Below are 115,343 nucleotides of genomic sequence, written 5' to 3' on the forward strand. Positions count from 1 at the left end.
CGAGAGTAGGGAACTGCCAGGCATCAAATAAAAGCGAAGGGCCCGGTCGGAAGACCGGGCCTTTTGTTTTATCTGTTGTTTGTGAAAACCCTTATCTCGTCTACAGAGCACTTTCCCCGAATAAATCTGAATCCTTTCTCTGCTAATTAAAAATGTGATGTATCTCACATAATAAAATATAACAATTATATAACATTTCATTCACTAAAAAAGACACTATACATCATTGATCAATTCACCAGATCCTTGGCAGGGGTAAAATTCTAATGGCTGATAGCAGTGTAACTGAGAATGGAACGCTGACGGACGGTGATACCCGTCGTCGTATATGGGCAATCGTAGGGGCATCATCCGGGAATCTGGTCGAATGGTTTGATTTCTACATCTACTCTTTTTGTTCCCTCTATTTTGCCCATATCTTTTTCCCTTCAGGAAATACCACCACACAACTCTTACAAACCGCTGGAGTTTTCGCGGCAGGTTTTCTGATGCGACCCATTGGCGGATGGCTTTTTGGCCGAATAGCCGATAAGCATGGACGTAAAAAGTCCATGCTATTGTCAGTATGCATGATGTGTATGGGATCGTTGGTGATCGCCTGTCTGCCGGGATATGAAACCATTGGTACATGGGCGCCTGCGCTGCTGTTGCTTGCCAGATTATTTCAGGGGTTGTCTGTTGGTGGCGAATATGGAACCAGCGCAACCTACATGAGTGAAGTTGCCGTTGAAGGCAGAAAAGGATTTTATGCTTCATTCCAGTACGTTACCTTAATTGGTGGGCAACTTCTGGCATTGCTGGTAGTGGTGATACTACAGCAAACGTTAGAGGAGTCAGCGCTCAGAGCATGGGGCTGGCGGATCCCTTTTGCGTTGGGGGCCGTGCTGGCCATTGTCGCGCTATGGCTACGTCGCCAGTTGGATGAAACGTCGAAACAGGATGTGCGTGCACTGAAAGAAGCGGGCTCCTTGAAAGGGTTATGGCGTAACCGCAAAGCCTTCGTCATGGTACTAGGATTCACTGCAGCAGGTTCATTGTGTTTCTATACATTTACGACCTACATGCAAAAATATCTGGTGAACACGGCAGGCATGCATGCCAACGTGGCCAGCGGCATTATGACGGCGGCACTGTGTGTGTTTATGCTGGTGCAACCGCTTTTCGGTGCTTTGTCAGATAAAATTGGCCGTCGTACATCGATGCTGTGTTTCGGCGCGTTAGCCACGCTTTTCACCGTACCTATTCTGACGGCGCTGCAGAATGTGACTTCCCCGTTTATGGCGTTTGGCCTGGTTATGTGTGCCTTGCTGATCGTGAGTTTCTATACGTCAATCAGTGGCATTCTGAAGGCCGAAATGTTCCCGGCGCAGGTTCGTGCATTGGGTGTTGGGTTGTCTTATGCGGTGGCGAATGCCTTGTTTGGTGGTTCAGCTGAATATGTTGCGCTGTCGCTGAAGTCTGTTGGTATGGAAACGACATTCTTCTGGTACGTTACAGCGATGGCAGTAGTCGCATTTTTGGTATCACTGATGCTGCATGGCAAAGGGAAAGGTCTGCGCCTCTAGTGATGGGCCATTTGCCAGACGGCATAGCCAGTGGAGGCACCGGCGACATCCCAGGCAAAATCTTTCCAACTCCAGCCGCTTCCTGCCGGGCGGCTGTCCCACAGCTCTTTCGACGCGCCAAGGCTAATTGAGAACATGAAACCGATAGTGGCACTGCGATCGTGACTGTTCCCCTGGTGCTGAGAATACTCGTTCCCGGCTGCGGCCAGCATGGCTGAGGCAATGAAGTGTTGCGCTTTGTCTTGTCCACTCCAGCTGTCGTTTGCCATATGGCTACAACCTGAAAGTACCAGGATGCTGGTAAGAATAAACAGGCGCACCGTTGCCTCCACAGGAAAAACCCCGTCAATGACGGGGTTCAGGTTACAGAATACGGCTGATTAATCTGTCGATTCGGATACGGCGGAGTCGACGGATAAGCTTACGGACTTTGACCGGATAGTCGGCAATACTCTGCAGGTCGCGATAGTGTTTAACGACGGTAGTATGTGTGCGGATAAGCTCCAGCTCTTTCTCGCGCTGGAAAGTCAGCTCCTGCTTAGGATCGTGGATCAGGATAGCGTTTTCCAGATCCAGACGCCAGGCGCGAGGGTTAAGGTTGTTACCGGTGAGCAGCATCCATTTATCATCGACCCACATGCCCTTCAGATGATAGGTATTGTCATCATCTTTCCATAATCGAACGACCAACTGATCGGTATTCACGTAATACTGCAGTCGGCTCAGAAAGCGGCGTAGGTTAATTTCATACAGATAGGGCAGCGCACCGATAATCTTAAATGGCTCATCTTCTGGGATGAAAAAGTCGTTGGCGGTCTTATCGCCCACAATAATTTCAACCTTTTTCCCTTCGCGCAGGAGCTGGATAATATTGCGCACCAGGATTGCAGGCAGGTTGAAATAAGGGGTACAGATAGTAAGTTTCTGTTCCGCGCAGGGCATCAGATGAAAAATAGTCTTATTGAGCAGACTGGATTTTCCAAGCCCAACCAGAGGCGTCACTGAAAGCTGTTCGTTATCCGCATTACCCTGGAAATGGAATGATGCATCACGCAATTCCTGACGGTACAGGCGGATGTCGTTTTTAATTTCCGGGCTTTTAGGGCGGTTGGTATCATCAAGACGATTCACGCCGCGACCGTTCATCAGGTTCTGCGTTACCCAGTCGAACATGATATCAGCCATTTGTGCGTTGCGAATCAGCTGGTAGCGATCGTAGCGATACTTATCATGTTGGTGCAGGTAAACATCGTTCAGGCTGGCACCGCTATACAGGACGCTATCATCAATGATAAAGCCTTTGAAATGCAGGACGCCAAGCGCTTCGCGGGTGTTAATCGGAACGCCGTAGACGGGAATATCGATCCCAGGGTTTTCTTGCGCCATTCGGCAATACCAGTCAGCGTTGGTATTGGACGCTGCTGCGCCAATGCGTCCGCGCTGGGCACGATGCCAGTCGACAAGCACCCGGATATCAAGCTCAGGACGCTGCCGCTTAGCCTCATAAAGCGCGTCGAGGATGCCTTTGCCACCGTCGTCCTGTTCAAGATACAGGGCAATGATGCAAATGCGTCGCGTCGCACTGGCTATTTTCTCCAGCAGAGTCTCCCTGAAATTAGCGGGAGCATAAAAGAAATCTACATCATCAACTGATTGAGAAATCTTAGGTAGTTGGGCAAGGTGTTGTTGATGTTTATTACGCTTAAATTTTGACAACATCACAGTGCATTTCTTCTCTGTTCATTGAAGGGTCCTCTGTGCTATGCAGACGACATAAGCGAGCAATGATAACACCAGTGCCCGTTAAAGTGGTCAACATTTCCAGTACCTTACTCACGATTCCTCATATTGGGCCAGATTAAGCGTTAGCCCAACAATTCCCTCTTCGAGCTGGACGTCAACAGTGAACCCGAGTTTGCGGGCCAGGGCGACCATCCCCCGATTGTTTGGCATCGTAATACCATTCAGACGTCTCAGTCCGTGATCTCGGGTATAGGCAATCAATTTTTCCATCAATCGCCGCCCAAGTCCGAGCCCTTTGAGATCCGAACGCACGAGTACAGCAAATTCGGCATCGACATTATCCGGATCGGAAATGGCTCGGGTCACGCCGAGGATCTCTTCGGTGTTATTACAGCAACGTACTGCCACAAAGGCCATTTCCCGATCGTAGTCGATCTGCGTCATATTGGCTAAATCTTCGTGGGTAAATTCATTGATCTCACTGAAATAACGGTAATACAGATCTTCTTTTGTCACTTGTGAAATGAACTGCTGTAGATGAGGTTCATCCTCCGGCAGAATAGGGCGGAACAGGCAGCGTTCACCGTTCTTCATCTCGACCCACTCTTCAAGCTGATGCGGATAGGGGCGTACAGCCAGTCTGCTTTCGTTATCGCCCGTGAACGGGGCAATATCCAGCGTGACGTCCAGGGCGGTAAATTCACCGGCGGAGGCCAGCAGCGGGTGGATATCCAGACGCTGTATTTCCGGACAATCGACGATCAGGTTGGAGACCTGGACCAGAAGCTGGCTTAGACCAGCGATATCCAGAGGGCGCAGTGCACTGCGGGCGCGGATCTTTTTGTTTTTGATCCCCTGGATCACCAGGTAGCGCGCGAGGTTCATGTTTAGCGGTGGTAATGCCACCACGGCTTGCTCTTCCGGCCGCCACTCTACGCCACCTTCTCCCAACATAATGAGTGGTCCAAATACCGGATCGTGTTCGACGACCACGCGTAGCTCCTGGGCCCCTGCGCGATTCGCCATACTTTGCACTAACAAACCGTGGATACGCGCCTGTGGCCAGGTCATTTTCACTCGATCAAAAATGGCATTGGCGGCCTGCTGCACTTCTGTTGCTGTGCGCAGGTAAAGCATGACCCCCTGAACTTCTGATTTATGCGGGATATCAGGAGAACGCAGCTTGAGCGCCACCGGATAACCGATTTGCTCAGCGATATGCACGGCTTCTGCGCTGTCGCTGGCAATCCAGGTGGGCAGCGTATGCAAGCCATAGGCGTGCAAAATAGGCTGGACTTCATGTGTATCCAGCGACGTCGCCCCGTCGGCGATCGCCTGCTGTAATAGATTATGCGCCTCGGCGGTGTTGGCCGTCAGGCTGTCGGGGAGCATCGGCGTTTCGCGCAGTTGCTTCTGGTTACGCCGATACTCAACCATATGCATAAATGCAGTGATGGTGCCTTCCGGCGTTCGATAGGTAGGTAATCCGGCTTCGCTAAACAGTTTACGAGCTTCCTGGGATGAAAACTCCCCGCACCAGTTAGTCAGTAAGGAAACAAACTTGCCTCGCGGATGCTGTTTCACCGCCTCGATTAGCGCCTGCGCACTTTCGGTGCCTGGGGCGGCTGCGCTGGGTGAGTGGATGACCATCAGGGCATCAAAATCCTGGCTGGCGAGTAAAATATTCAGTGTTTTGACGTAGTGCTCACAGCTGGCGTCGTCACGCAGATCCAGCGGGTTGGCGATATCAACGTGGGCAGGTAACGCTTCGCGTAACTTCTGGCTGGTCTCTTCGCTTAGCGTGGCCAACTTACCGTTTCGCGACCACAGCTCATCTAAAGCCAGCGCGGCAGGGGCGGCGCCGTTGCTGATGATCATCAGCCTGTCGCCACGCAGGGGGCGCATGTGGCTCAAGGTTTCCACCGCCGAGAAAAGCTCGTGCGTGTCCTGCACGCGCAGCAGGCCGGCGCGCTGGATAGCGGCGTCCCAGGCGGGGTCCATCCCGGCGCTGGTATGCAGTAAGCGCTGAGCCGCCGGGCTGCGACCGCTTTTAATCACCAAAATGGGTTTATTGCGTGATGCGCTACGGGCGGCGGAGACAAAACGGCGGGCGTCGCTCAGATGTTCGAGATAGAGCAAAATTGCGCTGGTTTTGCTGTCGCGGGCCAGGTAATCCAGCAGTTCATCAACGTCGATATCCAGGCTGTCACCCAGCGCGATGAAATAAGAAAACCCCATTTCCCGCTGTTGCGCCCAGTCGAGAATAGTGTTGGACACGGCAGCAGACTGAGAGATAAACGCCAGCTTGCCGCGTTTAATCGGCACGGGTGAAAAGCTGGCGTTAAGCCCCTGCCAGGGGGCGAGGAGCCCCAGGCTGTTGGGACCGAGCAGACGTATTTTATAGCGTGAAGCGCAGGCCAGCAGTTCCGCGTGCTGCGCCGAGGGAGCTGAGAGAATAATGCATGTTTTGCAGCCTTTCTCACCCAGCGCTTCCAGTAACGTAAGATTACGGCTGGCATTGGTACATAGCACAGCGAGATCGGGTGAAAAAGGCAGGCTGGCAATATTGGGCCAGGCCAGCACGCCCAATACCGCTTTCCAGGCGGGCGTCACCGGTAAAACCGGCCCGTTGAAACCTCCGGCCAGTAAGTTACGCATCATCAGGTAACCCGCACGATTGGGCTTCATTGACGCCCCAATCACCGCAATGGATTTCGGTCTCAGTAGTGCTTCCAGACCACGTTGACTCATATCGGCTTCCTTAATGACACCAGTGACCGAATGATTTTAAACGCTTTCTGTTAAGTCTGCTGTGATGCTTCCCTGATGTTGAGTTTTTCCTGCCAGGTAGCGTGTTTTAAAACGCGTGAAGTGCTCGCCTAATCCTTCGGCTGCCTGCGTATCTCCTGCCAGATCCAGTAAGGCAATTGCCACTTCGGCGGTGCAATATTGCCCCTCGGCATGGACTTCGCGCAGATGGTAAGCAGAAAGACGTGATAAATCGACGGAGATCACCGGCAGATTATCAAGGTACGGGCTTTTGCGGAACATTTTGCGTGCTTCCGGCCAGGTGCCATCAAGCATAATGAACAGCGGAGGTTTGCCCTTCGGTGGCGTGAAAATCACCTCACGATCCTCGTCGGCATAAGACGCCGGGAACACCACCATCGGCTGATAATCCGGATTTCTCACCAGCTCAAGCAATGCTGACGGCGGCTCGGTGCGTGACCACTGAAACGCAGCGGTATCAGGCAGGATATCGGCGATTAAACGCCCAGTATTGCTGGGCTTCATCGGTTCGGTATCAAACATCACCAGGCAAAAACGGCTGTTCGCCTGAGCTGGCGTCAGCGTTTCACACAGGCACAGTTTCAGCGGCAGCAGGCAGCGCTGACAGCGACGGATGCGGTTACCTCGGGCAAGGAAAGGGCGCGTGGCGCGAGCAAGGCGCTCGGCACGTAACTGGAGAACGGCGTTATTGGTCATTGGGAAGCACGTTGAAAAATGCTATTGTCGCAGAGGACAAAACGGGGCACAAGATGTGCCCCGCAGAGATTATAATGATTCGTTAAGCCAGCTATCAAACGGGGCTTTAGGCACTGCGCCATTGAGCATATCGACGACTTCACCTTTCTTGAATATCATAATGGTCGGAATGCTGCGGATGCCGAAACGTGCGCTGAGTTCGCGTTCAGCTTCGGTATTCACTTTTACAAAACGCACTTTACCGCTACGCTCTTCGGCGACATCTTCAAAAATGGGGGCGAAGTTACGGCATGGGCCACACCATGGAGCCCAGAAATCGACCACCACCGGAAGATCGTCTTTTAACAGCTTATCCAGCGTAGCTCCGGTCGCATTGATCACCTCACCGTCAAACAGGTCGTGACCACAGCGTCCGCATTTTGCCGTATCCTGAACACGATCCTCAGGGATGCGGTTGATAGCCTGGCAGCTGGTACAAACGGTATTCATAACTAACCTCTGGATGAGTAGGGTGGACTTCGCGGCAATCACGCCGATATGTTTCTGTTATGTTACATATTATCGGAGAGACTGTTTTAAACAGCAATGCGTTTTATTCAATGAGTACAATAGTCATAAGCTTTTAAATGAAATAATGGCTAACGACGTGCACATCGGGTAATCTGCGCGCTTCGCGCAGAGCAGGTGGAGAAAAATATGAGCGACGAACTGAAGAACAAAAACGGCAAGGTCAAAGTGATGTACGTCCGCAGTGACGATGACTCGGACAAACGCACCCAAAATCCACGTACCGGTAAAGGCGGCGGTCGCCCAGGTACTTCCCGAGCCGAAGGCGGTCGTCGCCCTGCCCGTGATGACAGAAAGGGCCCGAACAGCGAACGTGGCCGTGAACGTGGTCGTGACCGCGATGTTGAACGCGACCGTAAACGTGAAGACTCACCGTGGCGCACCGTGTCCCGCGCGCCGAGCGATGACGTAGCGGAAAAGGCCGATCACGGTGGTATCAGCGGCAAGAGCTTTATTGATCCTGAAGTATTGCGTCGTCAGCGTGCGGAAGAGACCCGCGTTTACGGTGAAAATGCCTGTCAGGCGCTGTTCCAGAGCCGTCCGGACGCCATTGTCCGCGCCTGGTTTGTCCAGAGCGTGACGCCGCGATTTAAAGAAGCATTGCGCTGGATGGCGGCAAACCGCAAAGCCTACCACGTGGTTGACGAAGCCGAGCTGGCGAAAGCTTCCGGTACTGAACACCACGGCGGCGTATGTTTCCTGATTAAAAAACGTAACGGTACAACCGTTAAGCAGTGGGTTGGTCAGGCGGGCGCGCAGGATTGTGTACTGGCGCTGGAAGATATCGCCAACCCGCACAACCTGGGCGGCATGATGCGCAGCTGCGCTCACTTCGGTGTGAAAGGCGTGGTGGTACAGGATGCAGCGCTGCTGGAGTCCGGTGCGGCTATTCGTACCGCGGAAGGTGGTGCCGAGCATGTTCAACCGATTACTGGCGACAGTATTGTGGATGTGCTGGATGATTTCCGTAAGGCTGGTTACACGGTTGTGATGACCTCCAGCGACAAAGGTAAGCCGTTGTTCAACACCACGCTGCCAGAAAAAATGGTGCTGGTGTTAGGTCGCGAACGCGATGCGCTGCCGGAAGCCGCATGTTCAGCGGACGATTTGTGCGTCGCTATCGACGGTACGGGCAATGTAGAAACGCTCAACGTCTCTGTCGCGACGGGCGTACTGCTCGCCGAGTGGTGGCGTCAGAACAAAGCGTGATAGTAAAAATGCCAGCGAATCGCTGGCATTTTTTTACTCGCTCTCAGCTGGCAATACCGGCATCCAGTCAATTGGTTTTTCACCTCTTTTTTCCAGCCACTCATTTGCCAGCACAAAGTGATTGCAGCCAAAGAACCCACGATGTGCCGACAGTGGAGAAGGATGTGGTGCTTTCAGTATATGGTGACGCTGTGCGTCAATAATGGCCCCTTTCTTCTGCGCGTGCGCGCCCCAGAGCAAAAACACCACTCCTTCACGATGTTCATTGATCAGGCTAATAACTTTATCTGTAAACGTTTCCCATCCCAGACTGGCATGCGAATGTGCCTGTCCTGCACGAACGGTAAGCACGGTGTTGAGTAACAGTACGCCCTGGTGTGCCCAGCTTTCGAGATATCCATGTGTTGGGCGTGTGAAGCCAGGAATCGTGGCCTCCAGCTCTTTGTACATATTCAGCAGTGAGGGCGGGGTGGCAATGCCCGGGCGCACCGAAAAAGCGAGGCCATGTGCCTGGCCTGGACCGTGGTATGGGTCCTGTCCCAGGATGACAACCTTGACGTCGCCAAGTTCGGTAAAGCGGAATGCGTTAAACACATCTTTTTGCGGCGGGTAAATCGTCATACCTGACTGGCGTTCACCGGCAACGGTATGCAGAGTGTTAACAAAGTAGGGTTGCTGCTTCTCATCAGTCAGCACGTCGTGCCAGGTTAATTCGGTAGCCATCTCGCTCTCCTGCGAATTTTCAATCCCCCTAGCTTAACTGCTTCTCTCTGAGGCGCAAAATTCTCTACGTTTCTCAAGGGACTACCTCTTAAAGATAGTTGAAAATTTATGTAAAAAGTTTATCAGTTTGCATGGCGTAAGTTGATGTAAAACAATAAAATCTACTCATCACCACTTTTGCTGTGTGGTTTTTGTTGATTTAAATCAAAGAATCAAGGGTGTGTGAGGGGTATATATACACTCAAGCAACAATGGTTTTACCAATTGGCCGTGTGACGGCCAACCGAAATCAAATAATTTTGCCGGGGAGGCATCAACATGATTACAGGTATCCAGATTACTAAAGCTGCAAACGACGACCTGCTGAACTCTTTCTGGCTGCTGGACAGCGAAAAAGGCGAAGCACGCTGCATCGTTGCGAAAGCAGGTTTCTCTGCTGATGAAGTCGTTGCCGTCAGCAAACTGGGCGAAATCGAATACCGTGAAGTGCCGGTAGACGTGCAGCCGGAAGTCCGCGTGGAAGGTGGTCAGCACCTGAACGTTAACGTTCTGCGTCGTGAAACGCTGGAAGATGCGGTGAAGCATCCGGAAAAATATCCGCAGCTGACCATCCGTGTCTCCGGTTATGCAGTGCGTTTCAACTCACTGACTCCAGAACAGCAGCGCGACGTTATTGCTCGTACCTTTACTGAAAGCCTGTAAGGCTTACCGGGGTTATACCCCGGTAATCAGATAATCAATAAGCGGAAGATGTCAGCACATCTTCCGCTTTTTCACATCCGTTAGTAGAAAATCCTCACAGCACAGTACACCAGCAGTAATGCCAGAATGACATTCAACGGTCGTCCATAGCGGTGGAATACTTGCTGGAAAAGATGTCCCGCCAGCGCCCAACATGCGTTGCCAAACGTTCCGATCAGCGCGAGTAACACGCTAACGCCTATCACCCAGCCCAGCTCTCTGGTGTGCGGCAGCACAAACGTGGACAACGCGGTAATGCCGTACAAAATGATTTTGACGTTCACGAACTGCAAGCCAAAGCTTGTCCAAAAGCTAATCGGTTCTGACTGCAAACCATCATTCGCTGCCGGGCTGGTGGCGATCTTCAGCGCCAGCCATAAGATATAGGCCGCCCCCGCCCAACTGAGCCAGTGGATGATGACTGGATCCAGGGTTGCAAGCGAAAATGAAATTCCGGCGCATAGCAGCATAACGATTAAAAAGCCCAGACTCATCCCCGCCAGGACACGCGTGCTCTGACGAAAACCGTGTGATGTCGCCGCACTGAGCGCGAGGATATTGTTTGGCCCAGGCGTTAGGGCGGTTATCAATGTATAGGTCCAGAATGCACTTAAAAGAGTGGGGGTCACTTGTTATCTCCTGTGTTTTAGCAGACAGTACCTGACATAAAACATTTAAAAAAATGAATGTTTTTAAATTCTTAATTCGAAGATTTCGATAGGTTGGTGGAGATGGATTTACGTCGGTTTATTACGCTGAAAACGGTGGTAGAAGAAGGGTCATTCCTTCGGGCATCACAAAGACTATGCTGTACGCAATCTACCGTTACCTTTCATATTCAACAGCTTGAACAAGAACTCTCTGTGCAATTATTCGAAAAAATTGGCCGTCGGATGCGCCTCACCAGTGAGGGAAAGCGGTTAATGCCGCATGTACATGAACTGATCCGGGTGATGGCATCGCTCCGACAGTCGGCAAGACAGGATGCAGAGGTGAGTGGGGACCTGCGTGTGGTGACGGGGGAAACATTGCTGGCATATAAAATGCCGCAGGTTTTACAACGATTTAAACAACGAGCACCTAAAGTTCGATTGTCATTACTGTCGCTCAATTGCTACGTCATTCGTGATGCTTTGCTTAATGATGAGGCTGACTTGGGGATTTTTTATCGTGTCGGTAATGATGATGCGCTTGAAATGCAGTCACTGGGTGAGCAACCTTTGGTGCTGGTGGGGGCGCCTGACCTTCATGACGTTGATTTTACTAAAAAGAACCAGCACATTGCCTGTAGTTTTATCATTAATGAACCGCAATGTATTTTCAGGCAACGCTTTGAAAGTCTTTTGCGTCAGCGTCAGATTACGCTAGAAAATACTATCGAGTTATGGAGTATTGAAAGCATCAAACAGTGCGTTGCTGCGAATCTTGGGGTCAGTTTTTTGCCCCGCTTTGCCGTTGAGCGGGAATTACGCTCAGGTGAACTGATAGAGCTACCTTTCAGCACTGAACCCGAGTTGATTACGGCCTTGTGTGCACATCATGCCGGAAAAACGATCAGTCCGGCGATGCAGATTTTCCTGGAATGTGTCGAAGAGAGTTTTACGGCGAAGGATAAAAAAATGCCGGGTTAATTCACCCGGCATACAGTTTTTACTCTTTGTCGGACTGCTGCGCAGCAACTCCGCTCGGCTTACGACGTTTACCGATATTTTTAGCATCGCGGTGACGTTTCTTCACGCGCGGCTTCTCTTTATCTTTCTCTTTTTTCTCGGCGCGCTTCGCCAGCACTTTCTTGGATGGCTTACCGTTAGATTTCTCACTTGGTGCGCGCGTTGTTGGACGCAGTTCGTCAATGACGCGCGGTTTCAGCGGTTCGTCAATATAACGACTCGCTTTGCCGAGAAGCAGGTGGTCATGCGCTTCAACCAGCGAAATTGCGGTACCTTTACGGCCCGCGCGACCGGTACGGCCAATGCGGTGCAGGTAGGCATCGCCGCTGCGCGGCATGTCGAAGTTAAATACGTGGCTAACGTCAGGAATGTCGATCCCGCGCGCGGCAACGTCGGTGGCAACCAGCACATTCACGCGACCATCGGTCAGGCGTTTGATCGCTTCGTTACGCTTGTTTTGCACCATCTCGCCTTCGAGATAGCAGTTGTTGATCCCCGCCTGGCGCAGCCAACCAGCCAGTTCGTGCACACGCTCGCGTTTACGCACAAAAACAATAGAGCGGGTCGCTTCAGGTTGTTTTAACAGGTGGATCAGCAACGCCGTTTTATGCTCGATATCATCGGCACGGTAGTAAAACTGGTGGATCTTCTTGCGTTCGCGGGTGGACGGATCTGCAGAAACCTCAACAGGATCTTCCAGCAGGCGCTCGGCAAAATCTTTAACCGCATTACCTTCCAGCGTGGCAGAGAACAGCATGGTCTGCTTGCGCCAGCGAGTTTCACCGGCAATATGCTCGATATCCTGCGCGAAGCCCATGTCCAGCATACGGTCGGCTTCATCAAGGATAAGCGTTTCGACCGCATGGCAGTCGAAGTTCTCTTCTTTAATATATTGCAGCAGGCGTCCGGTGGTGGCGACCACGATGTCCTGGTTTTCGCTGAAGACTTCCATGTGGTTCATGTAGGCCACGCCGCCGGTAATGGTGGCGACATCCAGATGCGTATTCTTCGCCAGTTCACGGGCGTGATCGGCAACCTGCATCGCCAGTTCGCGGGTCGGCGTCAGAATTAACACTCGCGGCGGGCCAGATTTTTTGCGCGGGAAGTCGAGCAGGTGCTGCAACACTGGCAGCAAATATGCCGCCGTTTTACCGGTGCCTGTCGGCGCAGAACCGAGTACATCACGGCCATCGAGCGCAGGTGGAATGGCGGCAGCCTGAATAGCGGTCGGGCGAGTGAAACCTTTTTCCTGGAGGGCATCCAGCAGGCTTTCATCGAGTTCAAGTTCGGAAAAAGTCGTTACAGTCATGTTCTACCTCTGTGTGGGGCGCTGATTATAGACGTTACGGCTGCAATCTTCATCTGTTTGTATGGATATACCTTCTCAGGTATTGTTTTTATCCTATGTTATCGTTTTTTTTCCAGGAAGGTTGTTTTTCATGTCCCAGTCTACATCCGTACTTCGACGTAATGGGTTTACATTTAAGCAGTTTTTTGTGGCACACGATCGTTGTGCAATGAAGGTCGGGACTGACGGTATCTTATTGGGGGCCTGGGCTCCTGTTGCAGGCGTAAAACGGATCCTTGATATTGGCACCGGGAGCGGTCTGTTAGCGCTGATGCTGGCTCAGCGTACAGAGGACAGCGTTCTGATTGATGCCGTGGAACTTGATGTTGACGCAGCCCAACAGGCGCAGGAAAACATCGCCCAATCTCCGTGGGGGCAGCGTATCCGGGTCCATACCGACGATGCTCAACGGTGGATACCTCGCCAGACTGTGCGGTTTGATCTGATCATCAGTAACCCGCCTTATTATGAGCCTGGCGTGGAGTGCGGGACACCACAGCGCGAGCAGGCACGATATACGACAACGCTCGATCACGCGGCACTGTTAACGCTGGCAGCGGACAGTATTACAGAAGAAGGTTTTTTCTGCCTGGTGTTGCCGGAGCAGGTAGGCAACGCCTTTACCCAGCAGGCATTAAGCATGGGATGGCATCTGCGTCTGCGTACGGATGTGGCGGAAACCGAGGCCCGGTTGCCGCATCGGGTACTCCTGGCTTTCTCCCCGCAGGCCGGGGAGTGCTTTAGCGACAGGCTGGTGATCCGTGGGCCAGACCAGCGTTATTCCGAAGGTTACACCGCGCTGACCCAGGCATTTTATCTGTTTATGTGATGGCTTAGCGGAGAAAGAATAGAAGGGCCGGATTCAGGCAACTGCTCTGGGTAATCCAGCGTGTAGTGCAGGCCCCGGCTCTCTTTGCGCATCATTGCGCAGCGTACAATCAGCTCTGCTACCTGCACCAGATTGCGCAGCTCCAGTAAGTTATTCGACACGCGGAAATGGGCGTAATATTCGTCGATTTCCTGTTGCAACATAGTGATGCGCCGCAGGGCGCGCTCCAGACGTTTGGTGGTGCGCACAATGCCGACGTAATCCCACATAAACAGCCGAAGTTCGTGCCAGTTATGTTGGATGACGACCAGCTCATCCGGGTTTTCCACCCTGCTTTCATCCCAGCCCGGTAGCGTGCTGACGCTGCGGGCGTAAGGCATTCGCCTGTCGATATCTTCGGCCGCAGACCAGCCGTACACCAGGCATTCCAGCAGTGAGTTAGACGCCATACGATTCGCACCATGCAGACCGGTGTAGCTCACTTCGCCGATGGCATACAGACCGTCGACGTCGGTACGGCCAAAATCGTCGACCATCACGCCGCCGCAGGTATAGTGTGCAGCAGGCACGATCGGCACTGGCTCTTTTGTCAGGTCGATCCCAAGGCCCAGCAGCTTTTCATAAATCATCGGGAAATGTTGGCGGACAAATTCTTTCGGTTTATGGCTGATGTCGAGGAACATGCAGTCAGCACCCAGACGCTTCATTTCATGATCGATAGCACGTGCGACAATATCGCGCGGAGCCAGTTCGCCGCGCTCATCAAAGTCGGGCATAAAGCGCGAACCGTCCGGGCGCTTCAGGTGCGCACCTTCGCCACGCAGCGCTTCGGTCAGCAGAAAATTGCGTGCCTGCGGGTGATACAACGCGGTTGGGTGAAACTGATTAAACTCGAGATTGGCGACGCGACATCCAGCACGCCAGGCCATCGCAATCCCATCACCTGAGGAAATATCCGGATTGGTGGTGTACTGATACACCTTCGATGCGCCACCGGTGGCTAGCACAACCGATTTGGCATGACAGGTTTCAACGGCTTCTTTATTACGGTTCCAGATCCATGCGCCCACCACCCGGCGCGTGCCTGGCAGGCCGATTTTATCGGAGATAATCAGATCAACGGCGTTGCTACGTTCCAGAACCTGAATATTGGGATGATTTTGTGCCTGGCTGACCAGCGTGGTTTCAACTTCTTTACCAGTAGCATCTGCCGCATGCAGGATGCGTCGGTGGCTATGACCGCCTTCGCGGGTCAGGTGATAACTCTCTTCACCATTGGGCTGAACTTGCGTATCAAACAAGACACCTTGATCAATGAGCCACTGGACGCACGTTCGGGCATTGCTGGCGACGAACTCAACCGCATGGCGATCGCACAATCCCGCACCTGCAATCAGGGTATCTTCTACGTGGGAGTCGATACTGTCGGTTTCATCAAAAACGGCGGCAATACCGCCCTGAGCGTAGAATGTAGAACCTTCACTGACAGGCCCCTTGCTCAGAACAATAACCCGATGTTTCTCAGCCAGGCGCAGAGCCAGTGAGAGTCCGGCAGCTCCGCTGCCAATAATCAGCACGTCACAGGATAATTCAGGCGTCGTATTCATGATTTTTGTTTAATTTACTAAACAGTGTTTGGTCACCATAGCACCACATTGCGCGATACTGCACGTTTTATTTTTAATTGGGTTGCAATGACTAAACACGAAAGAAAAGTATAGCGAGGGGAAAAATACGAAAAATATTTTGTGCAGCAGGCCGTTAGCGTCAGATTAGGAGATGAAATAAAGCGCCCGTTGGGTTACTCTGCAAGCGGTTTAATGGGCATTTCTGTACAGATAGTGCGTTGATCGGGTTATGTAGACTTATAATGAGAGATAAGACCTGTCTACAACATGACAAACAAAAACAAATGCGTAACGGAACTTTACGAAACTTGAGCGCTCTAAGTCATTGCTTGCTCGTATTGCAGCTGATGGAGTGGCGTTTCGAAAGCGCGTGGAAATTTGGTTTGGGGAGACTTTACCTCGGATGAGCGAGCAGTTAACGGACCAGGTCCTGGTAGAACGGGTCCAAAAGGGAGATCAAAAAGCCTTTAATTTACTGGTAGTTCGCTATCAGCATAAAGTGGCGAGTTTGGTTTCCCGCTATGTACCGTCGGGCGATGTTCCCGATGTTGTACAAGAAGCATTTATTAAGGCCTATCGTGCGCTGGACTCGTTCCGGGGAGATAGTGCTTTTTACACCTGGCTGTATCGTATCGCAGTCAATACAGCGAAGAATTACCTGGTCGCTCAGGGGCGTCGCCCACCTTCCAGTGATATTGATGCGATTGACGCAGAAAATTACGAAAGTGGCGGAGCACTGAAAGAAATTTCGAACCCTGAGAACTTAATGTTGTCAGAAGAACTGAGACAGATAGTTTTCCGAACTATTGAGTCCCTCCCGGAAGATTTACGCATGGCAATAACCTTGCGGGAGCTGGATGGCCTGAGCTATGAAGAGATAGCCGCTATCATGGATTGTCCGGTGGGTACGGTGCGTTCTCGTATCTTCCGAGCGAGGGAAGCTATTGATAATAAAGTTCAACCGCTTATCAGGCGTTGACGATAGCGGGATACTGGAAAAGGTATTAGGCATGCAGAAAGAAAAACTTTCCGCTTTAATGGATGGCGAAACGCTGGATACTGAGTTACTCAAAGAGCTGACTCACGACCCGGAAATGCAAAAAACCTGGGAGAGTTATCACCTGATCCGCGATTCCATGCGAGGTGATACCGCCAACGTTCTCCATTTCGATATTTCCGACCGCGTAATGGCTGCCATCGCAGATGAGCCAGTACGTCAGACGGCGCCATTGATTCCTGAGGCCCAGCCAGCACCGCATCAGTGGCAGAAAATGCCATTCTGGAAGAAAATGCGTCCGTGGGCCGCTCAGCTTACTCAAATGGGTGTGGCTGCGTGCGTATCGCTTGCAGTTATTGTTGGCGTCCAGCACTATAATGGGCAATCTGAAACGTCCCAGCAGCCCGAAACGCCGGTATTTAATACATTACCGATGATGGGTAAAGCCAGTCCGGTGAGCTTGGGTGTACCTTCTGACGCGACGGCCAGCGGCGGTCAGCAACAGCAGGTGCAGGAGCAGCGTCGTCGTATCAATGCTATGTTGCAGGATTACGAACTGCAGCGCCGACTGCACTCCGAACAGCTTCAGTTTGAGCAGGCACAAACACAGCAAGCCGCTGTACAGGTGCCAGGAATTCAAACTTTAGGAACGCAATCGCAGTAATGAAGCAACTTTGGTTTGCCATGTCACTTGTGGCTGGTAGCCTGTTCTTCTCTGTCAACGCCTCGGCCACTCCTGCGTCCGGGGCGTTATTGCAGCAGATGAATCTGGCCAGCCAGTCGCTCACCTATGAGCTGTCATTCGTCAGCATCAATAAACAGGGTGTTGAATCCCTACGTTATCGCCATGCTCGCCTGGATAACCGCCCGCTTGCGCAACTGCTGCAATTGGATGGACCACGCCGGGAAGTCGTACAACGTGGGAATGAAATCAGCTATTTTGAGCCGGGGCTCGAACCGTTCACGCTGAACGGTGACTATATCGTTGATTCTCTTCCATCCCTGATATACACCGACTTCAAACGTCTTGCGCCCTATTATGATTTTATCTCGGTAGGTCGAACTCGCATTGCCGACAGGCTTTGTGAAGTGATCCGCGTCGTGGCGCGTGACGGTACCCGTTACAGCTACATCGTCTGGATGGATACAGAAACCAAGCTGCCGATGCGCGTCGATCTTCTCGACCGGGATGGCGAAACGCTGGAACAGTTCCGCGTGATCTCCTTTACCGTGAATAGCGGTGTCGGAGACAGCATGCAGACGCTGGCAAAAGCCAACCTGCCGCCGTTGCTGTCCGTTCCTGCAGGCGAAAAAACCAACTTCAACTGGAGCCCATCGTGGTTGCCACAAGGATTCAGTGAAGTCTCCAGCAGCCGCCGTCCACTGCCGACGATGGACAATATGCCAATTGAATCGCGTCTTTATTCTGACGGCCTGTTCAGCTTTTCCGTGAATGTGAATCGTGCGCAGCAAAACAGTGCCGATCAGCTCCTGCGGACCGGACGCCGGACGGTCAGTACCAGCGTGCGAGATAATGCCGAAATCACCATCGTCGGTGAGCTTCCGCCGCAAACGGCGAAGCGCATCGCGGACAATATTAAGTTCAGGGCTGCACAATGATCAAAGAGTGGGCAACGGTTGTTTCCTGGCAGAATGGCCTGGCGACGGTCAGCTGTGACGTCAAAGCGTCGTGCAGCAGCTGCGCCTCAAGGGCTGAATGCGGAAGCCGTGTGCTGAATAAACTGGGACCGCAAACAACGCACACCATCGTGGTGCCCAGCGTTGAACCGTTGGCTCCCGGCCAGAAAGTTGAGTTAGGCATTGCCGAAGGAAGTTTGTTGGGCTCCGCAATGCTGGTCTATATGTCTCCGTTGGCGGGGCTGTTTGTTTTTGCAGCCTTGTTCCAGGTGTTGTTTGGCAGCGATATCGCCGCGTTAAGCGGTGCGATGCTGGGTGGCGTGGGTGGATTCCTGATTGCCCGTGGTTATTCGCGCAAGCTGGCTGAGCGTGAAGCCTGGCAACCGGTGATCCTCAATGTTGCACTCCCGCCTGACCTTATTCGTGTCGAAACCCACCAGTGATATCTTTGCCTGATGGCACCGCGCTATCAGGCCTACAGAACAGTTACTACGTAGGTCGGATAAAGCGCTTGCGCCGCCATTCTGCAAAAGTTTCACTAACTTTGCTAAGTTGTTTCCAGTTCCCGCTATCCTTGCTCTATGAACATTTCCTCGCCTCAGCGTTGTAGTGTAGAATGCGGCGTTTCACTTAAACAGACGTTAAGCTCAGAACAGCGACTTCTCAGAGCCTGCTCAGGCAGGCGTAAGGCACAATAATTACACTATATGAAGAACATACGTAACTTTTCAATCATAGCTCACATCGACCACGGTAAATCGACGCTGTCTGACCGTATTATCCAGATCTGCGGTGGCCTGTCTGACCGTGAAATGGAAGCGCAGGTTCTCGACTCGATGGATCTTGAGCGTGAGCGCGGTATTACTATCAAAGCGCAGAGCGTGACGCTCGATTTCAAAGCATCTGATGGTGAAACCTACCAGCTTAACTTTATCGACACCCCGGGCCACGTGGACTTCTCGTATGAAGTTTCCCGCTCCCTTGCTGCCTGTGAAGGTGCTCTGCTGGTGGTTGATGCCGGACAGGGTGTTGAAGCGCAAACGCTGGCTAACTGCTATACCGCCCTGGAAATGGATCTTGAGGTGGTGCCGGTACTGAACAAAATTGACCTGCCAGCCGCCGATCCTGAGCGCGTGGCGGAAGAGATCGAAGATATCGTCGGTATTGATGCGACAGATGCGGTTCGCTGCTCGGCGAAAACCGGCGTCGGCGTGACCGACGTTCTGGAACGTCTGGTACGCGATATTCCGCCGCCGGAAGGCGATCCGGAAGGCCCACTGCAGGCGCTGATCATCGACTCATGGTTCGATAACTATCTTGGCGTGGTCTCATTGGTGCGTATTAAAAACGGCACCATGCGTAAAGGCGATAAAATCAAAGTGATGAGCACCGGGCAGGTCTATAACGCTGACCGTCTGGGGATCTTCACGCCGAAACAGGTTGACCGTACCGAGCTGAAGTGCGGCGAAGTGGGTTGGCTGGTTTGTGCGATTAAAGACATCCTTGGCGCACCGGTTGGCGATACGCTAACCCAGGCACGTAATCCGGCAGATAAAGCGCTGCCAGGCTTTAAAAAGGTTAAACCACAGGTTTACGCTGGTCTGTTCCCGGTCAGTTCTGACGATTACGAAAACTTCCGTGACGCGTTAGGCAAACTGAGCCTGAACGATGCCTCTCTGTTCTACGAACCAGAAAGCTCTACCGCGCTGGGCTTCGGCTTCCGCTGTGGCTTCCTCGGTCTGCTGCACATGGAGATCATTCAGGAACGTCTGGAACGTGAATACGATCTGGATCTGATCACCACCGCGCCGACCGTAGTGTACGAAGTGGAAACCACGGGCAAAGAAACTATCTATGTCGACAGCCCGTCCAAACTGCCGCCGCTGAACAACATCTATGAGCTGCGTGAGCCGATCGCCGAGTGTCATATGCTGCTGCCGCAGGCTTACCTGGGCAACGTTATCACGCTGTGCATCGAGAAGCGTGGCGTACAGACCAACATGGTTTATCACGGTAACCAGGTTGCGCTGACCTATGAAATCCCAATGGCGGAAGTGGTGCTTGACTTCTTCGACCGCCTGAAGTCGACGTCTCGTGGTTATGCATCACTGGACTACAACTTCAAACGCTTCCAGACCTCTGACATGGTTCGTGTTGATGTTCTGATCAACAACGAACGTGTTGATGCGCTGGCGCTGATCACCCACCGTGATAACTCGCAGAGCCGTGGCCGCGAGTTGGTGGAAAAGATGAAAGAGCTGATCCCGCGCCAGCAGTTTGATATCGCGATTCAGGCGGCTATTGGTACGCACATCATTGCGCGTTCAACGGTTAAACAGCTGCGTAAAAACGTTCTGGCTAAGTGCTATGGCGGTGATATCAGCCGTAAGAAAAAGCTGCTGCAGAAACAGAAAGAAGGTAAAAAACGCATGAAGCAGATCGGTAATGTCGAACTGCCTCAGGAAGCGTTCCTCGCCATTCTGCATGTCGGTAAAGACAGCAAATAATCCTAAGGAGTTGGCATGGCGAATATGTTTGCCCTGATTCTGGTGATTGCCACACTGGTGACGGGCATTTTATGGTGCGTAGATAAGTTTATCTTTGCGCCAAAACGCCGGGAGCGTCAGGCTGCGGCACAAGCCGCAGCGGGTGATTCACTGGATAACGCAACGCTGAAAAAAGTGGCCCCTAAGCCGGGCTGGCTGGAAACCGGGGCATCCGTTTTCCCGGTATTGGCGATCGTGTTGGTGGTACGTTCATTTATTTATGAACCGTTTCAGATCCCATCGGGTTCGATGATGCCGACGCTGTTAATTGGTGACTTTATTCTGGTGGAGAAATTTGCCTACGGAATTAAAGATCCGATTTATCAGAAAACGTTGATCGAGACAGGGCATCCGAAACGCGGTGATATCGTGGTGTTTAAATACCCGGAAGATCCGCGCCTGGACTACATCAAACGCGCTGTCGGTTTACCGGGAGACAAAGTGACGTACGATCCTGTAGCGAAAGAGGTCACGATCCAGCCAGGGTGCAGCTCTGGTCAGGCGTGTGAAAACGCGTTGCCGGTCACGTACTCAGACGTTCAGCCGAGCGATTTCGTGCAGACCTTTGCTCGTCGCAACGGCGGCGAAGCGACCAGTGGCTTCTTCGACGTCCCACTGAGCGAAACGAAAGAAAACGGTATTCGCCTGACTGAACGTAAAGAAACGCTGGGTGAAGTAACGCACCGTATTCTGACCGTGCCAATCGCGCAGGATCAGGTGGGGATGTATTACCGCCAGCCGGGCCAGCAACTGGCGACCTGGATTGTTCCACCGGGACACTACTTCATGATGGGTGATAACCGTGACAACAGCGCGGACAGCCGTTACTGGGGATTTGTACCGGAAGCGAATCTGGTGGGTAAAGCAACGGCTATCTGGATGAGTTTCGACAAGCAAGAAGGTGAATGGCCGACCGGTGTTCGTTTAAGCCGAATTGGTGGCATTCATTAATCGCTGATAATCGTTCACGTTGTCGTCATAATGACGGCAGCGTGAATTATTTCTCGGATAAATTCCCGCAGACTAACGACATCCCTTGTCGTTGTGTATAGAATATTCCCCCGTAGTTTTAGGTTGGCGCCGTCAGGTTGCCACGGCACACGAAACAGCGTTGATTCGTATACAAGAACATCCAGGCGATGCCGAAACGGCTAACCGAATGGCGTATATCAGGTCTGTTTCGTGTGCTGGATTGTTGACGCATTCATTTATTGGTATCGCATGAACCCCATCGTAATTAATCGGCTTCAACGGAAGCTGGGCTACACTTTTAATCATCAGGAGCTGTTGCAGCAGGCATTAACTCACCGCAGTGCCAGCAGCAAACACAACGAGCGTTTAGAATTTTTAGGCGACTCCATTTTGAGCTTTGTTATCGCTAATGCGTTGTATCATCGTTTCCCGCGTGTGGACGAGGGTGATATGAGCCGCATGCGCGCCACGCTGGTGCGTGGCAATACACTGGCCGAATTAGCGCGTGAGTTTGATCTCGGCGAATGTTTACGTTTGGGACCGGGTGAGCTGAAAAGCGGCGGCTTCCGTCGTGAATCCATTCTGGCAGATACGGTCGAAGCACTGATCGGCGGCGTCTTCCTCGACAGTGATATTCAGACTGTTGAGCAACTGATCCTTAACTGGTATCAAACCCGTCTGGATGAAATTAGTCCGGGCGACAAACAAAAAGATCCGAAAACGCGTTTGCAGGAATATTTGCAGGGTCGCCACCTGCCGCTGCCGTCTTATCTGGTAGTACAGGTCCGTGGCGAAGCGCACGATCAAGAATTTACTATCCACTGCCAGGTTAGCGGCCTGAGTGAACCGGTGGTTGGCACAGGTTCGAGCCGTCGTAAGGCTGAGCAGGCTGCCGCCGAACAGGCGTTAAAAAAACTGGAGCTGGAATGAGCATTGACAAAACCTATTGCGGATTTATTGCCATCGTCGGTCGTCCGAACGTTGGTAAATCCACCCTGTTGAATAATCTGCTTGGGCAGAAGATTTCCATCACCTCCCGTAAGGCGCAGACGACTCGTCACCGCATTGTCGGTATTCATACCGAAGGTGCGTATCAGGCTATTTATGTTGATACCCCGGGCCTGCACATGGAAGAAAAGCGCGCCATCAACCGCCTGATGAACAAAGCGGCCAGCAGTTCTATTGGTGACGTTGAGCTTGTCATCTTTGTCGTGGAAGGCACGCGCTGGACGCCGGACGACGAAATGGTGCTGAACAAACTGCGTGACGGTAAAGCCCCGGTTATCCTGGCGATCAACAAAGTTGATAACGTACAGGAAAAAGCCGATCTGCTGCCACACCTGCAGTTCCTGGCAAGCCAGATGAACTTCCTCGATATCGTACCGATTTCTGCCGAAACGGGTATGAATGTTGATACCGTCGCGGGCATTGTGCGTAAACATCTGCCGGAAGCCATTCATCACTTCCCGGAAGATTACATCACCGACCGCTCGCAGCGTTTTATGGCCTCCGAAATCATCCGTGAAAAGCTGATGCGTTTCCTCGGTGCTGAACTGCCGTATTCCGTGACCGTTGAAATTGAACGTTTTATCCCTAACGAACGTGGCGGCTACGACATCAACGGTTTGATCCTCGTGGAACGCGAAGGGCAGAAGAAGATGGTGATTGGCAACAAAGGGGCCAAAATTAAAACCATCGGTATCGAAGCGCGTAAAGACATGCAGGAAATGTTCGAAGCGCCCGTGCACCTCGAGCTGTGGGTGAAAGTGAAATCCGGCTGGGCCGATGACGAACGCGCGCTGCGTAGCCTCGGTTACGGCGACGACGTTTAAACCCCTTCTCTGAAAAGACGGCGGGCATGATGGAAGGATGGCAGCGCGCATTTGTCCTGCATAGCCGCCCCTGGAGCGAAACCAGTTTAGTACTGGACGTCTTCACGGAAGAGTCGGGTCGCGTGCGCCTTGTCGCTAAAGGTGCACGTTCCAAACGTTCTAATCTTAAAGGCGCTCTCCAACCTTTTACCCCGTTGTTACTTCGCTTTGGCGGACGTGGTGAGGTCAAAACCCTACGTAGTGCTGAAGCTGTCTCTCTGGCGCTCCCGCTTAGCGGAATCACGCTGTACAGCGGTCTGTATATCAACGAGCTCATTTCTCGCGTGCTTGAGTACGAGACCCGCTTTTCTGAACTCTTTTTCGACTACCTGAACTGTATTCAGGCGCTGGCTGGCGCGACAGGTTCGCCAGAGCCTGCGCTGCGTCGCTTTGAACTGGCGTTGCTCGGTCATCTGGGCTACGGCGTGGATTTTACCCACTGTGCGGGCAGCGGCGAGCCGGTGGATGACACTATGACCTATCGCTATCGGGAAGAGAAAGGGTTTATCGCCAGCGTCGTTATTGATAACAACACCTTTACCGGACGCCATCTCAAAGCGCTTGAGTCGCGTGAATTTCCGGATGCTGATACGTTACGCGCCGCGAAACGCTTTACCCGCATGGCGTTAAAGCCGTATCTTGGTGGTAAGCCGTTAAAAAGCCGGGAACTGTTCCGGCAATTTATGCCAAAACGCGCAGTAAAAACAAATAATGAATAACGAGGATTGTCATGGCTGAATTACTGTTAGGCGTCAACATTGACCACATTGCCACGTTACGTAATGCACGCGGCACCGCATACCCGGACCCGGTTCAGGCGGCGTTTATCGTTGAGCAAGCGGGAGCGGATGGTATTACCGTTCATCTGCGTGAAGACCGCCGTCATATTACCGACAGAGATGTGCGTATTCTGCGTCAAACGCTGGATACGCGCATGAATCTGGAAATGGCGGTGACGGAAGAGATGCTGGCCATCGCCGTTGAGACAAAGCCACATTTTTGCTGCCTGGTGCCAGAAAAGCGTCAGGAAGTCACCACCGAAGGCGGTCTGGACGTAGCGGGCCAGCGTGACAAAATGCGTGACGCCTGCAAACGCCTGGCGGACGCAGGCATTCTGGTTTCACTGTTTATCGATGCCGATGAAGAACAAATTAAAGCCGCTGCTGACGTTGGCGCGCCGTACATTGAAATTCACACCGGCTGCTATGCCGATGCGAAAACCGATGCGGAACAGGCCAGCGAATTAGCGCGTATTGCGAAAGCAGCGACTTTTGCGGCAGGTCTGGGCTTGAAGGTGAATGCCGGTCACGGCCTGACGTATCACAACGTCAAAGCCATTGCGCGGATCCCGGAAATGCATGAGCTGAACATTGGTCATGCGATCATCGGACGCGCGGTGATGAGCGGTCTGAAAGAGGCGGTAGTAGAAATGAAACGCCTGATGCTGGAAGCGCGTGGCTAATGGCGATTCTGGGATTAGGCACGGATATTGTGGAGATTGCCCGCATTGAAGCGGTGATCTCCCGTTCCGGCGATCGGCTGGCCAGACGTGTCCTCAGCGATAACGAATGGGCCATCTGGGAAACGCATCAGCAACCGGTGCGTTTTCTGGCGAAGCGCTTTGCGGTAAAAGAGGCGGCGGCAAAAGCTTTTGGTACCGGTATTCGCAACGGCCTGGCGTTTAATCAGTTTGAAGTGTTTAACGATGAACTCGGTAAGCCGCGTCTGCGGTTATGGGGAGAGGCGCTAAAACTGGCGGAAAAACTCGGTGTTATGCATATGCACGTGACGCTGGCCGATGAACGTCACTACGCCTGCGCCACGGTCATTATCGAGAGTTAAAGCTTGTCCGAGTGATGCATTAGCACAAACTTATCCCACAGCTGTTCTTCTGTTTCGACATGTGCCGGATCTTTCAAAATGGTATTGGGGATCGGGCACACCTTCTGGCAGGTCGGCGTGTCGTAATGACCTACGCATTCCGTACATTTGTCGCTGTTAATCTCGTAAATGCTGTCACCCATCGAAATCGCCTCATTCGGGCATTCGGGTTCGCACATATCACAATTGATACACTTTTTAGTGATTAACAGGGCCATCAGGAAACTCTCAAAACATCACAAATCGGGCGGGCATTATACGCGCATTCTTTGCTCAGACCAGTTTTTTTACCAGTGCTTCGCTGTGGCGAATGCGTTCCGGGGCATGCTCGAGATCCTGCTGCACCAGCGCCATAAACAGTAAATCTGTCAGCATCATTTGCGCGTGGGTGGAGGAAATCGCGGCGCTGCGCGTGGCCTGTTCCTCGGCAATGGTGTACAGACAACGGGTGGCGCGCTGCTGTAAGGCATTAGGCGTAAACCCGGTAATAGCAAGGATTTTGGCCCCGGTACGCAACGTTTCATCCGCAGCCAGATTCAGTTCGCGGCGTTCTCCGGTATACGAAATGGCGACCAGCAGATCGTTGGGTGAAAGCGCCTGTACCGTCGCCAGCAGGGCGTGCATATCGCGTTCAACCACTGCGTTAAAACCTATCTTCAATAGCTTCCAGGCAAAATTTTGCGCCACCAGCCCCGAGGCACCGATCCCGGTCAGGATAATGCGTCGGGCAGAGCGCAGCATCGTGACGCTTTCCATCAGTTTTTCTTCGCTATTGACGTCCAGCGTGGCATGCATCGCCGCCACGTTCTCCTGAATCAACTTCTCACCCACCAGGCGCATCGGGTCGTCGCCGCGAATCTGATTGTGCACCGGAACAGAATGCGGATTGGGATTGCTTGCCAGCGCTTCACTGATGGCCAGTTTGAGTGCCGGAAAACCTTTAAACCCCATTTTTTGCGCGAACTTCACGACGCTGGACTGGCTAACGCCCGCTTCAAAGGCCAGTTGTTGTGAGCTGAGATGACGCGCATTATCCGGCTGCGTAAGAAGATAATCCGCAAGCTTTTTATCGCTTTGTGCGAGGTCCGGGTAACGCTGACGAATGCGAATCAAACAGTTCATGCTGTCTCCTGGCGAAAACGTGATGGCGATTACAAAACAAAATTTCACTCGCCTGGATGAATATAATATTCCATTATGACGGATTATTATGAATTAAAAATTCCTAAGGAACAAAAAATGAATCTCGGTGCGTTAGTGTCAGAAACCCGCAATCCACAGACGATGGATCTCGATGCGCTATCCACGCTTGAGCTGGTACATCGCTTTAATCAACAGGATACGCTGGTAGCGGAAGCAGTAAAAGCGACACTGTCTGAAGTTGCGCATGCGGTTGATGCGGCAGCGAAAGCGTTGAAAGCAGGTGGGCGGATTATTTACATGGGCGCAGGAACCAGCGGGCGCCTCGGCGTGCTGGATGCCTCTGAATGCCCGCCAACCTTCGGCGTGCCACACGGGCTGGTGGTTGGGCTGATTGCCGGTGGGCCGGGGGCGTTGTTGAAGGCGGTTGAAGGTGCAGAAGATAACCCGCAGCTCGGGGAAGATGACCTGCGGGCGCTGAATCTGACCGCGCAGGATCTGGTTGTTGGCCTGGCGGCATCTGGCTGTACACCGTATGTGATTGGTGGGCTGAAATATGCGCGTTCGGTGGGCTGTACGACGGTAGCGATTTCCTGTAACCCGGACTCACCGATTGCCCGCGAAGCGGATATCGCCATCTCTGTGGTGGTTGGCCCGGAGGCGCTAACCGGTTCAACCCGCCTGAAGTCGGGTACCGCGCAGAAACTGGTGCTGAATATGATCTCCACCGGAGCAATGGTGAAATTTGGCAAGGTGTATCAGAACCTGATGGTGGATATGAAAGCGACCAACGCCAAGCTGGTCGATCGCGCGTGTCGTATGGTGGTGGAAGCCACCGGGATTGCGCGTGAAGAGGCAGAAACGTTATTAGAGCAAACTGACTTTGATGTTAAACCCGCCATTCTGATGGCGTTGACCGGGCTGGATGCGACGGCAGCCAGAGCAAAACTCTCCGCTCACCAGGGTTTTTTACGCGCGGCATTAGAACACTAAGAGGTGCACATGGACAAAACGGCGGCGCTTGCCAGCGATATCCTGCTGGGAGTAGGCGGAGAAAAAAATATTCTGCGCCTGGAAAACTGTATGACCCGCGTCAGGGTAGAAGTACAGAATGACGACCAACTGGATATTTCCCGGTTGAAGCAGTTGCCTGGCGTCAGCGGCTATGTGAAGCAGGGGGCGCAGCACCAGATTATCGTTGGTCCCGGTAAGGCCGCCAAAGTAGTGGATGCCATGCGTTCTTTGATTGCCGATGACGGCGAACGTCCGGATGCAAACGACATTGAGCGCACGAAGTCAGAGGTTAAAGCGAAGTACAAAGCACCCATGAGCGATGCGCTGCGTAAACTGGCGAACGTCTTTATTCCGCTGATCCCGGCGTTTATCGCCTCCGGTTTGATTACCGGCATTATTAACATTCTGAAGCGCCCGGATATTGTGGGCGATTTTGCCACCCATTATCCCAATATGCTGGGGCTGATGGGCATCTTCGGCAGCGCCGTTTTTGCCATCATGAATATTCTGGTGGGAGTGAATACCGCCAAAGTGTTTGGCGGTTCTCTTGCGATGGGGGGGGTGATGGCGGGGATTCTCTCCAGTCCGCAGTTGGCGCAAATTACGCTGTTTGGCGAAGCGCTACAGCCGGGGCGTGGCGGGGTCATTGCTGTGCTGCTGGTAGTGGCGCTGATGTGCTGGATCGAACGTAAATTCCGCGAGATGTTGCCGGAATCGCTTGAGCTGATCCTCAACCCGTTACTGACCACCCTCATTACCGGGACGATAGCGATTGTGGCGCTGCAACCGCTGGGCGGCTGGATTTCAGAATCCATTGCTCACGGAGCCTCCTGGGCTATCGATCGCGGCGGTTTCCTGGTCGGTGCGGTGCTGGCGGGAACCTTTTTGCCGCTGGTGTTAACTGGACTGCACCAGGGGCTGGTACCGATTCACGTTGAGCTGGTGCAGGCGCATGGCTATAACGCGCTGTTTCCCATCCTGGCGATGGCGGGGGTCGGACAGATTGGCGCCGCGATTGCCGTGCTGATGAAAACCCGTAACGCTCGGCTGAAGAAAGTGATCAAAGGCGCGCTGCCGGTAGGATTACTGGGCATCGGCGAACCGTTGATTTTTGGCGTGACGTTGCCGCTGGGTAAACCGTTTATCGGCGCTTGCCTTGGTGGTGCTGTTGGGGGGGCGCTAATCAGCTACTGGAAGGTGGCGACGGTTATCACTTTTGGTATCTCGGGATTACCGCTGGCGCTGACGATTGTTGCCGGAAAAGTGATGTTCTATCTGTTAGGCTATCTCGTAGCGGTTATTGCCGGGTTCTTATTTACCTGGCTATTGGGGTTCAACGATCCAGAGGACTAAGGTTTGACCAATCACCAGCGTCGCGTTGTTTTTTTTGATTTGGACGGTACGTTACACCAGCAGGATATGTTCGGTAGTTTTCTGCGCTATCTGCTGCGCCGCCAACCGTTGAATGCGCTGCTTGTACTGCCGCTGTTACCGATTATCGCGGTGGCGATGTTGATCAAAGGGCGCGCCGCCCGCTGGCCAATGAGCCTGCTCCTGTGGGGATGCACTTTTGGTCGGTGTGAAGCGCGCCTGAAAGCCCATCAGACCGATTTTGTACGTTGGTTTCGCCATAACGTGACGGCGTTTCCGCTCGTGCAGCAGCGCCTGACAACCTATCTGTTAAGCTCCGATGCTGACATTTGGTTGATCACCGGCTCCCCGCAGTCGCTGGTCGAGCAGGTTTACTTCGACACGCCGTGGCTCCCACGGGTGAATCTTATCGCCAGTCAAATGGCGCGCGGTTATGGCGGTTGGGTGCTGCCTCTGCGCTGTCTGGGCCATGAGAAAGTCACCCAGTTGGAACGCCACATTGGCGCGCCGCTGACTCTTTACAGCGGTTATAGCGACAGTAAGCAGGACAATCCATTGCTCTCGTTCTGTCAGCATCGCTGGCGCGTCACGCCGCGTGGAGAACTGCAACAACTCGAATAGAGTAAACGATAGCGTCTGTGTATAATGCGCCCGCTTTGATTACTGGAGTTCTGCCATTGTCTGATGTTGAATTTAGCCACGAATACTGGATGCGTCATGCTTTAACGTTGGCTAAGCGCGCCTGGGATGAGCGTGAAGTCCCGGTTGGTGCGGTATTGGTGCATAACAACCGCGTCATTGGTGAGGGCTGGAACCGGTCGATTGGTCACCATGACCCAACGGCCCATGCTGAAATCATGGCGCTGCGTCAGGGCGGACTGGTACGGCAAAACTACCGTTTACTGGATGCCACGCTGTACGTCACCCTGGAGCCTTGCGTGATGTGCGCTGGTGCGATGGTACACAGCCGCATTGGTCGGGTGGTGTTTGGCGCGCGCGATGCGAAAACGGGTGCGGCGGGTTCGTTATTGGATGTGTTGCATCATCCGGGAATGAATCACCGGGTCGAGGTTACGGAAGGCATATTGCGTGATGAATGCGCCACGATGCTCAGTGATTTCTTCCGCATGCGTCGTCAGGAAATTAAAGCGTTGAAGAAATCCGCAACGGATTGAACGCGCCACTATTTCTCCTCCTTCTTCTGCGTGGAAAACAGCAGAGAAGGGGAGTGCAACAAATAGTTCGATGAGGTTTGAGAGAGAAACGCAGAGAGCGGGAATTTCTCTTTACCTAACAGTTCTGCGGGCGTCACCGCCGGATAATCCTGCGCCAACTGTTGCGATTCTACCGCCTGCTTTTCTTTCTCCTGCAGGTATCCCACCAGGCTTATCTGATACTTACGGATATTCTCTACATAGGCATAGGCTTCGTGACCCCGCGCATAGCCATAGGTCAGCTTTTTGTACCAGGGTTTTTGGCTGAGCAGCGGCAGGCGCTGTTTGACGTCGGCCCAACTGTCCGGGTTGCCTTTGGTTTTCACCGTTAGCGCGCGGGCATCCAGCATATGCGCATATCCCATGTTATAGGCGGCAAGCGCAAACCAGATCCGTTCTCCCTCGGGGACGGTATCCGGGACTTTACTCATCATATCCTGCAGATAGCGAGCGCCGCCGCTGATGCTCTGCTCGGCGTCGGTTCGGTCAGTCAGCCCGAGGCTCTGGGCGGTATTTTTGGTCAGCATCATCAGACCGCGTACGCCGGTCGGGGATGTTGCTTGCGCATCCCAGTGTGATTCCTGATAAGAGATTGCCGCCAGCAGTCGCCAGTCTATCTCCTGCGCATATTTCTCAAACAGCGGCTTGAGGTCCGGCAATACGCTGTCGACCGCACGTAAGAAAGTGCGGGTATCGACGTAGTCAAAATCATTGCCATGCCCGAGATATTTTTCTTCCAGCCGCGCAAGTGTTCCGTCTTCATTGATGGTGTTAAAGAAATCCAGCAGTGCGGCAGAAAGCGTATTGTCGTCATCCAGACGACTAAACCAGGTGACGGGCTGTTCGTCGGAGACATCCAGCGCCACGGCCAGCTCCGGATGTACGCGTTGGTACAGGCTGATGGCGACCGAATCGGCAATGGTGTAGTCCAGATTGCCATTGATGACGTCATCGAGCAGTTCCGTGGTGCCCTTTTTGTCATCGACTTTCCAGCTCAGTTCAGGAAATTTTGTCTCTTTCAGGTGTTGCAGATCATTTACCACCACGTGTCCGGGGGCGATGGTCAGCTGTTTATCGTTCACGCTGGCCAGGGTTCGCGGACGATATTGCCCGACCCGATACACCAGCTGTTGTGAAACAGAGTAGTAGGTTGGGCCAGGCTGGTAATTTTTAACGCGTTCGCTGTTATACACCAGACCTGCGGCTAACAGGTCAGCGTTACCGTTATCCAGGTCGTCAAAAAGCTGACTAATGTTCTGGCGTACGGTGACTTTTAACGTCACGCCTAAATAGCTGGCGAACTGTTGGGCCAGCTCATAATCCAGCCCGAACCGTTTCCCGGTAAGGGTGGAATACGTCAAGGGGGAGTCAATGGTACTGACGCGCAGCTCTCCCCGCGATTGAATGGCGGCGATACGATTGTCGGCTTTACCGAACCAGGGAATAGATGGCCACAGGGCCGCTGCCAGCAGCAACGTCAATATGCCGATAAACAGATAATTAATCTTTAATTTTTTCAATTAGTTAATTCTCTGAACCGTGCGTTTTTTCAGCCTGCTATGGTCGGGGTTAAGAAGTGAATTCATCATTAATGAGCGGCATTTTGCTTAAACTTACGTCAGTTGGCAACTCATTCAGAATGACAGTCGCATTAGATGATAACAGGAGGACGTGATTTTATTTCGACGCAAACGGTTTCGTCTGCGCGGTAGATTCTTTATAATGACGCCCGTTTCCCCCCTTGCGCACACTTATAAGCGCCTCAGGCGCTTCGAAGACGAGAGACTTATGATGGAAATTCTGCGTGGTTCGCCTGCACTGTCTGCATTCCGTATTAACAAACTGCTGGCGCGTTTTCAGGCTGCCAATCTTCAGGTCCACACTATTTACGCCGAGTATGTCCATTTTGCTGACCTGAATGCCCCGTTAAACGAGGATGAGCATGCGCAACTTGCACGCCTGTTGAAATACGGTCCGAGTCTCAGCAGCCATGTCCCTGAGGGCAAACTGCTGCTGGTTACACCTCGCCCGGGCACCATCTCCCCCTGGTCTTCTAAAGCGACTGACATTGCCCACAACTGCGGCTTGCAGCAGATTAACCGTCTGGAACGTGGCGTCGCCTGGTATGTTGAAGCCTCCACGCTGAGCGCTGAACAGTGGCAGGAAGTGGCTGCCATGCTGCACGACCGCATGATGGAAACGGTTTTCTCTGCGCTGGATGATGCACAAGCGCTGTTTGTTCGCCACCAGCCGGCACCGGTTTCCAGCGTTGATCTGCTGGGCGCAGGCCGCCAGGCGCTGATCGACGCTAACCTGCGTTTGGGTCTTGCGCTGGCAGACGATGAAATCGACTATTTACAGGATGCGTTTATCAAACTGGGGCGCAACCCGAACGACATCGAACTGTACATGTTTGCGCAGGCTAACTCTGAGCACTGCCGCCATAAGATTTTTAACGCCGACTGGGTTATCGACGGTAAACCGCAGCCGAAGTCGCTGTTCAAGATGATTAAAAATACCTTCGAAACCACGCCGGATCACGTTCTGTCTGCGTATAAAGACAACGCGGCGGTAATGGAAGGCTCTGAAGTGGGCCGCTACTTTGCCGACCACAAAACCGGTCGCTACGATTTCCATCAGGAGCCTGCGCATATCCTGATGAAGGTTGAAACCCATAACCACCCGACCGCTATCTCTCCGTGGCCGGGCGCGGCAACCGGTTCCGGCGGTGAAATCCGCGATGAGGGCGCAACCGGGCGCGGCGCGAAGCCGAAAGCCGGGCTGGTGGGTTTCTCTGTGTCTAACCTGCGTATTCCGGGTTTTGAACAGCCGTGGGAAGAAGATTTCGGCAAGCCGGATCGTATCGTTACCGCACTGGATATCATGACCGAAGGCCCGCTGGGCGGCGCGGCGTTTAACAACGAATTTGGTCGCCCGGCGTTGACCGGCTACTTCCGTACCTATGAAGAGAAAGTGAACAGCCACAACGGCGAAGAGCTGCGCGGCTATCACAAACCTGTCATGCTGGCCGGTGGGATCGGCAACATCCGCGCCGATCACGTGCAGAAAGGCGAGATCGTCGTCGGTGCGAAGCTGATTGTCCTCGGTGGTCCGGCGATGAATATCGGGCTTGGCGGCGGGGCGGCTTCTTCAATGACGTCCGGCCAGTCCGACGCCGATCTGGATTTCGCTTCCGTACAGCGCGACAACCCGGAAATGGAACGTCGCTGCCAGGAAGTTATCGACCGCTGCTGGCAGATGGGTGACGCGAACCCGATTCTGTTTATCCACGACGTGGGTGCGGGCGGTTTATCTAATGCGATGCCGGAGCTGGTTAGTGACGGCGGGCGCGGCGGTAAGTTTGAGCTGCGCGATATCTTAAGCGATGAGCCTGGCATGAGCCCGCTGGAGATCTGGTGTAACGAATCCCAGGAGCGCTACGTTCTGGCGGTTGCCGCTGACCAGTTGCCGTTGTTTGACGAACTGTGTAAGCGCGAGCGCGCGCCGTATGCGGTGATCGGTGAGGCCACCGAAGAGCAGCATCTTTCGATGAATGACCGTCATTTCGATAATCAGCCGATTGATTTACCGCTCGACGTGCTGCTGGGCAAAACGCCAAAAATGACCCGCGATGTGCAAACGCTGAAGGCGAAAGGCGAGCAGCTTGCGCGTGAGCAGATTACGCTGGCCGATGCGGTCAACCGCGTGCTGCACCTGCCTGCCGTCGCAGAAAAAACATTCCTCGTGACGATTGGCGACCGTACCGTGACCGGTATGGTGGCGCGTGACCAGATGGTGGGGCCGTGGCAGATCCCGGTAGCCAACTGCGCGGTCACTACCGCAAGCCTTGATAGCTATTACGGCGAAGCGATGTCGATCGGCGAACGTGCGCCGGTCGCGCTGCTGGATTTCTCTGCTTCTGCTCGTCTGGCGGTAGGTGAGGCGCTGACCAACATTGCGGCAACGCAGATTGGCGATATCAAACGCATCAAGCTGTCGGCAAACTGGATGGCGGCGGCGGGTCACCCTGGCGAAGACGCCGGACTGTACGAAGCGGTCAAAGCGGTAGGGGAAGAACTGTGCCCGGCGCTTGGCCTGACCATTCCGGTGGGTAAAGACTCCATGTCGATGAAAACCCGCTGGCAGGAAGGTAACGAACAGCGCGAAATGACTTCGCCGCTGTCGCTGGTGATCACCGCGTTTGCCCGCGTGGAAGATGTTCGTCACACCATTACCCCGCAGCTCTCAACCGAAGACAACGCCCTGTTGCTGATTGATCTGGGACGTGGTCACAACGCGCTGGGTGCGACTGCACTGGCGCAGGTTTACCGTCAACTGGGCGACAAACCGGCGGATGTACGCAACGTTGCGCAGTTGAAAGGCTTCTACGATGCTATGCAGGCGCTGGTTGCCGCGCGTAAGCTGCTGGCCTACCACGACCGTTCTGACGGCGGTCTGCTGGTGACGCTGGCAGAAATGGCCTTTACCGGCCACTGCGGTATTCAGGCAGATATCAGCACGCTCGGTGATGACTGCCTGGCGGCGCTGTTTAACGAAGAATTGGGCGCAGTGATTCAGGTTCGCGCGGCGGATCGTGAAGCCGTGGAGGCGATTCTGGCACAGCATGGCCTTGGTGACTGCGTTCACTATGTCGGCCAGGCTGAAGTCAGCGATCGCTTTGTGATTGCTGCCAACGGACAGACCGTGTTTAGCGAAAGCCGTTCGACGTTGCGTATGTGGTGGGCAGAAACCACCTGGCAGATGCAGCGCCTGCGCGACAACCCGGAATGTGCCGATCAGGAACACGACGCTAAAGCCAACGATGCCGATCCGGGACTTAACGTAAAACTGTCTTTTGATATCAACGAAGACGTTGCTGCCCCGTACATCGCGACCGGTGCGCGTCCAAAAGTGGCCGTGCTGCGTGAGCAGGGCGTTAACTCCCACGTTGAGATGGCGGCGGCTTTCCACCGTGCGGGCTTTGACGCCATCGACGTTCACATGAGCGATCTGCTGGGTGGACGCATCGGTCTGGGGAATTTCCAGGCGCTGGTGGCCTGTGGCGGCTTCTCTTACGGCGACGTACTGGGTGCCGGAGAAGGTTGGGCGAAATCCATTCTGTTCAACAATCGCGTGCGCGATGAGTTTGAAACCTTCTTCCATCGCCCGCAGACGCTGGCGCTCGGGGTGTGTAACGGTTGTCAGATGATGTCTAACCTGCGTGAACTGATCCCGGGCAGCGACCTGTGGCCACGCTTTGTGCGTAATCACTCAGACCGTTTTGAAGCGCGCTTTAGCCTGGTGGAAGTCGCCAGCAGTCCATCTTTGCTGCTGCAAGGTATGGAAGGCTCACGTATGCCAATCGCCGTTTCTCACGGCGAGGGCCATGTAGAAGTGCGTGACGGCGCGCATCTGGCTCAGCTTGAAAGCAAAGGTCTGGTGGCGCTGCGTTTCGTCGACAACTTCGGTAAGGTCACCGAAACCTATCCGGCTAACCCGAACGGTTCGCCGAACGGGATCACCGCGGTGACCAGCGAGAATGGACGCGTGACGATTATGATGCCGCACCCGGAACGTGTGTTCCGTACCGTGAGCAACTCCTGGCACCCGGAAAACTGGGGCGAGGACAGCCCGTGGATGCGAATCTTCCGTAACGCGCGTAAACAACTTGGTTAACGTAACTGCGTGATGTATCAAGCCCCTCCATGTGAGGTAATGCTTGTCAGTTAAGCATTATGGAGAACTTTTGATTCCGCTACAGGGTTCCGTTCACCTTAGCGGTATCATTTCTCTGAAGCACTGATACTCGTGAACGTGCAAGGGAGGTTCACCGCCACCTCCCTTGCATCCCAGGCTCCCGGCGGGAAAATCGTCGCTGCGCGATGTATTCGTCTTATTCCGTCTGTCTGTCGGGTCGGGGCCGAGCCTGCATCCCTGCAGGCCGTCCCCTCTGCCCGCATCCCTGCAGGCAGACCCGGTCAGCCGTCAATGCCTCATCGATTTTCAGCCGGACCACAGTCATCGCTTCCGAACTCTGATTTCCAGGTAAATCTGTTTTGCTGTTCAGATATATTCAAATAAAAGCGCAGGTGGTCAGGTGTGGGCTGGTCCGGCTGAAAATTGCCGACGTGTTTCCGTAAGGCCGGGAGAACCCGCAGGGATGCGGGTTCAGGGCGCGTTTTACAGGGACGTTTCCTCGCGCCCGGCCCGGTAGCCTGGAGGAATAAGCGGAGGGGACCACTAAGTGGCAATTTTCCCGCCGGGAGCCGGGATTGTTAAGGGTACGGCGATAGTACCCTTAACACGTTCACAGGGAGTATCGTTTCAGATAAGTGAAAAACATAAGGTGAACGTAGCAATACGCCGGAGGTAACAGATTCATTGTCTCTGGCTGTTTCATTAAAAGTTATCGATATGACCATTCATCTTCGTTAACTGAATGACGTTACTCCACGTGGGGAGGGGGAAACGCAGGCGAAATTTAAGTGTCGGGAAATCACGACATTGGCAGGATCGTGATGTCGTCAAAAAGAGACATTTAATTAAATGATTTATAATGGTTTTGTTTTTAAGTGCTACAGGTGTTGCTGATTGGCGACATAAGGCGCAAAAATCAACCAAAATCATTTGTAGCTCAAATTAGTATATTTCTCATATTTATCATTGTGTTAATAAAGTGTTTTGAATATTGGCACGGTTGCTGCATAATATTACGCAGTGGCTCATTCACCTTCTTATGTCAGCCCCTTCGGGACGCGCTACATAAACTTCGAATGACGCACAACAAGGTGCCTGCCGTCCAACTTCTGATATTAGCACTGCTATATCAATCTCCGGGCGAAACGTCGAGTTAGGCACCGCCTTATTCCATAACAAAGCCGGGTAAATCCCGGCTTTGTTGTATCTGGCGTTCCCCTCAGTTAGCATCAACTTATTCCCATCCATTGAGAGTAACGCCTTGAAGCGCTGGTCTGTTTTCCCCCGGTCTTTACGTCAGTTGGTTACGCTGGCATTTTTGCTGATTCTGCTGCCTCTATTAGTTCTGGCCTGGCAGGCATGGCAAAGTCTGAATGCCCTGAGCGCCCAGGCGGCGCTGACCAACCGTACCACGCTGGTTGACGCCCGGCGAAGCGAGGCGATGACCAACGCGGCGCTGGAGATGGAGCGCAGCTATCGGCAGTACTGCGTGCTGGATGACCCGACGCTGGCCAGGGTTTATCAGGGGCAGCGTAAGCGCTACAGCGACATGCTGGATGCCCATGCGGGCGTGTTGCCTGACGTTAAACTCTATCAGGCGCTGCGTCAGGATCTGAACGATCTCGCTCAATTGCAATGTAAAAACAGCGGCCCTGACAGCGTGGCGGCTGCACGTCTTGAGGCCTTTGCCAGTGCCAATACGGAAATGGTGCAGGCCACACGTACCGTGATCTTCTCGCGCGGTCAGCAGCTACAGCAAGAAATTGCGGAACGTGGCCAGTTCTTTGGCTGGCAGGCGCTGGTGCTGTTTCTCGTCAGTCTGGCGATGGTACTGCTGTTCACGCGGATGATTATCGGCCCGGTAAAAGCCATTGAACGAATGATCAACCGTCTGGGGGAAGGGCGTTCGTTGGGCAATACCGTTTCGTTTACCGGCCCGCGAGAGCTGCGTTCGGTGGGGCAGCGGATTATCTGGCTGAGTGAGCGCCTCTCGTGGCTTGAAAATCAGCGACATCAATTTTTACGCCATCTTTCACACGAACTCAAAACGCCGCTGGCGAGTATGCGCGAGGGAACCGAACTGCTGGCTGACCAGGTTGTCGGACCGCTGACGCCGGAACAAAAAGAGGTTGTCGGGATTCTGGATGACAGCAGCCGTAATCTGCAAAAACTGATTGAACAACTGCTGGATTACAACCGCAAGCTGGCCGATGACGCGATTGAGCTGGAAAGGGTTGAAATCGCCCCGCTCGTGGATAGCGTGGTTTCTGCACATAGTCTGCCCGCGCGCGCCAAAATGATACATACTGATGTGACGCTGGCGGAGAGCGCCTGCCTGGCAGAGCCGGTGCTGTTAACGAGCGTGCTGGACAATCTTTATTCCAATGCGGTGCACTATGGTGCTGAATCCGGTACCATTTGTATCCGCAGCAGTTTGCATGGCGCGACGGTGTACATTGACGTAATGAATACCGGCACACCGATTCCGCCAGCAGAAAAGACCATGATCTTCGAGCCTTTTTTCCAGGGAAGTCATCAGCGAAAAGGGGCGGTAAAAGGAAGCGGGTTAGGACTCAGTATCGCCAGGGATTGCATTCGCCGTATGCGGGGAGAACTGTATCTCGTTGACGATCATGCGCAAGGCGTTTGTTTCCGCATAGAGCTGCCGCTATCTGCAACGAAAAACCATTAAAATGAATCTAAGTCTGGTGAGTATGCCACACGTTGTTTTCCGAATGCTTAAACGACATTTTTTCCGCCGTGTATTATTACTGAGCTTGCCGTGCCTGGCGTTGGCTGGGTGTGTACCGAACGCGGTGGATCACATTATCGGCGATCCTTCGCAGGAGAAAATTCCGCCCCACCAACTGGCGGATTACCTTTCAACCGACTGCGCGGATATCTGGTCACTGCAGGGGCAGTCTACGGACACCAATCCTCTGTACTGGTTGCGCGCCATGGACTGCGCTGACCGCCTGATGCCAGTCCAGGCGCGTAGTGAAGCCAGTAGCTTGCTGACTGACACCTGGCAGGGGGCATTTAAGCGCGGGATCCTGCTTGCCAGCGCCAATATCACGCCGCCGGAAAGACGAGACGCAGTGACGCGACTCGATGCGCTAAGCCCGCAAATTCCGGCACAGGTTCGACCGCTTTATCAGGTCTGGTTTAGCGGGCAAACGCTGCAGTTACAGCTTGCTGAAGAACGTATGCGCTACAGCAAACTTCAGCAGGCGTCAGACAGCGATCTTGATACGCTGCGCCAGCAGCAACAGCATTTGCAGACACAGCTCGATCTCACCACCCGCAAACTGGAAAATCTGACGGATATCGAACGCCAGCTTTCCACGCGTAAGTCTGCTGGTAGCTACAATCCTGATGCACAGCACGGGAATGATAAACTCACCACGCCTGATAACGAGAATGGCTCTGCGCCGTCTGCTAATGAGGTAACGCCATGATAAGCCGTAAGTCCGCGCATTTACTGCTGGTTGATGACGATCCGGGATTGTTGAAATTACTCGGCATGCGTTTAACCAGCGAAGGCTACAGCGTTGTGACGGCGGAAAGCGGGCAGGAAGGGCTACGGGTGCTTAACCGTGAAAAGGTGGATCTGGTCATCAGCGATCTGCGCATGGATGAAATGGACGGCATGCAGTTGTTTAGCGAAATCCAGAAGGTGCAGCCGGGTATGCCGGTGATTATCCTCACCGCGCATGGTTCCATTCCTGACGCCGTGGCCGCGACCCAGCAGGGTGTTTTCAGCTTTCTCACTAAGCCGGTCGATAAAGACGCGTTATACAACGCCATTGACGGGGCGCTGGAACAATCTGCTCCGGCTACCGATGACGGCTGGCGTGAATCGATAGTCACCCGCAGCCCGTTGATGCTGCGCCTGTTAGAGCAGGCACGGATGGTGGCGCAATCGGACGTCAGCGTGCTGATTAACGGCCAAAGCGGCACCGGGAAAGAAATTTTCGCTCAGGCCATCCACAATGCCAGTCCGCGTAGCGGCAAACCCTTTATTGCCATTAACTGCGGCGCGTTGCCGGAACAGCTGCTTGAATCTGAGCTGTTTGGTCATGCGCGTGGTGCGTTTACCGGTGCGGTGAGCAATCGTGAAGGGCTGTTTCAGGCCGCCGAAGGCGGGACGCTGTTTCTTGATGAGATAGGCGACATGCCTGCGCCGCTGCAGGTTAAATTGCTGCGCGTATTGCAGGAACGTAAAGTCCGCCCTCTTGGCAGCAACCGTGATATCGACATTGATGTGCGGATTGTTTCTGCGACGCACCGTGACTTACCGAAAGCGATGGCGCGGGGGGAATTTCGCGAGGATCTCTACTATCGCCTCAATGTGGTGAGTCTGAAGATCCCGCCGCTGGCTGAACGTGCGGAAGACATTCCCCTGTTGGCTAACCATCTGTTGCGTCAGTCAGCGGAACGGCACAAACCGTTTGTGCGCGCATTCTCGACCGATGCCATGAAGCGTTTAATGACCGCCAGTTGGCCGGGCAACGTGCGTCAACTGGTCAACGTGATTGAACAATGCGTGGCGCTCACCTCATCGCCCGTGATCAGCGATGCGCTGGTGGATCAGGCGCTGGAAGGGGAAAATACCGCCCTGCCAACTTTTGTCGAAGCGCGTAATCAGTTTGAACTTAACTACCTGCGTAAGCTGCTGCAAATTACCAAAGGCAACGTGACCCATGCGGCGCGAATGGCGGGACGTAACCGGACGGAGTTCTACAAGTTGCTCTCTCGTCACGAGCTGGATGCAAACGATTTCAAAGAATAGTTTTCCGGATTATGTTAGGTTTATCCGATCAAAAGACAGGCGACCTTTTCAAGGAATAGCATGAAAAAGATTGATGCGATTATTAAACCCTTCAAGCTCGACGACGTCCGCGAAGCGCTGGCAGAAGTGGGTATTACCGGTATGACCGTAACGGAAGTGAAAGGCTTTGGCCGTCAGAAAGGTCATACTGAGCTGTACCGTGGCGCGGAGTACATGGTGGATTTTCTGCCGAAGGTAAAAATTGAAATTGTCGTCACCGACGATATCGTGGATACCTGTGTCGATACTATTATTCGCACGGCCCAGACGGGTAAAATTGGCGACGGCAAGATTTTTGTCTTTGACGTTGCGCGCGTGGTGCGTATTCGTACCGGTGAAGAAGACGACGCGGCAATCTAAGCCGCGCCGTGTTTGCCGGATGGCGGTGTAAACACCTCATCCGGCCTACAATATCCCGTAGGCCTGATAAGCGCAGCGCCATCCGGCATAACGTCATTACAGGACTTTATGCGGGCCGAAACATTCGTAATGAATGTTCTCGTTCTTCACGCCCAGATCAACTAACTGCTTCGCGGCAAACTGCATAAAGCCAACCGGACCACACAGATAAAACTGCATCGCCGGATCGCTGATTGCGCCTTCCAGTTTGTTCAGATCCATCAGTCCAACGCTGTCAAACACACCTTTCGCGCGATCGGCTTCGTTTGGCTCACGATACCAGGTATGCGCGCTAAAGCGCGGCAGCGTTTTGCCCAATTCATTCACTTCATCGGCAAAGGCATGCACATCGCCGTTTTCTGCCGCGTGGAACCAGTTCACCTGCGCCGTGTGTCCGGCTTTCGCCAGCGTATCCAGCATCGCCAGCATTGGCGTCTGACCCACGCCTGCGGAAATCAGTGACACTGGAGTGTCCGTTGCGACATCCATAAAGAAATCGCCCGCCGGTGCGGCCAGGTGAACGATGTCACCGACATTCGCGTGGTTGTGCAGCCAGGTTGAAACCTGACCGCCGTCTTCACGCTTAACGGCAATACGGTAGCCTTTGCCGTTCGGTTTGCGGGTCAGAGAGTACTGACGAATTTCCTGATGCGGAAAACCTTCCGGTTTCAGCCAGACGCCCAGGTATTGTCCTGGATGGTATTCAGCCACCGCGCCGCCATCGACGGGTTCGAACTCAAAGCTGGTGATCGCGAGACTTTGCGGTGTTTTTGCCACGATGCGGAAAGGACGAGTCCCTTCCCAGCCGCCATTTTTTTGGGCGTTCTCGCTGTAAATCTGCGCTTCACGGTTGATGAAGACGTTTGCCAGCACGCCATACGCTTTGCCCCATGCGTCCAGAACTTCCTGGCCCGGGCTGAACATCTCGTCCAGCGTTGCCAGCAGGTGACCGCCCACGATGTTGTACTGTTCGGGCTGAATCTGGAAGCTGGTATGCTTCTGGGCAATTTTCTCGACCGCAGGCAATAGCGCCGCCAGGTTTTCGATATTACTGGCGTAAGCGGCGATGGCGTTAAACAACGCTTCACGCTGATCGCCATTACGCTGGTTACTCATGTTGAAAATTTCTTTGAGTTCAGGGTTATGCGTAAACATGCGATCGTAGAAATGGGCGGTCAGCTTCGGACCTGTTTCGACCAGCAGGGGAATAGTGGCTTTCACTGTAGCGATGGTTTGTGCGTCAAGCATACGGTCTTCCTTTATCTGAGACTTTAATGATGTATATCAAATGCATCTTATAAAAAATACCCCTGCATTGTAAATGGTTCTTTGTAACTTTGCGTTGTAAAGGTTACAACGTGACAAATCTGCATCACAAACCTGAAAAGAAATCCGTTGAATTTCGCCATCTCTTTATTCTCCAAAGCCTTGTGTGCTGTGAAGGTAATCGTTTGCGTAAAATCCTTTGTCAAGACCTGTTATCGAGGAATGATTCGGTTATACTGTTGGCCGTTGTCCTACGGACCGCCTTTATAAGGCCAAAAATTTTATCGTTAGCTGAGTCAGGAGATGCGGATGTTAAAGCGTGAAATGAACATTGCCGATTATGATGCCGAACTGTGGCAGGCTATGGAGCAGGAAAAAGTACGTCAGGAAGAGCACATCGAACTGATCGCCTCCGAAAACTACACCAGCCCGCGCGTAATGCAGGCGCAGGGTTCTCAGCTGACCAACAAATACGCTGAAGGCTATCCGGGCAAGCGCTACTACGGCGGTTGCGAATACGTGGATATCGTTGAGCAACTGGCGATTGACCGCGCAAAAGAGCTGTTTGGCGCAGACTACGCTAACGTCCAGCCGCACTCTGGTTCTCAGGCTAACTTTGCGGTCTACACCGCGCTGCTGCAGCCGGGCGATACCGTTCTGGGTATGAACCTGGCGCAAGGCGGTCACCTGACTCACGGTTCCCCGGTAAACTTCTCCGGCAAACTGTACAACATCGTCCCTTACGGCATCGATGAATCCGGTAAAATTGACTACGAAGACATGGCTAAGCAGGCCAAAGAGCACAAACCGAAGATGATTATCGGTGGCTTTTCTGCTTACTCCGGCGTGGTTGACTGGGCAAAAATGCGTGAAATCGCCGACAGCATCGGCGCATACCTGTTCGTAGATATGGCGCACGTTGCCGGTCTTATCGCCGCTGGCGTATACCCGAACCCGGTTCCGCATGCTCACGTTGTCACCACCACTACCCATAAAACCCTGGCGGGTCCGCGCGGCGGCCTGATCCTGGCGAAAGACGGTAGCGAAGAGCTGTACAAAAAACTGAACTCTGCCGTATTCCCAAGCGCGCAGGGCGGCCCGCTGATGCACGTGATCGCGGCGAAAGCCGTGGCGCTGAAAGAAGCGATGGAGCCAGAGTTCAAAGTTTACCAGCAGCAAGTTGCGAAAAACGCTAAAGCGATGGTCGAAGTGTTCCTGAACCGCGGCTACAAAGTGGTTTCTGGCGGGACTGAAAATCACCTGTTCCTGCTGGATCTGGTCGACAAAAACCTGACCGGTAAAGAAGCCGACGCCGCGCTGGGCCGTGCGAACATTACTGTTAACAAAAACAGCGTACCGAACGATCCGAAGAGCCCGTTTGTGACGTCTGGTGTGCGTATCGGTTCTCCGGCTGTGACCCGTCGCGGCTTCAAAGAAGCAGAAGTGAAAGAGCTGGCTGGCTGGATGTGTGACATTCTGGACAACATCAATGATGAAGCCACTATTGAACGCATTAAAGCAAAAGTGCTGGATATCTGCGCACGCTTCCCGGTTTACGCGTAAGTCATACTGATTGCCGGATGGCGGTGTAAACACCTTTTCCGGCCTACAGGTAACTCACGTGTAGGCCGGATAAACGAAGTGCCATCCGGCAGTTATATGGACTTAAGCAAGATTGTTTCATCGACCAAAGCCGCCACTGGCGGCTTTTTCTTTGCCTGAATCCATTTTCTCAATAAACGTATTTCTCGGCCCTGATTCAACGTTACTGCGCCAACAATCACGCCATCCCGCAGGTTGAACCATATTGCTTTCTGCGCATCTGAATCGCCGCGTATGAGCCAGCTATCTCCCTGCATATCGCCGACAAACTGAAGATTATCGTGGTATTGATCGGTCCAGAACCAGCCTGGAGTCTTCTCCGGCAACGGCAGATTGAGCATCGCCGCAACGGCAGTTTGCGCCTGATTATTGGCGTTTTCCCAGCTTTCACAACGCTGCAGCGTTCCGTCTGGCAAACGCTGTACCGCCACATCACCGGCGGCAAAAATGTTCGGAGCAACGGTTGTGCATGAAGCATCAATGATAATGCCGTTTGCTACATCAAGACCTGCTTCACGGGCAAGTCCGTCGTTGGCGACAATCCCGATACCGTAAATCACGCTGTCTGCCTGAAACTGCTCACCACTTTGCAACGTAAGAGTTAGGCGCTCTCCCTCTGACACCTGCTCAATCGCATTGTTGAGAATAAGATGTACGCCTGCCTGCTGATGACGGGCGGTCAGGTAACGTTGTATCGGCGGTGGGGCGTTGCGGCCCATCACCGTGGCGGCCAGTTCAATGACGGTGACCTTGCAACCACGCTGCGTGGCGCTGGCTGCCAGCTCAAGTCCAATGGTTCCAGCCCCGACAATCACAATCGACTGCCCGGGGCTGAGCGCCTGGCGCAGACGCGCCGCATCCCCGGCATGGCGCAGCGTGAAGCAGCGTTCTCCGAGCGTATCCAGTAGCGGAAACGGGCGCGCCGCTGCCCCCGTGGCAATCAGTAACCGATCCCACGGGTAGCTCTGCCCGTCAGCCAGTACCAGCACCTGCGTTTGTCGCCCGAGCGTGCGTACGGCTACGCCCAGATGCAGCTGAACGTGATTGTCCCGCCACCAGTCCGCGCTCAGCACCGGCTGCAGTTGCGGCGTGTCGTCCAGCAGCATGGCTTTGGAAAGCGGGGGGCGTTCGTAGGGCAGATGCGGCTCATCGGAAAACAGATGTATTTCGCCGTCAAATCCCTGCTGGCGTAGTGCGGCCGCAGCCATTGCAGCGGCCTGGCCGCCGCCAACAATAGCGATAGTTTTTATGTGCATAACCCCTCCTCAGAGATCCAGTCCGGCGGCAACGTGACGAATACCGCGAATGCCCAGACCGGCATCGGCATTGATCATCACGCCGCTCAACGTACGGTTGTTGCGCCGTGACGCCAGCATCACATACGGGCCGGTAAAATCGGCGGGTTCCGGGAAAAACTGCAGCGGTAAGATGGCGGCGATTTTTTCCGGTGTCAGCGACTGCATAATCGACGTATCGCTCTGGCCCAGCGCCTGTGGGCCGCGCAGATCGGTCGCCATACCGCATGGCCCTACGCCGTTGACGCGGACCTTCGGCGCTAACTCATAGGCTAACTGGCGAATCAGTCCGGTTGCCGCATGCTTGCTGGCGGTATACAGCGGACCGCCGCCGCCGGGGTACCATGCCGCATTGGAAAGGGTAAAAATGATGCTGCCTTCGCTGGCGATAAGCGCGGGGGCGCAGGCTTTGGCTCCCAGCAGATAACCCAGCACGTTGACGTTGAATAGCTCGTTAAAACCGGTCTCCAGCGCCTCAGCAGAGGTGTTCACCAGCGACGCGTTATGATCCCAAATTCCCGCATTGCCGATAAAGCAATCGAGCGTACCGTACTGTGCGAGGATCTTATCCACCGCACGCTGGTAGTCGGCGTAGCAGGTGACGTTTCCTTCCACCGCCAGCACGTGTTCGCCAAAACGCTGGCGCAGGCTGGCGACTTTGGCGCTCGACAGTTCGAGCGTTGCGACCTTCGCGCCTTCTTCAATAAAACGTTCGACCAGCGCCAGCCCAAGGCCGGAGCCACCGCCGGTAATAAAGACCACGTTATCGCGTAAATCGCTCATCAGGCCTCCTCTGGCATATCAATAAACACCTCTCCACCTTCTACGTATACCGGGTAGGTCGTCAGTGGATCGGTAGCGGGCAGGCACAGCGCCTTGCCGGTTTTCAGGCAGAAGCTGGCGGCATGCAGTGGACACTCCACGGTGGCATCGTCTTCCAGATAACCTTCTGACATCGAGGCGTTACCGTGGCTACAGCGATCGTTAATGGCGTAGAACTCACCGCCAACGTTAAACAGCGCGATGACCGGCGAGGTGTCGAGCCGCAGCGCTTCCCCCTCCGGTAAATCCCCTACGGGGCAGGCAAATACACGATTCATCAGAATAGTACACTCAGGTTATGGGAGGCGATCACCGCCTGATCCAGCACGATCTCTCGCTCCAGTAAACGCCACTCATCGCCCGGCAGACGGCGCACTTTGTCCACGCGCATACCAACGTAAAAGGTTTCATCCCGCTCTTTTTGTGCGCGATATAGCAGGTAGTTGAGGCGCACGCTGAACACGTCGGCAACGTCGGTTTCACTGACCTGGCAGTTGCTAATCAGATGACGGGTGCGTGACGGCGGCTCCTCCGCCCAGGCCATGCCGGTTTCCAGCCGTGCAATCCGGCGCTCGAGCTGATCTTTGTTGTCGTTGAAAATCCAGGTGGTCGGCGGCTGCACCCCTTTGCGGCGATCTCGGGTCTGAGCATTCACCGTGGTACGCATGGTGTAGCGGATCTCGTCGTCAAGCTGCGCCAGCCAGTCGCGAAATTTCCAGTCATCCAGCAGGCTGGCTTCGTGGTAAAGAAACTGGGTAATACGATGATGCAGTTCCAGAGAAACTAACGCGCTCATTTCATCACCTCCTGCTGGTAAGCGGTGGTTTTTTCCTGCACTTCTTGCCAGCTTTCGCTGCTGAGTAAATCGGCCCAGCGCTGGTACATGCCTCGCGCGGCGGTTTCGGAGAAGATGTAGTTAGTGATCCCCGGAATGCCGTCTTCACGGCGTTTTTCCTGACCTAATCCCATTTCCAGACACAGCTGGCTGTTACGCGCCCGGTGGCCCTTCAGTAGTTTTTGAATTTCACACCAGTTTTCTGAATCATCCTGCTCGAGGAATCCGGCCGGGCCAAAGGCGCGGGTGGCGCTGTTTTCAAACGCCGCTTTCACTTCATCAGAGGCCGCTTTGTCGGTAATACAGAACGCCCACACTTCGACCTGATCCGGCCCGCGCGGATGCCAGACGCGCAGCGTGGCGGTGCCGTTCAGCCAGGAAAGCGTAGGGAAAATATTGTTGTGACCGGCCAGGCGCAGGGCGCGAACTTTACCCAGACGCTGCTCAGCTTCGGCGTAGGTCTCGCGGTAGTAGCTCGAAACCTCACCGTCGACCCAGACGTTGGCATCGGGGTTTTCGGTAAAGAAAAATCCGCTGCCGTGACCGTCCTGACCAAATTGCAGCGCATCTTTGGCCGTTTCCCACACCGGACGCGCGGTTTGTCCGTCACCCAGACGCTTATCGCTACCGTCGTCTTTGGCCCCCAGCACCTGCACGGCAGAGGCGTGGCTGAACAGTGCGTGGTACTGGTCGCTGGCAAACTGCTCTGCGGGGAATTTCCAGTTGCAGTCGATCACCCATTTCTGTACGCCACCGACAATTTCAGTGCCGCCTTCGCGACGATCCAGCACGCCGTCCAGATACCAGGCGATATCGCCGAGATAATCACGTAGCGCAGGCGCGGTAGTGTCCCAGTTACCGAAAATCAGCCCTTTGTAGCTCTCGACGCCGGGAACTTCGTTCAACCCCCAGTGGGACTTGCACAGCCCTTGCGGGTAGGCGCGTGGCTCCAGTGGCACGTCGATCAGCTCACCGTTAATGCCGTAAGACCAGCCGTGATACGGGCAGGTGAAGGCACGGGTGTTACCACAATCGGCGTAGCTGACGCGCATGGCGCGGTGACGACACTGGTTGAGAAAGGCTTTGATGCTGCCATCTTTCTGACGTACCACGACGACCGCATCCTCGCCCATGTAAGTGTTAAAAAAATCACCGGGCTTGGGGATTTGGCTTTCGTGGGCGAGAAACAGCCAGCAGCGTCCGAAGATGCGTTCCAGCTCCAGTTGGTAAATGTCAGGGTCGGTATAAATTCGTGGGGTTACGCGACCGTTTTGCGTGTCGATCAGTGAGTAGATGTCTAAATTTGAGGGTGTGGTCATATTTTTTAATCCTGAAAGCTAAGATGTATTGACCTTCTTTTTTTGTGCCATAAGGATGTTGCTGGTTGGTTATCAATCTGTGAAATAGTAAATATCTACCAGCTGAGACGTTTTTTCGATAACAAGGAGCAGGTCATGGAACTGAGGCACTTACGCTATTTCGTCGCGGTGGCGCAGGCGCTGAATTTCACCCGTGCGGCAGAGAAGTTGCATACCTCTCAGCCGTCGTTAAGCAGCCAGATCCGCGATCTGGAAGCCTGTGTCGGGGTGACGCTGCTGGTACGCGATAAACGGAAAGTTGCCCTGACGGCGGCGGGGGAATGCTTTCTGCAGGATGCGCTGGCAATCCTCGAACAGGCGGAAAACGCCAAAATTCGTGCCCGTAAGGCAGTGCAGGAAGACAACCATTTCTCGATTGGATTTGTCCCTTCCGCAGAGGTGAATCTGCTGCCGAAGGTGCTGCCGCTGTTCCGATTAAAACAACCGGACACACATATTGAACTGGTGAGCCTGATAACCACCGAGCAGGAAGAGAAGATCCTGCGCGGGGAGCTGGATGTGGGCTTAATGCGCCATCCGGTTTACAGTCCGGAACTTGACTATCTGGAGCTGATTCATGAACCGCTGGTCGTGGTACTGCCGGTTAACCATCCGTTAGCCAGCGAGAAGACGATATCGGCACAGCAACTGCACGGCGTGAATTTTGTCAGTACCGATCCGGCCTATTCCGGCGCGCTAGCGAAGATTGTCAAAACGTGGTTTCAGCAGCAGGAAAGCCAGCCCAATATCGTGCAGGTCGCTACCAATATTCTGGTAACCATGAACCTGGTCGGCATGGGGCTGGGTGTGACTTTGATACCCGGTTATATGAATAATTTTAATACCGGTCAGGTGGTTTTTCGCCCAATTGCGGGCGATGCCCCGACCATCGCGTTGCTGATGGCCTGGAAAAGGGGCGAGTTGAAGCCCGCCCTGCGGGATTTTATTGAGTTGGTGCAGCGGGGCCTGCTAGCGCCGGTTGAGGCCGAAGGCTGAAAACTGGCGATGTCCGGCCCAGATACCGTTGGTTAACCCTTGGTAGATTATTCGCAGAAAGCGCGTTTCAACGTCGAACTCATCCTCATGTGTCTGTTGCGCCGTAACCTGATGGGTTTTATTTACCACGACGTTCCAACTTTCACCATCAAGTGAGCTCTGGATGACATAGGCGTAAACCGCGTTTTCGTTGAAGACAATTTTGGTGGACGTAACGGGCTGAACAATGCCGAGATCAACCTGCCAGTAATGACCCACTTCGGCGTCGGCCGCTATCCATGATGTTGATGGATTGCCGTCATTGCCGCGTAAAGGCCCATAGTTCAGTGACTTCATGCTATCGGTATGTGCAGGTTGCCCTAAGGCCAGGTCCGTTTTGGCCTCCTGGTCAGGAACCACAGTAGTGAACAGCGCGCGTATTTCCGCAATATCCAGTTGGGTGCATGGCATGAAGTCATCTGAGGCCAAATAACGGTAAAGCGCGCTTTTTAGCTGCTCGCTAACGCCAGTGTGTGAGTGGGTCTCAATATTTAGCGTACATACCATCAGCCGACCCTGGCCCACCTGGCATTCGAAAAGGTTCGTGCTTTTGTGATTATGGAAAAAGTTAGGCGTCAGCAACGTTAAGGGCTTGCAGCGTTCAAGTGAATCTATATTCATTGCAAAACTATTTTCCAGCAATGATTTCCACTCCAGAGTCGCATAGTTTTCGCAAGGGAAATAGCGGCTAAACAGCGGGTGTTGATTATTAATGACCATCCCACAGGGATCTTTACTGGCAAAATGTACCGGGCTCCAGAAGACCGGAAACCAGGTACTGGTTGCGAGTTGCGCCACCTGATTTGGGGTGGGTAGCAACAGGATATTTTCCCCATTCTGCAAACGTGTTTCTATGGTTGGAGACCATTCATTGCAGAGGCTTATTGATGTTGGAAGTGAGGTTGATTCATTCTTTCCATAGACCCAAATATCCCATTGATTTTGATACGGGGTATCACGGATTTCGGCTTTGATCTGCATCGCCTGCCTTCCTGTTACTTGACTGAAAGGGGCGGAATGAATTGTCAGCGGCTGCTTCAGCAGCCCGAGAGGTACTTCATCAATAAATATATTCTGGGCAAACAGCACCTGCTGATTTTCGCCAATAATCTGTATTTGCAGCGTCACCTGATGAAGCGGATGTGCACCATAATGAGCAATTTGCACCTCTGCGACAAAATCATCATCACAGGTATAGAACAAAGTGGGTATCATCACCAGTGGTACGGTTTCACAGCAAAAATGGCGAAATGCTTCTGCGGGAACGATATTTTTACTGGCATAAAATGCATCAAGAATACCGACGGTTGCGGTGCTCTGCCCCGGAAAATCATGCAGGCTCAGTAGTTGTATACCGCCCATATTCCGGGTGCGCAGAGCGGCTTCTATTTCCATTTTATACAGCAATAAGGCTAGCTTGCCGGATGAGTGAATAAAGTCATTAAGATACGGCAGCAGATTTTTTTGCTCGAGATCATCGCGAATGCGCTGCAAATTCACTGGCGTTAAGCATCCGGTATAACGGGGAATTTCGGCTACGTTAGGGTAAATAACGTATTGTCCAACCTCATGAGAGATAACTGGGATCCGCTGTGTCTGGATGCCGGTCAAAAAATTCAGCGTGGTGGTTTCTGCCAGTTGATCGAGAAAGTATTGCCCGCGAACGCCTATTCCCTTCGACGATTGGGTGATGAAGAGATCGTCCTCTTCTGTAACCGTACGATCCCAGTTGCTGGTTAACGTATAGAGGATCTGCGGTTGAATGTTTTTTAGCCGCTGCACAATATCACGCAGAAGCTGAAAGTCACCGTTTAATTCGTTGCCATTACTGAAAATACAAAACGAAGGGTGAATGGACCATGTTCTGATAATTCGCTCGGCCTCTTCGGGGAGCCAACGGTAATGTTCTGGATATTTGCCGACCGGAAAATCCATCCAGTTATCCATCCATACCGGGCCTTCCACCTGAAGATATAGTCCTTCGCGGTCGGCGCAAATAAAGGCCGCCTCAGGTGGACACCAGGAGTGAAAGCGGACGTGGTTAAGTCCATGACGTTTTAGCTGTTGGAACACATGTGTCCATTCTGTTTCCGTTGTTGGCGGATAGCCGGTCAATGGGTATATGCAGCAGTCTATATTGCCGCGTAAGAAACGTGGTGTGCCGTTAATTTTCAACACGCTGTCGTGAGTGCTGAGTTGGCGGAATCCGGTGGTTTTTTCTATTACGGCGGTGATGGATGATGAGTCCGCGAGGTTCCGGATTTCGACCGCTAATAGATACTGATGTGGTGTAAATTCGTCCCACAATACAACGTGGTCGGCGAGTAAAAAATCGAGGGTAATCGTCTGTTGATCGGGGTTAGTCTGTTGAGATTGAACTTCTTGCTGAACGACACGACCGTCCTGTTCGCGAAGGGTTAAGGTGAGTATGATATTCCGCCAGTCGGCAATGACCGACTCCTTATCGATACATACTTTCGTCTGTCGACTCAGGCTATCCATGGTCACCAGCAGGTGATTCAGACGATGGCGATCTTGAATTTGTAGCTCAACTTTACCAACAATGCCGTTCCAGATAGTTTGCGTTTGATCGGTACGGGCACTGGGCCAATTGCCGAGGTTCTGGATATCGCGATTGTCGATTCGCAACGTAACCTGCTGTGTTTTCCCTTCGCTGATATAGCGAGTGATATCAAATTGATGTGGGGTCGAGAGGCTATCCTGGCGACCTAAGGTAAAGCCATCGACCCATAGCTGTGTTTCACCCATAATGCGTTCGAGAAATAAAATCACCCGACGATTGACGCCGATGTCTGTCAGGCAAATATCCGTTTGATACCAGACCGCCCCCTGGTACGTATAGTCAGTTCTCAGGCATTGTACGGCTTCTTTGGTTAGGCCTGGCGCTAATACATTACACTCGCCCACTCTGTTTTCAGCACAGGTGCCGGGAATACGAAAGCGGGTAGAATCTAAGCTAGTTTCGAACCATTTTTCATCGGTTCCTGTGTCCTGAGGGTCTATTTTAACCCGCCACTCGCCCTGTAGATTCACTGTCTTTCCATCATGTAGCTGCATATGTTCTCCTTTGCGGATTGAACTTATCAGGAAAGAAAGGCGGCTTTTTCCCCTGGATATATACCGCCTTTCTGCAGGTTATTTAGCGAGTTTCTTTCAGTATTTTGTCGCATTTTTCATTGTATGCCTGACCGTTGCCGGTCATTGCCGCCTGAATGCACTCCTGGTATGCCATTGGTGAAAGGGGGTCATTGCTGTCATGTATCTGCGGCGCAGGTGATGAGCTGGCGCAGCCTGCGAGGAAGAGGGCCGCGAGTACAGGTAGATACTTTTTCATGATTTATCCCCGTTTTTATTTTTCATTGCGATAAAGGGTGAATAACAGCGCTTGCGAAGGAACGTCTTGCCAGCTTTTACCTCCATCGGAGGAGCGACGAAGTTTGCCACCTGAGTTGTGTGCCTTGTCGCTGCTCAGAGTGCCGTAGCTGTTTGTGCCAACGGCGTCGCTGGGGGATGAATCCTGTGAACTGAATATCATTGCGTACTGTTTGTGGGTATCAAGACCGGTTAAGCGTGGCCACAGCGAATAAATGGCGGGCTGTGCAGGCAGATTAAAAGGTGGGAGTGCGGCGCTGAACAGTATTTTCTCCGGTGTGCCGTGTGCATTAAGCTGCACAATCTGCACCCGGAAGTTATCGCCCGGTACCGCATTGACGTAATTCTCGAATAGCCAGAAATCGATCTTCGGCAGATCGCTGTGATTGAGGGTGAAGGTTTGCAGTAACTGATTCGGCCCCTGAAGATCGAAGCGTTTTTCCCCACTTTGCGGTCCATCGCTGACGATACGCATTGCCGGAACGTTACTCGCAGCGTGGTAGGCGTTGATCTGCGGTGGCTGAACGTTCCCTTTACTGTCGAGATAGCTGAGGCGAATCTGGCGGGTGTTCACTGTCGGAAAAGCAAAGCTGCGGCGATCGCCAAGCAGATAACCACGGGTCAGTGGGTGCCACTGCACGCCATCATCCCATGACAGCGTGTAGTTGCGCATGGCGAACGGCGTGGGTTCCTGAATCGTAATCTGGTTCAGGCGGGTAGGGTGCGGGAAGGTCAACGTAAAGCTGTTATCCGCTTCACGTAGCTTCAGTCCAGCGGCCAGATCGCGCGGTGGCTGCACCGAGCTTTGCGGAGTAGGAGTAAAGTGCAAAATAGCCGTTTCACCCGCCGCGAGACGATAGTGAATTGCGTCGGTTTTTTGCTGCCAGCTCATGCCGTCGTATAGACTGCTGACCTGCCACAGTGCCCGGCCTGTTAGCCCCAGCTCTAACGCCGACAGCTGCCACGTTTTTTCCGTATCGCCCCAATTGGTGAAGGCGACATATACGCTGCTATCGCTTGCTCGCTGCACCAGCACTTCTGGACTATGTTCACCCTGATGATAAACGTTATTCAACGTTAGCGGACGGGCAGCGATGCCGCTGGACGCCAGCGCCAGCAGCGATTTGTTTTCCAGCCACGCGCTACGGTCTTCATCGACAAATGGGAGGTTATCACCTGCCAGCCAATGTCCGCCGTCCATTGCCACAGCGGTCGCCAGTCTCAACGCAGCACGCTGCCCGGAGCGGGCGTCGCCCTGTAGCAGTTGTTCCGGCACAAACATATCTGCGTCGTTGTAACGATACAATGTGCCGTTACTCCACCACGACAGCGCGCTGTTAAACGCCTGGCGTTCGATGCCACTGTAATTGGCGACCCCCAGCGAGGTATCGCAGGCGGTACGTCGGCCCTGGGTAAAAGCGGCGGGCAACAGGGGGGAAATGGATGCATCAAGGAAGATTGGCCGACTGGCTTTTAATGCCTCGTCGCGCATAATCTGCATTCCAAGGCGGTAGTTCTGGATGCCGTTCACTGCCGGGTCGTGGTGCTGGCCTTCATACAGCCCCATATCAAGAAAATCGAGTTTGATGTAATCAAAGCCCCAGTCGATATAGTTTTTGATATTGCGCCGTACGATGTACTGTGCTGCCGGGTGTGACATATCCAGCGCATAGCTGCCGAGGTAGGTCTTAATTAGCTTACCGTCTTTCCCTTTCAGACAGGCGTCCCGGTGGGTAAATCCGGTGTTATCCACCGGTAGATCCAGCCAGTTTTCATAAATTGCAAATGGCGTCAGATAGCCGCCCGCCTTAAGGCCTTTTTGATGCACGTGGCTGGTGAAAGCGCTCATTCCCTGCGGATACCCATCGGGTTGAAAGCCTCCATCCATATTGACGTACTCATAGCCAAGCGGTTTGAGATGTTGGGCGATATAGTCGGTCATGGCGTACATATCACGTGCCTTGCCGTAGCTGTCGTGGGAATAGAAAGCGTTAAAACCCACCGGCACGTTACCCTGCCAGGACATACCCGGCTCACCCTGATTGTAGACTGTACCGTACGTCTCCAGGCCGTCACGATAGTCAGTGAAGTACCCGAGAAAAAATAGATCGGATGCCACATGCGTACCGTGCTGCTCTCCGCCCCAGTTGTACAGCGCAAAGCGGCTTAACGGTGCATTGGCACTTTTTGCCTCGCCTAACTGCTGACTGCTTTTCCATCGTTGTACTGTCGCCGCTCCTGCCACCAGACCGTGGCGATTGACGTTATCAAACAGCGCTGTTACCCAGTGGCTGATGCCGTTGAACTTCACCATCGGTTCCTGCGGGTCGGCAAAACGATCGGTACCGTTCTGGCTCAGACCAAATTGATTGACCGGCGCTACGCCAAAATCAAAATTGTTGGTATAGGGCGTGGTGTAAATGCGCTTATCGTGGCCCTTGCCAATATCCGCGAAGGTAGCTGATATCGGCGTGAGCCGGGTGATCGTTAGCGGCGTCGACGCGGAGACAGCCATATCACTCAGCAGCCAGGGACTGTTATCAAAAAACCAGAAATCGGTGGTTAACGCGCGCCCATTGGCAAAACGAGCGGTTAACACCAACTTATTGCCCTGACCCCAGCGCTTGTCGTAAACGGTTTGCCACTGGGGCGTACGCTGTGTTGCCGACTGGCTGTTTAGCGTCAGTGCTGGGTTTTGCAACTGCGCTTCACTGTGAAAGCGGGTAATAAGCGGAGTATTGCGCCACAGTAGTGAGCCTTCGCCCGCGTTGAGGTTATAGCGCAGCGTGTAATCACCGTGCTGAACGATGACCTCATTACCTCGCTGGCTGAACTGCGCCGCGTGGGCGCAGGGGAGCAGAACGATAAGCAGTAGCCCTACCCATTTCAGTTGTTTGTTCATCGAATTCTCGCTTTGCGCAGGATTAGAAAATAGTGAACGGTGCGATCACATTGAATTTGATATCAATTTCATCCTGAAACATGTTGTTGTAGCCGCCACTGTAGTTTGGGTTGCTACCGTGGTTGTCGTAGTCGATGTAGTGAAGATTAAATAGCGTTCCCTTCAGGCGACCGGTTTGCACGGTGTGAGCGATGTTGAGCGTCCATGCGGATTCGTCGATACGCTGGTTCTGGTCTGCCAGTTCGCCATTAACGGTACAGCTGGTACACGGCTTGGCATTCCAACCATAGGCGTAGCCGACGCCGACAGCCCAGCCAGCGAGATCGTAGTTTTTCAAATCGTACGTGACCGCGGCGAAAGCAGAGGTTTCACCGTTGGCATCAAAGTCGGACGCAGCGTCCCACCAGATATCCAGACGACCGTTGGAGCTGGCGTAGGCTGGGGTAATACGTTGCAGGAAGAAGCCCTGATTACCTTCTGCTTTGACGGTTTGCGCTTCCAGGCGGAAGTCGAGAGTATCGACGGTATAACCAAGCGTTATCCCCTGTAGCCATGCCAGACCAGAGTATTCGTCATTGATGGAGCCGTAGGCGCCAGGCGTACCGTCACCAACCTTATCTTTAGCACCGTAAAACTGATAGCTGGTGCGCAACATGTTACCGGCGACTGGGAAGCTGTAAGACACTTTCCCCATATACTGATCCATAAAACCTTCGGCCTGTGCCCATGAAGCTTCCAGCAGAAGGTTGTTTTTAAAGTCGTATTTCATTCCTAGCGCCTGAACATAATCGATTTTGGTTTTATTATCAGCTGCGCGGAATTCATACATTTCGGTATACCATGGAGCTTTATACTTATCCGACCATAAATAGGAGCTGGAGAGCGTGCCATATTTACCGAAATCCCAGGAACCGCCCAATTCGCTACCCTGATAGGCTCCGGGAACAAAACCCCAGTGTACCGCTAATAGAGTTTGGCCGGATGGCTGGATATAACCGGAACGCATCCAGTAATCGTCATATTTTAATTTCATTGCAGCTTTATAGAGATTAAATCCGCCTTTATCGCCGGACCAGTCTTCGCCCCAGCGCTGGTTTGCCGAGCTAAGACTGATTTCGTTCGGGTGGGCTGCGTTGCCTGTTGCCAGGTTGGCAGCGGCAAATCCTGCGACATCGAAGCCAATAAAATCAGCGGCATAACCGGAAGTGAAGTCGAGATTAGCGTTAAATGTACCGTGATGGAGATCTTCCACGTAATCGCCATAAGTGGCGCTGCCCGGTGTCATATCGCGCTTATCGCGATAGCGCTGGGAATAATAGATTCCACCGGTTAAATGTGAGTCATCCCAGAACCCTTCGGCGTGTGCCGGGGAAATATAAAAAGGTGAAATAAGAATGATACTAATAAGGCTAAACAGAGGGATATTATTGTTTTTGGACATGAGAAAATCCTTCTTCATGACGAAGAATAAAATGGCTGTTTTATTAGGTGGGGGCGTTGCCCCCACATTTTAGATGACTATATGCGCGTCAGATGCCAGATGCGGCTGGTGTAGTCACGGCTAAGCGGCGGGTTAATCCACATTCCGCGATAGAGAAGTTCGTCGCCGCCTACAGAGTTTTCGCTATCATCGATGCGATAATTTGCATCTGGGTCAAGGCCCGCCAAACGTAACAAGCGTAGCGGTGCGGAGGCCTGACTGACCAGCGAGAAAGCCATCACCAACGCTTCGCTTCGATCGGGTGCAACGAACATCCATGCAGCGAAGTCAGCGTTGTCCCACGGGCTAACCAGTCGCCAGAAGGTGCCGAACTGCAATAGTTGGCGATGTTGCTTGTAGAAGGTAATTTGCTGTTTCACAGCGTCGTCGCGTTCGCTATCGCAGCGCATTAAGTCCAGCATCAGACCGTAGTTGCCGCTCATTGCTACGGCGCCGCGCATGCCCATGGTTGTGCTACGCCCCATCTGGTGATTTGGCACCTCGGAGACGTGGGCGCACTGCATAATTGGCGCGTAGAGCAGGCTGGTAGAGTACTGAATATGCACACGTGAAGCGGCATCGGTGTTGTCGCTAACCCATGCCTGTGGCATGTAGTAGAGCATTCCTGGGTCAAATCGTCCGCCACCGCCCGCGCAGCATTCAAACAGAATATGCGGGAAGCGGGTAGTTAGCGCCTCAAGCAGGGCGTACACCCCGAGAATATAGCGGTGGGCCGTCTCTTGCTGGCATGCAGGATGCGCGGTGCTGGAGCCTACTTCGGTCATATTACGGTTCATGTCCCACTTGATGTAATCAACGGGGTTTTCCGCGAGAAATACACTCATCTGGTTGAGAATATTGTCGCGAACTTCCTGGCGTCCGAGATCCAGAATATATTGGTTACGCCCTTCAGATAAGGGCTGATCGCCAGCATGAAGCACCCAGTCTGGATGTTGGCTGAACAGCTCGCTGCGCCGGGAAATCATCTCCGGCTCAAACCACAGCCCGAACTTCATTTCCATAGCATGAACGTTATCAATCAGCGGTCGCAGCCCTTGCGGGAATTTCTGTGTGTTGACAAACCAATCACCCAGCGATGAGGTATCGTCGTTGCGCTCGCCAAACCAACCGTCGTCCAGCATCAGTAATTCCACGCCCAACGCTTTGGCGTTAGTGGCAAATTTCAACAGCTTTTGCTCATTGAAATCGAAGTAGGTCGACTCCCAATTGTTGGCGAGAATGGGGCGCGGTTGGTGACGGTACGGTCCACGAGCCAAGTTGTCGCGATACAGATTATGGAATGCCTGAGACAGGCCATTTAAACCTTTATCGCTCCAGGTCAGTATCGCTTCTGGCGTCTGGAACTGTTCACCGGACGCCAGTTGCCAGCCAAATCCGTGCGGGTTAATACCCAGTAGCAGACGAGTCTGGCGGTAGGCATCTACCTCTGTGCGGGCAGTAAAGTTTCCACTGTAGGCCAGATGTATTCCACAAGCTTCGCCCTGCATTTCTGTGGTTTCCGGGCGCGCCAGACCGATAAACGGCTGCTGATGTGTACTGCTCGCACCACGCTTGCTATCGAGAACGTTGATGCCTGGGTTAAGCGTCTGGCGGTGCCATTGTCGCTCGCGGGCCCAGGCTCCGGGGAACTGGATTTGCTGCCAGCGGGCGTCTGGTAAATCAATGCTGCAGCTTAGCGCCCGAAGTATTCGCAGCGGTTGCGTCGAGCGATTGGTTAGGGTCGCGGAGCGGGTGATGACCGGATGCTGGCGGAAAATAGAGTAGCTCAGCTCAACGTCAAGGCCCGTGGCTGGGTCGGTGAGGGTAATAAACAACGTTTCAGCGTCGTTATTGTTTTCTACCCAAGTGGCTGGCAAGCCGGTTAACCCAGGCTTACCCATAACAATACGGTGCGAAACATAGTGCAAATTGCTGACCTGATGCCCCCCGGCATAGCGCACCTCAAAGGCTGGCTCACGATAATCACCTGCACCATGTCCCGGATACTCCTGCGGGGCAGTATCCAGCGAAAAGGTTCGGTCAGGCCATCCGGCAGGCGTTGGCGAAAATGAGGAACGATCCAGCGCTGGATAGTCGTAGCCTTGACTCCATGTGCTAAGCCGCTTCCCCCAATAGCAGTGAGTTAGATAACGACCATGGGCAATTGCTATTACATAGCTAATGCTGTCATTTTGCAGGTGAAAGGTCTGCGTATTTTCATTCCAGCTAATCATGATCTTACTTCCTGCTTGGTGTTATTGCGGCTGTGGATATCATCAAGGATTTCGAAGAAACGTTTTTCCGTAATTTCATATTTTGCTAGCGGGAATAGACTTAAAATGGTGAGAATTCCAGGGATTAGAGTAAAGAATAATCCAATCCATAATGCTGCTTGTGGGGTTTGGATCGCATGCGGCACATATCCTGCCCATGATAAACAAAATCCTCCAATGGCGCCGCCAATAGCACCGGAAAGCTTGGTTTTGAAAATGTTAAGAGAAAAAACCATTCCTTCTGAACGGTTACCGCTGACCCATTCACCATATTCGACACAGTCTGCTACCATCGAATAAAGCGCAATTTGACCTACGCCTCCGAAGAAAGGAGCCAATGTGCCAATGATAAATATAACCGAAATATTACTTTGGAAGAAAAACAGGAACATGCAAGAGAGAGACATTAAGAAACTGCTATAAATAGCAGTGTTCTTTTTACCTATTTTAGCTGAGATAAACGGTGAAGCTATAGCTCCGGCAACCTGCGCGATTTGCGATACTGTCAAAAATGCAGCGAGTGCGACTTCAGCATTTAAATTATAAATAAAGAAATAAAGCTGGAAAGTTCCGCGAATGATGCCGATAAGTTCCAGCATAAACATGCCGATTAATAGATAACGTAATGGGCGGTTTTGTTTCAGTAGCGTCCAGAAGCCTTTAAAGTTTTGTCTCTCTTTACGCGGAACAGCATGCTTTTCTTTAACGCCAAAAAAAGTTATTAACATACAAATCAAGAAAATGGCGCTAAAAATAAGTGACACTCCCCACCAGCTACCAACAAATTTTACCAACCATAGCGTTGAGGCACTGACGGTCAGAAAACCAAAGGTAGCAATGGTTCTTGGAATAGTTATCACCTTAGTTCGTTCGGTCGGATCCTGTGTTATTGCAGCAGAGAGTGACCAGTAAGGAATATCAATAACTGCAAAGCAAATGCTCCAGAGAATATATGTGGCATAAGCGTAAACTAATTTTCCGGCTTCCGATAAATCTGGGCTAAGAAAACAAGCTACGGTGGTTAGTGAAACCAGAATACTACCAATAAGAATCCATGGACGAAATTTACCCATTTTTGTATGGGTATTATCTACCAGAATACCAAGAGCAATATCGGTTGCACCATCGACCAGTCGGGCGACGAGGAAAAGTAAGCCGACGGCTGCAGCTTTGATACCGAAGCTGTCAGTGTAATAAAGCATTAAATATATGGCGATAAACGCATACATCACGTTCGCACCATAGCTTCCCATGCCATAGGATATCGCGGTAGTCCACGATACTTTATCTCGTGGATAATGTTTTTTTTCTACAGCCGCTTCTGTACCTGAACTGGTTAACTCCATTTGAGTTCCCCTGAATTGAATAAATGATCGGATTTAACGACAATGAACATCAACTTTCGGGTGGTAGCGTAGAGCAACAAGTGCAGGCGGACTTTGCGCCGAGATTTATATTTCAGTAAACAAAGATTACTAATCGTATTTTACATTACGGCTGATACCATAATCAGGCCTGCGCCAGCGCAGCTTCAACAAACAGATAGCCGATACCGGTGATTTGCTGCTGGCGAGTGAGGTTGCCAAAGCCGATTTGTGTTTGTCGGGTGCGTACGGCGTCGCCGTGATCGAAGGGGGTAAAACCGATTTGTCGGTAAATAGTTTGTAGCCACTTATCGCCAAATTCGCAGCTGCGGCCATAAAACCAAATTTGGTTAATGTTAAGAATATTCAGAAGGTTATATAACGTTAATCCGATGGCGTTAGCCGCTTGCTCTACCCACTGCACGACCTGTGCATCGCCGCTGTGCCAGGCTGCAATAAGCTGATTGCTGGACACGCTTTCAGGGTCTAAACCGGGTGGTGTGGGTCGTGATTTCAACCAGACCCTGGCCTGTTTTTTTAGTGCAGACAGCGAGGCAACGGTTTCCAGACATCCGTAGCGACCACAGTCGCAGGCGATACCGTCGCGATCAAAAATGGTATGACCAATTTGCCCGCTGCCGTTGAGCATGCCACGGTAGATCTGCCCGTTGATGACGAAGGATGAACCTATTCCATAGTCAACGTTAACGATGCAGAAATCCTCGCGGTTGCTGCTATTTTGCCACTTTTCCGCCAGTACCAGCATGATGCAATCGTTATCCACCCGCACTGACACGCGCAGTCGTTCTTCCAGCAGGTATTTAATTTCCACCGGTTTTTTCCACGGTGCCTGCGGCATGGTTTGCGATACCCCGGTATCCGGATCGACCTGGCCATGTACGCCTAGCGCGAGGTTGATCCGCCTGCCAGGATTACTTTTTTGCTGTTGCCGCCAAAGCCCCTCAATAGCGGAAAGCAGTGCTTCTGGCGTCGGGGCATTGACCTGGCTGTGGAGAAAATCACCAATCGGCGTCATCTGCGCATCAATCAATTGGCTTTCAATGCTGGTGGGAGTGACATTCATACACAGAATCAGCGGTCCGTCTTTGGGGATTTGATAATGCCCGCTGTTCATCCCTCTGGAACTGAGATTCTCGCTGGAGTGGCTGAGCCTGCCCTCGCCGACCAGTTCGTCGAGGATTTTGCTCACCGCCGGGATGGATAAACCGGTATGCGTCGCAAGCTGGGATTTACTCAAACGATTGTAGCGCCAGACAAGCGCCATGATGGCCCGGCGGTTATGGCGTCTTACTGTTTGGTTATTCAGTCCAGCTATCTGCATATTACTAAACCTTGTTAATAGTAATGCGTGAGCATCGCGTAATTTACCGGAAAATAAGTTCTCTACACTGCCATCCTATCGTATTTCACTGTGTTTTGTTTACTGGAGAATGGTTATGTACGGAGTGGTTAAGGTCTGGCAGGAGACCCTTACGTTGCCGACGTGGACAACGGGCAACGAAGACTCAAACCCGATGTTTCTCGAAAAACGTGTTTATCAAGGTTCGTCTGGTGCGGTGTATCCCTATGGCGTTGTGGATACGCTGACCGGCGAGCGGGAGATGCGTGAGTATCAGGGCATCTGGATGGAGAATGATTTTATTCGCATTCTTCTTCTGCCGGAGCTTGGGGGACGAATTCACCGAGCGTATGACAAGGTGAAACAGAGAGATTTCGTCTACTACAACGAGGTGGTGAAACCTGCGTTAGTAGGACTGCTGGGGCCGTGGATCTCCGGTGGCATTGAGTTCAACTGGCCGCAGCACCACCGCCCAACAACGTTTATGCCCGTGGACTTTACCCTGCAAGCGGGCGAACACGGTGAACAAACGGTATGGATGGGAGAAGTGGAGCCGATGCGCGGCCTGCAGCTGATGGCGGGTTTCACGCTTTACCCAGACCGGGCGCTGGTGGAAATTACGGGCAAAGTCTTCAATGGTAATGCCACTCCGCGCCACTTCCTGTGGTGGTCGAACCCTGCGGTAAAGGGAGGGGACGATCATCAAAGCATCTTCCCGCCAGATGTGACGGCGGTGTTTGATCACGGTAAGCGCGATGTCTCGGCATTCCCGATAGCCACCGGCACCTATTACAAAGTGGATTACTCAGCAGGCGTGGATATCTCTCGTTATAAAAACGTACCTGTGCCAACTTCTTACATGGCTGAAAAGTCAGGTTACGATTTTGTCGGCGCCTGGCACCGTGGCGAGCGCGGCGGGTTATTGCACGTTGCCGATCACCATGTTTCTCCGGGTAAAAAACAGTGGACATGGGGATACGGCGAATTTGGTCAGGCCTGGGACCGGCAGTTAACCGATACAAATGGTCCTTATATTGAACTGATGACCGGCGTTTATACTGATAACCAGCCGGATTTCACCTGGCTTGCGCCGTATGAAGAGAAAGTCTTCGTCCAGAATTTCCTGCCCTACAGCGAGTTATCTTCGGTGCAAAATGCCAGCACCCGGCTGGTGATGCATCTTGAACGAAACGCGCCGCAATTGGTTGTGGGGTTATATGCCGTTGCACCGCTTCATGACGTGCGGGTCGAGATTCGTGATGCCCGGCAAACGCTGTGGAGCACTTTTGTTACGCTGGAGCCTGGGCAGAGCTGGCAGGAGACGCTGAGTGAATGCTGGCCTCAGCGGCTGACGATGGCAGTCTTCGATAGTGATAACCGCCAACTGTTGCAATATGAAGAGCATATTGCCGAAGAGACACCGTTACCCAGTGCCGCAAGTGCGCCAAAATTACCCCACGAGCTGGAAAACGGTGAAGAACTCTATTTTATCGGCCAGCATATTGAACAGTACAACCAGGCCAGTCGTTATGCTGAAGATTACTATCGACGGGGAATAGAGCTGGATCCAGAGGATTATCGCAATAATGTTGCATTGGGCAATCTGGCGTTGAACCGCGCCGACTGGACGCTGGCCAAGAGCTGCGCTGAAGCCGCGCTTTCAAGAGCTCACCGGCTGAATAAAAACCCGCGTGATGGCGAAGCCAGCCTGCTTCTTGGCGCCGCGCTGGAACGCCAGGGGGAAGAGAACAAAGCGTGGGATTGCTACTACAAAGCGAGCTGGAGTGGAAACTGCCGCGATGCGGCGTTTTACTCACTAGCGCGCCTGGCGATGAAGCGCGGCGATGATGCAGATGCGCTGGCTAAAGTTGAAATCAGTCTGCAATTTAACGGTGGCAATAATCTGGCGATGGGGCTAAAAGCGCTGGCGCTGGCGACGGTCCATGGAGAGCAGGCGGCACAAGAATATATTGAACAGGCGTTGCAAACGCAGCCATTAGGCTACGCGCTGCACTATGCTCGCTGGGTAATCGGGCGTGCGACTTCTGCCGGTGAGGCATTAATTAACGTGACGGGTCGACGCGGGGTGAATGCCAGTACGTTAGCGGGTTGGTTGGTCTCACTCGGTAAACTGCAGGATGCTCGTGAGCTACTGATGCTGCTGGATAGTCAGGAAACGCTGCCGATGCTTTGGCTGGCCTCGCTCAACAGCGATTCGCAGTCGTACCTGCAAAACGCGCAGCGCTGCTTCGCCAATCGGGTACGGTTCCCTAATACCCTTGATGAAGTTGTGATGTTGCAATCACTGCAACAGGACGCTTTCGCCTGCTATCTGCTTGGTTGTTTCTGGTACAGCAAGCGCCGTTACGATGACGCTATTGCTTGTTGGCAGAAGACGCTGATGCAGCAGCCTGATTTTGCTCCGGCGCATCGGTTGCTGGGGATCTATGCGTGGAATAAACAGCATGATGCCCGGCAGGCCTGCCAATATTTACAACAAGCAGTGGCGCTGGAGCCAGATAATGCGCGTTTCCTGTTCGAACTGGATTACCTGCAAAAACAGCAGGGGCGAAGTGTTGAAACGCGTCTGGCGCTGCTGACGCCGCGTCGTTGTGTAGCGCTAAAACGCGATGATCTAACCGCTGAGTTGCTTAGCCTGTGGAACGGCGTGGGGGCGTATGATCTGGCGGCTGAAGTGCTACGTGACCGCGAATTCCACCCCTGGGAAGGGGGAGAAGGAAAGGTTACCGGACAGTATCTGCTCAACCAGCTCCATCGTGCGTTGGATGCTATTCATCAAACAGAGATGGCGCTGGCGGTTGAATTACTCCAGCAGGGACTGTGCTACCCGCTTAATCTGGGCGAGGGGCGGCTGCCGGGTCAGAATGATAACGATATCTGGTATCTGTTGGCTTATTGTTATCAGCAACTGGGCGAGGACGAACTTGCGGGTCAGGCGCTGACACGTGCGATGCAGGGCGACTCTGGTCTGAGCGCGGGGCGTTACTACAACGATCAGCCTGTTGATTATCTGTTTTGGCAGGGAATGGCAATGCGCACGAGCGGTAAACATCAGCAGGCTGACATTCACTTCCGGGGATTCCTCGATTGGGTTGAAGGCAATCGGGACAACGTCCCAGAGACGGACTTCTTTGCTGTGTCGTTGCCGGATCTGGTCGCGCTGGACGCTAGCCCCGTGTTGCGGCATCAGCAACATTGCTTGTTTATTGAGGCGTTGGGCTACCTCGGATTGGGTCAGCGTAATGCTTGTCAGAATGCCCTGGCGCTGCTGCTGGCGCTGAATCCGTCCCATGATAAAGCGCTGCTGATAACTCATGCGTTGGCAAGTGGTCTCTTTGACTAACCTGGTTGCCGGGCGGAAAGCCGTCCGGCACTCACGAGATGTACCAATGACATTAATACGATTACAGAATGCGGCGCTGGAAGCTGATATTGATGCGCAAGGCGCAAAGGTGGTGCGGCTTATTTTTCACCCTCTCCAGTCACCGGTGTTGCATGAAAATCCGGCAGGCGGCCTGTTCCCTATGCTGCCGCTGGCTAATCGGGTGGCGGGAAACCGCTTCCTGCTGCGCGGTGAAGAGGTGGTTTTGCCACAACATGATGCAGACGATACGTTCTTCCTGCACGGCGACGGCTGGCTGAAGCGCTGGGAGGTGGTTACCGCGACACAAAGCGGCTGCTTGCTGCGCTTACGCAGTTGGCATCCGTGCGGTTATGACTATACGGCACAGCTGTGCTATCAGCTGGAAGCGTCCAGCCTGCATGCCTCGCTGACCCTCACCCACAGCGGCGAGCAACCGATGCTGTACGGCTGCGGATTCCACCCGTTTTTTGCCTTCGATGCACGCAGTACGGCGCAGTTTTCTGCCAGCGGCTATTGGCCGGAAGGGGAGCAACACTTGCCGTTACCCTGGCAGAGCGATATACCGCCAGCGGCTGATTTCACCCGTGCGCAGTATGGTGAAGACGCCTGGCTCAACGTGGGGTATTCAGCGTGGAGCGGGCAGGCGGTCATTCAACGTGATGTGATGAGGGTCACGATTTTAGCGCAAACTCCGTGGCTTATGCTGTTCAGAATGTCGGGTGAGGAGTTCCTTTGTCTCGAACCACAGACACATCCGGTGAATGCCCACCACATGCAGGGGCAGCCGGGATTGCAGGTTTTAGCTCAGGGGGAAAGCTGCCATTTTGCGCTGCAAATTCGCGTAGATTAGGGCAACTATCATGTTATCTGCCTGTTAATACTCTCTTGCGCCAGCCGGGGTTTATCGCCAGACTATCGCCTCCAAACGGGAGGGATTCATGGCTTTGCATTCCACGCGCTGGCTGGCGCTCGGTTATTTCACCTACTTTTTTAGCTACGGTATTTTTCTGCCTTTCTGGAGCGTTTGGCTCGAAGGGTTGGGGCTGACGCCGGAAACCATCGGTCTGCTGTTGGGTGCGGGGTTGATTGCGCGTTTTCTCGGTAGTTTGCTGATTGCGCCACGCGTAAGCGATCCCTCTCGTCTGATCTCAGCTTTACGTATTCTGGCCCTGTTAACGCTGGTGTTTGCCCTGGCCTTCTGGGCAGGAACCAGCGTGGCGTGGCTGATGGTGGTGATGGTCGGCTTTAACCTGTTCTTCTCGCCGCTGGTGCCGCTGACGGATGCGCTGGCCAACACCTGGCAAAAACAAATCACCATGGATTATGGCCGGGTGCGGTTATGGGGATCGGTGGCCTTTGTGATCGGATCGGCGCTGACCGGTAAGCTGGTGACGTTGTACGACTACCGGGTGATCCTGGTGCTGCTGTCACTGGCGGTGGCATCGATGCTGCTGGGTATGATGATCCGCCCGAGCGTACAGCCTGCGGGAGAGAGTCGCCAGCAGGAGAGCGCCGGATGGCCGGCCTGGCGTCAATTGATTACACAGAGCTGGCGTTTCCTTGCCTGCGTGAGTTTGCTGCAGGGGGCACACGCCGCCTATTACGGTTTTAGCGCTATTTACTGGCAGTCTGCCGGGTATTCTGCGTCTGCGGTGGGCTATTTATGGTCGCTGGGTGTGGTCGCGGAAGTGATTATCTTCGCGCTCAGCCATAAGCTGTTCCGCCGTTTTAGCGCCCGCGATCTGCTGCTGCTCTCCGCCGTTTGTGGCGTGGTACGCTGGGGACTGATGGGCTGGAGCACCGAACTGCCGTGGCTGATTGTGGTGCAGATCCTGCATTGCGGTACGTTTACCGTGTGTCACCTGGCTGCCATGCGCTACATTGCTGCGCGCCAGAGCAGCGAAGTGATTCGTTTGCAGGCGGTCTATTCCGCCATTGCGATGGGCGGCAGTATCGCCATCATGACCGTGTTCGCAGGCTACCTGTACCAGAATCTGGGCAGCGGCGTATTCTGGGTGATGGCGCTGGTTGCGCTGCCCGCCATCGCCTTGCGGCCTAAAGTGACGGCGCAGACATCGGCGTTATGATTCGAGGATTTTGCGGATCTGCTGTTGCTGATGCGGCGTAAGCGACAGATCCGCATGAATCAACGGTGGTGAAAACAGCGGCAGCGGCGTGGTGTATGGCGTAATGACGAGCGCCACGCCACGCGGCGAACCCTGTTTTTGAAAGTCCTGCATCGGCATATGTTTCACATTCAGCGGCAGCAGGGTCAGTTCACGTAACTGTTGCTCAATATGCGCCTCCAGCCGTTCATTATTGCCCGTCAGCAGGATGATTTGCTTCTCGTGCAGATCTTTTTCCTGCATCAACCACGCGCCAAAAATGACGGCCACCAGCCCCGTTTCTTCTTCCGAAAAATGCACATCGTACTCCGCCTCGAACCCCTTGAGGGCTTCGCGCGTGGTACGCACCAGCCGTGGATAGAGTCGGCTGAACTCTTCCGGCAGGGTGTTATCAATGCCAATCGCAAACATACTTCGATTCAACGCCTGGGCAAGATGTATGTACAGTTGGTCATTCAACCCTTGCTCGTCGCTGAAGCGGACGTTGCCACTCTCACGAAAACGCAGCACCAGCCGGGCAATGGCCAAATGCAGGCGGCGGTCTTGCTGATGGTTATCGCGAATCGGGTCCGGAATACGGATCATCGAGAACAGCAGCGCCATAAACAGCGACTCGCCCGGCGGCGCACTCTGCATCACGCGACGCTGCCAGTGACGACCAATTTCCTCGGCAAGCGTGTACTCGGCGCAGGACTGTGCCCAGCGCTGCTGCAGTGGATTGAACTCCGGGTTGATCCCGGCATGATGTTGCAGCAGGCAATATTGTAAAAACAGGCGCAGAAACTGGATATCACGGCATTCAAACGGCTTTTGCAGTCGGCGCGAACAGAGGTTAATGAGCGCATGTAGATTGGTGTCGTCATACAGCGTACGGGCGATACCGCGTTGTTTCAGCTCCATTTTTAACGCCGGCGTAAACTGCTCGGTGATAAAACCCGGGCAAAGCCGCAGACCGCGTCGTAGCCAGTGCAGAAGACACAACCGTTGATTGAGGGCTGTGCCTTCGATCTGGTAGCCGCCATTCTGCGTGGCGATGATGGTCAGCCGATGATAGCGCTGGATTTCTATCCCCGCGCCGATGATATCCTCGCGGACAACATCGTCATCGACGCCGTTGAGGGTGCAGAATGTCTGGGTGGTTGCTATTTGCCCCGGCTGGAAAAGCGTCAACAGCACATGGCAGCGGCGCTGGGGAGCAGAAAGTACAGATGGCGGGGCAAGCGTTGACATCATCTGTAGGGTCTCCCGAAAGTATGTTTGATAAGAATAGCTAAAGTTTGCCCATAGATTTGAGGAATGGAATCCTTTCCACCAGGAATGCTGGAGAGCGTCACAGAATTTTTAACGTGCGGAACAGATAGTGGGAGTGGAACGCAGCGCATTAATCCGCTTTTTCACTGTTTTATCTTTTGATTAAACATAAAAAAACACTACCAGTGGCTGTACTGCTTGTTAGTTAAGCATGATGGAGAACATGTGATTTCAGCTCAGGGTTTCGTTCACCTCAGCAGTGTCACTTCAGAGAAGTGAAAAACATAAGGTGAACGGAGCAATATACCGGAGGCAACAGATTCATTACCTCCGTAACAGCTGTCTGGCGTTATTGCTCGCGACTCAGCGTTAACCCCACATCACCGCCTGGATGTACGGCCAGCAGCGTTTCCTTTGAATAACCGCTCTCGCTCATCAGACAGGCGCAGGCGGCATCAAAGATCGCCAGTACCAGAATAATGGAGGTGGTGGCGAGCATATCCAGCGGATCGGCCTCGCGCTGTATGCCGGTAGAAATCACCAGCCTCGATGCTTTAGCGATAGCCGAATCGGCGTTTTCAGTCACGCTGACTACCGGCACGTTCTTCCCGGCAAGCCCTGGCAGCAGCCGAGTGAGCTCATCCGAATTTCCTCCGCGTGACAGCATAATGACCAGATCGTCGGCGCGTAAAAAACCCAGATCGCCATGCGCCGCATCCGTCGCATTGAGGTAAATCGCCGGACGTTCCACGCAGGCCAGCATATGCGCGACTTTACGCGCGGCAATACCGGAAGTGCCAACGCCGGTGACAACGATTTTCCCTGTGCAACCGCGTAATTCAGCCATCAGTGACAGCCAGAGCGGTTCAGTCAGATGCTGTCCCAGTCCTGCCAGAGCCTCGCTGTAGAGCTGGAATACGCCGATGGCCTGAGGCCATGAATTACTCATGCATCCTCCTGCATCAACTGGCGGTATTTCATATGATCCTGGTACATCTCGTGGAACACCCGGTATTTGCGATCGTAGTACTGCTTAATGCGGTTGGTTTGTGGGGTGACCGTTTTACCAATGCGGCTCATTGCCGACATCGCTTCCGGGAAGGTATCGAATACACCCGCTGCAATGGTCCCCATCATGGCACTGCCCAGTAGCATGGCTTCGCTCTCTTCCGGCAGCAGCATCGCGCAGCCGGTAGCGTTGGCATGTTCCTGAACAAAGATCGGGTTTTTCGTCCCGCCGCCGCTGGCCATAATCGTATCAATGGTGTAACCGCTTTGATTCATCGTTTCAATGATATGGCGCGTACCGAGCGCAATGGCCTGAATGGTCGCCAGATACTGCAGCGCCATATCTTCAGGCGTGCGGGACAGCTTCAGCCCGGTGATCGCACCGGTGAGCGTGGGATTGGCGCGTGGTGAACGGTTGCCGTGGAAATAGGGCAGGATATGCATATCGCGGGTCAGGAAGGCGATATCTTCCGGCTCACCGGCCATTTTACGCAGCAGTGCATTCAGCACTTCATAGATGGTCTGCCCCTGAGACTTAGCCTGCGCCAGCAGGGTTTCGTAACACGGATGTGACTGAATAACGTGGTCGATTAACGCGCCCGTAGCCGACTGTCCGCCTTCGTTGAGCCAGTATTTCGGCAGGACGGCAGAGTAGTAGGGGCCCCAGACGCCGCCGATAAAGCGCGGCTCTTTGGAAATCGCCATATGCCCGGTAGAGGTCCCGCCAATCAGCGCGACGCGGCGATCGAAATCAGCCACCTCGCCAGAAACACCGCAGGCGCCAAGCGTGCCGAGCGTGCCGGCGTGGGCATCGATAATCGACACGCTGACTGCAGTTCCTGGGATCAGCCCCATTTCGCTGGCGGCCCGTGCAGAAAGGCCATGACCGAGCGGTTCCCCCATGGTTTTCACGTAGCGGCCAATTTTGGCGGCATCGTGTTCCAGCAAGTCTTCCAGCCCAATCTGACGAAAATAGCTGGCATCCCACTTATCTTCATGGCCCATATAGGTCCATTTACACACCGTCGAGCACAACGAGCGTGTGTCGTCGCCGGTGGCGCGCCAGGTCAGGAAATCAGGCAGATCAAAATAGTAGCCTGCATTGGCCCAGGTGTTGGGCATATGTTGCTTCAGCCACAGCAGTTTGGGCGTCTGCATTTCCGGCGAAATAATGCCGCCAACGTAATCCAGCACCCGATGATGCAGGGCGTTAATACGCTCGGCCTGGGTAATGGCACGGTGATCCATCCACACAATAATGTTCTGTTCGCTGCGCCCGGAAGGGCTGATGGTCAGCGGTTTGCCTTCTTTATCCAGCACCACCAGTGAACAGGTGGCGTCAAAGCCCAGACCTTTCACCTGAATCGGGTTGATATCTGACTGGTTAATCGCATCGCGAACCGCGTTACAGACTGCCTGCCAGATGTTATCGGAAGACTGCTCAACGAAATCGGCCTGCGGACGGTAAATCTCGATGGCCCGACTGGCCTGACCGACCATTCTACCGTTGAGATCAAACACGCCAGCACGGGCGCTACCGGTTCCGACATCCACACCAATAAAGTAACTTGCCATAATTTTTTCTCCTGAAATCAGGCTTTACGATTCTGTAATGCGATAAAGAGGATCAGCACCGCGCCCCACAGCGCCATCGTCAGATAGCTGCTGACCCCCAGCAAGTTAAGGCCGCTTTCCAGCATTTGCAGCACAATCAGCGCCAGCACCAGGCCGATGATGCGCCCGAAGCCGCCATCCGGGTTGATGCCGCCGAGTACGGAAGCGAGGATGGTGACCAGCAGGTAGGACTCACCGTATCCGGCTTTCGCCGAGTTGAATTTCGCCATCATCAGAATGGCGGCGACCCAGCCGAGCAGGGCAGAAATAACGTACACGGAAATTTGTACCCGCACGGTATTCACGCCGCTGTAGCGGGTAGCCTGTTCATTGGACCCGACGAGATACAGGCTTCGTCCCAGCGTGGTGTGCTCCAGCAGCACCCACAGAAGGATGGCCACGAGGAAAAAGAGCAGCAGCGCCACGGGGATACCGGCAAGGGTGCCGTTACCCAGGTATTGAATGGCAGCCGGAAATCCGGAAATGACCGTGCCGTTGGAGAGCAGAATATTCAGCCCGGAGATAAGCGTCATGGTGCCGAGCGTGGCGAGGATCGGCGACACGCCGACCCAGGCAATCAGCGCGCCGTTCAGCGTGCCGATAGCTACCGCCACGGCGGCACCCGCCAGCAGGGCGATGACCAGGAACAGTGGGTTATCCGGGTGGGCGACGATGATGGCTGCCATCACCAGCGAGCAGGCATTAGCTCCGGCAATAATCGACAGGTTAATGCCGCCGGTCAGCATGGTCATGCCCATTCCCAGCGCCAGCATGCCGAGGATCGGTAGCTGTGAGCTGATGGACTGAAAGTTAGCGACGCTGAAAAAGCGGCTGCCGAGCAGGGCCGAGAAGACCAGCGCGACGACTACAATAATGACGCATTGCAGACGAATGATGGCATCACCGGGTAAAAATCTGGCGATTGTTTTCATCTCAAAGCTCCCTTGCCAGTTTGCGTTTTTCGTTCCAGGCCGTGGCGCTAATGCTGACCAGGATAATGGCGCCGCTGAACACGGTGTGCCAGTAAGAGGAGACGCTCAGCAGCGTCAGACCATTTTGTAAAAAGGCCAGCAACACAACGCCGAGCAGCGTTCCGGTCAATGTACCGCGCCCGCCGCTCATGCTGGTTCCGCCGAGCACGACTGCTGCCAGCACCGTTAGCTCAAAGCCGAGCAGTGAATTGGGTGCGACAGATTGAGTGATCTGCGCCTGCACTACGGCGGCAACGCCTGCCAGAATGCCCATGTAGCCATACACGTAGAAATGCAGCTTCAGCAGGTTCAGACCCAGACGTGAAGCCGCGTCGCGGTTGCCACCCATGGCGTAAACCTGACGGCCCAGGCGGGTATAATTCATCAGCACGGCGGTAACAATAATCACCGCTGCCAGGCACAGCAGGGGCAGGGTCAGCCCGTAGTCGTAGCCGTCCGCGGCGGTAAACGAGAACCAGTTGATGCCGTTCATAAACCAGTCCGGGAAGCCGTACAGCCAGGTGCCTTTGGTGGTGTACACCAGCAGGCCGTAGTAGACGTTCAGCGTGGCGATGGTAATGATGATCGCCGGGACGCGCAGCCAGTAGACCAGAAAGCCGTTGATAAGCCCCAGCAGTAGTCCGACGGCAATGGCAATGACCAGCGCCAGCGCAAAGTTTCCGCCGTGGCCGATCACCCAACTGGCCATTGCGTACTGGGCAATGGCGGTCATCGCCGGGAATGAAATGTCGATCCCGCCGGAGATCAACACCACAAACAGCCCACAGGCGAGGATGCCGAGAATGGCATAGCTGGTGGCGACGTCCGTCAGATTCCCCAGTGACAGGAACTCATCGGTACTGATGCTCAGCCCAACGGCCAGGGCCACGACCAGCAGGCCCAGCCAAAATTCGTGTTGTCCGATTAAACGGGAGAGATGCATCTTATTCATTGATTACCTCGACCACTTCAGCAATCTCCTCTTCACGACAGTGATGAGGATTAAATTCCGCCACCAGTTTACCGCGACGCATCACCAGCACACGGTGGCTGTTGTAATAGGCTTCCGGGATCTCATCGCAGATCATCAGCACCGCCATCCCCTGTTCTGCCAGGTCGCGGGCAATCTGGTAAATGCCTTCTTTGTTAGCGATATCCACGCCTACGGTCGGGGAGTCGAGGATCAGGATGTGCGGATGGGTCGCCACCCATTTGGCAATGGCGATACGCTGGGCGTTGCCGCCGGAGAGCGTTTTGACCGGCAGGTGTGGATCGGACACTTTGATGTTCAGCTCGCGGATCAAATCGGCGACCAGCTTTTGTGCTTTACCATGATCGAGCAGACCGCTGCCGGTATGCAGCTGATCAAAGACCGTAACGATGGTGTTGTCGTAGATCGACTGTTCCATGATCAGCCCCTGCGTCAGGCGATCTTCTGAGACGTAGCCGATCCCGTGCTTAATGGCATCGTGGTTATTGCGAAGCCGGACCGGCTGACCGTTAATGCGCATTTCACCGCTTTCCGGGTGGGTCATGCCGAACAGGCTCAAGCAAAGCTCGGTGCGCCCGGCGCCCAGCAGGCCGACAATCGAGACAATCTCGCCGCCGTGCAGCGACAGATTGATATCCTGATACTTCCCGCGACGGCTCAGGTTGCGCAATTCCAGCAAGGGTTCCCGATCGTCGAATGATTTCTCCGGCAGCGGGCTGTAATGGAAGCGTTGTCCGGTCATCAGGAAGGCTAACTCGTGGCTGTCCAGTTCGCTGGCAGGGTATGTGCCTACCAGTTTGCCGTCGCGCATTACGCTGATGCGATCTGCTACTTCCATCACTTCATCCAGACGGTGGCTGACAAACACCACGCAAATACCGGCAGCTTTCAGCTCGTTGACCACCCGCAGCAGGCCGTTGACTTCCTGACGGGTTAACGAAGCGGTCGGTTCATCCATGATGACCAGCCGCGCATCGGCGGCAATCGCCCGGCAAATAGCCACCAACTGGCGGTCGGCGATGGAGAGTTTCTCTACTTTTTTGTCAGGGTCGAGAGTTACGCCGATGCGTTTCATGGCCGCCAGTGCTTGTTGCTTCATGGCGCCACGACGTACCCAGATATCGCCGCCGGGCAGGTAGCGGTTAACCGCAATATTTTCCGCGACGCTAAAATTAGGGAACAGCGACAAATCCTGGTAGATAACCTGGATGCCATAGTGGGACGAAAGCTGAGGCGTCAGGTGATGGAACAGTTTGCCATCGAGTAAAATCTGCGCCCCTTTTTCCGGGTGATAGACCCCGGATATCACTTTAATAATGGTGCTCTTACCACAGCCGTTTTGGCCTGCCAGACAGTGAACTTCGCCTTTTTTCAGCGTCAGATTCACGTTATCCAGCGCCAGCACGCCCGGGAATTGTTTGCTGATATTCTCAAGAGTGATAAATGCGGTGGTGTCTGTCATGGACAATACCCCTGCGAGCGTCCTGACGGACGCTGAGTGTTAGTGTGGTGGATAGCGCCGACCAGACGGTCGGCGTTAAGGTTTCCCTGGTGTTGGCAAAAGCCTTAGAAACCGAGTGATTGTGCGTTGTCTTTGGTGACTTCGAGGATCTTGTTAAAGCGGATCACTTTCTTATCCATGTCGATATCGGCTTTCCCTAAACCATCAATACTGAGATCGGCATTGACCTCTTTACCTTGCAGAAGTTGGTCGGCAACCGTGACCAGCGCGTAGCCCGCATCTTTTGGATCCCACAGCAGCGCTTTTTTGATATCACCGCGCATCAGGTAAGGCGCGGCCTGGGCTGGCATGGCGATACCGACGACGGCAATTTTATCTTTGGCGCGTTTTTTCTGTACGGCCTGCCCTGCCCCGATAGGACCCAGCGAGCCGAAACCGATAATCCCTTTCATCTGCGGATAGGTTTTCATCAGATCCAGCGTAGTTGAGTAAGACTTATCGATACTTTCCGCCACTGGCAGACGTGAAGTGACTTCGAACATCTCCGGGTATTTTTCTTTCTGATACTTAATCGCGTAGTCGGCCCATGCGTTATGCAACGGCACGGTCAGTGAACCTACGTAGATGGCATAACCCCCTTTGCCGCCCATATTTTTTGCCAGCTCATCGACGTTGGCCTGTGCGTATTTTTCACTGTCGATGGTTTCGATATCCCACTGGCCGATCTGCTCGTCCGGGGATTCGTGCGTCAGGACCACAATGCCTTTCTCGCGCGCTTTTTTCAGTACCGGTTCAAGGACCTTGGCATCGTTAGGTACCACGATGATCGCATTGACGTTTTTGGCGATCAGATCTTCAATCACTTTCACCTGCTGAGCCGGATCCGGCGTAGACGGACCGGTCTGGTAAGCGTTCACATCCAGTTTTTTTGCTGCTTCGTTAACACCGGTTTCCATGCGGTTAAACCAGGGAATACCGGTGACTTTGGCAACCACAGCAATTTCATATTTTTCCGCCGCAAAGGACGTGCCGGACAACATGCATGCAGAAACCAGGGTTGCACTGAGTAATGCGAGTTTGAATTTCATAGTTGTACCTTTAGTAGGGGGCAGGGCATGTCACGGCGTGAGGTTATCAACGAAGGGAAGAGGTAATGAATCATAATTCTGCTGGATGTGATCTATGCCCATTTTTGTAATTTTACAGATCTAATTTGGTTAATTTTTGGTTAATTTTTGGATTTGATACCTTCATGCGATCATTTTTATTGTTAATAATCAATTAAAATGAAACTAAAAATTAACATTTAATTATCATTTTATTTAAAGAGAAGCGGTAAAACGTCATTTCTGTCGCTGCCGACAACAAAGAAACTTTCGAAATTGAGAACTGAATCGATACCGGAAAAGAGGGCTCAATATTTTATCGTTCAATGCTATCCTCAGCGCATTCTCGCCAACGACTTCCTTTTCATGGCGGGCTGGATTTATCGTGGAGAACTCATGCAGCGCGTTAAACGCATTATTGTAACGTTGTTTCTGACCATCCTGTCCTTTGGCGCGGGCGCGCATCCACACAGCTTTATTCATCTGAAAACAGAGTTAGTGAGTGAAAATAACCAGTTTGTGGCGTTGAAAATGCGCTGGACGATGGATGAAATCACCTCTGCTGACCTGTTGTACGATGCGGGCAATGCTAAACCCGGTGACGAGATCTGGAAGAAGCTGGCGGCGGAAGTGATGGCTAATGTTTTGGGGCAGCACTATTTCACCGAAGTGTGGCACAACGGGCAGAAGGTAAAATTTAAAAATCGCCCGACGGAATATGGCATGGAACGCGAGGAACACCAGGCGGTGCTGACGTTTGTACTGCCGCTCGCCCAGCCGCAGCCGCTTGCCGGACAGACCTATGTTATTTCCACGTTTGACCCGACCTACTACGTGGATATGAGTTATGACAATGACACCGATGCCCAGCTTGCGTCGGGCTTGAGTACACATTGTCAGATTAGCGTACATACCCCGACGCCCAATGAACAAACGCTGAGCTTTGCGCAGTCGCTGGATAAAGAAGACGCGCCGCCGGAGGATATGGATTTGGGTAAACAATTTGCGCAGAAGGTGACGGTGCAATGTCAGTAGTGTATCAACAACGTACAGCCGGTCGCCGCTGGCTCATGCTATGGCCGCTGGTGGTATTCTTGCTACTGGCGGCAGGCGGTGTACTGTGGTTATGGCAGGCCTGGCCACAGGTGATGGTGAAAAGCATTCTCTGGCAACGGGATGTTAATCAGCAGATGAGCAGTCTGCTGAAAGCGGTTGCCGCCAACCCCACCCGTGCGGGCGGATCGCTGCTGCTGTTTAGTTTTATTTATGGGGTATTGCACGCACTGGGGCCGGGGCACGGGAAAATCGTCATCACCACCTGGCTGGCGACGCATCCCTCGAAGCTGAAGTCGAGCATCGGGCTAACGCTGGCGTCTTCCTTATTACAGGGGATGGTGGCGATAGGGCTGGTGGTGGTGGTGCTCACGGTGCTGCAACTGCCTGCCCGGCAACTGCACATGAGCAGTTTCTGGCTGGAGAAAGCCAGCTATGCGCTGGTCGGCGTGCTGGGGATTTTGCTGTGCTGGCGGGCGTTGAGAAAATTACGCGCGCTGCTGCTGCGTCGACCGAAATTTACCGCCTTCACACCGCATCATGTGCATAACGAACGCTGCGGCTGTGGGCATCAGCATCTACCCAACCCGGAACAGATGCAAAGCGGTGATGACTGGCGCGCTCGGCTGATGATTATTCTCTCCATGGGCATGCGTCCCTGCTCTGGTGCAATTATGGTATTGCTGTTCAGTAAAGTGGTTGGCGTCTTTAGCTGGGGCATGGCGTCGGCGCTGGCGATGGCGGCAGGAACTTCTTTGACGATTACGTCACTGGCTTTGTTGGTACACAGTTTTCGCTCGCTGGCGGTGAAACTTAGCGGACATAAAGCGCCGGTGCTGTGGCGACAGATTGGCTGGACCACGCTGGCACTGGCCGGTGGTGTGATTTTAGTCGTTGCTGCGGTGGTGATGTGGGTAAGTGCGGTGCCGGTGGGAAGGGGATTACGACCGTTTTAGGTTAGTGAGCGGTATGAATTGTAGGCCGGATAAGACGCGAAAGCGTCGCATCCGGCACCACAGCCGATTAACGCTTCAGCGCGTCGCTCAGTTCGTCACGCATGTTCGCCAGCATGGCTTTAACAACGCGCGGATTACCTGCAACGATGTTGCCGGTCGACATGTAGTTATGACCGCCGGTGAAGTCGCATACCAGTGCGCCTGCTTCACGAGCAATCAGTTCACCTGCGGCAAAATCCCACGGTTTCAGACCGATTTCGAAGTAACCGTCAACGCGTGCAGCGGCAACATAAGCCAGATCCAGCGCAGCAGAACCGGTGCGGCGGAAGTCAGCGCATTCGGTGTACATTTTGCCGAGGATCTTCATGTAAGAGGGAGCGTGCTGTTTGGCTTTGAACGGGAAGCCGGTGGCGATGATGGTGCCATCCAGATCGCGAGCGGTACTGCCGCGCAGACGGTAGCCGTTCAGCTGTGCGCCCTGACCGCGCGTTGCGGTGAACAGTTCGTTACGCATTGGATCGTAAACAACAGCGACTTCAGTACGGCCTTTGATGCGTACTGCGATGGATACCGCGAAGTGCGGCAGGCGTTTTACGAAGTTGGTGGTGCCATCCAGTGGATCGATAACCCATTGAACATCCAGATCTTCACCAATATGTTCACCGCTTTCTTCGGTGATGATGGTGTGCTGAGGGTAAGATTTGCGGATTGTTTCGATAATAATCGCTTCTGCGGCTTTATCGACGTTAGTCACGAAATCATTGCTGCCTTTCTGGCTGGTTTCTACTGAGTCTGGTGTTTCGTAGTGTTTGGCAATTACATTACCCGCCTTGCGCGCTGCGCGCACGGCGATGGTCAGCATCGGATGCATCGGTCTCTCTCACTGGATGTTAAAGAACGGGAAAACGGCGCAGAGTATAGCAGTGAGTTCGGTATATGTCTTCGTTTTATGATAATATGGCCGAATAATCTTTAGCCGAAGAAATACAATGCTGCAAAATATTCGAATCGTGCTGGTGGAGACCTCTCATACCGGCAATATGGGCTCTGTTGCCCGCGCAATGAAAACCATGGGTTTAACCAATCTGTGGCTGGTGAATCCGCTGGTAAAACCTGACTCCCAGGCCATCGCCCTGGCGGCTGGTGCCAGCGATGTGATCGGCAATGCGCAAATCGTTGACACCCTCGATGAAGCGCTGGCGGGTTGCAGCCTGGTCGTTGGCACCAGTGCGCGTTCCCGTACTTTGCCGTGGCCGATGCTTGATCCGCGTGAATGCGGTTTAAAAAGCGTAGCCGAAGCGGCAAATACTCCGGTAGCGCTGGTCTTTGGTCGCGAGCGCGTGGGGCTGACCAACGACGAACTGCAAAAATGCCATTATCACGTCGCTATTGCCGCGAACCCGGAATACAGTTCGCTGAACCTGGCGATGGCGGTACAGGTCATTTCTTATGAAGTGCGCATGGCCTGGCTGGCAACGCAGGAAAGCAGTAAGACCACAGAATACGAAGAAACCGAGTATCCGCTGGTCGATGATTTAGAGCGTTTTTACGGTCATCTGGAGCAAACGCTGCTGTCGACGGGCTTTATCCGCGAGAACCATCCGGGGCAGGTGATGAACAAATTGCGTCGTCTGTTCACGCGTGCGCGTCCTGAGAGCCAGGAGCTGAATATTCTGCGTGGAATGCTTGCATCTATAGAGCAGCAGAATAAAGGAAAGTAGGCCGGATAAGCGAAGCGCCGTCCGGTGAGTGAAAACGGCACTGAAGGTTAAATACCTGACTAATTTAGTCAAGTAAATAGTTGACTGATTTAGTCGGGAATGTCAGACTTGCCCCTGCTATGCAATACCCCCATTTTACAATAAAAAACCCCGGGCAGGGGCGAGTTTGAGGCTAAGTAAGACATGAGACTGACATCAAAAGGGCGTTATGCCGTGACCGCAATGTTGGACGTTGCGCTCAACTCCGAAACGGGCCCGGTACCGTTGGCTGATATTTCGGAACGTCAGGGAATTTCCCTTTCGTACCTGGAGCAGCTGTTTTCCCGTTTGCGTAAAAACGGTCTGGTTTCCAGCGTACGTGGACCAGGCGGCGGGTACCTGCTGGGTAAAGATGCAGGCAGCATCGCAGTAGGTGAAGTGATTAGCGCTGTTGACGAGTCCGTAGATGCGACCCGTTGCCAGGGCAAAGGCGGTTGTCAGGGCGGCGATAAATGCCTGACCCATGCGCTGTGGCGCGATCTGAGCGATCGTCTGACCGGTTTCCTCAACAACATTACGTTGGGCGAACTGGTGAATAATCAGGAAGTCCTGGATGTGTCTGGTCGCCAGCACACGCATGACGCTCCACGCAGCACCCGCACGCAAGACGCGATCGACGTTAAGTTACGCGCATAATAAAAGTATTTTAGAATCAGGCCGGGGCGTTCGCGCCCCGTTAACTCGGCCGTACATCCAGCCGGTCGCCTGATTCCTTGCATTGAAGCGATGTACGGAGTTTATAGAGCAATGAAATTACCGATCTATCTCGACTACTCCGCAACCACGCCGGTGGACCCGCGTGTTGCCGAGAAAATGATGCAGTGTCTGACCCTGGACGGAAACTTTGGTAACCCAGCGTCCCGTTCACACCGTTTTGGCTGGCATGCTGAAGAGGCGGTCGATATCGCCCGTAATCAGATTGCCGATCTGGTAGGTGCCGATCCGCGTGAAATCGTCTTTACTTCCGGTGCGACCGAATCCGACAACCTGGCGATTAAAGGTGCGGCCAACTTTTATCAGAAAAAAGGCAAGCACATCATCACCAGCAAAACGGAACACAAAGCCGTGCTGGACACCTGTCGTCAGCTGGAGCGTGAAGGGTTTGAAGTGACCTACCTCGCCCCGCAGCGCAACGGTATTATTGACCTGAAAGAACTCGAAGCGGCGATGCGTGATGACACCATCCTCGTTTCCATTATGCACGTGAACAACGAAATCGGTGTGGTGCAGGATATCGCCGCTATCGGCGAAATGTGCCGTGCGCGTGGCATCATCTACCACGTTGATGCGACCCAGAGCGTGGGCAAACTGCCTATCGATCTGAGCCAACTGAAAGTTGACCTGATGTCCTTCTCCGGTCACAAAATTTACGGTCCGAAAGGTATCGGCGCACTGTACGTTCGTCGTAAACCGCGTATCCGCATCGAAGCACAGATGCACGGCGGCGGTCATGAGCGCGGCATGCGTTCCGGTACGCTGCCTGTCCACCAGATCGTCGGTATGGGTGAAGCTTACCGTATCGCCAAAGAAGAGATGGAAACCGAGATGGCGCGTCTGCGCGGTCTGCGTAACCGTCTGTGGAACGGCGTAAAAGATATGGAAGAGGTGTATCTGAATGGTGACCTCGAACATGGCGCACCGAACATTCTCAACGTCAGCTTCAACTTTGTTGAAGGCGAATCGCTGATTATGGCGCTGAAAGATCTGGCGGTTTCTTCCGGTTCTGCCTGTACGTCTGCAAGCCTGGAACCTTCCTACGTGCTGCGCGCGTTGGGGATGACCGACGAGCTGGCACACAGCTCAATCCGTTTCTCTTTAGGTCGTTTCACAACCGAAGAAGAGATTGACTACACCATCAATCTGGTTCGTAACTCCATCGGCCGTCTGCGTGACCTTTCTCCACTGTGGGAAATGTTCAAACAGGGCGTGGATCTGAACAGTATTGAATGGTCACATCACTAATCGGTACCGATAAGGAGAATTCATCATGGCTTACAGCGAAAAAGTAATCGATCATTACGAGAATCCACGTAACGTGGGCTCTTTTGACAACAGCGACGAGAACGTGGGCAGCGGCATGGTGGGTGCACCGGCCTGTGGCGACGTGATGAAGTTGCAGATCAAAGTCAACAATGAAGGTATCATTGAAGACGCGCGTTTCAAGACTTACGGCTGCGGTTCTGCCATTGCCTCCAGCTCTCTGGTTACCGAATGGGTGAAAGGGAAATCTCTGGACGAAGCACAGGCGATTAAAAACACCGATATCGCAGACGAGCTTGAACTGCCACCAGTGAAAATTCACTGTTCTATTCTGGCTGAAGACGCGATTAAAGCCGCGATTGCGGATTACAAAAGCAAACGTGAAGCAAAATAATTAAGAGTTGAGGTTTTATTATGTCGATTACCTTAAGCGACAGTGCAGCAGCGCGAGTAAATACCTTCCTGGCAAACCGTGGTAAAGGGTTTGGCCTGCGTCTGGGCGTGAGAACCTCCGGCTGCTCAGGTATGGCCTATGTACTGGAATTTGTTGACGAGCCGGCGGCTGAAGATACCGTGTTTGAAGACAAAGGCGTAAAAGTCGTGATCGACGGTAAAAGCCTGCAATTTCTGGACGGTACGCAGTTAGACTTCGTCAAAGAAGGTCTGAACGAAGGGTTTAAGTTCACCAACCCTAACGTGAAAGACGAGTGTGGATGCGGCGAAAGCTTCCACGTGTAACGTGCGTCACCCGAAAACCCCACCGTGGCTTTGCTACGTGTGGGGTTTGTTCTAACAGGCTACCCCTGAGAATGTTATGGACTACTTCACCCTCTTTGGCTTACCGGCCCGTTATCAGCTCGATATTCAGGCGCTGAGCCTCCGTTTTCAGGATCTACAACGTCAGTATCATCCTGATAAATTTGCCAGCGGCTCTCAGGCGGAACAACTTGCTGCCGTTTCGCAGTCCGCCACGATCAATCAGGCCTGGCAAACGCTGCGTCATCCCTTGATGCGCGCCGAATACTTACTGTCTTTACACGGCTTTGATATCCGCAGCGAGCAGCACACGGTGCGCGATACCGCGTTCCTGATGGAGCAGTTGGAACTTCGTGAAGAGCTGGACGAGATTGAACAGGCTAAAGACAGTGAACGTCTGGATGCGTTGATGAAACGTATTAACGAGATGTACCAGGTTCGCCATCAGCTGATGGTGGAACAGCTGGACAGCGAAGCGTGGGATGCGGCGGCAGACACCGTGCGTAAACTGCGTTTTCTCGATAAACTGCGAAGCAGTGCAGAACAACTCGAAGAAAAACTGCTCGATTTTTAATTTCCGGAAGCGAAAATGGCCTTATTACAAATTAGTGAGCCTGGTCTGAGTGCCGCACCGCACCAGCGTCGTCTGGCGGTAGGCATTGACTTAGGTACCACCAACTCTCTGGTCGCGACTGTACGCAGCGGTCAGGCTGAAACGCTGGCTGACCACGAAGGTCGTCACCTGTTGCCGTCAGTGGTTCACTATCAGCAGCAGGGCTACTCTGTCGGTTACGATGCCCGTGCTAATGCCGCTCTCGACACGGCAAACACCGTCAGTTCGGTAAAACGCATGATGGGCCGCTCTCTGGCGGATATCCAGGCGCGTTACCCGCATCTGCCGTATACATTCCAGGCAAGCGAAAACGGTCTGCCGATGATCGAAACCGCAGCCGGTTTACTTAATCCGGTGCGTGTATCCGCTGACATTCTGAAAGCGTTGGCTGCACGGGCAACAGAAGCGCTGTCTGGTGAGCTGGACGGCGTGGTGATCACCGTTCCGGCCTATTTTGACGACGCACAGCGCCAGGGCACCAAAGACGCCGCGCGTCTGGCGGGCCTGCACGTACTGCGTTTGCTGAACGAACCGACCGCGGCGGCGATTGCCTATGGCCTGGATTCCGGTCAGGAAGGCGTGATCGCAGTCTATGACCTCGGCGGCGGCACGTTTGATATTTCTATTCTGCGCTTAAGCCGTGGCGTATTTGAAGTGCTGGCGACCGGCGGGGATTCTGCGCTCGGCGGTGATGATTTCGACCATCTACTGGCTGATTACATTCGCGAGCGGGCGGGCGTAGCCGATCGCAGCGATAACCGCGTACAGCGCGAACTGCTGGATGCCGCGATTGCCGCCAAAATTGCACTCAGCGATGCCGATTCTGTGACGGTTAACGTGGCGGGATGGCAGGGTGAAATCACCCGCGAAACTTTTAATGAACTGATTTCCGCACTGGTCAAGCGTACGCTGCTGGCCTGTCGTCGCGCGTTGAAAGATGCGGGCGTAGAGCCGCAGGATGTGCTGGAAGTGGTGATGGTCGGTGGTTCAACGCGCGTGCCGCTGGTGCGTGGACGCGTCGGTGAATTTTTTGGTCGCACGCCGCTGACCTCTATCGATCCGGACAAAGTGGTCGCCATCGGTGCGGCAATTCAGGCGGATATTCTGGTCGGTAATAAACCGGACAGCGAAATGCTGCTGCTGGACGTTATCCCGCTGTCCCTGGGGCTGGAAACCATGGGCGGTCTGGTGGAGAAAGTGATCCCGCGTAACACCACTATTCCGGTAGCGCGTGCGCAGGATTTTACCACCTTTAAAGATGGTCAAACCGCGATGTCCATCCACGTGATGCAGGGCGAGCGTGAGCTGGTGCAGGACTGCCGTTCACTGGCGCGTTTTGCGCTACGTGGTATTCCGGCGCTGCCTGCAGGCGGCGCGCATATCCGCGTCACCTTCCAGGTCGATGCCGATGGACTATTGAGCGTGACCGCCATGGAGAAATCTACCGGCGTGGAGTCCTCGATTCAGGTCAAACCGTCCTACGGTCTGACCGACAGTGAAATTGCCTCCATGATTCAGGATTCGATGAGTTTTGCCGAGCAGGACGTTAAAGCCCGTATGTTGGCAGAGCAGAAAGTCGAAGCAGCACGCGTACTGGAGAGTTTATCCGGTGCGTTGAACGCTGATGCCGCGCTGTTAAGCGCCGCAGAACGTCAGGCCATCGACACCGCCGCCGCGCATTTGAGCGAGGTTGCAGAGGGTGACGATGTTGACGCGATAGAACAAGCCATTAAAAACGTAGACAAACAAACCCAGGAATTCGCCGCTCGCCGCATGGACAAATCCGTCCGTAGCGCGCTGAAAGGCCATTCCGTGGACGAGGTTTAATATGCCAAAGATTGTTATTTTGCCTCATCAGGATCTCTGTCCCGATGGCGCAGTTCTGGAAGCTGAGACCGGCGAAACCATTCTCGACGTTGCCCTGCGTAACGGTATCGAGATTGAACATGCCTGTGAAAAATCCTGTGCCTGCACTACCTGTCACTGCATCGTGCGTGAAGGTTTCGACTCCCTGCCGGAAAGCACGGAAGAAGAAGACGACATGCTGGATAAAGCCTGGGGACTGGAGCCGGAGAGCCGTTTAAGCTGTCAGGCGCGCGTCACCGAGGACGATTTAGTGGTCGAAATCCCACGTTACACAATCAATCATGCGCGTGAGCATTAACAGGGGGTAGTATGGGACTGAAGTGGACCGATAGCCGCGAGATCGGCGAAGCGCTGTACGACGCGTTCCCCGATCTGGATCCCAAGACCGTTCGTTTCACCGATCTTCATCAGTGGATCTGCGATCTAGAGGAATTTGATGACGACCCTGGCGCATCCAATGAAAAAATTCTGGAGGCGATTCTGTTAGTCTGGTTAGATGAAGCAGAGTAAGTCACATAACGGGCTGCCATAGGGCGGCCCGTTTGCTAATAAGGATAAATAAAATGACAGAAGCCATGAAAATTACGCTTTCCACGCAGCCAGCTGACGCACGCTGGGGCGGAAAAGCGACCTACAGCATTAGTAGCGACGGTATTACCCTGCACCTTAATGGAAAAGATGACCTGGGCCTTATTCAGCGCGCCGCACGTAAAATTGACGGCCTGGGTATTAAACATGTCCAACTGGACGGTGAAGGCTGGGATACCGAACGTAGCTGGGCGTTCTGGCAGGGCTACAAAGGACCAAAAGGCACTCGCAAAGTTGAGTGGGCAGCCCTGGACGAGGCGCAGCGCAAAGAGCTGGATAGCCGCCTGAAAATTATTGACTGGGTGCGTGACACTATTAACGCTCCGGCAGAAGAGCTTGGTCCAGAGCAGTTAGCGCAGCGCGCCGTAGACCTGCTGTGCTCTGTTGCGTGCGATAACGTCTCTTACCGCATCACCAAAGGCGAAGATCTGCGCGAGCAGAATTACATGGGCCTGCACACGGTAGGCCGTGGATCTGAACGTCCGCCGGTGTTGCTGGCGCTGGACTTCAACCCGACGGGGGATAAAGAAGCACCGGTTTACGCCTGCCTGGTGGGTAAAGGGATCACCTTTGATTCCGGTGGTTATAGCATCAAGCAAAGCGCATTTATGGACTCGATGAAGTCCGATATGGGCGGTGCCGCAACGGTAACCGGCGCACTGGCGTTTGCCATCACGCGCGGTCTGAACAAGCGCGTGAAGTTGTACCTGTGCTGTGCGGATAACCTGATCAGCGGCAATGCCTTTAAGCTCGGCGATATTATTCGCTATCGCAACGGCAAAAATGTTGAAGTGATGAACACTGATGCCGAAGGCCGTCTGGTGTTGGCGGACGGTCTGATTGACGCCAGCGCGCAGAAACCGGAACTGATTATTGATGCTGCTACGCTGACCGGCGCGGCGAAAACGGCGCTGGGTAACGATTATCACGCGTTGTTTAGCTTTGATGACCAGCTGGCGGCTCGCCTGATGGCAAGCGCGGCGCAAGAAAACGAGCCGTTCTGGCGTCTGCCGCTGGCAGAGTTTCACCGTAGCCAACTGCCGTCTAACTTTGCCGAGCTGAATAACACCGGTAGCGCGGCTTACCCGGCGGGCGCAAGCACCGCTGCGGGCTTCCTGTCCCACTTCGTGGAAAACTATCAGCAAGGCTGGCTGCACATTGACTGCTCTGCGACCTATCGCAAAGCGCCGGTTGAGCAGTGGTCTGCGGGCGCGACCGGTTTGGGTGTGCGCACCATCGCGAATTTGTTAACCGCATAATTCATGACTGTATTGCCGGATGACGCTACGCTTATCCGGCCTACATATATTCATCCAATTTGTGATCCTTATGTCCGAAACAAAAAACGAATTAGAAACGTTGCTGGAACAAGCGGCGACTGAACCTGCGCATCGCCCGGCATTTTTCCGTACGTTGCTGGAATCCACTGTCTGGGTTCCGGGAACGGCCGCAGAAGGCGAGGCGGTGGTTGAAGACAGCGCGCTGGATCTGCAGCACTGGGAAAAAGAAGACGGCACCACCGTGATCCCGTTTTTCACCTCCCTTGAAGCCTTGCAGCAGGCCGTTGAAGACGAACAGGCATTTGTTGTGATGCCGGTACGCACGCTGTTTGAAATGACGCTGGGTGAAACGCTGTTCCTCAACGCCAAACTGCCAACTGGCAAAGAGTTTATGCCGCGCGAAATCAGCCTGCTGATGGGCGAAGAAGGGGATCCGCTGAGTACCCAGGAAGTGCTGGAAGGCGGCGAGTCGCTGATCCTCTCCGAGGTTGCAGAACCTCCGGCGCAGATGATTGACTCACTGACTACGCTGTTTAAAACCATTAAGCCGGTAAAACGCGCATTTCTCTGCTCGATCAAAGAAAGTGCGGAAGCCCAGCCGAACCTGCTGATTGGCATTGAAGCCGATGGTGATATTGAAGAGATTATTCATGCCACGGGTAGTGTTGCAACCGATACGTTACCGGGTGATGAGCCGATTGATATCTGCCAGGTGGTGAAAGGTGAGAAAGGGGTCAGCCACTTTATTACCGAACACATCGCGCCTTTCTACGAGCGTCGCTGGGGCGGCTTCCTGCGTGACTTTAAACAGAACCGGATTATCTAAGTAAAGGAAAGCCGCCCCGAAGGGCGGCTACCTGGCTTACTTGCCCTGGGCGCTGAGCGTCACGCGTACAGAATTACCTGAGTAACTCCGATCTCCGTGAAGGCACAACGCGCCAGAAACAACAAGCACGATACAGAAGTACCGTATCTTCATTGCGCGGTCCATGCGAAGACCGCATCACGACAGCACCACTGGCGATCGTGCCGTGATAGCAAGCGCTGAGGTGCGCCTGCGTATACGGCCATACAATGACCTTCCCTAAAGCCAGTGCCCGTTTGCGAGACAGCGGAAAGGGCCGCTCAAAATAATACATTAAATGTTGAATAGTTTCCCTGTTAATTAACTTGACTTTTATTCTCTTAAACCGGAATATTTAACTACTGAGGTGCGCCTGCGTTGCTATGGCAACACAGCCTGCTGGAAAGGCCGCGAACCGGACCAGCACAAAAAAACCGCTCAAATGAGCGGTTTTTTTGTGGGCGTAAAAGATGAACAAATCAGAATTTATTTAGCTTCGGCCGGCTCTACCGGTAAATCGTTGCGCGCGCCCCATTCGCTCCACGCGCCGTCATACAACGCAACGTTGGGAACTCTCAGCGTGGCAAGCGCCAGCACCACCACGGCAGCCGTTACGCCGGAGCCGCAGCTGGCGATGATCGGTCTGTCAAAGCTCACGCCGTGGCTGAAGAAAATCGCATCCAGCTCATCGGTGGTTTTTAATTCGCCGCCACGAACCAGTTCTGTCCACGGTACGTTCAGCGCACCGGGAACATGGCCGCGTTTCAGGCCAGGGCGGGGTTCGTCAACTTCCGCGTTAAAACGCGCAGCCGGGCGCGCATCGACAATCTGCGCAGTTTTTTCATGGCTGGCCAGCAGAACATCGGTCACCCGCACTACGGCCTCTGGTATAAACGCGGCGTCAAACTCGCCTTCGGGCAAATCAACGCTCCCTTCCTGCAACGGTAACGCATCACGCTGCCAGCTCGCAAAACCGCCTGCCAAAATGGAGACATTTTCTACGCCAAACGTGCGCAGCATCCACCAGGCGCGCGGAGCGGAAAACAGATTGCCGTCATCGTAGATGACCAGATGTTTATCCTGATTTACGCCCAACTCGCGCATGGCTACGGCGAAAGCCTCCGGACGTGGCATCATATGCGGCAACGCAGAGGTATGATCGGAGAGCGCTTCGATATCAAAAAAGACCGCCCCAGGAATATGACCGGCGCGATACTCCTCGCCAACATCGCGACCTTCCTGTCCTGGAGGAGCCATCCGGGCATCAATAATTTGTATTTCCGGATCGTCAATGTGTTCGACAAGCCAGTCGGCAGCGACAAAGAAGGCGGTGGTCATAGGCATCTCCATTTTTACCAGGTTTCGGCAAATTGTCGGACGTTTCCCGCTAAGCGACAAGTAAAAGAGGCTGATTTGTCAGGCGAATCCACATTAATCACGAAAATTAGGACAACGTTGTACTGTTACTGGCTTTCACAGACGGAAATCTGACGCATAATAGTTGTTCTACGTAGCTAACGGGCCACTACGGCCAGGGATGAAAAATGAAACATTTACGCGTAGCGGCCTGTATGCTGATGTTGGCGCTGGCGGGGTGCGATAATAACGATAAGCCGTCGACGGCGGCAAAAAATGATGCACCCGCTCCACAGACCACGCCGGCAAAAGATCCGGCGCAATTACAAAAGCTGATGCAGCAAAGTCAGGGCAAGCCGCTGACGCTGCTGGACGCCTCTGAGGTCCAGCTCGATGGTGCTGCAACGCTCGTTTTAACCTTCTCTATTCCTCTCGATCCTGAACAAGATTTTTCTCGCGTAGTGCACGTTGTCGATAAAAAAAGCGGCAAAGTGGACGGAGCCTGGGAACTGGCGCCAAACCTGAAAGAGCTACGCTTACGTCATCTGGAGCCTAACCGCGAGCTGGTGGTGACCATCGAGCGCGATTTGCTGGCGCTGAATAAGGCGACGTTTGGCATCGAGTATGAAAAAAACATTACCACTCGTGATGTCCAGCCGAGTGTCGGGTTTGCCAGTCGTGGCTCGCTGCTACCGGGAAAAGTGATCGAAGGGCTACCGGTGATGGCGCTGAACGTCAACAGCGTGGATGTGAACTTCTTTCGCGTAAAACCCGAATCGCTCGGCGCATTTGTCAGCCAGTGGGAATACCGCAACTCGCTGTCTAACTGGGAATCCGATACCCTGCTAAAGATGGCAGAACTGGTTTATACCGGGCGCTTTGACCTTAACCCTGCGCGCAATACTCGCGAGAAACTGCTGCTGCCGCTGGGCGATATCAAGCCGTTGCAGCAGGCGGGCGTTTACGTTGCGGTGATGAACCAGGCCGGGCAATACAACTACAGCAATGCTGCCACGCTATTCACGCTCAGCGATATTGGCGTTTCCGCACACCGTTACCACAATCAGCTGGATGTCTTTACTCAGAGTCTCGAAAACGGCGCTGCGCAGCAGGGGATTGATGTCACCTTGCTCAATGAGAAAGGGCAGACACTGGCGCAGGCGACCAGTGATGCGCAGGGGCACGTGAAGCTCGAGACGGATAAGGACGCCGCCTTATTGCTGGCGCGTAAAGACGGGCAAACCACGCTGCTGGATCTGAAACTCCCGGCGCTGGATCTGGCTGAATTTGATATCGCGGGAGCACCGGGATACAGCAAACAGTTCTTCATGTTCGGCCCGCGCGATCTCTATCGTCCGGGCGAAACGGTGATCCTCAACGGACTGCTGCGCGACAGCGACGGCAAAACATTGCCCGATCAGCCGGTTAAGCTGGAAGTCGTGAAACCCGACGGGCAGGTATTGCGCACGGTGGTCAGCCAGCCCGAAAACGGTTTGTACCGCCTGACCTGGCCGCTGGATAGCAGTGCGCCAACCGGTATGTGGCATATTCGCGCCAACACCGGCGATAACCGCTCGCGGATGTGGGATTTCCACGTCGAAGATTTTATGCCCGAGCGGATGGCGCTCAATCTCTCCGCCAGCAAAACGCCGATTGCTCCAGCGGATGAGGTGAAATTTTCGGTGGTGGGCTACTACCTTTACGGTGCGCCCGCCAATGGTAATGCCCTGCAAGGACAGCTTTTCCTGCGACCGCTGCGTGAAGCGGTGCAGACATTGCCGGGATTCCAGTTTGGTAATATTGCTGAAGAGAACCTCTCCCGCAGCCTCGATGAAGTGCAGCTGACGCTGGATGAAAATGGTCGCGGCGAAGTCACAACGAGCAGCCAGTGGCAGGAAGCTCACTCGCCTTTACAGGTCATTTTACAGGCCAGCCTGCTGGAGTCGGGTGGTCGTCCGGTGACCCGCCGGGTTGAGCAGGCGATCTGGCCTGCGGATACCCTACCGGGTATTCGCCCGCAGTTTGCTGCGAAAGCCGTTTATGATTACCGCACCGACACCACGGTGAATCAACCCATCGTCGACGAAGACAGCAACGCCGCGTTTGATATTGTCTATGCCGATGCGAAAGGTGAGAAAAAAGCGGTCTCCGGTTTGCAGGTGCGTTTGATCCGTGAACGTCGGGATTACTACTGGAACTGGTCTGAGGGCGAGGGCTGGCAATCTCAGTTCGATCAAAAAGATCTGGTTGAAGGCGAGCAGGCTCTGGATCTTAAGGCCGATGAAACCGGCAAAGTCAGCTTCCCGGTTGAGTGGGGCGCTTACCGTCTGGAAGTAAAAGCACCGAACGATGCGGTGAGCAGCGTACGCTTCTGGGCCGGATACAGCTGGCAGGATAACAGCGACGGCAGCGGGGCTGTGCGCCCGGATCGCGTGACCCTGAAACTGGATAAACCCAATTATCGTCCTGGCGACACCATGAAGCTGCACATTGCCGCACCCGCCGCCGGTAAAGGTTACGCAATGGTCGAGTCCAGCGAAGGTCCGCTGTGGTGGCAAGAGATCGACGTACCTGCGAATGGACTAGATCTCTCTATTCCGGTTGATAAAACCTGGAATCGGCATGACCTGTATCTCAGTGCTTTAGTGATACGTCCTGGCGACAAATCCCGCTCAGCGACGCCAAAACGTGCGGTGGGATTACTGCATTTACCGTTGGGCGATGAAAACCGTCGCCTTGATTTAACGCTGGAGAACCCGGCGAAAATGCGCCCCAATCAGCCGCTGACCGTCAAAGTGAAAGCCAGTGTTAAAAATGGCGATGTGCCAAAGCGGGTTAATGTGCTGGTGTCCGCCGTCGATAGCGGGGTGTTGAATATCACGGATTACACCACGCCGGATCCGTGGCAGGCATTTTTCGGCCAAAAGCGCTACGGTGCAGATATTTATGACATTTACGGCCAGGTAATTGAAGGGCAAGGTCGTCTGGCGGCGCTGCGTTTTGGTGGCGATGGCGATGAGTTAAAACGCGGCGGCAAACCGCCGGTCAATCACGTCAATATCGTGGCGCAACAAGCGTTACCGGTCACGCTCAACGAGCAGGGCGAGGGGGCGGTGACGTTACCGATTGGCGATTTCAACGGTGAACTGCGGGTGATGGCGCAGGCCTGGACGGAAGATGACTTTGGCAGCAGCGAAAGCAAAGTGATCGTCGCCGCGCCGGTGATCGCAGAACTGAATATGCCGCGCTTTATGGCTGGGGGTGACACCTCGCGCCTGACGTTGGACGTGACCAACCTGACCGACAAACCGCAGACGCTGAATATAAAGCTTGTTGCCAGCGGTTTACTGGAACTGGTGGCGCAAGATCCGGTTCCGGTGAGTCTGGCGCCGGGCGTGCGTTCTACGCTGTTTATTCCGGTGCGTGCGCTGGAAGGCTTTGGCGATGGCGAAATTCAGGCACAAATTAGCGGCCTGGCGCTGCCGGGTGAAACGCTGCCTGTTCAGCATAAACAGTGGAAGATTGGCGTGCGCCCGGCGTTCCCGGCGCAAACCATCAACAACGGCGTCGCGCTCCAGCTGGGCGAAACCTGGCAGGTTCCGGGCGAAGAACTGGCCAACTTCTCTCCCGTCACGATGCAGGGGCAATTGCTGTTTAGCGGCAAACCGCCGCTGAATCTGGCGCGCTACATCCGCGAATTGAAAGCCTATCCATACGGCTGTCTGGAGCAGACAGCAAGTGGATTGTTCCCTTCTTTATATACCAACGCCGCTCAGTTGAAGGCATTAGGTATTGCGGGCGACAGCGATGATAAACGCCGTGCGGCGGTCGAGATCGGCATTTCCCGGTTACTGCAAATGCAGCGTGACGACGGGGGGTTTGCGCTGTGGGATAAAAATGGACCGGAAGAGTACTGGCTGAGTGCCTATGTCATGGATTTCCTCGTCCGGGCAAATGAGCAGGGATACAGCGTCCCGGCAGAGGTTATTAACCGGGGTAACGCGCGGCTGCTGCGTTATTTGCAGGATCCGGGCATGATGTCGATTCGTTACACCGATGATACCGCAGCCAGTCGGTTTGCCGTGCAGGCCTATGCCGCGTTGGTACTTGCCCGTCAGCAGAAAGCCCCGCTCGGCGCACTGCGCGAGATCTGGGAGCGTCGTGCTCAGGCCGCCTCTGGTCTGCCGCTGCTGCAACTGGGGGTCGCGCTGAAAAACATGGGTGATGCGAATCGTAGCGAACAAGCGCTGACGCTGGGCATCAATACGCCGCGCCGCGATGCGCAGCAGTGGATGGCGGATTACGGCAGCCAACTGCGCGACAACGCGCTGATGCTGGCGTTACTGGAAGAGAACAAACTGAAACCCGACGTTCAAAACACATTGCTGAACACGCTGTCAGAACAGGCTTTTGGTCAACGCTGGCTCTCCACTCAGGAAAATAATGCGCTGTTCCTTGCTGCGCGTACATTGCAGGATTTGCCTGGCTCGTGGCAGGCGCAAACCTCACTCTCCGATCGGACGCTGGCGGGCGAGAAATCGCAAACCCGCAATCTGGATGCTGAACAGTTGTCTACTCTGACGGTGACCAATACGGGCAATCTGCCGCTGTGGTTGCGTCTGGATGTGAGTGGTTATCCGCAAACTTCGCCGCAGCCTGCCAGCAATGTGCTGCACATTGAGCGTCAGATTCTGGGTACCGATGGGCAGAGTAAATCGCTCTCGTCTCTGCGCAGCGGCGAGCTGGTGCTGATCTGGCTGGAGGTGAAAGCCAGCCAGAATGTACCGGATGCTCTGGTGGTCGATCTATTGCCCGCCGGGCTGGAGCTGGAAAACCAGAATCTGGCCAACGGCAGCGCCAGCCTGCAGGAGAGCGGCAGTGAAGTGGCGAATCTGCTCAATCAAATGCAGCAGGCGGATATCCAGCACGTTGAGTTCCGCGACGATCGCTTTGTCGCGGCGGTTGCTGTCAACGAAGGACAGCCGGTAACGTTAGTGTATCTGGCGCGCGCGGTCACGCCGGGAACGTATCAGGTGCCTGTGCCACAAGTGGAGTCGATGTATGTTCCGCAGTGGCGCGCCACCGGTACGGCTGAGGGCCCGCTGATTGTCAGACCGTAAATGATGCTTAGGTGGGCTAAACGCGGCGGCTGGCTGGCAGTCGTTGCGTTACTGACAGGGGTGGCGGTGTGGGCAGCAGATAAAATCTGGCCGCTGCCGTTGCATGAGGTTAATCCTGCGCGGGTGGTCGTGGCCCACGATGGTACCCCGCTGTGGCGCTTTGCCGACGTGGATGGTATCTGGCGTTATCCGGTCACCATTGAAGAGGTATCGCCCCGATATCTTGAAGCGCTAATTAACTACGAAGATCGCTGGTTCTGGAAACATCCCGGCATCAACCCGTTTTCAGTGCTGCGTGCGGCATGGCAGGACCTTTCTTCAGGACGCGTCGTCTCAGGCGGCAGTACGCTCACCATGCAGGTGGCGAGACTGCTTGACCCGCATCCGCGCACTTTTGGCGGCAAGTTCCGCCAGCTCTGGCGCGCATTCCAGCTGGAGTGGCATCTCTCCAAGCGTGACATCCTGACGCTGTATCTTAATCGTGCGCCGTTTGGCGGTACGCTGCAGGGGGTGGGGGCCGCAAGCTGGGCGTATCTTGGCAAATCACCTGCACAACTCAGTTACTCCGATGCTGCGCTATTGGCCGTTCTGCCGCAGGCGCCGAGTCGTTTGCGCCCAGACCGTTGGCCGGAGCGGGCAGAAGTCGCGCGCAATAAAGTGCTCGAACGCATGGCGACGCAGGGCGTCTGGTCGGTACAACAGGCGCAGGAATCACGTGAAGAACCGGTCTGGCTGGCACCGAGACAGATGCCGCAATTAGCGCCGCTGTTCTCGCGCATGATGCTGAATAAAAGCCGCAGCAACAAAATTGTCACTACGCTGGACGCCGGACTGCAACGCCAACTGGAAGAGCTGGCGCAAAACTGGAAAGGTCGGCTACCGGCGCGCAGTTCGCTGGCGATGATTGTGGTCGATCATACCGATATGAGCGTGCGTGGCTGGGTCGGCTCGGTGGATATGAATGATGACACTCGCTTTGGCCATGTGGATATGGTGAGTGCAGTCCGCTCGCCGGGATCGGTGCTAAAACCGTTTATCTATGGCCTGGCGCTGGATGACGGATTGATTCACCCGGCTTCATTATTGCAGGACGTACCGCGGCGTACCGGCGATTATCGACCGGGGAATTTTGACAGCGGTTTTCATGGTCCGGTAAGTATGAGCGAGGCGCTGGTGCGTTCGCTGAATCTACCCGCAGTCCAGGTGCTGGAAGCTTACGGTCCGAAGCGTTTTGCCGCATCGTTACGTAACGTTGGCTTACCGCTGTATCTGCCCGCAGGGGCAGCGCCAAATCTGTCGCTGATCCTCGGTGGTGCGGGGGCCAGGCTTGAAGACATGGTCGCAGCGTACAGCGTATTTGCCCGCCAGGGAAAAGCGGGGAAACTGCGTCTGCAGCCGGAAGACCCGCAGTTAGAACGCCCGCTGATGTCGGCGGGTGCGGCGTGGATTATCCGGCGAATCATGGCGGACGAAGCGCAGCCCCTGCCGGATAATGCGCTGAGCCGTGTGGTGCCGCTGGCGTGGAAAACGGGCACCAGCTATGGCTATCGTGACGCGTGGGCGATTGGCATCAACTCTCGTTACGTGATTGGTATCTGGACCGGCAGGCCAGACGGGACGCCGGTAGTGGGGCAATTCGGTTTTGCCAGTGCGGTGCCTGTGCTGAATCAGGTTAATAACTTACTGTTGGCTCGTGGGACAAATCAGCCTGAAGACCCGCGTCCAGAGTCGGTCAGTAGAGGAGTGGTGTGTTGGCCGGGCGGTCAATTTTTGCCAGACGGTGATGGCAATTGTCGCCGCCGCTTAGCCACCTGGCTACTGGACGGCAGTCAACCACCTACGCTGTTATTACCCGAGCAGGAAGGCGTTAATGGCATTCGTTTTCCCGTCTGGCTGGACGATAGAGGCAAGCGTGTGGCGTCGGATTGTCCGCAGGCGCGTGAGCATACATTAATTGTCTGGCCGCTGCCGCTGGAGCCATGGCTGCCGCAATCTGAGCGCCGAGCCGCACGGCTACCACCGGTTTCTGCCACGTGTCCGCCGTTGGGGCAGGACGCTTCTTTACCGCTCCAGTTGACAGGCGTTCGCGATGGCGCGATTGTGAAACGCTTACCCGGTTCACCGGAGGTCTCAGTGCCGGTGCAAACCAGCGGTGGGACAGGTGAGCGCTGGTGGTTTCTTAATGGTGAGCGGCTGGATGAGCGTGGGCGGAATCTTACCCTGCGCTTAACGGTAAAAGGGGAGTATCAGCTGTTGGTGATGGATGCTGGTGGGCAGATTGCCACAGTGAGATTTGCTTTGCAGTAGACTAGCTTGATGTGGTTTGTTGCTAAAATTCATCTTATTTTAAAGAAATGTTACCTCCATCAATAGTCAACTGCCGGGATGCTCTTTATAATCCGCGCCAGGTAAACCACAACAAAACATCTTTTTCAGAGGTAATCATGGCTATTGAACGTACTTTTTCCATCATCAAACCAAACGCGGTGGCAAAAAACGTTATTGGAAGCATCTTCGCACGCTTTGAAGCAGCAGGGTTCAAAATTGTCGGCACTAAAATGCTGCATCTGACCGTTGAACAGGCGCGTGGTTTCTATGCCGAGCACGACGGTAAACCGTTCTTTGACGGCCTGGTTGAATTCATGACTTCTGGCCCGATTGTTGTTTCCGTACTGGAAAGCGAAAACGCCGTTCAGCGTCACCGCGATCTGCTGGGTGCAACTAACCCGGCGAATGCCCTGGCAGGCACGCTGCGTGCAGATTACGCTGACAGCTTTACTGAGAACGGCACCCACGGTTCCGACTCCGTTGAATCTGCCGCGCGTGAAATCGCCTATTTCTTTGGTGAAGGCGAAGTGTGCGCTCGTACTCGTTAATTTAACGGGCTCGTTTACATATTATTTTCGCTAATGCTTCGTGCAAACGTGGCATCCCTGCGCCAGACTTTGTACAATGCAACGCCCCGGAAGAGCAGACCGCTTGCCGGGGCGTTTCTTTTTAACCCTCCACGGGCCATAACGTGTAACAACGAGGCCGGAAAAAATTATGTCTGAATTAGTTAACACCTCTGAAGTCGTCATTGCTGCGGTTCCAAATAAAAATGGAAAAATTAACCTGCTGGATCTGAACCGTCAGCAGATGCGCGAATTCTTCAAAGAGATGGGCGAAAAGCCGTTTCGTGCCGATCAGGTCATGAAGTGGATGTACCACTACTGCAGCGACAATTTTGATGACATGACTGACATCAATAAGGTGCTGCGCAACAAGCTGAAAGAAGTGGCTGAAATTCGTGCCCCGGAAGTGGTGGAAGAGCAGCGTTCATCTGACGGCACCATCAAATGGGCCATTGCCGTTGGCGATCAGCGCGTCGAAACCGTGTATATCCCGGAAGACGATCGCGCCACCTTGTGCGTTTCTTCACAGGTCGGCTGTGCATTAGAGTGTAAATTCTGCTCTACGGCTCAACAGGGTTTTAACCGTAACCTGCGGGTGTCGGAAATCATCGGTCAGGTCTGGCGTGCGGCGAAAATCGTCGGCGCGGTGAAAGCAACGGGCGTGCGTCCTATCACCAACGTGGTGATGATGGGGATGGGTGAACCGTTGCTCAACCTGACCAACGTGGTTCCGGCGATGGAAATCATGCTTGATGACTTCGGTTTCGGGCTGTCGAAACGGCGCGTCACGCTGTCTACCTCAGGCGTTGTTCCTGCGCTGGATAAACTGGGCGATATGATTGACGTTGCGTTGGCGATTTCCCTGCACGCGCCGAACGATGAAATTCGTGACGAGATTGTGCCGATCAACAAAAAGTACAATATCGCAACGTTCCTCGAGTCCGTGCGTGGTTACATTTCGAAGTCTAACGCCAACCAGGGTCGCGTCACCATTGAATACGTGATGTTAGATCACATCAATGACGGTACCGAGCACGCGCATCAGCTGGCGGAACTGCTGAAAGATACGCCGTGTAAGATCAACCTGATCCCATGGAACCCGTTCCCGGGTGCACCGTACGGACGCAGTTCTAACAGCCGTATCGATCGTTTCTCCAAAGTGTTGATGGGCTATGGTTTTACGACCATTGTGCGTAAAACACGCGGCGACGATATTGATGCGGCCTGCGGTCAGCTGGCGGGCGATGTCATTGACCGTACCAAGCGTACCCTGCGTAAGCGCATGCAGGGTGATGCTATCGACATCAAGACCGTTTGATGTTGAGTGCACTACGGTATAATTAATGTACCGTAGTGCAATATGAGTTACATGCGGTCCTTTGTTATACTCGTCAGGTCAATATTAACGGTGCGTTTCTGTCGACTTTAGGGCAGTATGTAACGGCGTAACAAGAGTTTAGCCCTGAAGTTTACGCTGTTTTGTCATTGGTAGTCTGACCGTTTTATACTGTCTGACGAAGGTTAACTGACCAGATGTTTCGCGGTGTGGGTGAGCATTATGGCTCACCGGCATCAGAACCCAAATATTACGCAGCTGTAGCGAATGAATACTGAAGCCACGCACGACAAAAATGAAGCACTATCCACAGGCGTTCGTCTGCGCAATGCCCGTGAACAACTCGGATTCAGCCAGCAGGCAGTCGCGGAACGACTTTGCCTGAAGGTTTCCACGGTACGCGATATTGAAGAAGATAAGGCACCAGCCGATCTCGCTTCAACATTCCTGCGTGGGTATATCCGTTCTTATGCGCGTCTGGTGCATATTCCTGAAGAAGAACTGTTGCCAGGGCTGGAAAAACAGGCTCCGATTCGCCCAGCTAAAGTGGCGCCAATGCAGAGCTTCTCGCTCGGTAAGCGACGTAAAAAACGCGATGGCTGGTTAATGACCTTCACCTGGCTGGTACTGTTTGTCGTAGTTGGACTCACTGGCGCCTGGTGGTGGCAGAACCATAAAGCGCAGCAGGAAGAGATCACCACGATGGCCGATCAATCCTCCGCTGAGCTGAACGCCGGCAAAGACAATGCACAGAGCGTACCGTTAGATACCAGTGCCGCGGCAAGCCAGGATACAACCCCGGCGCCGGAAGACGGTACGGTAGCTGACGCTACGCCAGCGCCTGACGCCGCCGCAACGTCTGCACCAGTCGCCGATGCTCAACAGAATGCGGTAATCGCACCGTCTCAGGCGAACGTCGACACCACAACGACTACACCAACCGCACCAGCTACCGCGGCACCGCTACCGACCGATCAGGCCGGTGTGACAACGCCTGCTGCCGATCCTAACGCGCTGGTGATGAATTTTACCGCCGACTGCTGGCTGGAAGTGACCGATGCGACCGGTAAAAAACTGTTCAGCGGGATGCAGCGTAAAGATGGCAATTTGAACCTTGCCGGTCAGGCGCCGTATAAACTGAAAATCGGCGCGCCAGCTGCAGTGCAGATTCAGTTCCAGGGTAAACCTGTCGATCTGAGTCGTTTTATCAGAACTAACCAGGTTGCGCGTCTGACCGTTAATGCCGAACAATCACCGGCTCAGTAACAGACGGCAATGCGGGAGATTTCTTAATGCATAACCAGGCTCCAATTCAACGTAGAAAATCGACACGCATTTACGTTGGGAACGTGCCGATTGGCGATGGCGCGCCCATTGCCGTACAATCAATGACCAATACGCGTACCACTGACGTGGAAGCGACGGTTAATCAGATCAAAGCGCTGGAACGCGTAGGCGCAGACATTGTTCGTGTCTCAGTACCGACAATGGATGCCGCAGAAGCGTTCAAGCTTATCAAACAGCAGGTTAATGTCCCGCTGGTTGCCGATATTCACTTCGATTACCGTATTGCGCTGAAAGTGGCGGAATACGGTGTCGATTGTTTGCGCATCAACCCAGGTAATATCGGCAGTGAAGATCGTATTCGCATGGTGGTTGACTGCGCGCGCGATAAAAACATTCCAATCCGCATCGGCGTGAACGGTGGATCGCTGGAAAAAGATCTGCAGGAAAAATACGGCGAACCGACGCCGCAGGCGTTGCTCGAATCAGCAATGCGCCACGTCGATCATTTGGATCGTCTGAACTTCGATCAGTTTAAAGTCAGCGTCAAAGCGTCTGACGTTTTTCTGGCCGTTGAATCCTATCGCCTGCTGGCGAAGCAAATCGATCAGCCGCTGCATCTGGGGATCACCGAAGCGGGTGGCCTGCGTAGCGGTTCCGTGAAGTCGGCGATCGGTCTGGGTCTGCTGCTCTCCGAAGGGATCGGCGATACGCTGCGCGTCTCGTTGGCTGCCGATCCGGTGGAAGAGATCAAGGTAGGGTTCGATATTTTGAAATCGCTGCGCATTCGCGCGCGCGGGATCAACTTTATTGCTTGTCCAACCTGTTCTCGTCAGGAGTTTGACGTCATTGGCACGGTGAACGCCCTGGAGCAGCGCCTGGAAGACATCATTACGCCAATGGACGTTTCAATCATCGGCTGTGTGGTGAATGGCCCGGGCGAAGCGCTGGTTTCTACGCTGGGTGTGACGGGCGGCAACAAGAAAAGCGGTCTGTATGAAGACGGCGTGCGTAAGGACAGACTCGACAACGACGACATGATTACGCAGCTTGAGGCCCGTATTCGCGCTAAGGCAAGTATTCTGGACGAAGCGCGTCGTATCGACGTGCAGCAGCTTGAAAAATAATAACGTGATGGGAAGCGGTGTGCTTCCCGTGTATGATTGAACCCGCATGGCGCCCGCATCGTTCGGGTTAGCGCTGAGGGTTCATTTTTATATCCATAAAGAGAATAAACGTGGCAAAAAACATTCAAGCCATTCGCGGCATGAACGATTATCTGCCTGGCGAAACCGCCATCTGGCAGCGCATTGAAGGCACTCTTAAAAACGTGCTCGGCAGCTACGGTTACAGTGAAATCCGCTTGCCGATTGTAGAGCAGACCCCGTTATTCAAACGCGCGATCGGTGAAGTCACCGACGTGGTTGAAAAAGAGATGTATACCTTTGAGGACCGCAATGGCGACAGCCTGACTCTGCGTCCTGAAGGGACGGCTGGCTGCGTACGCGCCGGTATCGAACATGGTCTCCTGTACAATCAGGAACAGCGTCTGTGGTATATCGGGCCGATGTTCCGCCACGAGCGCCCGCAAAAAGGTCGCTATCGTCAATTCCATCAGCTGGGTGTCGAAGTGTTTGGTCTGCAAGGCCCGGACATTGATGCTGAGCTGATTATGCTGACCGCCCGTTGGTGGCGCGCGCTGGGTATTTCAGAGCATGTCAGTCTTGAGCTGAACTCCATTGGTTCACTGGAAGCGCGTGCTAACTACCGCGATGCGCTGGTCGCGTATCTGGAACAGCATAAAGAGAAACTGGACGAAGACTGCAAGCGTCGCATGTATACCAACCCGCTGCGTGTACTTGACTCCAAAAATCCGGAAGTCCAGGTTCTGCTTAACGATGCGCCGCGGCTTGGCGACTACCTGGATGACGACTCACGCGAGCATTTCGCCGGTCTGTGCAAGCTGCTGGAATCAGCAGGTATTGCCTACACCGTTAACCAGCGCCTGGTTCGTGGTCTCGATTACTACAACCGTACCGTATTTGAGTGGGTCACCAGCAGTCTGGGCTCGCAGGGTACCGTGTGTGCGGGCGGTCGTTACGACGGTCTGGTAGAGCAGCTTGGCGGTCGTGCAACGCCTGCGGTTGGTTTCGCGATGGGCCTGGAACGACTTGTTTTGTTAGTTCAGGCAGTTAATCCGGAATTTATTGCCTCTCCCGTTGTCGATATATACCTGATCGCTTCAGGTGCGGATACGCAGTCGGCGGCAATGCGGCTTGCAGAACGTCTGCGCGATGAAGTACAGGGTGTGAAACTGATGACAAACCACGGTGGCGGCAACTTTAAGAAACAGTTTGCTCGCGCCGACAAGTGGGGCGCTCGCGTTGCACTGGTACTGGGTGAGTCCGAAGTGGCTGACGGTACTGTCGTAGTGAAGGATTTGCGCACTGGTGAGCAAACGGCAGTAGCGCAGGATAGCGTTGCCGCACATTTGCGCACGTTGACTTGCTAAGGAGAAGGACTGCGTGGAAATTTATGAAAACGAAAACGACCAGGTTGATGCGGTAAAACGCTTCTTTGCCGAGAATGGTAAAGCGCTGGTGGTTGGGGTGATTTTAGGGGTTGGTGCGCTGGTTGGCTGGCGTTACTGGACCAGTCATCAGACGGAGTCCGCACGCTCTGCTTCTCTGGCGTATCAAAATACGGTGACTGCGGTTAGCGCGGGCAAACAGGATAGCATTCCTGCAGCAGAGAAATTTGCACAAGAGAACAAAAATACCTACGGCGCGTTAGCTTCGATGGAACTGGCGCAGCAGTTTGTTGACCAAAACGAACTTGAGAAAGCCGCTACCCAGCTGCAACAAGGACTGGCGGCTACCAGCGATGAGAATCTCAAAGCGGTGATTAATCTGCGTCTTGCGCGTGTTCAGGTTCAGCTTAAGCAAGCGGATACCGCGCTGAAAACACTCGATACCATTAAAGGTGAAGGGTGGACGGCAATTGTCGCCGATCTGCGTGGCGAAGCGTTGCTGAGCAAAGGCGATAAACAAGGTGCGCGTAGCGCATGGGAAGCTGGCGTGAAAAGCGATGCCTCTCCTGCTCTGAGCGAAATGATGCAGATGAAAATCAATAATTTGTCCATCTGAGAGGGACCCGATGCAATTGCGTAAATTACTTCTGCCAGGGCTGCTTTCCGTTACCCTATTAAGCGGCTGTTCACTGTTTAGTGGCGAAGAAGATGTCGTTAAGATGTCCCCATTACCGGTGGTTGAAAACCAGTTTACTCCGTCCACTGAATGGAGCACGTCTGTAGGTAACGGTATTGGTGATTTCTATTCCAATCTTCATCCTGCACTGGCGGATAACGTTGTCTATGCTGCCTCGCGCGCGGGTGTGGTGAAAGCGTTGAATGCGGACGACGGCAAAGAAGTCTGGTCTGTTAATCTCGGTGAGAAAGACGGTTGGTTCTCTCGCGCTTCTGCACAGCTTTCTGGCGGTGTAACGGTTTCCGGTGGTCATGTTTATATCGGTAGTGAAAAAGCGCAGGTTTATGCGCTTAACACCAGTGACGGTACCATTGCATGGCAGACCCGAGTCGCCGGTGAAGCGCTGTCTCGCCCGGTGGTGAGCGATGGCGTGGTATTGATTCACACCAGCAACGGTCAGCTGCAGGCATTGAACGAAGCTGACGGTGCCGTCAAATGGACCGTCAACCTGGATATGCCATCGCTTTCTTTACGCGGTGAGTCTGCCCCGGCTAGCGCTTTCGGTGCCGCGATTGTTGGCGGTGATAACGGTCGCGTGAGCGCCGTGCTGATGCAACAGGGCCAGATGATTTGGCAGCAACGTATTTCTCAGGCGACTGGTCCAACTGAAATCGACCGTCTGAGTGATGTAGACACCACGCCGGTTATCGTTAATGGCGTTGTGTACGCCCTGGCTTATAATGGTAACCTGACGGCGCTGGATCTGCGCAGCGGCCAGATTATGTGGAAACGTGAACTTGGTTCGGTGAATGATTTCATCGTCGACGGCAATCGTATCTATCTGGTTGATCAGAATGACCGCGTGCTGGCGCTGACCACTGACGGCGGCGTAACGCTGTGGACGCAAAGCGATTTGCTGCACCGTCTGCTGACGTCTCCGGCGCTGTATAATGGCAACCTGGTTGTTGGTGATAGCGAAGGCTACCTGCACTGGATCAACGTTGATGATGGCCGCTTTGTGGCCCAGCAGAAAGTCGACAGCTCTGGTTTCCTGACCGAGCCGGTATCGGCTGATGGTAAACTGCTGATCCAGGCAAAAGACGGTACGCTGTACTCCATTACGCGTTAATCGTCCTGGCCGCTCGCTTTGAAAAACGGCTCCTGGTGCAGGGGCCGTTTTACTGTTTTTAACAATGGCGTAAAAATGCGTCCGTTGTCTGATGATTTTTTAAATGAGGCTTTAAACATGGTACCTGTGGTCGCGCTTGTCGGGCGCCCTAACGTTGGCAAATCCACGTTATTTAACCGTCTAACTCGCACCCGAGATGCGCTGGTTGCGGATTTCCCGGGTCTGACTCGTGACCGTAAGTACGGTCGTGCGGAGATTGAAGGCCGCGAGTTTATCTGTATTGATACCGGCGGTATTGATGGCACCGAAGATGGTGTTGAAACGCGCATGGCGGAACAGTCGCTGTTAGCCATCGAAGAAGCCGACGTTGTGCTGTTCATGGTGGATGCGCGTGCTGGCCTGATGCCGGCAGATGAAGCCATCGCCAAGCATCTGCGTTCACGCCAAAAACCAACTTTCCTGGTCGCCAACAAAACTGACGGGCTAGATCCGGATCAGGCGGTTGTTGATTTCTATTCGCTGGGCTTAGGTGAGATTCACCCGATCGCGGCGTCCCATGGTCGTGGCGTTCTCAGCCTGCTGGAGCATGTTCTTCTGCCGTGGATGGATGACGTTGCACCACAGGAAGAAGTGGATGAAGACGCAGAATACTGGGCGAAGCTGGAAGCCGAAGAAAACGGCGAAGAAGAGCCTGAAGACGACTTCAACCCGCAGGATTTGCCAATCAAACTGGCGATTGTCGGACGTCCGAACGTAGGTAAGTCCACACTCACTAACCGTATTCTTGGCGAAGACCGAGTGGTGGTTTACGACATGCCGGGAACCACGCGTGACAGTATTTATATCCCGATGGAACGCGATGGGCGCGAATACGTGCTGATCGACACGGCGGGCGTGCGTAAACGCGGCAAAATTACCGAAGCGGTAGAGAAGTTCTCTGTTATCAAGACGCTGCAGGCTATTGAAGACGCCAACGTGGTGATGCTGGTGATTGACGCGCGCGAAGGTATTTCCGATCAGGATCTGTCGCTGCTGGGCTTTATCCTCAATAGTGGGCGCTCACTTGTTATCGTGGTCAACAAGTGGGATGGCCTGACGCAGGAAGTGAAAGAGCAGGTCAAAGAGACGCTGGACTTCCGTCTGGGCTTTATTGATTTTGCGCGCGTACACTTTATCTCTGCGTTGCACGGTAGCGGCGTAGGCAATCTGTTTGAATCGGTGCGTGAAGCGTATGACAGCTCAACCCGCCGCGTCAGCACCGCGATGCTGACTCGCATCATGACCATGGCAACAGAAGATCACCAGCCGCCGCTGGTGCGCGGTCGTCGTGTGAAGCTGAAATATGCGCATGCCGGTGGCTACAACCCACCGATTGTGGTGATTCACGGCAACCAGGTCAAAGACCTGCCGGATTCTTACAAACGTTATCTGATGAACTACTTCCGTAAATCACTGGAAGTGATGGGAACGCCGATCCGTATTCAGTTCAAAGAAGGGGAAAACCCATTTGCGAACAAGCGCAATACGTTGACGCCGACGCAGATGCGTAAACGTAAGCGTCTGATTCAGCACATCAAAAAAAGTAAATAATTCATTTTGACTTCGATAGAAGCCCGCGCATGTCGCGGGCTTTTTTCACCTTTTTTATCGCAAGCGTCCGCCTGTTTGATGTCAATCACTATTCGTTTTTTGCCAAGTTTAAATCTAAGAAAGTAGACAATTGTCGAGTTTTCATCTTAAAGTCCCCCGGTTGGTACTAGACAAAACTACTGTCAGGTTATCAAATGGTTAAATAAATCTTCGCCGCATGTAAAAAATCGGCCAGCTACGTAACTGGTCGGCGTACATCGCGGTGTTTATAAGCACGACGACATATCTTTTCAGGAGAATTATGCAATCCTCTACTCAACCGCAAGAAAGCCGAACGTTCTTCGGCCATCCTTACCCGCTCGGCTCGCTGTTCTTCACAGAGATGTGGGAGCGTTTCTCGTTTTATGGCATTCGCCCGTTACTGATCCTGTTTATGGCGGCTACCGTTTATGACGGCGGCATGGGGCTGGCGCGTGAAAACGCCTCGGCGATTGTCGGTATCTTTGCCGGTACAATGTATCTTGCCGCGCTGCCGGGCGGCTGGCTGGCGGATAACTGGCTCGGCCAGCAGAGGGCGGTCTGGTATGGCTCCATTCTGATTGCGCTCGGCCACCTGTCGATTGCTCTCTCGGCCATCATGGGAGACAACCTGTTTTTTATCGGCCTGATGTTTATCGTGCTCGGTTCCGGTCTGTTTAAGACCTGTATCTCGGTGATGGTGGGTACGCTGTATAAAAAAGGCGATGCGCGTCGCGACGGCGGTTTCTCGCTGTTCTACATGGGCATCAATATGGGCTCCTTCATTGCGCCATTGATCTCCGGTTGGCTGATTAAAACCCACGGCTGGCACTGGGGTTTTGGTATCGGTGGTATCGGAATGCTGGTGGCGTTGCTTATCTTTCGTCTCTTTGCCGTTCCGGCAATGAAACGTTACGATAGCGAAGTGGGTCTGGACTCGACCTGGAACAGTCCGGTCGTGAAGCGTAACGGGGTGGGCGCATGGCTACTGGCGCTGGCGGTTGGTGTGGCGGTTATCGTTACGCTGATTGCGCAGGGTGTGATTGTGATTAATCCGGTCGCGGTTGCCAGCATGCTGGTGTACGTGATTGCCGCGTCAGTTGCGCTTTACTTTATCTATCTGTTTGTCTTTGCCGGTCTGAGCCGTAAAGAGCGCGCCAGACTGCTGGTTTGCTTTATCCTGCTGGTTTCCGCTGCGTTCTTCTGGTCTGCGTTTGAGCAGAAGCCTACTTCGTTCAACCTGTTCGCCAATGACTACACTAACCGTATGATCGGTGATTTTGAAATCCCGGCGGTGTGGTTCCAGTCGATCAACGCGCTGTTTATCATCTTGCTGGCCCCGGTATTCAGCTGGGCGTGGCCAAAACTGGCGAGCATGAACATTCGCCCAAGCAGTATCACCAAGTTTGTCATCGGCATTCTCTGCGCGGCGGCGGGCTTTGGCGTGATGATGCTGGCGGCGCAGGACGTGCTGGCAAATGGCGGCGCGGGCGTTTCTCCATTCTGGCTGGTGGGCAGTATCCTGATGCTTACGCTCGGCGAACTCTGTCTGAGCCCGATTGGCCTTGCGACCATGACGCTGCTGGCGCCGGAAAGAATGCGTGGACAGATGATGGGGCTGTGGTTCTGCGCCAGTGCGCTGGGTAACCTGGCCGCGGGTCTGATTGGTGGCCATGTGAAGGCTGACCAACTGGATATGCTGCCAGATCTCTTCGCACGCTGTTCTATTGCGCTGCTGATCTGCGCCGCAGTACTGATCGTCCTCATTGTGCCGATTCGTCGCATGCTGGAAAATACGCAAACTAAACCGGTGACCAGCGCCTGATAACACCTCGATTTTGCCGGGGCAGACGTTATGCCCCGGCCATTTAATTTTCGAGGTAAGAACATGCTGTTTGGGTTTGTTGGACTTGGCGCAGTCGTTGAAACGGCATACTTGCCTGCATTACGTAACAGGTTCGGTGATTCACTCTGCTGCGTGGGATTTGACGTTCAATCCACAAAACAGCCAGCAGGCGTGACGCGTTGTACATCGCTCGAAGCGCTGCTTGCTCAGCCTCTGGATACCTTGTTTATCACGACCACGTCCCTGCATCACCTTGAGGTGCTTGAACAAGCCCTGGCCTCTCCCATCGCTCATATCGTGGTTGAAAAACCTATTGTTGCCACGCTCGCCCAAATTGAAATACTGAAAACGCTTTTGGCCCAGCCAGGCGCAGCCGATCGTGTGCTGGCGCTCGACCACTGGATGGCGCGCATTGAAACGGTGACACGAGGGTTGGTCAGCACTTTTGCCGAGATTGTGAAAATCGAAGGTTTCTTGCAGGAACCAAGTGGGTTTAACGCCGCAGGGGAGCCGATAGCACTTAACTTTGCCACCGGTGAACCGGACACGCGTGAACTTCGCCACCCGGATGGCGTGATTCTGGATATCGGTACGCACGTGTTGGCAATGCTTAGGGAAACGGTACGGTATCTGGGAGGGAATAATGAGATGGTGCTGCGGGTGGTGAGTGCGAAAGACCGTCTGGGGCGTGATATCCCCCTGAATGACCTGACTACGGCAGAAGGCGAGGCGCATCTGCAAGGGCAGATAAGCGGTATTCCACTGGATATCTGGCTCAACAAATACGCGGGACCTGCTGGCGGACAAAAAGGTCTGCGGATTTATCTTCGCGACGGAAGTATCATCAGCCATGACCGATGCGGTGCGGTAGATGTGCTGGAAGTGATTGATGGTGAGGTGGTGCAACGCTGGAGCATTACCGGTACGATTTACGCCCATTGTCTTGCTGAGCAAATTCTGGGAGCGCAAAGTTTGTTTGAACGTTGTCCGCAGGAAGTGAGCCAAACGACACTGCGCAGGCTGGAAGAAGTGGAGTGCCTGTTAACATTACAGCAGCAGTTACGTGGGCCACATTAAGCGCATAGTGTTAAAATAAAAGCAGCAATACATTTTCTGTACGAGGACACGATATGTCGATTACCTGCCCGGATTGTCATGCTGAGCTGGAGCCACAAAATGGTGTGGCGCACTGCGAGCATTGTCACAAAGATATTCAACTGGATGCACGTTGTCCGGAATGCCATCTGCCACTGCAAGTATTAAAAGCCTGCGGCGCAGTGGATTATTTCTGTCAGAACGGCCATGGCCTTATCTCGAAAAAATGCGTGGAATATAATGTTGTAATATAAAATATATTATAGCCAACAAATGATTTTTGCTGGTTAATATATTCAATGAATATCAGCCAGCTTTAACTATTATTATCGCAAATATTTTGTCTTTTTTTATAATTTGGCTGATTTTTTAGGATTATATTTAGGTTGTAAAGGCATTCATTAGGGTGAATCATAAATATAATGTTCCTGTTGTACAGCAACTTTGTTAATACAGGAACATGTTATGGCCCGAAGGGCGCGCTTTGTTATCTTGCTTGTGTTATTCGTTTCTGGCGCAGTTATTGCCGGGGACAATATTGTTGCGTCTGCAGCAACCAATAACATAAGCGAGTCTACGTTGCCCGATCTCGGCAGTGAGTCGGTACAAAAAGAACAGCATAATAACGAAGATCAATCCATTAAAGAGAAAGGTGCCGACTATTTTATTAACTCTGCGACACAAGGCTTTGAAAACCTGACGCCTGACGCGTTGAAATCACAGGCGCAAAGCTATTTGCAAAATCAAATTACCTCCTCCACGCAATCGTATATAGAAGGATTAGTGTCACCGTACGGAAAAGTACGGACCAGTTTATCTGTTGGCGAAGGTGGCGATCTTGATGGTAGCTCTCTCGACTATTTTGTTCCTTTATACGACAAACAAAATACATTGATTTTTAGCCAAATCTCCGCGCAGCGTAAAGAGGAGCGGACCATTGGAAATATCGGTTTTGGCTTGCGTCAAAATGTGGGGGATTGGTTACTCGGCGGCAACGCTTTTTATGACTACGATTTTACCCGTGGGCACCGTCGCTTAGGTTTGGGCACTGAGGCATGGACAGATTATCTGAAGCTCTCTGGCAACTATTACCATCCACTTTCCGACTGGAAAGAGTCTGAGGATTTTGAGTTTTATGAAGAACGCCCCGCTCGGGGATGGGATATTCGGGCTGAAAGCTGGCTGCCATTTTATCCACAGATCGGTGGAAAATTAGTCTACGAGCAGTACTATGGCGATGAAGTGGCGTTATTTGGTACCGACAATTTACAAAAAAATCCTCATGCGGTGACCATTGGTCTCAATTACACGCCTGTGCCGATGGTCACGATGGGGGCAGATTACAAAGCCGGTACCGGAGATAATGCCGACCTTAGCATCAACGCAACCGTCACCTATCAGTTAGGTACACCCCTGGCGGCTCAGCTTGATCCGGAAAACGTAAAAATTCAGCACTCTTTAATGGGCAGTCGTACCGATTTTGTCGAGCGTAATAATTTTATCGTTCTTGAATACCGTGAAAAAGATCCCCTTGATGTTGCATTATGGCTCAAAGCCGATGCGACCAATGTCCATCCTGAATGCGTAATTGAAGACACGCCTGAGTCTGCGGTAGGGCTGGAGAAATGTAAGTGGACGATCAATGCGCTTGTCTCTCATCACTACAAAATCATCTCCGCCTCCTGGCAGGCAAAAAATAATGCCAATCGCACATTAGTGATGCCAGTGGTAAAAGCTGATGCCCTCACTGAAGGGAATAATAATCGCTGGAATCTGGTCCTCCCTGCGTGGGTCAATGCGGATACAGAAGCACAGCGTACAGAGTTAAATACCTGGAAAGTGCGCATGACCCTGGAAGATGAAAAGGGGAATAAGCAAAACTCGGGTGCTGTGGAAATTACCGTCCAACAAGATCGTAAAATCGAATTGATTGTCGATAACGTCGCCGACGCCGATCGTACCGATCATAGCCATGAGGCCAGCGCTTTGGCGGATGGAGTCGATGGTGTTGTGATGGATGTACTGCTTACCGATTCATTTGGGGATGCGACCGATCGTAACGGCAATGAGCTGGTAGATGAGGCTATGGCGCCTGAACTCTATGACAGCAATGACAAAAAGGTGACGCTTTCTTCCACCGCTTGTACCGCCGAATTGCCCTGCGTCTTCATTGCCAGCCGTGACAAAAAGGCGGGAACCGTCACGCTCTCCAGTACGCTTCCTGGTACGTTTCGCTGGAAAGCGAAGGAAGACGCCTACGGCGACAGTAACTATGTTGACGTGACGTTTACCGGTGATGCGCTTGATGCGTTGAATGCGCTCATTTATCAAATGAAAACATCTTCTCCCGTTAATTTGATCGGCAAACAAGATAGGCATCCTGTCGTCAGTAATACCTATCGATTTGTACTGTGGCGTGATGCCAATAAAGACGGCGTTTTCCAAATGTCAGAACAACTGGCAGAAGATGAAATGGCGCTTTATGACTATCAGTGGGAATTTACCGGGCAAAGCGTGACGGGAAATACCGGAGCACAAGCCAATACCCGCAATGAAGATCTGGTGTTGCCAGCAACGAATAGAGAGGCTGCGCAAAAATTCGCGGCTCATGAGCAGGATGGTATTCAGGGCTATGGCATACGCGTGGTGTATAGCCAGAAATAGTGTCAGCGTGGTGGCTGACCAGCCAGTCGCTGAATGTTGAAGAAAAAGGAGAATCTTAATGCAATCAGTATTAAAACGGCGACTGACGAAGGTCGCACTGGCATTGGCTGTGGCAGGGTATTGTGCTGTGCCTGCGGTCGCAGCTAATGGGAATCTGAAAGCCGGTCAGTGGCAAAGCGCGACAGAAAGTACCGATACTATTCAAGGGACTATCCCGTGGATTACGCGGGCTGCGGATAAAACGGCGGAAACGGATAAAGCACATGTCACGGTGACAATTGACCGCGGTAGTCGAACCGTGGCGACTGAAGGTGACCGGCAGTTTCACGCGGGCGACAAAGTGACAGTCAACTGGGCTATCGGCGATACGGAAGGTGACCTGGATGCGGATAACACGGCGACCAAAGCGACAGTGCAGTGGATGAGCTATAGCGATCAGAATGGCGGCGATGCAAAAGAGGTAGGTACAAAAGGCAGCGACACCTATGAAATTCAGGCTACGGATGCCGATCGTTACATCGGTATTAAGATTACGCCGACCACAACCACCGGCGATCCAAATGTTGCTACGGAATTGCTGCTAAACGATCTGTCGACCAACGCTGGCGGTGGTTCTGACGATGATGACATTCCGGAAGGTCCGGTGGTCGATGAAAACGTCCATGTCGTTATCTACGAGGCGGGTTCAACAACCAACCTGCTGGGTACGAGCACCAAACTTAAAACCAACGCCACCTATAAAGTGCTGCTGTGGAAAGATAAAAACGCCAGTGGTACTTACGATGCAGGTGAAGAGGTTACCAGCGAATACAACTACCGCTGGAAATTCACCGGTAACAGTCTGCAGTTGGGCACTATGGGTGGGATTGTCAACGCTACCTACAACAATAGCGATCTGGTTATTCCGCTTACCAATGCCGAAGCGAAGGCTGCCTTCGATTATGCCGATGGCGTTACCCTCGGCAACGATGGCGTCCAGGGATATGGCTTGTCTATCGACTATCAACGCAAATAAAACCGTGCAAGACCGCTTCCTTCGGGGAGCGGTTTTTCCGCTCGCTTTGCTTAACTCTGGGTTAAGCAAAGTGTGTTGAAACGCGACCACAGAATAAATGGGGAGCGACTGCTCATGGATGGGGGAACTGGCAGGTGAATAAAGTTTATCGCTCTTTACTGGCGCTAGCTCTGTTAATGGGTGCAGTGCCGGTACTTTCTGCATTGAAAAGTGGGGCATGGCAGGAATTGGGCTTAGCGACGGACGCGATAAACGGCACCCCGCCGGTGGCGGACAGCGCATATGTTCCGGTTTATCAGGGCAGCGTTGTGCTCACTCCCGGTGAAGCGCACGCCGTTGCATTCAGCGCGATGCCGCGCGATTTCAGCGTTGATGATTCCGCCAGCGCACTGCAACTGACTAACCCGCTCGATACTGAGGGCGATTTTTTCGCCATACCGCCGCTGCGCTGGGAAAGTGAACAGGCACCCGCTATCAGTTTAGTCTGGGCAGATGCCGCCACACCGGATGAACCGCTTAACCCACAGCCGGTCGCCAATAAAACGTTCTGTGTGCAGAATATGTCCGGCGGGCATTACGTCGTCTGGCCACAGCTTGAAGATAGCAGCATGCTGCCCGCGCTTTACCTCACCACTTCGACGGGAACACCGAACAGCAATACGGTTGCCTTAACAGAACAAAAAGTAGCGATTGACGTTGCCGCCGCCGTGGGTGAACCGCTTTCCGTGAGCGCCAGCAACATGGATGAGACGCTCCGGGCAGCAAAAGTAAAAGTGGGCGAGAGCATCACGCTGACCGTTACCACCCGCGATTGCGCCGGTAACGTAGTGGGCAACACCGCATTTATTATTACCCGCAGCGATGCGCTTAACCGCCAGGGCGTAGTTAACAATACGGCACCGGTACACGTCGGTGATACGGAACTGACCACCATGGCGACGGAATACCACGGCGTTACGGGCGCTGATGGCAAAGCGACGGTGACCATCACCCAGGCAAATGGTCCCGGCGTGAAAACCACGTTGACGGTGATGCCGGTAAACAATACGGCGCTAAAAGACAGCGTCGATGTCATTTTCAGCACCCTTACCAGCCCGGACAGCGACAAAGCGGCGATGTGGGGGCATATGGAAGAAAGCTCCACGGCAAACATCGATGGCGTAACCTATACCTTCACGCGTCCAAAACTGGCGGCGGAAACCAGTGGTACCAGTGGCACATTTGTTGCCAGCAATGAAAGTTGGGCGCAGTTTACCTGGAATGGCGCAGATAACCACTGCGCTATTTTGCCTGATGCTGAACAGCTGGTGGCGCTGCGGAGCGCGCATAATATTGCGCAGACCTACCCCGGCTGGCCGATTGATACCTACTGGTCGTCCACGAAAGATCAGCTCGATATTTATCACTATGCCGCCAATATGGACAGTGGCGTGGTGATACGAGAAAGCAATAGCACGGCTTTACTGGTGAGCTGCGTGGATAAAGCACTGCCTTTAGCGTATCCACAAATCACGCTTTCTCCCGATGCGCCATACAAGGCGGAAGTCGGCGAGATGATTGATGTGGTAGCCAGCGTGGTTGACCGGAACACCAATAAACCGTTGCCTTATCGCTATCTTGAACTGTTTGTCGACCCCGCCTCTAACCGTAAAGGGGAGCATAAAGATGAATGGGATAATCAGCGGGTCGTTGTCCGTAGCGATGATATGCGAGCATCGTCCCCGGAACACTATACCGGAGTAACGGACGCGAACGGTCAGGTACATTTGTCGTTAAGCCACGACAGCGGTGTGGGGGTGGAAACGCCAATCCGTATTGTGATGCCGGATGATGAAGGCGCAAGCATCACGCTTCCCTTTAATGTGATTTTTACGGTGATAACCAGCCCGGACGTCGACGGAGCTAATATGTATGGCCATATGCAACGGGGCATTGTGGAGAAGGGGAATCTCTATAAGCGTCCGTTACTGGCGTCCGAAGCAAGTCATAAAACCGGTCAGCAAAGTGAAAATAGCGAAGAATGGGCTACCTTTGATTCCCTTACTGCGGCTACCAGCCAGTGTGGAACAGGACAAGTGCCTGACACCGGCACACTTGGGGGGCTCTACAGCGCGCACCCTGATAATCAGCTCCTGACCGAATACGGCTGGCCGACGGCATCGGGTACGTATATTGCCGATGATGCCGCGCAGATGGCGTATTTCGATCTGGGCGATGGCAGTAAAGGTATCGGTGGAGCGACACACTATCTGGCCTGTTCTGCCAATGAAATGGTGGCTCAACTGAGCGTCTATTTCAATGACGATGTTTCGTTGCGCACGCCCGTCGCCAAAGTAGGCGAGCAAATCAAAATGAACGTCCATTCACAAAATGCACTGAATGGAACGACGATAGCGAATGTGAAGTTTTCAGTCACCATGGCGCTCGGCAAAAATCGAAGTGGGATGACCACCGGTTTTACCGACCCAAGTCAGGGCGAATTGCTGTTTGACAGCGTTGCCTATGGCGCGGGGGCGTCGTCAATGATGTATGAGGGGACGACGGATGCTAACGGTGATGCGCAAATCATTCTTGAACAACCGCGCGGCGTGGGCCTGCTTACTCAGTTGAACGTGGCTCCGGCTAACTCACTGCTCAATACGCCTATCTCCCGTAGCGTCAAATTTACTGTCCCAACCAGCCCGGATACGCCAAGCGCCAATATGTGGGGGCATATGGCGGACGTCGTAACGGTAGATAATCTCTCGTTTGAACGACCTAAACTGGCGGCAGAGGTGGGGGCTACCCGAACCCAGGGGGAAGCGAATGAAACCTGGGCCCGCGTAATGCATACCGATGCGCAGGGAAACACCGACGCCGGGGGATGTGCGCTTAATCGCCTGCCGCGTATCGATCAACTTACCGCACTGTACAGCGCCAATAGCGGCGGCACGATGCATACCGATGCCGGGTGGCCGATAAATCTTAATTACTGGTCGGCAACGTATGCCAGCCAGGCAAGCTGGCAGCAGATATCGTTGACCAGCGGCGACAAAGCGGTCGGTGGCGACGTTTCGGATTACGTCAGTTGCCTGACCAGCGATAATCCGGTGGCGGCGTCCATCACCATTGAACC

At 53.6% G+C, this 115,343-nt stretch carries 95 protein-coding genes (1 of these 95 running past the window's edge); 60 read left to right on the forward strand and 35 right to left on the reverse strand.

Annotation, left to right across the window (positions count from 1 at the left end; translation table 11 throughout):
• Window positions 1-266: 266 nt before the first annotated feature.
• A complete protein-coding gene (locus tag JQ822_RS11365) occupies window positions 267-1,565 on the forward strand; it encodes an MFS transporter (protein ID WP_213133554.1) in 1,299 nt (432 codons plus the stop codon).
• Here the strand turns inward: JQ822_RS11365 and JQ822_RS11370 are convergent.
• The 5 genes from JQ822_RS11370 to trxC all read right to left on the reverse strand — a co-directional run bounded on the left by JQ822_RS11370 (window position 1,562) and on the right by trxC (window position 7,283).
• Window positions 1,562-1,885, reverse strand: a complete 324-nt coding sequence (locus tag JQ822_RS11370) for a YfiM family lipoprotein (RefSeq protein ID WP_213133555.1) — start codon at window positions 1,883-1,885, stop codon at window positions 1,562-1,564. The two genes, JQ822_RS11365 and JQ822_RS11370, sit on opposite strands and share 4 nt — an antisense overlap.
• A 43-nt stretch (window positions 1,886-1,928) precedes the next feature.
• Window positions 1,929-3,284, reverse strand: coding sequence for a CDP-diacylglycerol--serine O-phosphatidyltransferase (gene pssA / locus JQ822_RS11375; protein WP_213134068.1), 1,356 nt, complete (start codon window positions 3,282-3,284; stop codon window positions 1,929-1,931).
• A gap of 114 nt (window positions 3,285-3,398) precedes the next feature.
• Entirely contained in the window at window positions 3,399-6,059 is a 2,661-nt protein-coding gene (locus JQ822_RS11380; protein WP_213133556.1) for a bifunctional acetate--CoA ligase family protein/GNAT family N-acetyltransferase, read from the reverse strand.
• A 36-nt stretch (window positions 6,060-6,095) separates the two neighbouring features.
• Window positions 6,096-6,794: a tRNA-uridine aminocarboxypropyltransferase gene (gene tapT, locus JQ822_RS11385; protein ID WP_213133557.1), complete on the reverse strand. Its 699-nt coding sequence runs from the start codon at window positions 6,792-6,794 to the stop codon at window positions 6,096-6,098.
• Window positions 6,795-6,863: 69 nt separating this feature from the next.
• A complete protein-coding gene (trxC, locus tag JQ822_RS11390; RefSeq protein ID WP_045446319.1) occupies window positions 6,864-7,283 on the reverse strand; it encodes a thioredoxin TrxC in 420 nt (139 codons plus the stop codon).
• A 207-nt stretch (window positions 7,284-7,490) separates the two neighbouring features.
• On the opposite strand from trxC, the gene JQ822_RS11395 reads away from it, so the two are divergent.
• A complete protein-coding gene (locus JQ822_RS11395; RefSeq protein WP_196210514.1) occupies window positions 7,491-8,570 on the forward strand; it encodes a tRNA/rRNA methyltransferase in 1,080 nt (359 codons plus the stop codon).
• 33 nt (window positions 8,571-8,603) lie between these two features.
• On the opposite strand, the gene ung is transcribed toward JQ822_RS11395, so the two are convergent.
• On the reverse strand, window positions 8,604-9,293 hold the full coding sequence (gene ung, locus JQ822_RS11400) for a uracil-DNA glycosylase (RefSeq protein WP_213133558.1): 690 nt from the start codon (window positions 9,291-9,293) through the stop codon (window positions 8,604-8,606).
• A 318-nt stretch (window positions 9,294-9,611) separates the two neighbouring features.
• On the opposite strand from ung, the gene grcA reads away from it, so the two are divergent.
• A complete protein-coding gene (grcA, locus tag JQ822_RS11405; RefSeq protein WP_096756118.1) occupies window positions 9,612-9,995 on the forward strand; it encodes an autonomous glycyl radical cofactor GrcA in 384 nt (127 codons plus the stop codon).
• A gap of 80 nt (window positions 9,996-10,075) precedes the next feature.
• Here grcA and eamB read toward each other — a convergent pair whose 3' ends face one another.
• Window positions 10,076-10,663, reverse strand: coding sequence for a cysteine/O-acetylserine transporter (gene eamB / locus JQ822_RS11410; protein WP_213133559.1), 588 nt, complete (start codon window positions 10,661-10,663; stop codon window positions 10,076-10,078).
• Window positions 10,664-10,765: 102 nt separating this feature from the next.
• On the opposite strand from eamB, the gene JQ822_RS11415 reads away from it, so the two are divergent.
• Window positions 10,766-11,665, forward strand: a complete 900-nt coding sequence (locus JQ822_RS11415) for a LysR family transcriptional regulator (RefSeq protein ID WP_213133560.1) — start codon at window positions 10,766-10,768, stop codon at window positions 11,663-11,665.
• A 19-nt stretch (window positions 11,666-11,684) separates the two neighbouring features.
• Here the strand turns inward: JQ822_RS11415 and srmB are convergent, their stop codons facing one another.
• Entirely contained in the window at window positions 11,685-13,013 is a 1,329-nt protein-coding gene (gene srmB, locus JQ822_RS11420; RefSeq protein WP_213133561.1) for an ATP-dependent RNA helicase SrmB, read from the reverse strand.
• A 130-nt stretch (window positions 13,014-13,143) separates the two neighbouring features.
• Here srmB and trmN point away from each other — a divergent pair, with 130 nt between their 5' ends.
• Window positions 13,144-13,881 (forward strand): tRNA(1)(Val) (adenine(37)-N(6))-methyltransferase TrmN, encoded by a 738-nt coding sequence (gene trmN / locus JQ822_RS11425; protein ID WP_213133562.1) that lies wholly within the window; start codon window positions 13,144-13,146, stop codon window positions 13,879-13,881.
• Here trmN and nadB read toward each other — a convergent pair.
• On the reverse strand, window positions 13,866-15,488 hold the full coding sequence (nadB, locus tag JQ822_RS11430) for an L-aspartate oxidase (protein ID WP_213133563.1): 1,623 nt from the start codon (window positions 15,486-15,488) through the stop codon (window positions 13,866-13,868). The genes trmN and nadB overlap by 16 nt on opposite strands.
• 263 nt (window positions 15,489-15,751) lie before the next feature.
• Here nadB and rseD point away from each other — a divergent pair, with 263 nt between their 5' ends.
• The 12 genes from rseD to acpS all read left to right on the forward strand — a co-directional run bounded on the left by rseD (window position 15,752) and on the right by acpS (window position 25,375).
• Complete coding sequence (gene rseD, locus JQ822_RS11435) at window positions 15,752-15,916, forward strand: rpoE leader peptide RseD (protein WP_213133564.1); 165 nt, start codon at window positions 15,752-15,754, stop codon at window positions 15,914-15,916.
• Window positions 15,913-16,488, forward strand: a complete 576-nt coding sequence (gene rpoE, locus JQ822_RS11440) for an RNA polymerase sigma factor RpoE (RefSeq protein ID WP_135324715.1) — start codon at window positions 15,913-15,915, stop codon at window positions 16,486-16,488. The genes rseD and rpoE overlap by 4 nt, the downstream gene beginning before the upstream one ends.
• 31 nt (window positions 16,489-16,519) lie before the next feature.
• On the forward strand, window positions 16,520-17,170 hold the full coding sequence (gene rseA, locus JQ822_RS11445; RefSeq protein ID WP_135324716.1) for an anti-sigma-E factor RseA: 651 nt from the start codon (window positions 16,520-16,522) through the stop codon (window positions 17,168-17,170).
• Window positions 17,170-18,126 carry a sigma-E factor regulatory protein RseB gene (gene rseB / locus JQ822_RS11450; RefSeq protein ID WP_213133565.1) on the forward strand — a complete coding sequence of 319 codons (957 nt, stop codon included), beginning with the start codon at window positions 17,170-17,172 and terminating at the stop codon, window positions 18,124-18,126. The genes rseA and rseB overlap by 1 nt, the downstream gene beginning before the upstream one ends.
• Window positions 18,123-18,587, forward strand: coding sequence for a SoxR-reducing system protein RseC (gene rseC, locus JQ822_RS11455; RefSeq protein ID WP_213133566.1), 465 nt, complete (start codon window positions 18,123-18,125; stop codon window positions 18,585-18,587). The genes rseB and rseC overlap by 4 nt, the downstream gene beginning before the upstream one ends.
• Window positions 18,588-18,851: 264 nt before the next feature.
• Entirely contained in the window at window positions 18,852-20,651 is a 1,800-nt protein-coding gene (gene lepA, locus JQ822_RS11460; RefSeq protein ID WP_213133567.1) for a translation elongation factor 4, read from the forward strand.
• A gap of 15 nt (window positions 20,652-20,666) precedes the next feature.
• Window positions 20,667-21,641, forward strand: coding sequence for a signal peptidase I (gene lepB / locus JQ822_RS11465; RefSeq protein ID WP_213133568.1), 975 nt, complete (start codon window positions 20,667-20,669; stop codon window positions 21,639-21,641).
• A 270-nt stretch (window positions 21,642-21,911) separates the two neighbouring features.
• Window positions 21,912-22,592 carry a ribonuclease III gene (gene rnc, locus JQ822_RS11470; RefSeq protein ID WP_003037579.1) on the forward strand — a complete coding sequence of 227 codons (681 nt, stop codon included), beginning with the start codon at window positions 21,912-21,914 and terminating at the stop codon, window positions 22,590-22,592.
• Window positions 22,589-23,494 carry a GTPase Era gene (gene era / locus JQ822_RS11475; RefSeq protein WP_213133569.1) on the forward strand — a complete coding sequence of 302 codons (906 nt, stop codon included), beginning with the start codon at window positions 22,589-22,591 and terminating at the stop codon, window positions 23,492-23,494. Before rnc ends, era begins: the two co-directional genes overlap by 4 nt.
• Window positions 23,495-23,523: 29 nt before the next feature.
• The gene (gene recO, locus JQ822_RS11480) at window positions 23,524-24,252 is read left to right on the forward strand and encodes a DNA repair protein RecO (protein WP_213134069.1); all 729 of its coding nucleotides are present in this window, start codon (window positions 23,524-23,526) and stop codon (window positions 24,250-24,252) included.
• Between the two features lie 11 nt (window positions 24,253-24,263).
• Window positions 24,264-24,995, forward strand: coding sequence for a pyridoxine 5'-phosphate synthase (gene pdxJ, locus JQ822_RS11485; RefSeq protein ID WP_213133570.1), 732 nt, complete (start codon window positions 24,264-24,266; stop codon window positions 24,993-24,995).
• Window positions 24,995-25,375 carry a holo-ACP synthase gene (acpS, locus tag JQ822_RS11490; protein ID WP_135324724.1) on the forward strand — a complete coding sequence of 127 codons (381 nt, stop codon included), beginning with the start codon at window positions 24,995-24,997 and terminating at the stop codon, window positions 25,373-25,375. Before pdxJ ends, acpS begins: the two co-directional genes overlap by 1 nt.
• On the opposite strand, the gene JQ822_RS11495 is transcribed toward acpS, so the two are convergent.
• Both JQ822_RS11495 and JQ822_RS11500 read right to left on the reverse strand, forming a co-directional pair.
• A complete protein-coding gene (locus JQ822_RS11495; RefSeq protein ID WP_213133571.1) occupies window positions 25,372-25,632 on the reverse strand; it encodes a YfhL family 4Fe-4S dicluster ferredoxin in 261 nt (86 codons plus the stop codon). The two genes, acpS and JQ822_RS11495, sit on opposite strands and share 4 nt — an antisense overlap.
• A 55-nt stretch (window positions 25,633-25,687) precedes the next feature.
• Window positions 25,688-26,536 (reverse strand): MurR/RpiR family transcriptional regulator, encoded by an 849-nt coding sequence (locus JQ822_RS11500; RefSeq protein ID WP_213133572.1) that lies wholly within the window; start codon window positions 26,534-26,536, stop codon window positions 25,688-25,690.
• A 117-nt stretch (window positions 26,537-26,653) separates the two neighbouring features.
• Here JQ822_RS11500 and murQ point away from each other — a divergent pair, with 117 nt between their 5' ends.
• The 4 genes from murQ to tadA are packed head-to-tail and all read left to right on the forward strand — an operon-like array spanning window position 26,654 to window position 30,114.
• The gene (gene murQ, locus JQ822_RS11505; protein WP_213133573.1) at window positions 26,654-27,547 is read left to right on the forward strand and encodes an N-acetylmuramic acid 6-phosphate etherase; all 894 of its coding nucleotides are present in this window, start codon (window positions 26,654-26,656) and stop codon (window positions 27,545-27,547) included.
• Window positions 27,548-27,556: 9 nt separating this feature from the next.
• Window positions 27,557-28,921, forward strand: a complete 1,365-nt coding sequence (locus tag JQ822_RS11510) for a PTS transporter subunit EIIC (protein ID WP_213133574.1) — start codon at window positions 27,557-27,559, stop codon at window positions 28,919-28,921.
• Between the two features lie 3 nt (window positions 28,922-28,924).
• Window positions 28,925-29,560: a phosphatidylglycerophosphatase C gene (yfhb, locus tag JQ822_RS11515; protein ID WP_213133575.1), complete on the forward strand. Its 636-nt coding sequence runs from the start codon at window positions 28,925-28,927 to the stop codon at window positions 29,558-29,560.
• 17 nt (window positions 29,561-29,577) lie between these two features.
• Entirely contained in the window at window positions 29,578-30,114 is a 537-nt protein-coding gene (tadA, locus tag JQ822_RS11520; RefSeq protein ID WP_213133576.1) for a tRNA adenosine(34) deaminase TadA, read from the forward strand.
• A gap of 8 nt (window positions 30,115-30,122) precedes the next feature.
• Here the strand turns inward: tadA and mltF are convergent, their stop codons facing one another.
• Entirely contained in the window at window positions 30,123-31,673 is a 1,551-nt protein-coding gene (gene mltF, locus JQ822_RS11525) for a membrane-bound lytic murein transglycosylase MltF (protein ID WP_213133577.1), read from the reverse strand.
• A gap of 268 nt (window positions 31,674-31,941) precedes the next feature.
• Between mltF and purL the strand changes: the two genes are divergently transcribed.
• The 5 genes from purL to glnB all read left to right on the forward strand — a co-directional run bounded on the left by purL (window position 31,942) and on the right by glnB (window position 41,041).
• Entirely contained in the window at window positions 31,942-35,829 is a 3,888-nt protein-coding gene (purL, locus tag JQ822_RS11535; protein WP_213133578.1) for a phosphoribosylformylglycinamidine synthase, read from the forward strand.
• Between the two features lie 1,282 nt (window positions 35,830-37,111).
• A complete protein-coding gene (gene qseE, locus JQ822_RS11540) occupies window positions 37,112-38,542 on the forward strand; it encodes a two component system sensor histidine kinase QseE/GlrK (RefSeq protein ID WP_213133579.1) in 1,431 nt (476 codons plus the stop codon).
• 22 nt (window positions 38,543-38,564) lie between these two features.
• Window positions 38,565-39,308 carry a two-component system QseEF-associated lipoprotein QseG gene (gene qseG / locus JQ822_RS11545; protein ID WP_213133580.1) on the forward strand — a complete coding sequence of 248 codons (744 nt, stop codon included), beginning with the start codon at window positions 38,565-38,567 and terminating at the stop codon, window positions 39,306-39,308.
• Window positions 39,308-40,642, forward strand: a complete 1,335-nt coding sequence (gene glrR, locus JQ822_RS11550) for a two-component system response regulator GlrR (RefSeq protein ID WP_342344243.1) — start codon at window positions 39,308-39,310, stop codon at window positions 40,640-40,642. Before qseG ends, glrR begins: the two co-directional genes overlap by 1 nt.
• A gap of 60 nt (window positions 40,643-40,702) precedes the next feature.
• Complete coding sequence (glnB, locus tag JQ822_RS11555) at window positions 40,703-41,041, forward strand: nitrogen regulatory protein P-II (RefSeq protein ID WP_002438074.1); 339 nt, start codon at window positions 40,703-40,705, stop codon at window positions 41,039-41,041.
• Window positions 41,042-41,137: 96 nt separating this feature from the next.
• On the opposite strand, the gene hmpA is transcribed toward glnB, so the two are convergent.
• A complete protein-coding gene (gene hmpA / locus JQ822_RS11560) occupies window positions 41,138-42,328 on the reverse strand; it encodes an NO-inducible flavohemoprotein (protein ID WP_213133582.1) in 1,191 nt (396 codons plus the stop codon).
• Between the two features lie 327 nt (window positions 42,329-42,655).
• On the opposite strand from hmpA, the gene glyA reads away from it, so the two are divergent.
• Window positions 42,656-43,909: a serine hydroxymethyltransferase gene (gene glyA, locus JQ822_RS11565; protein ID WP_213133583.1), complete on the forward strand. Its 1,254-nt coding sequence runs from the start codon at window positions 42,656-42,658 to the stop codon at window positions 43,907-43,909.
• A gap of 92 nt (window positions 43,910-44,001) precedes the next feature.
• On the opposite strand, the gene hcaD is transcribed toward glyA, so the two are convergent.
• The 5 genes from hcaD to hcaE are packed head-to-tail and all read right to left on the reverse strand — an operon-like array spanning window position 44,002 to window position 48,219.
• Window positions 44,002-45,204 (reverse strand): phenylpropionate dioxygenase ferredoxin reductase subunit, encoded by a 1,203-nt coding sequence (gene hcaD, locus JQ822_RS11570; protein ID WP_213133584.1) that lies wholly within the window; start codon window positions 45,202-45,204, stop codon window positions 44,002-44,004.
• A 9-nt stretch (window positions 45,205-45,213) separates the two neighbouring features.
• The gene (gene hcaB / locus JQ822_RS11575) at window positions 45,214-46,026 is read right to left on the reverse strand and encodes a 3-phenylpropionate-dihydrodiol/cinnamic acid-dihydrodiol dehydrogenase (RefSeq protein WP_213133585.1); all 813 of its coding nucleotides are present in this window, start codon (window positions 46,024-46,026) and stop codon (window positions 45,214-45,216) included.
• Window positions 46,026-46,343 (reverse strand): 3-phenylpropionate/cinnamic acid dioxygenase ferredoxin subunit, encoded by a 318-nt coding sequence (gene hcaC, locus JQ822_RS11580; protein WP_213133586.1) that lies wholly within the window; start codon window positions 46,341-46,343, stop codon window positions 46,026-46,028. The genes hcaB and hcaC overlap by 1 nt, the downstream gene beginning before the upstream one ends.
• A complete protein-coding gene (gene hcaF / locus JQ822_RS11585) occupies window positions 46,343-46,861 on the reverse strand; it encodes a 3-phenylpropionate/cinnamic acid dioxygenase subunit beta (protein WP_213133587.1) in 519 nt (172 codons plus the stop codon). The genes hcaC and hcaF overlap by 1 nt, the downstream gene beginning before the upstream one ends.
• A complete protein-coding gene (hcaE, locus tag JQ822_RS11590; protein ID WP_213133588.1) occupies window positions 46,858-48,219 on the reverse strand; it encodes a 3-phenylpropionate/cinnamic acid dioxygenase subunit alpha in 1,362 nt (453 codons plus the stop codon). Before hcaE ends, hcaF begins: the two co-directional genes overlap by 4 nt.
• Before the next feature lie 135 nt (window positions 48,220-48,354).
• On the opposite strand from hcaE, the gene hcaR reads away from it, so the two are divergent.
• A complete protein-coding gene (hcaR, locus tag JQ822_RS11595) occupies window positions 48,355-49,254 on the forward strand; it encodes a DNA-binding transcriptional regulator HcaR (RefSeq protein ID WP_213133589.1) in 900 nt (299 codons plus the stop codon).
• Here the strand turns inward: hcaR and JQ822_RS11600 are convergent.
• From JQ822_RS11600 to JQ822_RS11630, 7 genes are all read right to left on the reverse strand, one after another.
• On the reverse strand, window positions 49,228-52,371 hold the full coding sequence (locus JQ822_RS11600; RefSeq protein ID WP_213133590.1) for a discoidin domain-containing protein: 3,144 nt from the start codon (window positions 52,369-52,371) through the stop codon (window positions 49,228-49,230). The two genes, hcaR and JQ822_RS11600, sit on opposite strands and share 27 nt — an antisense overlap.
• A gap of 82 nt (window positions 52,372-52,453) precedes the next feature.
• Window positions 52,454-52,648, reverse strand: coding sequence for a ChiQ/YbfN family lipoprotein (locus tag JQ822_RS11605; protein WP_213133591.1), 195 nt, complete (start codon window positions 52,646-52,648; stop codon window positions 52,454-52,456).
• Between the two features lie 15 nt (window positions 52,649-52,663).
• Window positions 52,664-55,588 carry a hypothetical protein gene (locus JQ822_RS11610; protein ID WP_213133592.1) on the reverse strand — a complete coding sequence of 975 codons (2,925 nt, stop codon included), beginning with the start codon at window positions 55,586-55,588 and terminating at the stop codon, window positions 52,664-52,666.
• A gap of 22 nt (window positions 55,589-55,610) precedes the next feature.
• On the reverse strand, window positions 55,611-57,029 hold the full coding sequence (locus JQ822_RS11615; RefSeq protein WP_213133593.1) for an OprD family outer membrane porin: 1,419 nt from the start codon (window positions 57,027-57,029) through the stop codon (window positions 55,611-55,613).
• 77 nt (window positions 57,030-57,106) lie between these two features.
• Window positions 57,107-59,302, reverse strand: a complete 2,196-nt coding sequence (locus JQ822_RS11620) for an alpha-galactosidase (RefSeq protein ID WP_213133594.1) — start codon at window positions 59,300-59,302, stop codon at window positions 57,107-57,109.
• Window positions 59,299-60,687, reverse strand: a complete 1,389-nt coding sequence (locus JQ822_RS11625; RefSeq protein ID WP_213133595.1) for an MFS transporter — start codon at window positions 60,685-60,687, stop codon at window positions 59,299-59,301. The genes JQ822_RS11620 and JQ822_RS11625 overlap by 4 nt, the downstream gene beginning before the upstream one ends.
• Window positions 60,688-60,850: 163 nt before the next feature.
• Complete coding sequence (locus JQ822_RS11630; protein ID WP_213133596.1) at window positions 60,851-62,047, reverse strand: ROK family transcriptional regulator; 1,197 nt, start codon at window positions 62,045-62,047, stop codon at window positions 60,851-60,853.
• A gap of 115 nt (window positions 62,048-62,162) precedes the next feature.
• Here JQ822_RS11630 and JQ822_RS11635 point away from each other — a divergent pair, with 115 nt between their 5' ends.
• The 3 genes from JQ822_RS11635 to JQ822_RS11645 all read left to right on the forward strand — a co-directional run bounded on the left by JQ822_RS11635 (window position 62,163) and on the right by JQ822_RS11645 (window position 67,537).
• A complete protein-coding gene (locus JQ822_RS11635; protein WP_213133597.1) occupies window positions 62,163-65,429 on the forward strand; it encodes a DUF5107 domain-containing protein in 3,267 nt (1,088 codons plus the stop codon).
• A gap of 46 nt (window positions 65,430-65,475) precedes the next feature.
• Complete coding sequence (locus JQ822_RS11640) at window positions 65,476-66,300, forward strand: aldose 1-epimerase (RefSeq protein WP_213133598.1); 825 nt, start codon at window positions 65,476-65,478, stop codon at window positions 66,298-66,300.
• 88 nt (window positions 66,301-66,388) lie between these two features.
• The gene (locus JQ822_RS11645; protein WP_213133599.1) at window positions 66,389-67,537 is read left to right on the forward strand and encodes a 3-phenylpropionate MFS transporter; all 1,149 of its coding nucleotides are present in this window, start codon (window positions 66,389-66,391) and stop codon (window positions 67,535-67,537) included.
• Here the strand turns inward: JQ822_RS11645 and csiE are convergent.
• The 7 genes from csiE to JQ822_RS11680 all read right to left on the reverse strand — a co-directional run bounded on the left by csiE (window position 67,532) and on the right by JQ822_RS11680 (window position 75,961).
• Complete coding sequence (gene csiE, locus JQ822_RS11650; RefSeq protein WP_213133600.1) at window positions 67,532-68,809, reverse strand: stationary phase inducible protein CsiE; 1,278 nt, start codon at window positions 68,807-68,809, stop codon at window positions 67,532-67,534. The genes JQ822_RS11645 and csiE overlap by 6 nt on opposite strands.
• Before the next feature lie 367 nt (window positions 68,810-69,176).
• Window positions 69,177-69,776, reverse strand: coding sequence for a KpsF/GutQ family sugar-phosphate isomerase (locus tag JQ822_RS11655; protein ID WP_213133601.1), 600 nt, complete (start codon window positions 69,774-69,776; stop codon window positions 69,177-69,179).
• Window positions 69,773-71,410, reverse strand: a complete 1,638-nt coding sequence (locus JQ822_RS11660) for an FGGY-family carbohydrate kinase (RefSeq protein WP_213133602.1) — start codon at window positions 71,408-71,410, stop codon at window positions 69,773-69,775. Before JQ822_RS11660 ends, JQ822_RS11655 begins: the two co-directional genes overlap by 4 nt.
• Before the next feature lie 17 nt (window positions 71,411-71,427).
• Complete coding sequence (locus JQ822_RS11665) at window positions 71,428-72,381, reverse strand: ABC transporter permease (protein ID WP_213133603.1); 954 nt, start codon at window positions 72,379-72,381, stop codon at window positions 71,428-71,430.
• A 1-nt stretch (window position 72,382) separates the two neighbouring features.
• Complete coding sequence (locus tag JQ822_RS11670; protein ID WP_213133604.1) at window positions 72,383-73,372, reverse strand: ABC transporter permease; 990 nt, start codon at window positions 73,370-73,372, stop codon at window positions 72,383-72,385.
• Complete coding sequence (locus JQ822_RS11675; RefSeq protein WP_213133605.1) at window positions 73,365-74,873, reverse strand: sugar ABC transporter ATP-binding protein; 1,509 nt, start codon at window positions 74,871-74,873, stop codon at window positions 73,365-73,367. Before JQ822_RS11675 ends, JQ822_RS11670 begins: the two co-directional genes overlap by 8 nt.
• A gap of 104 nt (window positions 74,874-74,977) precedes the next feature.
• The gene (locus JQ822_RS11680; protein WP_213133606.1) at window positions 74,978-75,961 is read right to left on the reverse strand and encodes an autoinducer 2 ABC transporter substrate-binding protein; all 984 of its coding nucleotides are present in this window, start codon (window positions 75,959-75,961) and stop codon (window positions 74,978-74,980) included.
• A 414-nt stretch (window positions 75,962-76,375) separates the two neighbouring features.
• Here JQ822_RS11680 and JQ822_RS11685 point away from each other — a divergent pair, with 414 nt between their 5' ends.
• Both JQ822_RS11685 and JQ822_RS11690 read left to right on the forward strand, forming a co-directional pair.
• Complete coding sequence (locus JQ822_RS11685; protein ID WP_213133607.1) at window positions 76,376-77,014, forward strand: DUF1007 family protein; 639 nt, start codon at window positions 76,376-76,378, stop codon at window positions 77,012-77,014.
• Window positions 77,005-77,988 carry a nickel/cobalt transporter gene (locus JQ822_RS11690; RefSeq protein ID WP_213133608.1) on the forward strand — a complete coding sequence of 328 codons (984 nt, stop codon included), beginning with the start codon at window positions 77,005-77,007 and terminating at the stop codon, window positions 77,986-77,988. Before JQ822_RS11685 ends, JQ822_RS11690 begins: the two co-directional genes overlap by 10 nt.
• A 67-nt stretch (window positions 77,989-78,055) precedes the next feature.
• On the opposite strand, the gene suhB is transcribed toward JQ822_RS11690, so the two are convergent.
• Complete coding sequence (suhB, locus tag JQ822_RS11695; protein ID WP_096756163.1) at window positions 78,056-78,859, reverse strand: inositol-1-monophosphatase; 804 nt, start codon at window positions 78,857-78,859, stop codon at window positions 78,056-78,058.
• Between the two features lie 118 nt (window positions 78,860-78,977).
• Here suhB and trmJ point away from each other — a divergent pair, with 118 nt between their 5' ends.
• The 11 genes from trmJ to sseB all read left to right on the forward strand — a co-directional run bounded on the left by trmJ (window position 78,978) and on the right by sseB (window position 87,657).
• On the forward strand, window positions 78,978-79,709 hold the full coding sequence (gene trmJ, locus JQ822_RS11700) for a tRNA (cytosine(32)/uridine(32)-2'-O)-methyltransferase TrmJ (protein ID WP_181637713.1): 732 nt from the start codon (window positions 78,978-78,980) through the stop codon (window positions 79,707-79,709).
• A gap of 183 nt (window positions 79,710-79,892) precedes the next feature.
• A complete protein-coding gene (gene iscR / locus JQ822_RS11705) occupies window positions 79,893-80,384 on the forward strand; it encodes a Fe-S cluster assembly transcriptional regulator IscR (protein ID WP_005120405.1) in 492 nt (163 codons plus the stop codon).
• A gap of 111 nt (window positions 80,385-80,495) precedes the next feature.
• Window positions 80,496-81,710 (forward strand): cysteine desulfurase, encoded by a 1,215-nt coding sequence (gene iscS / locus JQ822_RS11710; RefSeq protein ID WP_135324753.1) that lies wholly within the window; start codon window positions 80,496-80,498, stop codon window positions 81,708-81,710.
• Window positions 81,711-81,735: 25 nt separating this feature from the next.
• Complete coding sequence (iscU, locus tag JQ822_RS11715; RefSeq protein WP_002913991.1) at window positions 81,736-82,122, forward strand: Fe-S cluster assembly scaffold IscU; 387 nt, start codon at window positions 81,736-81,738, stop codon at window positions 82,120-82,122.
• A 20-nt stretch (window positions 82,123-82,142) separates the two neighbouring features.
• Window positions 82,143-82,466 (forward strand): iron-sulfur cluster assembly protein IscA, encoded by a 324-nt coding sequence (gene iscA, locus JQ822_RS11720; protein WP_003835203.1) that lies wholly within the window; start codon window positions 82,143-82,145, stop codon window positions 82,464-82,466.
• Window positions 82,467-82,542: 76 nt separating this feature from the next.
• Complete coding sequence (hscB, locus tag JQ822_RS11725) at window positions 82,543-83,058, forward strand: co-chaperone HscB (protein WP_213133609.1); 516 nt, start codon at window positions 82,543-82,545, stop codon at window positions 83,056-83,058.
• A 15-nt stretch (window positions 83,059-83,073) separates the two neighbouring features.
• Window positions 83,074-84,924: a Fe-S protein assembly chaperone HscA gene (hscA, locus tag JQ822_RS11730; RefSeq protein WP_213133610.1), complete on the forward strand. Its 1,851-nt coding sequence runs from the start codon at window positions 83,074-83,076 to the stop codon at window positions 84,922-84,924.
• Window position 84,925: 1 nt separating this feature from the next.
• Window positions 84,926-85,261, forward strand: a complete 336-nt coding sequence (gene fdx / locus JQ822_RS11735) for an ISC system 2Fe-2S type ferredoxin (protein ID WP_003037690.1) — start codon at window positions 84,926-84,928, stop codon at window positions 85,259-85,261.
• A gap of 11 nt (window positions 85,262-85,272) precedes the next feature.
• Window positions 85,273-85,473 carry a Fe-S cluster assembly protein IscX gene (iscX, locus tag JQ822_RS11740; protein WP_045446157.1) on the forward strand — a complete coding sequence of 67 codons (201 nt, stop codon included), beginning with the start codon at window positions 85,273-85,275 and terminating at the stop codon, window positions 85,471-85,473.
• A gap of 53 nt (window positions 85,474-85,526) precedes the next feature.
• The gene (gene pepB / locus JQ822_RS11745) at window positions 85,527-86,810 is read left to right on the forward strand and encodes an aminopeptidase PepB (protein WP_213133611.1); all 1,284 of its coding nucleotides are present in this window, start codon (window positions 85,527-85,529) and stop codon (window positions 86,808-86,810) included.
• Between the two features lie 70 nt (window positions 86,811-86,880).
• Window positions 86,881-87,657 (forward strand): enhanced serine sensitivity protein SseB, encoded by a 777-nt coding sequence (gene sseB, locus JQ822_RS11750; RefSeq protein ID WP_213133612.1) that lies wholly within the window; start codon window positions 86,881-86,883, stop codon window positions 87,655-87,657.
• A gap of 36 nt (window positions 87,658-87,693) precedes the next feature.
• On the opposite strand, the gene timP is transcribed toward sseB, so the two are convergent.
• Entirely contained in the window at window positions 87,694-87,822 is a 129-nt protein-coding gene (gene timP, locus JQ822_RS24385; protein WP_342344240.1) for a small toxic inner membrane protein TimP, read from the reverse strand.
• Window positions 87,823-88,161: 339 nt separating this feature from the next.
• Window positions 88,162-89,013 (reverse strand): 3-mercaptopyruvate sulfurtransferase, encoded by an 852-nt coding sequence (sseA, locus tag JQ822_RS11755; RefSeq protein WP_213133613.1) that lies wholly within the window; start codon window positions 89,011-89,013, stop codon window positions 88,162-88,164.
• Between the two features lie 206 nt (window positions 89,014-89,219).
• Between sseA and JQ822_RS11760 the strand changes: the two genes are divergently transcribed.
• The 16 genes from JQ822_RS11760 to JQ822_RS11835 all read left to right on the forward strand — a co-directional run.
• Entirely contained in the window at window positions 89,220-94,151 is a 4,932-nt protein-coding gene (locus JQ822_RS11760) for an alpha-2-macroglobulin family protein (RefSeq protein WP_213133614.1), read from the forward strand.
• A complete protein-coding gene (gene pbpC / locus JQ822_RS11765) occupies window positions 94,152-96,458 on the forward strand; it encodes a peptidoglycan glycosyltransferase PbpC (RefSeq protein ID WP_213133615.1) in 2,307 nt (768 codons plus the stop codon).
• A gap of 137 nt (window positions 96,459-96,595) precedes the next feature.
• On the forward strand, window positions 96,596-97,027 hold the full coding sequence (gene ndk / locus JQ822_RS11770) for a nucleoside-diphosphate kinase (protein WP_213133616.1): 432 nt from the start codon (window positions 96,596-96,598) through the stop codon (window positions 97,025-97,027).
• Between the two features lie 169 nt (window positions 97,028-97,196).
• Complete coding sequence (locus JQ822_RS11775; protein WP_115257784.1) at window positions 97,197-98,363, forward strand: bifunctional tRNA (adenosine(37)-C2)-methyltransferase TrmG/ribosomal RNA large subunit methyltransferase RlmN; 1,167 nt, start codon at window positions 97,197-97,199, stop codon at window positions 98,361-98,363.
• 285 nt (window positions 98,364-98,648) lie between these two features.
• Window positions 98,649-99,647 (forward strand): cytoskeleton protein RodZ, encoded by a 999-nt coding sequence (gene rodZ / locus JQ822_RS11780; RefSeq protein WP_213133617.1) that lies wholly within the window; start codon window positions 98,649-98,651, stop codon window positions 99,645-99,647.
• Between the two features lie 26 nt (window positions 99,648-99,673).
• On the forward strand, window positions 99,674-100,792 hold the full coding sequence (ispG, locus tag JQ822_RS11785) for a flavodoxin-dependent (E)-4-hydroxy-3-methylbut-2-enyl-diphosphate synthase (RefSeq protein ID WP_213133618.1): 1,119 nt from the start codon (window positions 99,674-99,676) through the stop codon (window positions 100,790-100,792).
• 110 nt (window positions 100,793-100,902) lie between these two features.
• Complete coding sequence (gene hisS / locus JQ822_RS11790) at window positions 100,903-102,177, forward strand: histidine--tRNA ligase (protein WP_213133619.1); 1,275 nt, start codon at window positions 100,903-100,905, stop codon at window positions 102,175-102,177.
• Between the two features lie 13 nt (window positions 102,178-102,190).
• Window positions 102,191-102,811: a YfgM family protein gene (locus JQ822_RS11795; RefSeq protein ID WP_213133620.1), complete on the forward strand. Its 621-nt coding sequence runs from the start codon at window positions 102,191-102,193 to the stop codon at window positions 102,809-102,811.
• 10 nt (window positions 102,812-102,821) lie between these two features.
• Window positions 102,822-104,000 (forward strand): outer membrane protein assembly factor BamB, encoded by a 1,179-nt coding sequence (gene bamB, locus JQ822_RS11800; protein ID WP_213133621.1) that lies wholly within the window; start codon window positions 102,822-102,824, stop codon window positions 103,998-104,000.
• A gap of 117 nt (window positions 104,001-104,117) precedes the next feature.
• Complete coding sequence (gene der, locus JQ822_RS11805; protein ID WP_213133622.1) at window positions 104,118-105,590, forward strand: ribosome biogenesis GTPase Der; 1,473 nt, start codon at window positions 104,118-104,120, stop codon at window positions 105,588-105,590.
• Between the two features lie 301 nt (window positions 105,591-105,891).
• The gene (locus tag JQ822_RS11810) at window positions 105,892-107,433 is read left to right on the forward strand and encodes a peptide MFS transporter (protein ID WP_213133623.1); all 1,542 of its coding nucleotides are present in this window, start codon (window positions 105,892-105,894) and stop codon (window positions 107,431-107,433) included.
• 63 nt (window positions 107,434-107,496) lie between these two features.
• Complete coding sequence (locus JQ822_RS11815) at window positions 107,497-108,531, forward strand: Gfo/Idh/MocA family oxidoreductase (protein ID WP_213133624.1); 1,035 nt, start codon at window positions 107,497-107,499, stop codon at window positions 108,529-108,531.
• A 53-nt stretch (window positions 108,532-108,584) separates the two neighbouring features.
• Window positions 108,585-108,803: a zinc ribbon domain-containing protein gene (locus JQ822_RS11820; protein WP_213133625.1), complete on the forward strand. Its 219-nt coding sequence runs from the start codon at window positions 108,585-108,587 to the stop codon at window positions 108,801-108,803.
• 211 nt (window positions 108,804-109,014) lie between these two features.
• Window positions 109,015-111,213, forward strand: a complete 2,199-nt coding sequence (gene sinH / locus JQ822_RS11825; RefSeq protein WP_213134070.1) for an intimin-like inverse autotransporter SinH — start codon at window positions 109,015-109,017, stop codon at window positions 111,211-111,213.
• 58 nt (window positions 111,214-111,271) lie between these two features.
• Window positions 111,272-112,228, forward strand: a complete 957-nt coding sequence (locus JQ822_RS11830; protein ID WP_213133626.1) for a SinI family autotransporter-associated protein — start codon at window positions 111,272-111,274, stop codon at window positions 112,226-112,228.
• A gap of 134 nt (window positions 112,229-112,362) precedes the next feature.
• Window positions 112,363-115,343: the beginning of an adhesion domain-containing protein gene (locus JQ822_RS11835; RefSeq protein WP_342344241.1), read on the forward strand. Its footprint extends 4,225 nt past the window's final position; 2,981 of the gene's 7,206 nt are visible here — the first part of the coding sequence; the start codon lies at window positions 112,363-112,365; the stop codon falls past the right edge of the window.

It is taken from the genome of Citrobacter sp. FP75 (genome assembly GCF_018342065.1).
Taxonomy (GTDB): domain Bacteria; phylum Pseudomonadota; class Gammaproteobacteria; order Enterobacterales; family Enterobacteriaceae; genus Citrobacter.

What these genes read in the sequence shown, in the direction of transcription:
- JQ822_RS11365 (WP_213133554.1), top strand. Translation starts at nt 267, where the DNA reads ATGGCTGATAGCAGTGTAACTGAGAATGGAACGCTGACGGACGGTGAT.
- pssA (WP_213134068.1), bottom strand. Translation starts at nt 3,284, where the DNA reads ATGTTGTCAAAATTTAAGCGTAATAAACATCAACAACACCTTGCCCAA.
- JQ822_RS11380 (WP_213133556.1), bottom strand. Translation starts at nt 6,059, where the DNA reads ATGAGTCAACGTGGTCTGGAAGCACTACTGAGACCGAAATCCATTGCG.
- tapT (WP_213133557.1), bottom strand. Translation starts at nt 6,794, where the DNA reads ATGACCAATAACGCCGTTCTCCAGTTACGTGCCGAGCGCCTTGCTCGC.
- trxC (WP_045446319.1), bottom strand. Translation starts at nt 7,283, where the DNA reads ATGAATACCGTTTGTACCAGCTGCCAGGCTATCAACCGCATCCCTGAG.
- JQ822_RS11395 (WP_196210514.1), top strand. Translation starts at nt 7,491, where the DNA reads ATGAGCGACGAACTGAAGAACAAAAACGGCAAGGTCAAAGTGATGTAC.
- ung (WP_213133558.1), bottom strand. Translation starts at nt 9,293, where the DNA reads ATGGCTACCGAATTAACCTGGCACGACGTGCTGACTGATGAGAAGCAG.
- grcA (WP_096756118.1), top strand. Translation starts at nt 9,612, where the DNA reads ATGATTACAGGTATCCAGATTACTAAAGCTGCAAACGACGACCTGCTG.
- JQ822_RS11415 (WP_213133560.1), top strand. Translation starts at nt 10,766, where the DNA reads ATGGATTTACGTCGGTTTATTACGCTGAAAACGGTGGTAGAAGAAGGG.
- srmB (WP_213133561.1), bottom strand. Translation starts at nt 13,013, where the DNA reads ATGACTGTAACGACTTTTTCCGAACTTGAACTCGATGAAAGCCTGCTG.
- trmN (WP_213133562.1), top strand. Translation starts at nt 13,144, where the DNA reads ATGTCCCAGTCTACATCCGTACTTCGACGTAATGGGTTTACATTTAAG.
- nadB (WP_213133563.1), bottom strand. Translation starts at nt 15,488, where the DNA reads ATGAATACGACGCCTGAATTATCCTGTGACGTGCTGATTATTGGCAGC.
- rseD (WP_213133564.1), top strand. Translation starts at nt 15,752, where the DNA reads ATGAGAGATAAGACCTGTCTACAACATGACAAACAAAAACAAATGCGT.
- rpoE (WP_135324715.1), top strand. Translation starts at nt 15,913, where the DNA reads ATGAGCGAGCAGTTAACGGACCAGGTCCTGGTAGAACGGGTCCAAAAG.
- rseA (WP_135324716.1), top strand. Translation starts at nt 16,520, where the DNA reads ATGCAGAAAGAAAAACTTTCCGCTTTAATGGATGGCGAAACGCTGGAT.
- rseB (WP_213133565.1), top strand. Translation starts at nt 17,170, where the DNA reads ATGAAGCAACTTTGGTTTGCCATGTCACTTGTGGCTGGTAGCCTGTTC.
- rseC (WP_213133566.1), top strand. Translation starts at nt 18,123, where the DNA reads ATGATCAAAGAGTGGGCAACGGTTGTTTCCTGGCAGAATGGCCTGGCG.
- lepA (WP_213133567.1), top strand. Translation starts at nt 18,852, where the DNA reads ATGAAGAACATACGTAACTTTTCAATCATAGCTCACATCGACCACGGT.
- lepB (WP_213133568.1), top strand. Translation starts at nt 20,667, where the DNA reads ATGGCGAATATGTTTGCCCTGATTCTGGTGATTGCCACACTGGTGACG.
- rnc (WP_003037579.1), top strand. Translation starts at nt 21,912, where the DNA reads ATGAACCCCATCGTAATTAATCGGCTTCAACGGAAGCTGGGCTACACT.
- era (WP_213133569.1), top strand. Translation starts at nt 22,589, where the DNA reads ATGAGCATTGACAAAACCTATTGCGGATTTATTGCCATCGTCGGTCGT.
- recO (WP_213134069.1), top strand. Translation starts at nt 23,524, where the DNA reads ATGGAAGGATGGCAGCGCGCATTTGTCCTGCATAGCCGCCCCTGGAGC.
- pdxJ (WP_213133570.1), top strand. Translation starts at nt 24,264, where the DNA reads ATGGCTGAATTACTGTTAGGCGTCAACATTGACCACATTGCCACGTTA.
- acpS (WP_135324724.1), top strand. Translation starts at nt 24,995, where the DNA reads ATGGCGATTCTGGGATTAGGCACGGATATTGTGGAGATTGCCCGCATT.
- JQ822_RS11495 (WP_213133571.1), bottom strand. Translation starts at nt 25,632, where the DNA reads ATGGCCCTGTTAATCACTAAAAAGTGTATCAATTGTGATATGTGCGAA.
- JQ822_RS11500 (WP_213133572.1), bottom strand. Translation starts at nt 26,536, where the DNA reads ATGAACTGTTTGATTCGCATTCGTCAGCGTTACCCGGACCTCGCACAA.
- murQ (WP_213133573.1), top strand. Translation starts at nt 26,654, where the DNA reads ATGAATCTCGGTGCGTTAGTGTCAGAAACCCGCAATCCACAGACGATG.
- JQ822_RS11510 (WP_213133574.1), top strand. Translation starts at nt 27,557, where the DNA reads ATGGACAAAACGGCGGCGCTTGCCAGCGATATCCTGCTGGGAGTAGGC.
- purL (WP_213133578.1), top strand. Translation starts at nt 31,942, where the DNA reads ATGATGGAAATTCTGCGTGGTTCGCCTGCACTGTCTGCATTCCGTATT.
- qseG (WP_213133580.1), top strand. Translation starts at nt 38,565, where the DNA reads ATGCCACACGTTGTTTTCCGAATGCTTAAACGACATTTTTTCCGCCGT.
- glnB (WP_002438074.1), top strand. Translation starts at nt 40,703, where the DNA reads ATGAAAAAGATTGATGCGATTATTAAACCCTTCAAGCTCGACGACGTC.
- hmpA (WP_213133582.1), bottom strand. Translation starts at nt 42,328, where the DNA reads ATGCTTGACGCACAAACCATCGCTACAGTGAAAGCCACTATTCCCCTG.
- glyA (WP_213133583.1), top strand. Translation starts at nt 42,656, where the DNA reads ATGTTAAAGCGTGAAATGAACATTGCCGATTATGATGCCGAACTGTGG.
- hcaD (WP_213133584.1), bottom strand. Translation starts at nt 45,204, where the DNA reads ATGCACATAAAAACTATCGCTATTGTTGGCGGCGGCCAGGCCGCTGCA.
- hcaB (WP_213133585.1), bottom strand. Translation starts at nt 46,026, where the DNA reads ATGAGCGATTTACGCGATAACGTGGTCTTTATTACCGGCGGTGGCTCC.
- hcaC (WP_213133586.1), bottom strand. Translation starts at nt 46,343, where the DNA reads ATGAATCGTGTATTTGCCTGCCCCGTAGGGGATTTACCGGAGGGGGAA.
- hcaF (WP_213133587.1), bottom strand. Translation starts at nt 46,861, where the DNA reads ATGAGCGCGTTAGTTTCTCTGGAACTGCATCATCGTATTACCCAGTTT.
- hcaE (WP_213133588.1), bottom strand. Translation starts at nt 48,219, where the DNA reads ATGACCACACCCTCAAATTTAGACATCTACTCACTGATCGACACGCAA.
- hcaR (WP_213133589.1), top strand. Translation starts at nt 48,355, where the DNA reads ATGGAACTGAGGCACTTACGCTATTTCGTCGCGGTGGCGCAGGCGCTG.
- JQ822_RS11600 (WP_213133590.1), bottom strand. Translation starts at nt 52,371, where the DNA reads ATGCAGCTACATGATGGAAAGACAGTGAATCTACAGGGCGAGTGGCGG.
- JQ822_RS11605 (WP_213133591.1), bottom strand. Translation starts at nt 52,648, where the DNA reads ATGAAAAAGTATCTACCTGTACTCGCGGCCCTCTTCCTCGCAGGCTGC.
- JQ822_RS11610 (WP_213133592.1), bottom strand. Translation starts at nt 55,588, where the DNA reads ATGAACAAACAACTGAAATGGGTAGGGCTACTGCTTATCGTTCTGCTC.
- JQ822_RS11615 (WP_213133593.1), bottom strand. Translation starts at nt 57,029, where the DNA reads ATGTCCAAAAACAATAATATCCCTCTGTTTAGCCTTATTAGTATCATT.
- JQ822_RS11620 (WP_213133594.1), bottom strand. Translation starts at nt 59,302, where the DNA reads ATGATTAGCTGGAATGAAAATACGCAGACCTTTCACCTGCAAAATGAC.
- JQ822_RS11625 (WP_213133595.1), bottom strand. Translation starts at nt 60,687, where the DNA reads ATGGAGTTAACCAGTTCAGGTACAGAAGCGGCTGTAGAAAAAAAACAT.
- JQ822_RS11630 (WP_213133596.1), bottom strand. Translation starts at nt 62,047, where the DNA reads ATGCAGATAGCTGGACTGAATAACCAAACAGTAAGACGCCATAACCGC.
- JQ822_RS11635 (WP_213133597.1), top strand. Translation starts at nt 62,163, where the DNA reads ATGTACGGAGTGGTTAAGGTCTGGCAGGAGACCCTTACGTTGCCGACG.
- JQ822_RS11640 (WP_213133598.1), top strand. Translation starts at nt 65,476, where the DNA reads ATGACATTAATACGATTACAGAATGCGGCGCTGGAAGCTGATATTGAT.
- JQ822_RS11645 (WP_213133599.1), top strand. Translation starts at nt 66,389, where the DNA reads ATGGCTTTGCATTCCACGCGCTGGCTGGCGCTCGGTTATTTCACCTAC.
- csiE (WP_213133600.1), bottom strand. Translation starts at nt 68,809, where the DNA reads ATGATGTCAACGCTTGCCCCGCCATCTGTACTTTCTGCTCCCCAGCGC.
- JQ822_RS11655 (WP_213133601.1), bottom strand. Translation starts at nt 69,776, where the DNA reads ATGAGTAATTCATGGCCTCAGGCCATCGGCGTATTCCAGCTCTACAGC.
- JQ822_RS11660 (WP_213133602.1), bottom strand. Translation starts at nt 71,410, where the DNA reads ATGGCAAGTTACTTTATTGGTGTGGATGTCGGAACCGGTAGCGCCCGT.
- JQ822_RS11665 (WP_213133603.1), bottom strand. Translation starts at nt 72,381, where the DNA reads ATGAAAACAATCGCCAGATTTTTACCCGGTGATGCCATCATTCGTCTG.
- JQ822_RS11670 (WP_213133604.1), bottom strand. Translation starts at nt 73,372, where the DNA reads ATGAATAAGATGCATCTCTCCCGTTTAATCGGACAACACGAATTTTGG.
- JQ822_RS11675 (WP_213133605.1), bottom strand. Translation starts at nt 74,873, where the DNA reads ATGACAGACACCACCGCATTTATCACTCTTGAGAATATCAGCAAACAA.
- JQ822_RS11680 (WP_213133606.1), bottom strand. Translation starts at nt 75,961, where the DNA reads ATGAAATTCAAACTCGCATTACTCAGTGCAACCCTGGTTTCTGCATGC.
- JQ822_RS11685 (WP_213133607.1), top strand. Translation starts at nt 76,376, where the DNA reads ATGCAGCGCGTTAAACGCATTATTGTAACGTTGTTTCTGACCATCCTG.
- JQ822_RS11690 (WP_213133608.1), top strand. Translation starts at nt 77,005, where the DNA reads ATGTCAGTAGTGTATCAACAACGTACAGCCGGTCGCCGCTGGCTCATG.
- suhB (WP_096756163.1), bottom strand. Translation starts at nt 78,859, where the DNA reads ATGCATCCGATGCTGACCATCGCCGTGCGCGCAGCGCGCAAGGCGGGT.
- trmJ (WP_181637713.1), top strand. Translation starts at nt 78,978, where the DNA reads ATGCTGCAAAATATTCGAATCGTGCTGGTGGAGACCTCTCATACCGGC.
- iscR (WP_005120405.1), top strand. Translation starts at nt 79,893, where the DNA reads ATGAGACTGACATCAAAAGGGCGTTATGCCGTGACCGCAATGTTGGAC.
- iscS (WP_135324753.1), top strand. Translation starts at nt 80,496, where the DNA reads ATGAAATTACCGATCTATCTCGACTACTCCGCAACCACGCCGGTGGAC.
- iscU (WP_002913991.1), top strand. Translation starts at nt 81,736, where the DNA reads ATGGCTTACAGCGAAAAAGTAATCGATCATTACGAGAATCCACGTAAC.
- iscA (WP_003835203.1), top strand. Translation starts at nt 82,143, where the DNA reads ATGTCGATTACCTTAAGCGACAGTGCAGCAGCGCGAGTAAATACCTTC.
- hscB (WP_213133609.1), top strand. Translation starts at nt 82,543, where the DNA reads ATGGACTACTTCACCCTCTTTGGCTTACCGGCCCGTTATCAGCTCGAT.
- hscA (WP_213133610.1), top strand. Translation starts at nt 83,074, where the DNA reads ATGGCCTTATTACAAATTAGTGAGCCTGGTCTGAGTGCCGCACCGCAC.
- fdx (WP_003037690.1), top strand. Translation starts at nt 84,926, where the DNA reads ATGCCAAAGATTGTTATTTTGCCTCATCAGGATCTCTGTCCCGATGGC.
- iscX (WP_045446157.1), top strand. Translation starts at nt 85,273, where the DNA reads ATGGGACTGAAGTGGACCGATAGCCGCGAGATCGGCGAAGCGCTGTAC.
- pepB (WP_213133611.1), top strand. Translation starts at nt 85,527, where the DNA reads ATGACAGAAGCCATGAAAATTACGCTTTCCACGCAGCCAGCTGACGCA.
- sseB (WP_213133612.1), top strand. Translation starts at nt 86,881, where the DNA reads ATGTCCGAAACAAAAAACGAATTAGAAACGTTGCTGGAACAAGCGGCG.
- timP (WP_342344240.1), bottom strand. Translation starts at nt 87,822, where the DNA reads ATGGACCGCGCAATGAAGATACGGTACTTCTGTATCGTGCTTGTTGTT.
- sseA (WP_213133613.1), bottom strand. Translation starts at nt 89,013, where the DNA reads ATGACCACCGCCTTCTTTGTCGCTGCCGACTGGCTTGTCGAACACATT.
- JQ822_RS11760 (WP_213133614.1), top strand. Translation starts at nt 89,220, where the DNA reads ATGAAACATTTACGCGTAGCGGCCTGTATGCTGATGTTGGCGCTGGCG.
- pbpC (WP_213133615.1), top strand. Translation starts at nt 94,152, where the DNA reads ATGATGCTTAGGTGGGCTAAACGCGGCGGCTGGCTGGCAGTCGTTGCG.
- ndk (WP_213133616.1), top strand. Translation starts at nt 96,596, where the DNA reads ATGGCTATTGAACGTACTTTTTCCATCATCAAACCAAACGCGGTGGCA.
- JQ822_RS11775 (WP_115257784.1), top strand. Translation starts at nt 97,197, where the DNA reads ATGTCTGAATTAGTTAACACCTCTGAAGTCGTCATTGCTGCGGTTCCA.
- rodZ (WP_213133617.1), top strand. Translation starts at nt 98,649, where the DNA reads ATGAATACTGAAGCCACGCACGACAAAAATGAAGCACTATCCACAGGC.
- ispG (WP_213133618.1), top strand. Translation starts at nt 99,674, where the DNA reads ATGCATAACCAGGCTCCAATTCAACGTAGAAAATCGACACGCATTTAC.
- bamB (WP_213133621.1), top strand. Translation starts at nt 102,822, where the DNA reads ATGCAATTGCGTAAATTACTTCTGCCAGGGCTGCTTTCCGTTACCCTA.
- der (WP_213133622.1), top strand. Translation starts at nt 104,118, where the DNA reads ATGGTACCTGTGGTCGCGCTTGTCGGGCGCCCTAACGTTGGCAAATCC.
- JQ822_RS11810 (WP_213133623.1), top strand. Translation starts at nt 105,892, where the DNA reads ATGCAATCCTCTACTCAACCGCAAGAAAGCCGAACGTTCTTCGGCCAT.
- JQ822_RS11815 (WP_213133624.1), top strand. Translation starts at nt 107,497, where the DNA reads ATGCTGTTTGGGTTTGTTGGACTTGGCGCAGTCGTTGAAACGGCATAC.
- JQ822_RS11820 (WP_213133625.1), top strand. Translation starts at nt 108,585, where the DNA reads ATGTCGATTACCTGCCCGGATTGTCATGCTGAGCTGGAGCCACAAAAT.
- sinH (WP_213134070.1), top strand. Translation starts at nt 109,015, where the DNA reads ATGGCCCGAAGGGCGCGCTTTGTTATCTTGCTTGTGTTATTCGTTTCT.
- JQ822_RS11830 (WP_213133626.1), top strand. Translation starts at nt 111,272, where the DNA reads ATGCAATCAGTATTAAAACGGCGACTGACGAAGGTCGCACTGGCATTG.